A 111,280-nucleotide genomic window follows, 5' to 3' on the forward strand; every position below is an offset into this window, starting at 1 on the left:
AACCGCCTCGCCGTCGCCGCCGCCCGCAACCGCCAGCGGCTCGAGGAGCGGATGGAGAAGCTGGCCCGCCGCGTCGGCTTCCGCATGGGCCCCGGCCTGCGCGATCGCGTCATCTACCGCGAGCTCTTCCCCTTCGGCCTGACCGTCGCCGACCTGTCCAACGACGTCCGCCCCGTGGCCGTCTCGCTGGCCCACGTCGCCGCGCGGCAGGAACTGCGCAATCTGATGCAGGCGCTCGGCCTCGACGGCGGCTCCCTCAACGCTCCGCTGGACGCGGCCGCGTGACGTCTTGAGCCTGATCTGGCTGGCTCTGGCGGCGATCGCCGTCTGGGCGCTGGTCCGGCTGGGCCGACAGACCGAGCGGCGAGGGCAGGGCCACTGGCGCGTCACCGCCACCCTGTTTAGCGCCGTGCTCATCGCCGGTGCGGTTCTGCTCGCCTCGCGAGGGTCCTGGTTCACCGCCGCGGCCCTCGGAGGCGCCGGCCTCTGGCTCACCGTCGCCTCGCGTCAGCGCACGACTCCTCCGCGCACAGAGGCCATGACCGCGGCCGAAGCCCGCTCGCTGCTTGGCGTCGCCGCCTCGGCCACGCCACAGGAAATCAACACGGCCTGGAAGCGGCTCATGGCCCGTGCCCATCCCGATCAGGGCGGCACGGAAGGCCTGGCCTCCCGCCTCAACGCCGCTCGGGACCGCCTGCTGAAAGGCTAGGCCTTTGCCGTCGCCTTCTTGGCGGCCGGCTTTTTCGCCGCAGCCTTCTTGGCCGCCGGCTTCTTGGCGGTCGCCGCCTTTTTCGCCGGCGCCTTCTTGCCCTTGGACGGAGCCGCCGCCGCCCGCGCCGCCAGCAGCGGCAGGGCCGCCTCCAGCGTCAGGTCCTCGGGGGCCGTGCCTTTCGGCAGGGTGGCGTTGATCTTGCCCGACTTCACATAGGGCCCGAACCGGCCCGCCATGACGTGGATCGGATCGCCCGTCTCCGGATGCGCGCCCAGATCCTTCAGCGGGGCCGTGGCGGCTCCGCGTCCGGCGAATTTACCCGCCCGTTTCTCGGCCAGCAGCACGACGGCGCGGTTCAGCCCGACGTCGAACACCTCGTCGATGTCCGCGACATTGGCGTAGGTCCCGGCGTGCTGAACGAACGGCCCGTAGCGCCCAAGCCCGGCGGTGATCGGCTTGCCGTCCTCCGGATGCATGCCGACCTCGCGCGGCAGGGCCAGCAGCCTCAGAGCCTGCTCCAGCTCCAGCGACGCCGGCGACCAGCCCTTGGGCAGGGACGACCGCTTGGGCTTTTCGGCCCCCGGCGGCGTGGTCTCCACATAGGGCCCGAAGCGCCCGATCTTCAGATGCACCGGCTGCCCCGTCTCCGGGTCCAGCCCCAGCTCGCGGTCCGTCCCGGCCTCGGCGTCCGACGCGCCGCTGCCGAAGCCGCGGGTGTATTTGCACTCCGGATAGTTGGAGCAGCCGATGAAGGTCGACTTCATCTTGAAGCTGGCCTTCAGGTGCAGCCGGCCCGTGCCGCAGACCGGGCACAGGCGCGGGTCCGTCCCATCCGCCTTGGGCGGGAACAGGAAGGGCCCGATCGCCTCGTCCAGCTTGTCGATCACGCCCTGCTGGCCGGTGACCTCGTCCGTCGCCGGCTTCAGCTGACCCCAGAAATCCCGCAGCAGCTTCTTCCAGTCCAGATCGCCGGCGGACACCTCGTCCAGCTGGCTCTCGAGATCGGCGGTGAAGTCGTACTGCACCCACTTGCCGAAGAACTGTTCGAGGAAGGCCGTGACCAGCCGCCCGGTGTCCTCGGGAATGAACCGGTTCTTGTCCATCCGCACATAGCCGCGGTCGCGCAGAGTCGTCAGGATCGAGGCGTAGGTCGACGGGCGGCCGATGCCCAGCTCCTCCAGCTTCTTGACCAGGGTGGCCTCGGAGAAGCGCGGCGGGGGCTCGGTGAAATGCTGCTCGGTGCGGATGGCCTCGACCTTGACGGTCGCGCCTTCCTTCAGAGCGGGCAGGCGGGTGGTGTCGTCCTCGTCGTCCTCGCCCGACTTCGGCTTGTCGTCGCGGCCCTCTTCATAGACCGCCATGAAGCCGTCGAAGGCCACGACCTGCCCGGTGGCGCGCAGGGCCGTCTGGCCCGTCGGCTCCTCGATCTCGACCGTGGTGCGGTCCAGCCGCGCCGACTCCATCTGGCTGGCGATGGTCCGCTTCCAGATCAGTTCGTACAACCGCTGCAGGTCGCCCTCGAGCCGCAGGGTTTCGGGCGCCCGGGCCATGCTCGTCGGCCGGATCGCCTCGTGGGCCTCCTGGGCATTCTTGGCCTTGGACTTGTAGTAGCGCGGCTGTTCCGGGACGTAGGCCGGGCCGAAGCGACTGCCGATCACTTCCCGCGCCTGGGCGATTCCCTCCGGGCTGACGTACAGGCCGTCGGTCCGCATATAGGTGATCAGGCCGCCCTGATCGTCGACGCCCTCGTACAGCTTCTGGGCCGCCTGCATCGTCCGCTGCGCCGTGAAGCCCAGCTTGCGCGAGGCCTCCTGCTGCAGGGTCGAGGTCATGAACGGCGGGCTCGGCGCGCGCTTGACCGGCTTTTTCTCGATCGAGCGGATAGAGAATGTCCCGGAGTTGATCGCCTCCCGCGCGGCCGTGGCCATGGATTCCGATACGATATCCAGACGCTGCACCCGCTTGCCGGCGTGCTTGACCAGACGGGTCGTGAAAGGCGGGCTGTCGGCGGTCAGATCGGCCTCGACGGACCAGTATTCCTGCGCCCGGAACGCCTCGATCTCCAGCTCGCGGTCGACCACGATACGCAGGGCCACGGACTGCACCCGGCCCGCCGAACGTGCGCCCGGCAACTTGCGCCAAAGCACGGGCGACAGGGTGAAACCCACCAGATAGTCCAGCGCCCGCCGGGCCAGATAGGCCTCGACCAGCTCCATGTCGAGCTGGCGCGGGGCGGCCATCGCCTCCAGCACCGCGCCCTTGGTGATGGCGTTGAACGTCACCCGCTCGACCGGCGTGTCCTTCAGCGCCTTCTTCTTCGTCAGGATGTCCAGCACGTGCCAGCTGATTGCCTCGCCCTCGCGGTCGGGGTCGGTGGCGAGGATCACGCGGTCGGACTTCTTCGCGGCCTCGGCGATCTCCGACATCCGCTTGGACGCCTTGGGGTCGATCTCCCACGACATGGCGAAATCGTCGTCGGGGAGGACCGATCCGTCCTTCGACGGCAGGTCGCGGACGTGCCCGTAGGACGCCAGGACATGGAAGTCCGGGCCCAGATATTTATTGATGGTCTTGGCCTTTGCGGGGCTCTCGACGACGACGAGGTTCATGCGGGGAGGGGGCCTTAAACGGGCTCTGAAAGGGGGCGGAACGTGGTTGGCGGGAGCGTCGCTGTCAATCGGCGCTGGAATTCGGCGGTCGCGTCAGCTCGAAACCAGACCTCCCGGCAACAGGGTCGCACGCCCGGCGAGGCTCAGTTCCAGCAGGGCCGCAGCCACCGCGCCGATGGGCGCCGACAGGGCGCGAGCCAGTTCGTCCCGCGGGGTCGGCGTCGGGGACAGCAGGGCGGCGACCTTGTCGAGAAACGCTCCGTCGACTTCGTCGGGTGCGCCCTCGAACGGATTTCCCGCGGGCGGCTCGCGCAACGTCCGGAGAGTCGAGAACGCCCGCTCCACATCCTCCAGCCCCTCGCACAGGATCGCCCCCTGCCGCAGCAGCTCGTTCGGTCCACGCGACCGGGGGTCCAGCGGCGAGCCCGGCACGGCGAAGACGTCGCGGCCCTGCTCCCCCGCCAGCCGCGCGGTGATCAGCGAGCCGGAGCGAATCTCCGCCTCGACTACGATGACCCCGCGCGACAGGCCTGAGATGATGCGGTTGCGACGCGGGAAGTCCTTGGCCTGCGCCTTCGCGCCGACCCGGCTCTCCGAAAGGACGCAGCCCTGTTCGGCGATCTGGCGATAGAGGTCGGCGTTCTCGGGCGGATAGATGTCATCGACGCCGCCACCCAGCACGGCGACGGTTCCGGTCGGCAGGGCGCCGGCGTGGGCTGCGCTGTCGATCCCACGGGCCAGCCCCGATACGACCACATGCCCCGCCTCGCCCAGCTGTTGCGACATGCCCCGTGCAATCCGCTGCCCGCCGGCCGAGGCGATCCGGGCGCCGACCACCGCGATGCACGGCCGCGCCATCAAGCCGACGTTCCCGAGCGCCCAAAGCATCGGCGGCGGCGGATCGACGGCGGCCAGCATCTCCGGGTAGTCCGCGTCGCCCAGTACGATCAGTCGGGCGCCGAGCCGCGCGCCGGCCTCGACCTCCGCCTCGATCTCGCCCACGGCCGGCAGGTCATGCCCGTGGCCGCCGCCCCGCCGCAGCAGGTCCGGCAGGGCCTCGACCGCCCGCTCCGCCGAGCCGAACCGGTCCAGCAGCTGTTTGAAGGTGACAGGCCCAACCCTGTCCGTCCGCGCCAGTCGTAACCGGGCCAGCCGCTCCGTCTCCGGCAGCGGCGCCCGGGAGGCGGTCACGCCTTGCCGGCGCCGATACGGGGCTCGGTCCCCTTCAGCAGGCGGGTGATATTCTGATGATGCCGGATCCAGATCAGCACGCCGGTGAAGGCGGCAAGGGCGATGATCGGCGCCGGAGCGGGCAGGCCGAGCATTGCGAGAGGGAGCAGGGCGTAGAGCGGCGCGGCCGCCGACGAAACCAGCGCCGCCAGCGAAGAGATGCGGAACAGGGCGGCGACGATCAGCCAGGTCGCTCCGGCCAGCAGGCCCAGCGGCCAGGCGGCGGCCAGCAACAGCCCGAAGAAGGTCGCCACACCCTTGCCGCCCTTGAAGCCGAGCCAGACGGGGAACAAATGGCCGAGGAAGGCCGCTCCGCCCGCGATCGCGGCGATCGCCGGCACGTCCGGGAACAGGAAGCGCGCCACCAGCAGCGCCGCGGCGCCCTTGCCGGCGTCGAGCAGCAGTGTGGCGATGGCCAGATCCTTGCGGCCCGTGCGCAGCACATTGGTCGCGCCGATGTTGCCGGACCCGATCTGGCGCACGTCCTGACCGGTCACGGCGCGCGTCAGGATCACGCCGAACGGGATGGAGCCCAGCAGGTATCCGCCCGCCGCCGCGAGCGCGAGCGTCCCCAGAGCCGGGCCGACCAGATCCTGCAACTGATTCGCTCCCCTCTAGCGTGCGTCTTGGACGATGCGTCCGCCGACGACGGTGAGCAAGACCTTCCCTTGCAGACGGCGCCCGTCGAAGGGCGAGTTCTTCGACTTGGACTTCAGTGCGTCGGCGTCGATCACCACCGGCGCGCCCGGATCGAACAGGATCAGGTCCGCCGGCGCATCCTTCGCCAGCACGCCGGCGTCGAGCCCCAGCAGCGTCGCCGGTCCGTGCGTCAGGGGACGCAATATGTCCAGCAGGTCCAGTCCGTCCTCGTGGTGCAGCGACAGCGCCGCAGGCAGCAGGGTCTCCAGACCCACGGCGCCCGGTGTCGCCTCGGCGAACGGCCGCCGCTTGTCCTCGGCCGGAGCGGGGGCGTGGGCGCTGGTGATGGCGTCGATCAGCCCGTCGTGCACCGCCTCGATCAGCGCCTGCCGGTCGCGCTCCGGCCGCAGCGGCGGGTCCATACGATAGAATGTGCGGTAGTCGCCGATGTCGATCTCGTTGAAGCACAGGTGGTTGATCGACACCGAGGCGGCGACCTCCAGCCCCTTGGCCCTCGCCCGGGCCAGCGTCTCCAGCGCGCCCTCGGTTGAGATCTGGTCGACGAGGAACCGCGCGCCCGTCTGCTCTACCAGAGCCAGATCGCGCTCCAGCTGGATCCGCTCGGCGATGGCCGGCGCGGACGCCAGCCCCAGCCGCGTCGCCAGTTCGCCCGACGTCGCGACCGCGCCTTCGCTCAGCCACGGATCGGCGGGACGGCAAGAGATCAGGGCGTTGAAGGTCGCGGCATAGCTCATCAGCCGCTGCAGCGTGCGGGTGTTGGCGATCACGGCGTCGACGTCGGTGAAATACAGCGCCCCCGCCTCATCCATCAGGCCGATCTCGGCCATCCGGACTCCGTCCCGGCCCTTGGTCGCCGCGCCGGCCGCCCGGACGTTCACCAGTTCCAGCGCCGCGCCGCGCCGCTGGATGAATTCGATCATGGCCGGATCGTCGATGGCCGGGTCGGTGTCGGGCTGGATAACGATGGTCGTTACGCCGCCCGCGGCCGCCGAAAGCGAGGCCGACTTCAGCGTCTCCTTGGGTTCCGCGCCGGGCTCGCCGGTCTTGACCCGGATGTCGATCAGGCCCGGCGACAGGCACAGGCCGCCGGCGTCCACGACCTCGGCCCCTGCCGGAGCGACCGCCCCCGCGCCGTGGATGACCTCCACGATCCGCCCGTCCTTGATCAGCACCGCGCCCGGCCCGTCGTAGTCGCTGGCCGCATCCAGCAGTCGGGCGTTGAGGATCGCCAGCGAACTCATGCCCCGGCCCCCTCGCGCCGCGCCGATAGCGCCGCCAGCACCGCCATCCGCGCCGCCACGCCCATTTCCACCTGATCCTGGATCAGCGAGACGCTCAGGTCGTCGGCCACGTCGGAATCGATCTCGACCCCGCGGTTCATCGGCCCCGGGTGCATCACCTTCGCGCCGGGTCTCGCCCAGCCCAGCTTCTCGCGATCCAGTCCCCAGAAGCGGAAATACTCGCGGGTCGAGGGCACCAGCGCCCCCTCCATTCGCTCCAGCTGCAGGCGCAGCATCATCACCACATCGACGCCCCGCAGCCCCTCGCGCATGTCGTGGAACACCTCGCAGCCCCAGCGGTCGGCATCGCCCGGGACCAAGGTCGGCGGCCCGATCAGCCGGACCCGTGCGCCCATCATCGACAGCAGGGCAACGTTCGACCGGGCCACGCGGCTGTGGGCGATGTCGCCGCAGATCGCCACCGACAGCCCGCCCACATCGCCGAACGCCCGGCGCAGGCTCAGCAGGTCCAGCAAGGCCTGCGTCGGATGCTCGTGCCGTCCGTCGCCGGCGTTGACCACCGCGCAGCCGACCTTCTGCGACAGCAGGGCCGCCGCGCCCGAGGCCGAGTGGCGCACGACCAGCACGTCCGGCTTCATCGCGTTCAGCGTCGCCGCCGTATCGATCAGTGTCTCGCCCTTGGCCACGGACGAGGTGCGCGGGCTCAGCGCCGTCACGTCGGCACCCAGCCGCTTGGCCGCGATCTCGAACGAGGCGCTGGTCCGGGTCGAATTCTCGAAGAACAGATTCATGACCGTGCGCCCGCGCATCAGGTCCAGGGACTTCGACGATTGGCGGTTGAAGTCGACGAAGGCGTCGGCGAGGTCCAGCAGCGGCGGGACGGTCGCGGCGTTCAGATCGCCTGCGGACAGGAAATGATCGCGGGGAAACGGCGCCAGCCGCTCGTGAATCAGGTCGGTGACGGCGGCGGGCTGGGTCATCGAAGCCCGGCTATAGGGGGTCATCACGCCAAATGGAACAGGGCCAGCAGCACGGGAATGCTGATCGCGCTTCCAACAGTGGTCAGGGCCACGATCCCTGCCATCAGCGGCGCGTCTCCGCCCATCTGCCGCGCGAGGATATAGCTGGCCGCCGCGCCCGGCGACGCGCCGCAGAGCAGGGCGATGGCCTGCGCCGTCTCGTCCCCGCCGTAGAGCACGCACAGCCCCCACATCAGGGGCGGCGTGACGATCAGCTTGACGAACGAGACCGCCCCGATGGTCACCCGGCGCCGCGCCACCTCGGCGAAGCTCAGCCCCGCCCCCGCCACGATCAGGCCCAGAGGCAGGGCCGCGCCGCCCAGCAGCTCCAGCGTCTCCGAAATGCCCGCCAGCCGCGGCACGCCGGCCAGGTTCAGCGCCAGACCGATCAGGCAGGCCAGCAGGATCGGGTTCGACAGGATGGCCTTCGCCAACGACAGGGGCGACATCGCCCTCTGGTCCGCGCCCCAGCGCACCAGCACGATGACGCACAGCACATTGGTCACCGGGATCATGGCCGCGATCACCACCGCCGCCAGCGCCAGCCCGTCGACGCCATAGACCGACTGGATCACCGGCAGGAAGACGAAGCTGTTCCAGCGGATCGCGCCCTGAAACAGGCTGGTGAAGGCCGGTCCGTCGATCTTCATCAGCGGCTTGGTCACCAGCGTCAGCACGGCGATGATCAGCACCGAGGTCACGGCCGCCGCCCCCGCCGCGCCCGCGCCGCCGCCCGAGATGTCGGCGTTCCAGATCGCCGGGATCAGGAAGCCGGGATAGAGGATGTGGATCGACAGCTTCTCGATCGGCCGCCAGGTTGCGTCCGGCAGGAAGTCGGACTTGCGCAGCCCGTAACCGATGGCGATCAGCACGAAGACCGGCAGGACCCCGGCGAGCAGCCCCGCCATCAGCCGCGCAGCCGGTCGAGCGCGCCCTGCAGGATCCAGGCGGCGGCGGTGCGGTCGACGACGTTGGCCCGCCGCTTGCGGTTCAGGTCCAACTCCTCGATCAGGAACCGCTCGACCGCGCTGGTCGACAGCCGCTCGTCCTGAAAGGCCACGGGCACTGCGCGCAGCCGCTGCAGGTTTCGCGCGAAGGCCCGACACGACTGCGCCCTCGGCCCCTCCGACCCGTCCATGTTCAGCGGCAGGCCGATCACCAGCCCGGACGCCTTGCGCCCGTCCATCAGCTTCAGCACCGCCTCGGCGTCCTGCGTGAATTTCGTCTTGCGGATCAGCACCAGCGGACTGGCGATCATCCGCGTCGCGTCCGACGCGGCCACCCCGATGGTCTTCTCGCCGAGGTCCAGCCCGAGCCAGGGCGTTCCCAGCGGGGTCGAGGCGGCGAGCTCTTCAAGGGTCAGGACGGTCACGGTGTCGCGGTAGGACTGGCGGGACGCCGTGTCAAAGTGCAAAGCTGGCCGCAAATCGACGAGGAGGGTCGTCCGATGAAACCGCTTCTGTTCCTCACCGCCCTGATCGGGCTCGCCGCCTGCGACGCGGGCGTCGAAAGCCGCAAGGAAGCCGTGCCGCCCGCCGAGCAGCCGGCTCCGGCCGCTACAGCCGCCCCGCTGGCCGCCGCCGGCCCCGCCGCCACGCTCCAGCCCGAGACAGACGCCGCCCTGCAGCAGGCCGCCGCCGTCGTCCGGCTCGACCAGCTGACGGGGCAGGGACCGATCACCGCCAAGCTGTTCGGCACGGCCGGCGGCGATCCGGCCATGAACGGCCTCTACACCCATCTGGCCTTCTTCCAGGGCCCGGCCGACGGCTGGCGCGTCTTCCGCCTCGGCGACGTGCTCGACTACCGTATCCTGTCGCAGCGGGCCGGCCGCATTGATCTGGAGCTTGAGGAAAGCCAGCTGGACGAGGCCACGGGCCGGATCGGCAGCCGCACCCGGCGCGTCATCGTCGGCTGGACCATCGCCGCCGACGGCTCCGCTCCGGCCGAGGTGACGGTCACGCCCGCGCAATAGCTCGCGCGTCGCTGAAACTCCCGGCCAGAATCCTTGTGAAACCGGCCCCGGGCGGCTAATCCCGCCCGCTTACGTTCTCGCTATCGGAGGGCCGCATGGCCATCGACGCCGCGACCGTGCGCCGGGTGGCGCACCTCGCCCGTATCAAGACCCCGGAAGACCGGCTGGAGCCGCTCGCCGCCGAGCTGAACGGCATCCTGAACTGGATTGAGCAGCTCAACGAGGTCGACGTCGACGGCGTCGAGCCGATGACCTCCAACGTCCACCAGCCCCTGCGCCTGCGCGACGACGTGGTCACCGACGGCGCCAGGGTCGACGCCGTCCTGTCCAACGCTCCGAAGTCCGCCGACGGCTTCTTTGTCGTCCCCAAGGTGGTCGAATAGTCATGACCGACCTGACCCGACTGACCCTCAAGGCCGCCCTCGACGGCCTCAAGGCCCGCGACTTCTCATCCGAGGAGATCACCAAAGCCTTCGTCGCCAACATCGACGCCGCCAATCCGCGCCTCAACGCCTACGTCGTCCAGACCACGGACAAGGCCCTCGACATGGCCCGCGCCTCTGATGCCCGTCTTGCGAAAGGCGAGGGCGGCGCCCTGGAAGGCGCGCCGCTGGGCATCAAGGACCTGTTCTGCACCGACGGCGTCCAGACCACGGCCGGCTCCAACATGCTGCGCGGCTTCGTCCCGCCTTATGAGTCCACCGTCACGTCCAACCTCTGGGCCGACGGCGCGGTCATGCTCGGCAAGCTGAACATGGACGAGTTCGCCATGGGCTCGTCGAACGAGACCTCGGCCTTCGGTCCCGTCGTGAATCCGTGGAAGTCGAGCGCCTCCAACGCCGACCTGACCCCGGGCGGCAGCTCCGGCGGGTCGGCCTCGGCCGTCGCCGGCGACCTCTGCCTCGCCGCCACCGCCTCCGACACCGGCGGCTCGATCCGCCAGCCCGCCGCCTTCACCGGCACGGTCGGGGTCAAGCCCACCTACGGCCGCGCCAGCCGCTTCGGCATGGTCGCCTTCGCCAGCTCGCTGGATCAGGCCGGCCCCATCGCCAGGACCGTCGAGGACGCCGCCATCCTGCTGCGCTCGATGTGCTCCTTCGACCCCAAGGATTCCACCAGCCTCGACGTCGAGACCCCCGACTGGACCGCCAGCCTCGGCAAGGGCGTCAAGGGCCTGCGTATCGGCGTGCCGAAGGAATACGTCGTCGACGGCATGCCGGCCGAGATTCAGGCGCTGTGGGATCAGGGCGTCGAATGGCTCAAGGCCGCGGGAGCCGAGATCGTCGAGATCAGCCTGCCCCACACCAAATACGCCCTGCCGGCCTATTACATCATCGCCCCGGCCGAGGCCTCGTCCAACCTGGCCCGCTACGACGGCATGCGCTTCGGCCATCGCGCCGAAAAGGCCGCCAGCCTCGCGGACCTCTATGAGACCAGCCGCGCCGAGGGCTTCGGCAAGGAGGTCCAGCGTCGCCTGACCATCGGCGCCTATGTCCTCTCGGCCGGATTCTACGACGCCTACTACGTCCGCGCGCTCAAGGTCCGCCGCCGCATCGCCATGGATTTCGACGCCGTCTGGGACAAGGTCGACGCCATCCTGACGCCGTCGACGCCGTCGGCCGCCTTCGCCCTCGGCGACAAGCAGATCGACCCGTTGCAGATGTATCTGAACGACATCTTCACCGTGACGGCCAACCTCGCCGGCCTGCCCGGCATCTCCGTCCCCGCCGGCCTCGACAAGGGCGGCCTACCGCTCGGCCTGCAGGTGATTGGCAAGGCGCTCGACGAGGCGACGGTGTTCCAGGTCGCGGACGTACTGGAACAATCGGCCGGCTTCACGGCCCGGCCGGAGAAGTGGTGGTGAGCATGACCGACAACACCAAAACCATCCAGGGCCGCACCGGTCCGTGGGAACTCGTCATGGGGCTGGAGATCCACGCCCAGGTGGCCTCGCGCGCCAAGCTGTTCTCCGGCGCCGCCGTCGGCTTCGGCGCGGGTCCGAACGAGCAGGTGTCGCTGGTCGACGCCGGCTTCCCCGGCATGCTGCCCGTGCTGAACAAATTCTGCGTCGAACAGGCTGTCCGCACCGGCCTCGGCCTCAACGCGAAGATAAACAACCGTAGCCAGTTCGACCGAAAGAACTATTTCTATCCCGACCTGCCGACCGGCTATCAGATCAGCCAGCTGTTCTACCCGATCGTCGGTGAGGGCGTCGTCGAGGTCGAGGCCGAGGACGGCTCCTTCTTCAACGTCGGCATCGAGCGGCTGCACCTCGAGCAGGACGCGGGGAAGCTCATCCACGACCTGTCGCCGACCGAATCCTACGTCGACCTGAACCGCGCCGGCACGGCCCTGATGGAAATCGTCTCCCGGCCCGACATCCGCTCGCCGGAAGAGGCGGTCGCCTACGTCAAGAAGATCCGCACCATCCTGATCTATCTCGGCACCTGCGACGGCGACATGGAGAAGGGCAACCTGCGCGCCGACGTCAACGTCTCGGTCTGCCACCCGGGCCAGTACGAGAAGTTCAAGGCCACCGGCGACTTCAGCCACCTCGGCACGCGCTGCGAGATCAAGAACGTCAACTCGTTCCGCTTCATTTCGCAGGCCATCAACTACGAAGCCCGCCGCCAGATCGAGATCCTCGAGGACGGCGGCAAGGTCGATCAGGAGACGCGTCTCTATGATCCAACCGCCGGCGAGACGCGCTCGATGCGCTCCAAGGAAGAGGCGATGGACTATCGCTACTTCCCCGACCCCGACCTGCTGCCGCTCGAGCTGGAGCAGGCCTGGATCGACGGCATCAAGGCGTCGCTGCCCGAGCTGCCCGACGACAAGCGCCGCCGACTGATGGCCGACTACGGCCTGTCGCAATACGACGCCGTCGTCCTGATCTCGGAACAGGCCAAGGCCGACTATTTCGAAGCCGCCGCCCAAGGAAACGGAACAGGGCGCCGCGACGCCAAGCTGGTCGCCAACTGGGTCACCAACGAACTGTCCGCCCGCCTTGCCGCCGACGGCAAGGACTTCTCGGAATGCCCGCTGCCGGCCGCCCATGTGGCGGAGCTGGTGGAGCTGATCGAGAACGGGACCATCTCCTCCAAGATCGCCAAGGAGGTCTTCGACCACGTCTGGAGCGGCGAGGGCTCGCCCTCCGAGGTGGTGGAGAAACACGGCCTCAAACAGGTCACCGACACCGGCGCCATCGAGAAAGCCGTCGATGAGATCATCGCCGCCAACCCCGACAAGGCCGCCGCTGTCGCCGAGAAGCCCCAGGCCATCGGCTGGTTCGTCGGTCAGGTCATGAAGGCCACCGGCGGCAAGGCCAATCCGGCCGCGGTCAACGACATCCTGAAGGCGAAGCTGGGGCTCTAACGCCGCCCCGGCCACTGGCCTCAGCCAGATCCGGGTCGATCACGCTCGTACCGCGCGGACCCATTCAGGGGGCCGAGCCACGGCTCCCTGCGCACGGTCCAGAGCTCATAACCTGGCTCCAGTCCATTAGGCGGCCCATCCAGGGTCCCGAGCTTCACCTCGATCTCCTCCTCCCCCTCCGTCCAGGTGAACAGGGAGGCGCCGCACATGGGGCAGAACCGGTCGCCGCCCGCCCGCACCTCCCAGCAGCGGGTATCGCCTGAAATGCGCACCCGACCCTGCGGCCAGACGGCGTAGTGGGAAAAGGCCGACCCCGTGAATTTGCGGCAGGTCTCGCAATGGCAGAGGCCGACCCGCAGAGGCTCGCCCTCCAGTTCGTAGCGGACCTGCCCGCAGTTGCAGCCACCCGTGCGTGTCATCCGGCTCCGTCCTCCTCCACCTCCGCCGAATAACGAAAAGCCCGCCCGGATCGCTCCGGGCGGGCTTCATTTTGGTCGCGGTAGCCTAGTCCAGCAGCGACAGGATCACGCCGGTCGCGATCGCGGCCAGCACGATGTCGCCGGTGTCAGTCCGGTAATAACCATAGCCGCGCGGCGGGGTGCGATAGCCGTACCGGCGGTAGTCATTGATGTACCAGCTACGGCGGTAGTTGGACGGAATGACCTGTCCACGCGCCCAACGCCGGTATTCCCGGCGTTCTTGGCGCTCCCAGCGGCGATAGTCGCGGCGGTCGTTCCGGTCCGCGCGCCGTTCCCAACGCTCGTAGCGGCCATCGCGGTCGTGATCGCGTCGCCAGTCCTGGGCCGAGGCGGCCATGGGCGCGGCCAAGGTGGCCAGCGACAGGGCGCCGATCATAAGGGGTTTCAACATCTCAACGTCTCCTTCGTCTGGAGCCGCGGTCGCCGTCCATCGGAGCCCGCGACATGAGACCCGACAAGGCGCAAATCCTGCGGCTGTCTGCCTGAACCCACGCTGAACGGCCCGTTTAGGGAAAGCTGGCTCAGCGCCCCGCCGTCGTCGGGGCCTCCACGCCGCCCAGCGATCTGAGCGGAACACTGGGGCGTCAGGCCTTCCGCTTCAGCGGAAGCCAATGGGGCCACTGGCTGCTGCAGATGCTCGCCGACCGGGTGAACACGGTCGAGGGCCTCGGTCAGGATCTCAGCGGGGGCCGGCTCCCGAACCCGCTGACGTCGGTGCGACGCTCCAGCTCAGTCATTCGGCTTGGACCGTGTGGCCATGGCAGTCCACTGAGAAAAGACGGGCGTGTCCCGCGTGGACATGAATGCGATGGCAGCCGGCATGCTTCGCCAACAGACGTGGGATGGTCTCAGTAACCTCCGCAGACGTGCCCAGCGTCACCGTCTCGGTCGGGAACGCCTCGCCGGGGTGCATGACTTTCAAGGTGTATTTGGCTCGCATTCCGCGCACATCCGGACCCCCAGGTGAGGTCTAGCTACGGCAAATGTGCGGGACCGGATTTAAACTAGGTCAGACTGAATGAAAAATCGGACGCGCTCACTCCGCCGCAGGGCGGAGGCGCGTTCCGCGGCGCCGAGACGCCTACGTCGGCGACCGGACACATAGCAAAAACAAAGTTTTAGCTTTGCGTCGGCTACGCTCTCGCTTCGTTGGGAGTGTTCTCTTGAGTCCGGTCGCTTTGGTCCTACGCATCATGTCGGCACTCGCAATGGTAGTCTCCTGCGAGCGCGGTAGTATCGCGCTGAAGGCAGCGCTCATCCTCCCTTGTGTCGTCGTGCTTGGAGCCGGCGCGCTCGACCTGACGCAGGTCCAGGCCACCAAAATCCGACTGCAGGACATTGCCGACAGCGCCGCGCTTGCCTCGGCAAGCGACCTTGGCCTTGCGACAGACGGATCAAACGCAACAGAGCGCGCACGATCATTTGTTCAAACTCACTTGGCAGAGTGGGCGCAACGCCCGGCAATCGAGGAAGCTTACGAGATCGTCGATCTCGCCGGTCAGCGCGCCATCCGGGTCACGCTGTCGGCGAACCGGCCTTCCTTCTTCGCGAACCTTCTCCCGCCCGGTGGTTGGAACTTCAAAGCAGAATCCACGGCCACGACGATGGGCGTGGTGCCCCTGTGTGTTCTCGTCACCGGAACGAGCGGCTCCAAGCTGCTCAACGTTAAGGACACGGGGCGGATGAACGCGCCGGCCTGCATGGTGCACTCCAATCGCGACATCGATGTGGAGGGCGGGAGCATCACCGCCGCTGCGGTTCAGGCCGTTAAGTCCGCACGGGGCTTCATCAGCCCGGCGGCGGGCACGGGCGCCGCGCCGGTAAAAGACCCGTTTGCGGGCCTCGATCTCAACTATTCCAAAAGGCTATCCTGCACGGACGTGGAGAAGGCCAAGCCGCTTCAGGTGACATCCGGTACTTACTACGTGGCCCCGGGGAGGCACTGCGGCGGCATCGATGCGAGCGGAACGGCGCGTATTCTCCTCGACCCCGGCGACCATTTTTTTCTCGGCGGCCACCTCGCTGTGAAAGAGGACGCGCGACTGGAAGGTACGGACGTTGTGCTGTTCTTCGACAAGGAGTCGAAGTTCGAGTTCAAGGATCGCGCGCTCGTCAATCTCGATGGCCGCAAGACCGGCGCGTATGCCGGCTTGGTGATGGGTGGGACACGCGACAATACCGAGGATTTCATCATATCCGCGGACCACGTGGAGAGCCTGCTTGGGGTCATATATGTGCCGGCCGCGAAGCTAATCATCGAAGGCAAGGCGGACATCGCACGGGACAGCGCCTGGACCGTCATCGTGGCCGAGGGGATCCAGCTCAAAGGTTCACCCTCGCTGTTCATCAACGCCAACTATGAAGTTTCAGACGTTCCGGTGCCGGTCGGGGTTGGCTCCCGCACGGGCGGCTCCCGGCTCATCCAGTAGGTCTTTGTGATGCTTGTTCCGTGCCTCGCCGCGCTTTGTCTTCTCACCTTTGCGTCCTTTCTCGGCGTCATGGCCTGGAACCTGGACCAGTGGGCTTGGTGGATCGCCGCGGTAGCGGTTCTCGTTGCTTCAATGGTCCTGCTGGCTTGGCGTCGCCGCCCAAGAGCACTGGTGCCCATTCTGCTTGTCATCGGAGCGGCGATCGGGGCCGTCGGACAGTTGCAAGCCGCCGCTCGCGCCGACCTTCCGCTGGCCGCTTCAGCGTTGACGTGGCTCGGCTTGGCCGGATGCTGGCTTGCGGTAGGCAGTGCGGGCAATCGTTGCGCTGCTGAATCAGTCCGGATCCCGAGTAACAGTCATTACGCCAACCGGGCCGAGGCGGGGCGGTTGAGAGACCTCGCCGGCCGTGCGCGCAATCCGCTCGAAGCAGCGAGGCTACGGGGCAGGGCGCGGAGGCTGGAGCGAAGCTCCGCCGGCAGCTAAGGCGAAGTTCAGGCGCCGGAAGCACTCTGCGGAGGCGAGCCCGAGGTCCGCTTCCCACCCATCGCCGACATTTGGCAGGTCCGATTTACGGCACTCAGTCAAGCTGCGCAGCCGTAGCTGCAGCCGAAGCCGCTAACCGAACAGCTCACCGCTTTCCTCGCCGCCTTCGAGAACCGCTCGCGCGAGCGCACGGGTCACGGGCCGGTGCATGGCGTCGAGGCGCGCGACGATCGCCGCCGCCGCGGCCGCCGAACGGTCGATGCGCCGCAGCAGATAGGGGATCACGTCCTTGGCCGGACGGATGCCGCGCTCGGCGAAGCGGGCTTCCAGCATGGCCGCCAGCACCGCATCGTCGGGCGCCTCGACCGGGACGCTGACGGCCGCGTCCAGACGCGAGCGCAGATCGGGCAGGGCGGCTTCCCAGGCCGACGGCGGCTCGCGGGCGACCAGAAGCAGCGCCCCGCCCGGCGACTGCGCCAGATTGATCAGGTGGAACAGGGTCTCGTCGTCCGCTTCCATGGCGTCGTCCAGCAGCACCGGACGCCCCTCCAGTTCAAGCGGGTCGATCAGCGCCGCCTCGGCCCCGTGCAGGGCCACGGCCCCGACCCGTTCCGTCCAGATCTGCGCCAGCCGGCTCTTGCCGCTCCCGGCGGGCCCGCACACCGCCATCACCCCGCCGATCAGATTGGGCCAGTCCGCCAGCGCCTCGTGCGCCGCGCCGTTGCAGTCCGAGACCACGAAGCCTTCCGCGCCCTCGGGCAGGTCGCGTTGCAGCGGAAGACGCATCTGGTCGGGAGGCGAGGGGCGGGTGGTCATTGCATTCATCATAGCAGATGAACGGCGCGGTTCCGTCCCTGACCGTGGACAAGCCGCCTCATCTGTGGACGCCGGGAACCCTGCCATCCCGACACTCCCGTACCCTGTCATCCCGGCCAACAGCTGCCATTCCGAACACCCGGCTACGGTTCTGCCGTCCGCACTCCCTGCGCCCGGCCGGACGCGACCCTGTCGCGCTGGTCCCATCGGTTCGCCGAGAATCGTCAGCCTGTCCAAGGGCATAGGTTCGCCGTTCCGGGCAACGAGCCGTCTACGACCGAAGCTGACGTGGCCGGCTGCTACTGTACAGGGGTGTTCAGGCGGCGGTCTTTGACATCATGAAATGGGCGGGTTCGCATTTTTTGGGCCCAACCCTGTCATCCCGTGCATCCCGAGCCGGTGAACCTTGACTTTCGAGGGCGATAATGCGCCCTTCCGGCCTCCCGATTTGAGGCCTCCCCGGCCCGTATTCCAAGACGAACCGATCATGCACGCCTACCGCTCCCACACCTGCGGCGCCCTCCGTCTGGCTGACGCCGGATCGAATGTCCGTCTGTCCGGCTGGGTGCATCGCAAGCGCGATCACGGCGGTCTGCTGTTCGTAGACCTGCGCGACCACTACGGCCTGACCCAACTGGTGCTGCATCCGGAGACGCCCGGCTTCGAGGCCGTCGAGCGCCTGCGCGCCGAGAGCGTCATCCGCATCGACGGCGAGGTCGTCGCCCGCGAGGCCTCGGTGGTGAACCCGAACCTGCCGACCGGCGAGATCGAGATCCGCGTCGCCGGCGTCGAGGTGCTGTCCGAGGCCGCCGAACTGCCGCTGCCGGTCTTCGGCGAGCCGGAATACCCCGAGGAAATTCGCCTCAAGCACCGCTATCTCGACCTGCGCCGCGAGACCCTGCACAAGAACATCGTTCTGCGCTCGAAGGTGATCCATTCGATCCGCCGCCGCATGGTCGACCAAGGCTTCCTCGAGTACCAGACCCCGATCCTGACGGCCTCGTCGCCGGAAGGCGCCCGCGACTTCCTCGTCCCGTCGCGCCTGCACCCGGGCAAATTCTACGCCCTCCCGCAGGCGCCGCAGCAGTTCAAGCAGCTTCTGATGGTCTCGGGCTTCGACCGCTATTTCCAGATCGCGCCCTGCTTCCGCGACGAGGACCTGCGCGCCGATCGCTCGCTGGAATTCTACCAGCTCGACGTCGAGATGAGCTTCGTCACCCAGGAAGACGTCTTCGCCGCCATCGAGCCCGTCATGCACGGCGTGTTCGAGGAGTTCGCCGACGGCAAGAAGGTCGATCCCTATCCGTTCGTCCGCATCCCCTACCGGGACTCGATCGCCAAATACGGCACCGACAAACCCGACCTGCGCAACCCGATCGAGATGCAGGACGTATCCGACCACTTCCGCGACGGTGGCTTCGGCCTGTTCAACAAGATCCTAGGCGCCGACGCGAAGAACGCAGTGTGGGGCATCCCCGCGCCCAAGGGCGGCTCGCGCGCCTTCTGCGACCGCATGAACTCCTGGGCCCAGGGCGAGGGCCAGCCGGGCCTCGGCTACATCTTCTGGTCGGACGACAACAACGCCTGGGGCGGTCCCATCGCCAAGAACCTCGGCGAGGACGCCACCGCCGGCCTGATGAAGGCGCTGGGCATGGGGCAGGGCGACGCGGCCTTCTTCGCCGCCGGCGACCCGGCCGTGTTCTCGAAATTCGCCGCCAACGCCCGCATCAAGCTGGGTCAGGACCTGAACCTGATCTCGGACGACGAATTCCGCTTCTGCTGGATCGTCGACTTCCCGATGTTCGAATGGTCCGAGGAAGAGAAGAAGGTCGACTTCTCGCACAACCCCTTCTCCATGCCGCAGGGCGAGCTGGAAGCGCTGGAAACGAAGGACCCGCTCGATATCCTCGCCTACCAGTACGACATCGTCTGCAACGGCTACGAACTGTGCTCGGGCGCGATCCGGAACCACAAGGCCGAGATCATGCTCAAGGCGTTCGAGATCGCCGGCTACGACGCCTCGGTCGTCGAGGACCAGTTCGGCGGCATGCTCAACGCCTTCCGTTACGGCGCGCCCCCGCACGGCGGTCTGGCTCCCGGCATCGACCGCATCGTCATGTTGCTGGCCAACCAGGTCGCCATCCGCGAAGTCATCGCCTTCCCGCTGAACCAGCAGGGGCAGGATCTGCTGATGAGCGCGCCGGCCGAGGCTCAGGAGAAGCAGTACAAGGAACTGCACATCCGCCCCGCCCTGCCGCTGAAGGGCTGAGATGAAGAAGGCCCCGGCAGATGCGCGGGGCCTTCGATCAACGGCTGCTGGCGACCACCAGATTGCGAGTCCGTGGCGGCACGGGCGGAGCCGGCGGCCTCGGCGGCGCGGGCACGACGCGGACGCTGCTGATGCCGCGGCAGACCCGGGCGGTCAGATTGCCGGGCAGGCGGGTGTTGGCGTCGCCGCAGGCCCGTCCGACCTGCTCCTGCGTCAGATTGCGGGCGCGCGACAGGTCTGCGCCGCGAATGTCAGTCCGGTTCATCTCGGCGTCTTCGAAGTCCGCCCCGATGAACGCCCCGCCGGTCAGACGCGCGCCGTTCAAGGTCGTGTTCGAGAAGTCGGAGCCGCGGAAGTCGCCGTTCGACAGGTTCGACATGCTGATTTCCGAACCGGAAAAGTCCGTGCCGCGCGCGCTGACGTTGGCCAGCGTCATGGCGACCATCTCGGCGTTGCTCATGTCCGCGCCGCCGAGAACCGCGCCGTTCATGTTGACGCTGGTCAACTGGGCGCCGGACAGGTCGGCGTTGGAGAACCGCGTGCGCACCAGCGTGGCGCCCGAGGCGTCGACGCCGGACAGGCTGGCGTTGGAGAAGTTCGCGCCGGTGAAGTTCGCACCGACCAGAGTGGCGCCGTCGAGATCGGCCCGGCTGAAGTCGCTGCCCGAGAAGTTGGAGCCCATCAGCTCCGATCCGCGCAGGTCGGCCCCGACCAGAGTGGCGTTGATGAAGCTGGCGCCATGGAAGGCCGCGCCCGTCAGATCGCGTCCGGACAGCTCGCAGCGGTTGCAGGATCCGCCCAGCGACACCATCCGGGCGACGTCGCGGTCCTGGAGGCCGAGTTGCAGACGGATCTCCGCGGCGGCCGGGGTCGTGATCAGGGCCGCCATGGCGGCGCCGGCGGCCAGGCTGGCGGTGGTGAGGCGGCGGATCAGAGGCGAGGCGTTCTGGGTCACACCCTGCTTTTGCCTTCAAAGTCCGCCGAGCCCTACTTAAATCGCGGTAAGGTCAATGGCTTCGCGTCGACCTTAGCAGTGCGGGATACTGAGCCCCGGAGGAAGCTGCGTCGCCTCGTCGCCGCAGGCTTGGTTCAGACGGCTTTGCGTCAGACCAGTGGCGCGCTCCAGCGACGCTCCCGCGAAATTCGCCCCGCTCAGCGTTGCTCCGCTGAAGTTCGCCCCATCCAGATAGGCGCCGACGAAGTTGGCGTTGGTGAGGTTCGCACCGGCGAAACTGGAGCTGGAGAACACGCCGCCGTAGGCGTCGACGTCCCGCAGGTCCGAGTTCGAGAATCGCGTCCGGTTCATCACGCTGAGGCTCAGCGTCGCCTGCCGCAGTCTGGCGCCGCTCAGGTTCAGCCCCCGGGCTTCGAGACCCGAGAAGTCGCCCTGGAACAGGTTGCAGCCCGCGCAACTGGCGCCGCCACGCACGCGGGCGATCTGCCCGGCGTTCTGAGCCGACGCGGGCAGGGCGACCGCGGCTGCGGTCAGGGCGAGGATGGCGACGATGATCGGCTTCATGACGGGCTCCGTGTCTCGCACCCGGAGATGCAAGTCGGGCGCCATAGTGAACCGCAATCGTTGATTATCCCTGCATGGACGGCGCGGCCCCGCAGGTGTCGCAGATCCAGCCTCCACCGCGCTGCTGGAGCGAGAAGTCGCCGCAGGCCGGACAGGCAGTCGCTTCGTTCGCGGCCACGGCCGGCGTGGCTGGGGCCTCGCGCTTCTGTCCGAACGGCAGCACGACCAGATTGTCCGGCGCGGCTCCACGGGCAAAGCCCTTTGAGATGAAGCGGGTGGCCGGGACAGCCTCCAGCTCCTCGCCGTCGCCGCCCCCAAGCCCGTCGGCGTTCAGGCCCTCCGCGTCCGCATTGGCCAGCTCGTGACGGTCCAGATAGGAGACGCCCAGTTCGCGGAAAATGTAGTCGAGTATCGACGTCGCCGACCGAATCGAATCGTTACCCGTGACCCGCCCCGCGGGCTCGAACCGCGTGAAGACGAAGGCGTCGACGAACTCCTCCAGCGGCACGCCGTATTGCAGCCCGATCGAGATCGCGATGGCGAAATTGTTCATCAGCGAGCGGAAGGCGGCGCCTTCCTTGTGCATGTCGATAAAGATTTCGCCGAGCTCGCCGTCGTCGTACTCGCCGGTGTGGATGTAGACCTTGTGCCCGCCCACGGCGGCCTTCTGGATATAGCCCTTGCGGCGATCCGGCAGTTTGCGGCGGGTGCGTTCGCGCTCGACGACCTTCTCCACCACGCGCTCCACGGCGCGGACCTCGGGCTCTCTCTGCCGCTCGCGAGGGGCTTCAGGTTCCCGCAGATCGAGGAACCGTCCCGCCGGCGCCGCCCCTCGAATCAGGCGCACCGCGCGATGCCCGTCCCGCGCAGCGTCGCCTAGACGCCGGACGCCTTGGGCGACCGCAGCGCGCCAGTCCAGCTCGAGGGGAGCCACATCCGGCGCGGGACTGAAGGGCTGGAGCGCTTCTCGCAGTCTGGTTTCGAAGGCGACGAGGTCCGACAGGATGGGTTGCAGGGCCGCCGGCGCCCCGGACCAGTTCGTCAGATCGCCATGACCGAACGCATCTGCCTCGGCCTCCGCGATGGCTTCAGGCGTGAAGCCAAGACGGATCAGCAACCCGCCCTGCTCGTCGCCCTGCATGCCGAGGACATCCCGGATGAAGCCGGCATCCAGCACCGGCGCGCGGAAGACATCATCAAGACATTCGACCTGCGCCAGCGCCATTTCGACGCCTTCGAGTTCGATGTCGGTCAAGCCGCACGCACGAAGGGCGGCGTGATCGATCCCGCGCGCGCCCGCGAGGGTTCGCCTCCCCAGCAGGTGGCGCTCCGCCGCTTCGACATCTCCGCCAGCGGTCGCGATCGCCTTGGCCAGAGACGGCCTCAGGCGTCGGTCGACGGTGCCGTCGCCTGTCTCAAAAACGTCGGCCGCGGTGAGCGGCGTCAGGCCGAGCCGCAACTCGGCCTCAGGGTCGTTCACGAACAGACCGGCGACGGCCCCTTCGGCCGCCACAAGCTCCGCAAGGTCGGCGGCCAGCGCTTCCGCCTCCTCGAAATCGCCCGCGACCGCCAGGTCCGCGAGACCTCCGAGGCCCACGACGAGCCGGGCGCCTGGGAAGGCTTTCGACCACAGCGCAACAAGGGCGGACAGGGCCGCGCCGAACTGGTCGCCGGCCAGGGCATGGATCGCGGGCAGGGACAGCAGGACCCCAGGCGCATTCGCGGCGTCCGCAAGCGCATCCGCCGTCTCGACGTCGAAGGTCAGGATCAGATCGCCGTCCAGCCCTCCTTCGGCGGCGACCTGGGCGACCGGGGCTCCGGAAGCGACCAGATCGCGCTCGCCGATAGCGACCAGCAGCGGGAGGCAGGTTTGGGGAAGAGGCGCCACCTCGGCAGCCTCTCCCGACATAGCTCTCAGGATGTCGACGTCGGCCGCGCCCGAGCGGCGGGCGGCGATGGCCGCGCGGGCAAGGGCGGGGTTCCGCGCCGGGTCGGCGCAGTCGCCGGCGGAGCCTTCGCAGCGACTGACCGCATCGGCGACGGCCTGAAGAGCGGCGGCGGCAGATTCGACCGCGCCGGCGGCAAGCCGGAGAGAACGCCGCCGGGCGGCCTCGGCGCGCAGTTCACGAACGGCCGCGGGATCGGACAAATCCATGGGATCAGCGGCCAAGGCCAGCGGAGTGGCCGGGGTCGCGAGGCCGAGCAAGAGCGTGGCGGCGAACTCGTCAGCGGCGGCCCCTGTCAGGTTCAGGCGTGCAGCGTAACCGGCGACGGCGTCGGACAGAGGATCGTCGAGGCCGAGATCGAAACCGTTCGCCTCCGCCCAGTCCAGCCACGCCTCGGCCTGAACGTCGGGCCAGCAGTCTGGTGCTCGGACAATGACCACCCGATCCGGGCGTTCGATCTCGCGCCGGGGACGGCGGGCGACGGCGGCAGGCAGGGCGAAGCGGAACGGCGGGCGCATGCGACGGTCTCGACGGAGCTGGGACGATGCTAGCGCCTGTCGCCACATCCGCAATAAATCTGGCGTGCCGGCGCGATCTTACCCCCAAGATGTTGAGTGCGCGGCCGGATGGGTTGCGCTGGACGGAGCGCATCGAGGTTTCTATGATTGCGCCGACGTCGCAGCCTCTCGCTGCGACCCGACTGAGTGGATTCCCAACGTGCTAGGCAAGATCTTCGGCTGGACCAGCGGCGCGACCATCGGGACCTTGTTCACGATCGCCAAGCGCGGCGAGCCGGTCGGCACGGACGAGTTCGGCAACCGGTATTACCAGTCCCGCGACACAACGAGCTATGACGGCCGCCGTCGACGCTGGGTGACCTATAACGGCTACGCAGACGCCTCGAAGGTGCCGCCCGACTGGCACGGCTGGTTGCACTACACCTACGACGAGCCGCCGACCGAACATCCGCTGCCGCGCCGCGCCTGGGAAAAGGATCACCTCCCGAACCTGAGCGGCACGCCGATGGCCTGGCGTCCGCAGGGCTCGCTCGCCGCGGAAGGACAGCGACCGGCCGCGACTGGCGACTATGAGGCATGGCGTCCCGAATGAACCGCAAGGGCGCGATTCTCGGAAGCGTGACGGCCTTGGCGTTGCTGGTGTCGGGCGCGGTCGTCGCGTCGGCGCTGAACGACCTGCCGCAGGACGCCCAGCCCGTCCAGAATCCGACGGCTGACCTGAACCGCCAGCCAACGCCGCCGGTGCCTCAGGAGCCGGCGCCCGAAGCCGCTCCTGCGCCCGCCGCACCCATCGCGATCACACCACCGGCTCCAGTCGTGGTCATCGCTGAAGACGGCGCGGATGCAGACGCCGATGCTGACGAGGACGCCGACGCCAAGGCCGAGGAAAAGGCGGCGCCGGTCGCCGCGATCCCTGCGACCCCGGGTCGCCGTCAGCGTCGCCGGGTCGCGATCGTCGAGGCCGTCGACAAGGTTACGGCGGAGACGATGCGGTTCGAGGTCGAGGTCGGCGGTCGGCCGGTCCGGTTCCAGAAGACTCTGATCTTCACCGCACGCGCCTGCGAGGTCTCGGCTCCCGACGAACTGGTCGAGGATTCGATCGCCTATCTGGAAGTCAGCCTGCAGCCGCGCGGAGTCCTGCAAGCGAGCGAGCCGCGCCAGATCTTCCGCGGCTGGATGTTCGCCTCCGCCCCCGCCGTCAGCGGGCTGCAGCACCCGATCTATGACGCCTGGATCGTGGGCTGCAAGGCGTAGAACACCGCTTCGGGCCCGGTCATCGGCTCGAACAGGGCCCGGGTGTTCGGCCGCTGTGACCGCGCCGCCTTGAGCAGCTTCAGATAGGCCGCCTGCGGGGTCTCCACCGCACCAAACTGGCTCAGATGCGCGGTCAGGAACTGGGCGTCGAGCAGACGCCAGCCTCCCTTCTTCAGCCGTGCGACCAGATGCACCAGCGCGACCTTGGACGCGTCGCGCTCGCGGCTGAACATGCTCTCGCCGAAGAAGGCTCCGCCGAGGGTGACGCCGTACAGGCCGCCGACGAGGCGGTCTTCGCGCCAGCACTCGACCGAATGGGCGTGGCCGCGGGCATTGAGCTCGACGTAAAGGCGGCGGATTGGGGCGTTGATCCAGCTGTCCTCGCGGCCGGGAGCCGGAGCCGCGCAGGCGTCGAGCACCGCGTCAAACGCAGTGTCGACCCGGACCTCGAAGGCGTCGCTTCGTACCGTGCGGCGCAGACGGGTCGGGACCCGGAAACCGTCCAAGGGGATGACCCCGCGCTGTTCCGGTTCGACCAGAAAGACGCGGGGATCGTCGCGGGCCTCGCCCATAGGGAAGACGCCGGTGGCGTAGCAGTTCAGCAGTTCGTCGGGGCCGAAACCGCCGAATGGGCCGCTGGCGCTGAAGCCGGGTTCGTCCACCGGGTCTAGGCGTCGCCCTTCTGGCGCTTGGCCCACTGCTCGAGCCAGTGGATGTCGTAGTCGCCGGACAGGATGTCCGGTTCCTGCAGCAGCTTCTGGAACAGGGGGATGGTGGTGTCGATGCCGCCGACGACCATCTCGTTCAGGCTGCGCCTGAGGCGGGCGATGCACTCTTCGCGGTCGCGGCCGTGGACGATCAGCTTGCCGATCAGGCTGTCGTAATACGGCGGGATCGAATAGCCGGCGTAGATGGCGCTATCCAGCCGGACGCCCAGGCCGCCCGGGGCGTGAAAGTCGGTGATCGTGCCCGGCGACGGGGTGAAGGTCTCGGCGTTCTCGGCGTTGATCCGGCACTCGATGGCGTGGCCCTCGAAATGCACGTCGTCCTGGGTGAACGACAGCGGCAGGCCGGCGGCGATGCGGATCTGCTCCCGCACCAGATCGACGCCCGTGATCATCTCCGTCACCGGATGCTCGACCTGCAGGCGGGTGTTCATCTCGATGAAGAAGAACTCCCCGTCTTCCCAGAGGAACTCGATGGTGCCGACGCCGAGATAGCCGATCTTGCCGATGGCCTCGTTGACGGTGCGGCCGATGGCGGCGCGTTCGACGGCGGAGAGGGCGGGCGAGGGAGCCTCTTCCAGCACCTTCTGGTGGCGGCGCTGCAGCGAGCAGTCGCGTTCGCCGAGGTGGACCACGTTGCCGTGGCTGTCGGCGATGACCTGCAGTTCGATGTGGCGCGGCTTCTGGAGGTAGCGTTCCATGTAGACTGCCCCGTTGCCAAACGCCGCAAGGGCCTCGGACTGGGCCGTCTGAACGGCTTCGACGAGATCATCGGCGGTCAGGGCGACCTTCATGCCGCGACCGCCGCCGCCGGCGGCGGCCTTGACGATCAGGGGGAAGCCGATCGACTTCGAGGCCTTGATGGCTGCGTCGACCGTCTCGACTTCGCCTTTCGAGCCGGGGACGACCGGGATGCCGGCGTCCATCACCGTCTGTTTGGCGGTGATCTTGTCGCCCATGATGCGGATGTGCTCGGGCTTGGGCCCGATGAACGTCATGCCGTGCGCTTCGACGATCTCGGCGAAGCGGGCGTTCTCGGACAGGAAGCCGTAGCCGGGGTGAATGGCTTGGGCGCCCGTGATCTCGGCGGCCGCGATGATCGAGGGAATGTTCAGGTAGGACTTCGCGGCCGGGGCGGGGCCGATGCAGACGCTCTCGTCGGCCAGACGGACCCACATGGCGCCACGGTCGGCCTCGGAGTGCACGGCGACGGTGGAGATGCCCATCTCCTTGCAGGCGCGGTGAATCCGCAGGGCGATTTCGCCGCGGTTGGCGATGAGAACCTTGGTGAACATGGCTTACGCCTCGAGCAGGACGAGGGGCTCGCCGAACTCGACCGGCTGGGCGTCGCCGACCAGAACTTCCTTCACGACGCCGTCGCGGGGGGACTGGATCGGGTTCATCGTCTTCATGGCCTCGACGATCAGCAGGGTCTGGCCCTTCTTGACCTTGTCGCCCGGCGCGATGAACGGCGGAGCCTCGGGCGAGGCCTGCAGATAGGCGGTGCCGACCATCGGCGACTTCACCTCTTCGCCGGATTTGGCGACGATGGTGGCGGGATCGGACGGCATGGCGGCCGGGGCGGCGGCAGGCGCTGCGGCGGGGGCGGCCTGCGCAGCCGGGGCCGCGGCGTATTGCATGACCGGAGCGGCGACGATCTCGCGCGCCACGCGGATGCGGAGCTCGCCGCGCTCGACCTCGATCTCGGTCAGGGAGGTGTCGTTGAGGATGTCGGCCAGCTGGCGGACCAGCGTGGTGTCGATCTCGGACTCGTTCTTGAGCTTGGGCGCGGACGTCTTGGAATCGGCCATGGGAGCCTCTTGTTACCTTCTAAACCGAACGGTCGGCGGCGGTGCGGCGTTCCTGCACCAGCCGGAGAGCGGCCTTGACGGCCAGTTCGTAGCTGAACGGGCCGAAGCCCGAAACCACGCCGGCGGCGACCGGCGAAACATAGGAGCGGTGGCGGAAGCGCTCGCGCGCCGCGGGGTTGGACAGATGGCACTCGACGATGGGGATCGTCAGCGTCTTGAGGGCATCGAGGAGGGCGACAGAGGTGTGGCCGTAGCCGGCGGGGTTGATCACCAGTGCGGAGGCTTTCTCGCGGGCCTCATGGATCCAGTCGATCAGTTCGCCCTCGTGATTGGTCTGGCGGAAGACGACCGAGGCGCCATCGGCGGCCCGTTCGCACAGCGCCTGCACGTCGGCCAGCGTCTCGCGGCCGTAGATGTCGGGCTCGCGGACCCCAAGCAGGTTGAGGTTCGGGCCATTCAGGACGTAGAGGACGGAGGTTTCGGGCATTCGCTCGAGGTTATGACATCCGGCCGCGCGGATTCGGAGCGGCCTTTTAGCCGAGGCGTGACGGTAATCAAACCGCCCGCCCCAGAAGATTGACGTAACGGCATGCGTATTCAGGTCAATGGCGAGCCGCGGGACGTGGCGGCGGACACGGTTCTGGCGCTGGTCGAGGAACTGGGGCTGGACGTCCGCAAGGTGGCGGTGGAGCGCAATCTGGAGATCGTGCCGCGGTCGCTGCATGGGGCGACGGCCATCACCGACGGGGACCGGATCGAGGTGGTTCAGTTCGTGGGCGGCGGCTGATCCTCGAGGTCGCGGAGGTCGCGGCCGCGGGTCTCGCGGCCGAGGAAGGCGATCAGACTGAGAGCCAGCACGGCGACGCCGCCGACCACGGCGGCGGCGGCGGCCAGCGGGGGCGCGGCGCCGAGGACGCTGAGGCCCTGCGCCATAAGGCCGCCGAGCTTGCTGCAGCCGGCGATCCAGCCGGTGGCGCGGCCGCGGATGCGCAGGGGGTAGTTCTCGGCCGTGTAGGGCAGGATGATCGCGATCACGCCGCTGGAGCCGACGATCAGCAGGGCCAGGGCGATGACGGGGTCGGCGAGGAAGGCGACGCCCATGCCGCGCAGCAGGAGGCCGAACAGGCCCGCGGCGGTGACGCCGAGCATCAGGGCCAGGGCGCCGCGGGTGCTCCAGGCGCTGTAGAGCCAGACCGACAGCAGGATGGTGGGGGCGGCGATGATCGTGGATCTGGCGATCAGGGCCGAGGCGGCCTCGACGCTGCGGCCCTCGGCCACGAGGGCGCTGGGCAGCCAGAGCAGGATGCCGAAGTTGACGAGCCCCCAGGCGAGGGCGGCGAGGGTCAGGGCGATGGTGATGGCGAGGTGGCGGCGGTCCACCGGGGGCAGGTGGGAGTGGCTTTCCTCGACGGCGGCGACGGCGGCGACGGCCTGCACGCGGGCGCCGAAGCGGGCGAGCATGGCGCGGGCTTCCTCGCCGCGGCCGACGTGCTGGAGGAAGCGGGCCGATTCGGGGAGCAGGGGGCTGAGGGCGATCAGGATCAGGCCGGTGGGCAGGTTCAGGAACCACATGATGCGCCAGCCCCAGTCGGGCTGAAGCCAGGCGGAGAGCGAGCTGGCGGCGAAATAGCCGCCGACGGCGCCGACGCCGCCGACCAGGACGAGGGCCCAGCCGCGGTGCTTCGTCGGCATGATCTCGGCCAGCAGGGCGTAGGCGACGGGGAGCATGCCGCCGGCGGCCGCGCCCATCAGGAAGCACATGCCGACGTTCCACCAGAAGTCGGGCATGGCGCCGCAGATCGAGGTGCCGACGAACATGACGGACGACAGCAGGATCGAGGCGCGGCGGCCGTAGATGTCGGCCAGCCAGCCCCAGACGAAGGAGCCGACCACGGTGCCGCTGAGCGCGGCGAAGGGCAGGATGGCCACGGCGGCTTTCGTTAGTCCGTATTCCTCGCGCATGCCGGGGGTGACGAAGCCGAGGCTGGCGGGCTTCATGATGTCGATGATCAGGGCCAGCGCCAGCAGGCCGCACATGGCCCAGTGGGCGCGGGTCAGGGGGGCGTCCTCGGGCGGGGCGAGCACCACGAGGGCGGTCTGGTCGCCCCTGTGGGCGGGCAGGAGGCCGAAGGCGGTGAGGGCGATGCCGCCGACGATCAGGGCCATGCCCCACATCATGCCGGCGTCCATGGCCATGCCGGAGAGGTGGAAGCCCATGTCCCGGCCCATCCAGTACATGGGCAGGTGGAGGCCCACGCCGACGGTCACGACGAGACAGCCGAGCCAGAAGGCCCAGGCATGGCGCCGGTCGCCGAAGATCTTCGAGATGGTCAAGGCGCGTCCCCCGTCCGCCCCCGAGTTGCATTGGGTCGGACGCCGAGCCGTAACGCGGGTCCGTCGCACCGTCGAGGCGCCCGAAACGAAAAGTGCGGGCGAACGGGTGTGGAGGCGGCTTCGCCTCTTCGCCCCGGCGCTCGCAGGGGCTAGAGAGCGGCCATGACCACGCCTCAGGACACCTGGACCGTCGCAGGACGGACCTTCTCGAGCCGGCTGATCGTCGGCACCGGCAAATACGCGGACTATGCGCAGAACGCGGCGGCGGCCGAGGCCGCGGGAGCGGAGATCGTCACCGTGGCTCTGCGCCGGGTGAACCTGAGCGATCCGTCGCAGCCGATGCTGGTCGACCATGTGAAGCCGGACCGGTTCACCTTCCTGCCCAATACGGCCGGCTGTTTCACCGGCGAGGACGCGGTCAGGACGCTGCGGCTGGCGCGGGAAGCGGGCGGCTGGGGCCTGGTCAAGCTGGAGGTGCTGTCGGACACGGCGCACCTGTATCCGGACATGATCGAGACGCTGCGGGCGCTGGACCTGCTGGTCAAGGACGGCTTCGACGTCATGGTCTATTGCACGGACGACGTGACGATGGCGAAGCGGCTGGAGGACGCCGGGGCCGCGGCCATCATGCCAGCGGCGGCGCCGATCGGCTCGGGCCTCGGCATCCAGAACCGGGTCAACATCCGGCTGATCGTCGAACAGGCCAAGGTGCCGGTCCTGGTCGATGCGGGGGTGGGCACCGCCTCGGACGCGACCATCGCCATGGAGCTGGGCTGCGATGCGGTGCTGATGAACACGGCCATCGCGGGGGCGAAGGACCCGATCCTGATGGCGAGCGCCATGAAGCATGCGGTGATCGCGGGCCGGGAGGCCTATCTGGCGGGGCGGATGCCGCGACGGATGTATGCGAGCGCCAGCTCGCCGATGGCCGGGCTGATCTAGGCGGGTTTTATCCGGGTATAATTTGGAAAAACTGCGTCCGAAGTGTCCGTAGAGTGCGTAGAGTCCGTTGAGTGCGCTGCGTTCGCAGAGTGCGAAGCGTGCGTTTGAAGAAGTCGGCGCCTGCTGCGGCGCGGCTGGGGCTGGATTGTCAAAGATCGGCGAGCGGAAGCGAACGCCAGCATTATACGGCAGCGGGATAGCGTGCGCAGAAGATCGGGTTGGGAAAAGCCGATGTCGTTGAAGTCGCGGGGGTTTGGCGGCGCTATCCGACTATAGAAACGCGGATTGTCAACACAGCGTCACGGGCGTCCTTCTCCCCTTGAGGGAGAAGGTGGGCCGGAGGCCCGGATGAGGGGGCTGTGTCCGCGTCCGACGGCCTGGAAGGTTGGCGGCTGGCCGGGATGCATGGGTGTTTCACCCCTCATCCGACCCGCTGCGCGGGCCACCTTCTCCCTCAAGGGGAGAAGGAAGCCGCCTGCGCAAGCGATGCGCGCCCGGGGAACATCCACCCGGGTTGGCGGAATCCCCTGTGGGGGCTAGAGCATCGCTTCCTCCCGACGAGACCGATCATGCACGACATCCGCGCCATCCGTGACAATCCCGCCGCCTTCGTGAGCGGCTGGTCGTCGCGTGGAGTGGAGGATGCGCAGGCGGTCGTCGACCGGGCGCTGGAGCTGGACCGCACGTTGCGGGCCGCGCAGACGGCGGGGCAGGAGGCGCTGGCGAAGCGCAACGCGGCGTCGAAGCTGATCGGCGCGGCCATGGCGAAGAAGGACAGGGCCGAGGCCGACCGGCTGAAGGCCGAGGTCGAGAGCCTGAAGGGCGAGATCGCGGCGCAGGAAGCCGTCGAGGCCGAGGCGGGCAAGGCGCTGCGCGACCTGCTGGCGGCGCAGAAGAACCTCGCTGCAGACGATGTGCCGGAGGGCGAGGACGAAGCGGGGAACGTCGAGGTTTCGCGCTGGGGGACGCCGCGCGAGGGCGGGCCGGCCAAGGATCACGCCGATCTGGGCGAGGCGCTTGGGCTGCTGGACTTCGAGGCGGCGGCGCGGATGAGCGGCGCGCGGTTTGCGGTGCTGAAGGGCGGGCTGGCGCGGCTGGAACGGGCCGTGGGCCAGTTCATGCTGGACGTGCAGACGGTCGAGCACGGCTATCTGGAGGTCAATCCGCCGTATCTGGTCCGCGACGAGGCGATGTTCGGGACGGGGCAGTTGCCGAAGTTCGAAGAGGATCTGTTCCGGGTCGGCGAGCATCTCCTCATCCCCACCGCCGAAGTCTCCCTGACCAACCTCGTCCGGGAGCAGATCCTGCCGGAGGAGCAGATCGCCGAGCCGATGCGGCTCACCGCCCTGACGCCGTGTTTCCGGGCCGAAGCGGGGTCCGCCGGTCGTGACACCCGGGGGTTGATCCGGCAGCATCAGTTCCACAAGGTCGAGCTGGTCTCCATCACCCAGCCCGAGGACAGCGAGGCCGAGCACGAGCGTATGGTGCGCTGCGCCGAGACGGTGCTGGAGCGGCTGGGGCTGCCGTATCGCCGGATGCTGCTGTGCAAGGGCGACATGGGCTTTTCGGCGCGGAAGACCTTCGATCTGGAGGTGTGGCTGCCGTCGCAGGGGACCTATCGCGAGATCAGTTCCTGCTCCAACTGCGGGGACTTCCAGGCCCGGCGGATGGACGCGCGCTTCAAGCGGGCCGGGGAGAAGAAGACCGAGTTCGTGCACACGCTGAACGGCAGCGGGCTTGCGGTTGGTCGCACGCTTGTCGCCATCATGGAGAACTATCAGGAGCCGGACGGCCGCATCGCCGTTCCGGACGCATTGCTGCCCTACATGGGCGGCGTCACCCATGTCGGAGCCCGAGTTCCATGAAGAGCAAAGCTTTCGCCGTCCTGTCCGCCTCCACGCTGATCCTGACCCTGACCGCCTGCGCCTCGACGCCGGCGAGCGGCGGCTTCGATCCGTCCGGCACGAGCTTCACCGGCTGGGTGCGGTTCACCGGCGAGGAGTTCCAGCTGTACGCCGACCACGATCAGGTGCTGCAGCCGTTCTCGCGGCCCTGCGTGTCGGGCGCGGCGTCGCGTGACGAGATGCGTCAGGCGGCGCGGGACCTCGGCGGTCAGGAAGTGATCATCACCGGGCGCACGGCGGCCTGGTCGGCGAGCCTGCCCGGCGCCCGGATCGAGCATGAGGGATCGTCCATCCGCAACGACTGCGGCGGCGCCTTCGTGATCCTGGCCGACGACATCCGGCCCGCGAACTGACACGTCCCAATCCGATCGGAGCCGAATGCGCATTCTCCTGACCAACGACGACGGGATCGAGGCCGAGGGTCTGGAGTGCCTGGAACGGATCGCCCGGACGCTGTCGGACGACATCTGGGTGTGCGCGCCGGCTGTCGAACAGTCCGGCAAGGGGCGGGGGATCACCCTGACCGAGCCGCTGCGGGTCAACCGGATCGGCGAGAAGCGGTTCGCCGTGACCGGGACGCCGACCGACTGCGTGGTGCTGGCGGTCAACGACCTGATGCCGGAGCGGCCCGATCTGGTGCTGTCGGGGGTCAATCGCGGGCATAACGTCGGCGAGGACTGCTCCTATTCCGGGACAGTCGCGGGGGCGCTGCAGGGGATGGCGTTCGGCATCCGCTCCATCGCCCTGAGCCAGTCGCTGGAGCGGTTCCACGATACGGTGACGGCGCACTGGGAGACGGCGGAGGCCTTCGCCCCCGCCATCATCGCGCGGCTGCTGGAGCAGCCGTGGCAGCCCGGCGTGGTGATGAACCTGAACTTCCCGGCCCGCTCGCCCGAGGATGTGGCCGTGGTCGAGGTGACGCGGCAGGGCTTCCGCGACATCGGCGAGATGCATGCGGTGCGGCGGACCGACCTGCGGGGCCGGGACTATTACTGGATGAGCTTCCGCGGGGCGAAACAGGAGCATGCGGCGGGAACCGACCTGCGGGCCATGGACGAGGGCAAGATCTCCGTCACGCCGCTGCACATCGATCTGACGCACATGCCGAGCGTGCACGACCTCAAGGGCGTGCTGGGCGGGGCGCCGCCGAAAGCGGTGGCGGCGGGATGAAGCTCAACGACGATCGGGCGGGGCGGCTGATCCTTGGGCTGCGGCAGCAGGGGGTGACCGATCCCAAGGTGCTGACGGCGATGGAATCGATTGACCGGGCCGTCTTCGTGCACGAGAAATTCCTCGATCAGGCGTGGGAGGATCAGGCCCTGCCGATCGACTGCGCCCAGACGATTTCGCAGCCGTATATCGTCGGGCTGATGACCCAGGCGCTGGACGTGCAGCCGCGCCATCGGGTGCTGGAGATCGGCACGGGGTCCGGATACCAGGCGGCGGTGCTGAGCCGGCTGGCGCGTTACGTCTATTCCGTCGAGCGCTACCGCAGCCTGCTGACCGAGGCCGAGCGGCGGCTGAAGGAACTGAAGATCGACAACGTCATCACCCGACACGGCGACGGCGGGCTGGGCTGGCCGGAGCAGGCGCCGTTCGACCGGATCATGGTCACGGCGGCGTCGCCGGGGGAGCCGACGGAGCTGCTGCACCAGCTGAAGCCGGGCGGGATACTGGTGTGCCCGGTCGGGCGGTCGTCGGTGCAACGGCTGCACCGCTACATCAGCCTGGAAGACGGGTCGTTCCGGCGGGAGAGCCTGGCGGAGGTGCGGTTCGTGCCGCTGGTCGAGGGGACGGCGAAGGAGGGGTGAGGATGCGCAGCCTGACGATGTTCGCAGCGGTCGTGTCGGTAATCGCTGTCGCGGCGCCGGCGTGGGCCAACGAGTTCCTCGACTACTTCGACTACGGTCGTACCGAGTTGTCGGCGAACGGCTATGTGATGGCTCGCCGGGTGATTCAGTACACCCAAGCCGCAGCCGATCCGCGCGTCACGATTACGGGGCACATGGACACGGCCGAGGCCGCCGAGTTCAGCGATGAAATCGCGGGCCGACGTGCTCAGGCGGTGGCGACAGAGCTGGTGAGGCTCGGGATGGATCCCGGAAGGATCCGGATCGTCTCCCGAGCCGACCGCATGCTGGCCCGCCCCACTCCGGCCGGTGTCCGTGAACCGCTCAACCGGCGGGTGATGGTCAGCATCAACTTCGGCGGCTGGCCGGAGACGGCAACGCCTCGTTAACCTTCGCGCCCAACTTTGGCGCGGTTTGCGGGGTCTGGTCCGACGGGGCGGATTCGAGTTGAGGAGCGGGCGCATGATCGGGATCAGGACGGGGCTGAAGGCGCTCGTGGTGCTGGGGGCGATGAGCCTGATGGCGGCCTGCGCCAGCTATCCGGCCGAGCCGCGCTATTCGATCTATGCCGAACCCGCGCCGGCTACGCGCGCGCCGGCCTATCCGACCACGGCCGCCGCGCCGGCGCCGACGGGCGAGGGCGTGCGCGGGCCGACCAATCCGGCCTATGAGGCGCCGCCTCCGTCGACGGCTCCGGTCGACGAGATCGAGGGCGGGGCGCTGGATGCGCCGGTGGGCACGACGCCCCGCTACGATGCGCCGTCGTCGGGGCCCGTGGCCGCCGCGGGGCCCGCCAGCGAAGGCTTCTCCAGCCCGCCGCCGCCGGCGCGGAGCGAAGGGGCGGTGACGCCGGGGGCCTCCTACGAAATCCAGAAGGGCGACACGATTTCCGGCATCGGCCGGCGCTTCCAGACGCCGGTGCAGACGCTGATCGACCTGAACAGTCTGGGGCCGAGGGCGGATGTGTCGCCGGGCCAGAGGATCGTGCTGCCGGCCGACGCGGTCGATATCGGCGGCGATCCCTATGCGACCGGGCCCTCGCCGACGGGTGTCTATGTGCCGGACGCGGGCGTTCCGCCCCCGCCGCCTCCGCCGCCCTCGACCGTCGTGCCGCCCGCGCGTCAGCCGGCCGCGACCGCCGCGCCGGTCGCTGCGCCGCCCGTCTCGACGACCGTGGCGCTGGACTGGCCGGTGCGGGGCGACATCCTGCGGCGGTTCGGACCCGTAGGCATGGGCGAGCGCAACAACGGGGTGAACATCGGCGCGCCGCAGGGGACCGAGGTCCGGGCGGCGGCCGGCGGACGGGTCGGCTATGTCGGCGACGATCTGGCCGGGCAGGGGCTGACGGTGCTGATCGTGCACCGCGACGGCTGGCGCTCGGTCTATGGCCATCTGGGCACGGCGACGGTGCGCGACGGCGACGACGTGCAGGCGGGACAGGCCATCGGCACGGTCGGCACGACCGCCGGCGACGGGCGGCCCTCGATCCATTTCGAGACCTGGCGGATGCGCGGCGACGAGCCGACGGCGATCGACCCGTTGAGCGTGTTGCCACGCTGACGCAGGGGCGCGGCCAAGGCTGAGCGGCGCGTTGCAATGTGCAGCGGCGCACCCTAGGTTCCGCGCCTCATTTTCAAGGGCGCCACGGGGGGCCCGTTGCCAGAGAACGTTCGATGACTCCCACCGACGGCAGCCTGATGGCCATGATCATCAATTTCGCGCCGATCCTGCTGATCGGGGTGCTGGGCTATATGATGCTGATCCGCCCGCAGATGAAGCAGGCCAAGGCGCACCGCGACATGGTCGCCGGGTTGAAGCGCAGCGACACGGTGGTGCTGTCGAACGGCATGATCGGCAAGGTCACCCGCGTCGAGAACGACGAGGCCATGGTCGAGATCGCCCAGGGCGTGAACGTCCGCGTCGTCAAGGCCATGATCACCCAGGTGCGCGACCGCACCGGCGTCGCCGCCAACGATACCAAGCAAGTCACCAAGGCCTGATCTCGGCGCTCTGAAAGGTCGGGGAAGCCCGCATGATCCATCTGTCGCGCTGGAAGGTCATCCTTCTCGCCCTGTCGTTCGTTTTCGGCGTGCTGTTCACCGTGCCGAACCTGCTGACCGCCGAGCAGAAGGCGGCGATGCCCGGCTGGCTGCCGAAGAGCGGCGTCAATCTGGGGCTCGACCTGCAGGGCGGCTCGTATCTGCTGCTTGAAGTCGATGTGCCGGCCATGCGCGCCAAGCGCCTGACCAATCTGGGCGAGGACGCCCGGACGGTGCTGGAGACGGCTCAGATCGACATCTCGAACATGACGCAGGATGCGTCGGGCGTGGTGGTTTCGCTGGCCAATCCGGCGGACATGGACCGGGCGCTGGAGGCGATGCGTCCGCTGGCTACGGGCGGGGGCGCCGGGACGGTGGCCGACCGCACGGTGCTGCGTCAGGGCGAGGACCGCATCCGCTACGCCTTCACCCGTCAGGCGATGGATTCCATGGCGGCCAGCGCGGTGAACCAGTCGATCGAGGTGGTGCGCCGCCGGATCGACAGCCTCGGCACGCGCGAGCCGTCGATCACCCGCCAGGGTGCGGAACGGATCGTGGTGCAGGCTCCGGGCGAGAGCGATCCGGCCCAGCTGGAACGCGTGCTCGGCAAGACGGCGCAGCTGACCTTCCAGCTGGTCGATGTCGAGAACTCGGTCGAGGAGGCCATCGCCGGCTTCCCGCCGCCTGACGCGGAGGTCATCCCGGACGAGAACGGCATCCCCTATCTGGTGAAGAAGCGGGTGCTGGTGTCCGGCGAGAACCTGACGCGGGCGCAGGTCACGGTGGACCAGAACAACCAGACCGCCATCGGCTTCAACTTCGACGGCGCCGGCGCGCGGCGCTTCGGCGAGGCGACCGCCGCCAACATCGGCAAGCCGTTCGCCATCATCCTGGACGGCAAGGTCATCTCGGCCCCGAACATCAAGAGCGCCATTACGGGCGGTTCGGGCATCATTGAAGGCAGCTTCTCGATCGAGGAAGCCACCGAGATGGTCAATCTGCTGAACGGCGGGGCCCTGCCGGCGCCGCTGAAGGTGCAGGAGCGCCGCGTGGTGACGGCCGAGCTGGGCGCCGACGCCGTGGCCGCGGGCGCGCTGTCGACCGCCATCGGCTTCATCATCATCGTGCTGTTCATGCTGGGAGCCTACGGCTTCCTGTTCGGCGGCATCTCGATCATCGGCCTGCTGCTGAACGGCCTGCTGATCATCGCCTCGATGTCGATGACGGGCGCGGCGCTGACGCTGCCCGGCATCGCCGGTCTGGTGCTGACCTTCGCCGTGGCCGTGGACGCCAACGTGCTTATCTATGAGCGGATGCGCGACGAGGCGCGGGCCGGACGGTCGGTGATCGCCTCGCTCGACGCCGGCTTCAACAAGGCCATGGGCACCATCGTCGACGCCAACCTGACGACCCTCGTCGCGGCGCTGATCATGTTCGTGTTCGGGGCCGGACCGGTACGCGGCTTCGCCTGGACGCTGACGATCGGCGTCTTCACCTCGATGCTGTCGGCCGTTCTGGTCGCACAGGTCGCCCTGGCGTGGTGGCTGAAGGTCGCCAAGCCCAAAAAACTGCCGATCGCGGAGTGATGGCGATGCGTGGATGGCCCCTCATCAAATTGCTGCCGGTCAAGACGAACCTGCGCTTCGTGTCGTTCGCCAAATACGCCGCCGTGCTGTCGGCGGTGCTGGTGATCGCGTCCGTGGTCAGCGTCTTCTATCCCGGCCTGAACATGGGCATCGACTTCCGCGGCGGCGCGTCGATGGAACTGACCAAGCCCAACGGGCAGGTACTTGATCTCGGCGCGGTTCGCGGCGCGGTCGGCGAACTGGGCCTCGGCGACGTCGGGGTTCAGGGCATCGACAACGTCAGCAGCGCCATCGTCCGCTTCCAGGTGCCCGAGGGACAGGACCAGACGGTCGTCGTCCAGCGGGTCGAACAGGCGATCAACGGGGCCGTCGGCGAGGTGAAATACTCCGGCGTCAGCGTGGTGGGCTCGAAGGTGTCGGGCGAGCTGTTCGCCTCCGGCCTGATGGCGCTCGGCCTCGCGATCGCGCTGATGTTCGCCTACATCTGGTTCCGCTTCGAACCGCAGTTCGGTCTCGGCGCCGTGGCCGGCCTGCTGCACGACGTGATCCTCGTCTTCGGCCTGATCGTGCTGTTCAAGCTGGAGTTCAGCCTGAACATGGTCGCCGCCATCCTGACCGTCATCGGTTACTCGATGAACGATACGGTCGTGGTGTTCGACCGCCTTCGCGAGAACCTGCGCAAGTACAAGCAGATGCCTCTGAAGGAGGTCATCGATCTGTCGATCAACGAGACGCTGTCGCGGACGATCATCACCGGCTTGACGGCGGTCATGGTCCTGGCGGCGCTTGCGATCTTCGGCGGCGAGGCCCTGTTCGGCTTCTCCATCGCCCTGATGGCCGGCATCATCATCGGCACCTATTCGTCGATCTACGTCGGTGCGCCGATCATCCTGCTGTGGGGCGTCAAGCGCGGCGAGCGCAAGGACGACGACGCCAAGCCCATCAAGCTCGGCATGGCCAGCCGGCCGTAGGACCGGGCTGCCCCGCGGGCGGCCCCTCCACCGCTTCGCGGTCCCCCTCCCCATTGCTGCGCAACGGGGAGGAAAGGGATATGGTCGCGCTTCAACGATTCTCGCGGCAGGTGACGCCGCGCTTCTGTCGAAACGCTCTGGGAGGGGCGATCACATGGGCAAGCTGCTTTCGAACTTCCGCACTACCGTGCTGCTCAGCCTCGTGCTGGCCGGGGTGATGATCTACGCCTTCGGCAGCGTCTCGCCGGGCGGGTTCGATCTGATCTTCTGGCAGGCGGTGCTGCGCTGGACCCACGTTGGAGCCGGCATCCTGTGGATCGGCCTGCTGTGGTATTTCAACTTCGTCCAAATCCGGGTCATGCCGTCGATCCCGGCCGAGCTGAAGCCGGCCATCGGCAAGCATATCGCGCCTGAGGCCCTGTTCTGGTTCCGCTGGTCGGCGCTGGCGACCGTCGTCGCCGGTCTGGGCGTGATGTTCAGCCGCGGCCACGCCTACGCCATGGAGGTGCTGAGCTTCGGCCTCGCCGGTGGCCTGACCGAGGACCAGAAGGGCTACACCCTGATGGGCATCGGCGTGTGGCTGGCGATCGTCATGTTCCTCAACGTCTGGGGCATCATCTGGCCGAACCAGAAGCGCGCGCTGGGCATCGTCGTCGTCGATGACGACGCCAAGGCGAAGGCGGCCCGCGTCGCCATGCTGGCGAGCCGCACCAACATGCTGCTGTCACTGCCGATGCTGACAGCCATGGCGATGTACCAGACCCTGTTCGGCTGAATCGGTCGCTGCGGGTCACGACTCGCGGACGGCGGAATGGCATAAGGAGACGCCGCGTCCGGTCGGGCGCGGCGTTTTCGTGTGCGGCCGCCGATGCGGCCCTGATGAGCGGCGGTCCGTGACTTCTTCCCTCGACGAGCAGGTCCGCGCGGCCGATCCGGACCGGTGGCTGTCCAGCCGGTTCGTGACCGACGCACAGGCGCAGGCGGATCTGATCGCCCTGTACGCCTTCGAGGCCGAACTGTTGGCCATTCCCACGCGGGTGACCCAGCCGCTGCTGGCCGAGATGCGGTACGTCTGGTGGCGCGACCAGATGGAGGGGGTCTTCACGGGCGTGCCGCGCAAGGGGCATCCGGTGCTGGAGGCGCTGACGGACGTGGTCGGGCGGCATGGGCTGGACCGGGCGCCCTTCGAGGCGCTGATCGCGGCGCACATCGGGCGGGTGCATGGCGAGCCGCACGATCTGGACGCCTTCTACGTCGGACCGATGCAGGCGGCTGTGCGGGTGCTCGCGGGGCCGGGGCATGAAGAGGCGGTCGTCGGCGCGGGTCGGCTATGGGGGCTGATCCAGACGGGGCGGACGCAGGAGGCGCGGGCGGCGCGGTCGGAGGCCCGGGCCGGGGTCCGCGGCTTGCCGGTCCGCGGCTTCCCGGCGGTCGCCCATGCCGCCCTGGTCAATCCCGCCGAGCCCGAAGCGCTGAAGCGGCTGCGGCTGGTCTGGGCGTCGGCGACCGGGCGTATCTGAAACCCGCCTTTGCGAAGCGGGGCCACGCGGGCCATATGGGCCCCATGGCGAGACTGGGCGAGCGGACGGGACGGCGGGGCGATTCGGTGGCGAAGGCGGCGCAGGGCGCGCCTCCGGCAGCGCCGCCGCAGGGGCCGCCCACCAGCCGCGCCCTGCTGGATCTCGTTCAACTCGTAGGCCGTTCGAACGCGCCGCAGCTGCATCTGCGGCTGCTGGGCGCCATCGGCATGACGCTGGGCGGCAAGGGACTGGGCGTGCTGGCGCCGCTGGTCCTCGGCGCGGCCGTGAACCGGCTGGCGGAGGGGCAGGGGGCCGGTGTCGGCATCGCCTGGGGCTTCGGCGCCTTCGCCATCGGCTGGGCCTTCGTGCGCCTGCTGTCGGCTATAGCGCCCAACGCCTCGGACGTGGTGTTCGCCCCGGTGCGGTCGGCGGCGCAGCGGACAGCGGCGGCCGAAACCTTCGCCCACGCCCTGAGCCTGTCGCTCGACTTCCACCAGACCAAGCGGTCCGGAGCCCTGTCGCGGACGATGGACCGGGGCTCGCGGGCCGTGGACTTCCTGCTGCGGATTCTCGCCTTCAACCTGATCCCGACCGGGGTGGAGCTGGTGCTGGCGGCCGGGGTGCTGGCGGGGAAATACGACTGGCGGTTCGGGGCCGTGGCGGTGGCCGTAGTGGCGGTCTACGCCGTCTGCACGTTCGCCCTGTCGAATTGGCGCATCGAACACCGGCGCGAGATGAATGCGGCCGACACCCAGGCCGCAGGCGTCTCGGTCGACGCCCTGCTGAACTACGAGACGGTGAAGTCGTTCGGGGCCGAGGCGCGGGCGGCGCGGGCCTATGACATGGCGCTGGGCGACTACACGCGGGCGGCGCTGAAGGCCAACAGCTCGCTGGCGCTGCTGAACATCATCCAGGCCGTGATCATGAACCTCGGACTCGCGGTCATGGCCGTGATGGCCGGGATGGAGGCGGCGGCGGGCCGGATGGGGCCCGGCGACGTGATGGCGGCGGTGCTGATCATGATCTCGCTGTACGCGCCACTGAACATCCTCGGCTTTGCCTATCGGGAAATCCGTCAGTCTTTCATCGACATGGAAGAGATGCTGAAGGTGACGCGTCAGACCCCGCAGGTGGCCGATGCGTCCGACGCCGCACCCCTTGCGCGCCGGGCCGACGCCAAGGGCGCCGCGCTGGCGTTCGAACAGGTGGGCTTCCGCCACGACGCCCGCGCCAACGGGCTGGAGGACGTCAGCTTCGTCGCCGCGCCGGGCACGACCACGGCTCTGGTGGGGCCGTCGGGATCCGGCAAGTCGACCATCGTCAAGCTGGCGTTGCGGCTGCTTGATCCGCAGGAGGGCCGGGTGCTGATCGACGGGTTCGACGCGCGGCAGGTGACGCAGGAATCGCTAAGGGCGGCGGTGGCGCTGGTGCCGCAGGACGTGGCCCTGTTCAACGACACGATCCGGGCGAACATCGGCTTCGCGCGGCCCGACGCGGACGAGGCGGCGATCTGGGCGGCGGCGGATGCGGCGGAGCTGGACGACTTCATTCGCGCCTTGCCCCAAGGCATGGACACCATGGTCGGCGAGCGGGGGCTGAAGCTGTCGGGCGGTGAGCGCCAGAGGGTCGGCATCGCCCGGGCCCTGCTGGCTGATCCCTGCGTCCTGATCCTTGACGAGGCGACCAGCGCGCTGGACAGCCGGACCGAGGCGGCCATCCAGAAGACACTGCGGCGGGCGCGGACAGGGCGCACCACGCTGGTGGTGGCGCACCGGCTGTCGACCATCGCCGACGCGGACCAAATTCTGGTGCTGAAGGCCGGGCGGATCGTCGAGCGCGGGGCGCACCACGAGCTGGTGGCGCGTCAGGGCGGAGAATATGCGGCGCTGTGGCGCAAGCAGACGCGGGGCGCGCGGACCGAACGGCAGCCGGCCTGAGACCTAGTCTGTCTGGCCGAACTTCTTCGAGACCATGGCGCCCAGCTGGCCCGTGACGGCCTGGCGCTGTTCCGTGGCCTCGGGCGGCAGGGTGTTCAGCAGCTGCAGGGACTGGATGTGCACCGACAGGATGCGCCAGTCGAAGGCGGACTCACCGGCGGCGCGGTCGACCATGTCGCACAGGCTGAGGGCGACGGTGCAGATCTCGTCCAGACCAAATGGACTGGCGGCGTCGATGATGTGGTTAGCCGACTGATAGATGCGGCGCAGGGTCTCCGCCTTCTCCTCCGCCGTATCGGGCTGCTGCAGGGCGGCCAGTTCGCCGACGTGTCGGGTGACCTCCTCAAGGCCCCTGCCGCGCAGGCCGGCGATGTTCTCGCGCGCTTGGGTCAGGGCGACGCCCACGGCGATGCCGCCGGCGCTGTCGATCATTTTCGCGAGCCGCGACTTGCGGCGGGCGTGGGTGATTACGGTCACTGGCTGATCCCGGCGGCGGCTGCGGCGGCGGTGGCGGCTTTCTGCGCCTCGAACTCGGCGCGGCGAATGATGTCGGCGCGGCGTTCGTCGCCCGGAGGTTCGCCCTCGCGGAAGCGGCGGTCGGGCCCGAAATATTCGCCGACCTCAAGGAAGGGGCGGTTGTCCTTCGCCACCCAGACGATCCGCTCCAGCAGGCTGGAGGCGCTGAACGGCTTGGTCACGATGTAGTTCGCGCCACAGTTGCGGGCCTTGTTGACCATCGAGCGGCGAATGTGAGCCGCGGTCATGATGACGGGGACGAAGGCGTTGGGCGGCCCCGAGCGGCGCAGCCACTGGACCATTTCGAAGCCGTCCATGCCGGGCATCTCGCAGTCGATGACCAGAAGGTCGATCTCCGCATCGGCAAGGATTTGCATGGCTTCGGGCGCGCTGCGGCACGAATATCGGGTGCGGATGCCGAAGCCGAGCAGGGCGCTGGTGGTGATCTCGGCGGAGAAGGCGGAATCATCGACGACCATGGTGACCGCGCCGGTCAGATTGATGATCGCGGTCTCTCGTAACGCCTCGCCGACTGAAGTCATGACGCCTACCCCCGCCGAGTCGCGAACTGCAACCCAGAATGTGGCGAGCGTTGCCAGACAACCCTCGCCGAAGGGTTAACGAAACCTCATCCGAGCCGGCCGATGGCGTAGAAGCGGTCGGCGCGGGCCTTGCGGATCTGGTCGGGGGAGAGGGTGGACAGGGCCGCCAGTTCCTCGGCCAGGACATCGCCGACATTGGCGATGGCGGCGGCGGGATCGGCATGAGCGCCGCCGACCGGCTCCGGAATGATGCGGTCGATGATCTTGAGCTCGAGCAGGTCCGGACCGGTGATCTTCATGGCCATGGCGGCGTCGCGGGCGCGGGCCCCGTCGCGCCACAGGATGCCGGCGGCGCCCTCGGGCGAGATGACCGAATAGATCGAATGTTCGAGCATCAGCACACGACCGGCGGCGGCGATGGCGATGGCCCCGCCGGAGCCGCCCTCGCCGGTGACCGTGGCGATGGAGGGCACGCCCAGCGTCAGGCAGCGCTCGGTCGAGCGGGCTATGGCCTCGGCCTGGCCGCGCTCCTCGGCCCCGAGGCCTGGATAGGCGCCGGCGGTGTCGACGAAGGTCAGGACCGGCAGGCCGTACTGCTCGGCCATGTCCATCAGGCGGACGGCCTTGCGGTAGCCCTCGGGCCGCGCCATGCCGAAATTGTGGGTCAGGCGGGTCTGGGTGTCGTGGCCCTTCTCATGGCCCATGACGACGACGGGCGAACCACGGAAACGCGCGAGGCCGCCGAGAATGGCCTGGTCGTCGCCGAACTGCCGGTCGCCCTTGAGCTCGACGAAGTCGGTGAACAGACCTTCGACATAGTCGACGAAATGCGGCCGCTGCGGATGGCGGGCGACCTGGGTCTTCATCCACGGGTCGAGGTCGGCGTAGGTCTTCCTGCGCAGCTGCTCGGCCTTCTTGCGCAGGCCGTCGACCTCGGCGTCGAACGAGCCGGAGGTCGAGGAGAGCAGGTTCAGCTCCTCGATCTTCGCCTCCAGATCGGCGATCGGCTTTTCGAACTCGAGGTAGTGCGCAGCCATCAAGGCGACTTCTCAAAGGCGCGCCATGCGGCGCAACGGAAGGCGGCGGAACCTAGTGGGGTCAACGCCGGGGGGCAAGCGGCGGTTCAGTCGTCCCGCGCCAGGGGATGCTTGTCGCGGACGACCTGGGCGAGGCGGTCGGTGGCGACGTGGGTGTAGATCTGGGTGGTGGCGATGTCGGCGTGGCCCAGCAGAGTCTGGACCACGCGCAGGTCGGCGCCGCCCTCGAGCAGGTGGGTGGCGAAGGCGTGGCGCAGGACATGGGGGCTGACGCGGGCCGGGTCGACGGCGGCGTCGATGGCGGCCTGATCGAGCAACTGGGCGAAGCGGCGGGGGGTGAGGTGCCCCTTGGCCGAGGCGGAGGGGAAGAGCCACGGGCTGTCCGCGGCCTTCTCCGGGCGGGCGGCGTCGCGGGCGACGAGCCAGGCTTTGACGGCTTCGCGGGCGGAGGCGTTGAGGGGGGCGAGGCGCTCCTTGCCGCCCTTGCCGCGCACGATCAGGAAGGCCGGGTCGCGGCGCACGGCCTCGACGCGCAGGGCGAGCAGCTCCGAGACCCGGAGGCCGGAGGCGTAGGCCAGTTCGACGAGAGCGACGAGGCGGAGGCCGGCGGCTCCGTCGCGGGCCGAGGCGGCGGCGAGCAGGCGCTCGACCTCGTCGCGGCTGAGGACTTTCGGCAGGCTGCGGCCCTGTTTGGGGGCGTCGAGGCGGCGGGAGGGATCGTCCTGCCGCCAGCCCTCGCCGAGGGCGAAGCGGTAGAACTGGCGCACGGCGGAGCGGCGGCGGGACTGGGTCGCGGGGGACAGCCCGCGCGCTCCGAGGCCGGCGTACCAGCTCTCGACCGCGGTTTCATCGGCCTGCATCAGGCCGCCGGTCAGGGCAGTCTCGGCGTCGGCGAGGTCGCGGCCATAGGCGGACAGGGTATGGGGCGAGGCGTCGCGCTCGACCGCCATCATCTCCAGAAAGGCCTCGATCTGCGGCGTGCTCATGCGCGGGACCGCTTTGCGGCGGCGGCGCCTGGTGTAAAGGGTGGACGGGTCATGACGCCTCGCCTGCCGCCGCCCATTTCGCGCCCGCCACGCCGCCTCTCGAGGGGTCGGTCGTGAGCGAAGCCGTGGCGGAGACGGGACCGATTCCGGTTCATCAGCGCACCATAGCGCTGGTCGGACTGATGGGGGTGGGGAAATCGACGGTCGGGCGGCGGCTGGCGAAGCGGCTGAACCTGCCGTTCGCCGACGGGGACATCGAGATCGAGGCGGCGGCGGCCATGACGGTGTCGGACATCTTCGCGCGGCTGGGCGAGTCGGAGTTTCGGGCGGGCGAGGCGCGGGTGATGAGGCGGCTGCTGGAAGGCCCGCGCATGGTGCTGGCGACCGGCGGCGGGGCGATCCTGAACCCGGACACGCGGGCGCTGCTGAAAGACCGGGCGGTGACGGTGTGGATGCGCGCCGATCTGGAGACCGTGGCGCAGCGGGTGCAACGGCGCGACACGCGTCCGCTGCTGCGCGGGCGCGACCCGCTGACGGCGCTGAAGGCCATGGCCGACGTGCGTTACCCGGTCTATGCGACCGCCGACGTGACGGTGGACGTGGCGGGCGGGGCGCATGCGCAGGCGGTCGAGGGCATATTGAACGCCCTCAAGGCGCATTTCGCGGCCGAGGGTTCGGAGATGAAGGCGTGACGACGGTCGTACCGGTCTCGGGCGGCGACTTCCGGCCCTATGAGGTGGTCGTCGGACGAGGGCTGATGGCGGAGCTGGGAGAGCGCATGGCGCCGCTGGCCCGGGGGCGGACCGTGGTGATCACGGACGAGACCGTCGGGCGGCTGCACGGCGCGGCGGCTCTGGCGTCGCTGAAGGCTGCGGGCGTGCATGGGCGACTGCTGACGGTGCCGCCCGGCGAGGGCTCCAAATCCTTCGCCGAGCTGGAGCGGGTGATCGACCGGATGCTGGCCTTCCAGCTGGACCGCAAGGACGTGGTCGTGGCGCTGGGCGGCGGAGTGGTCGGCGATCTGGCCGGTCTGGCGGCGGCCCTGTTCATGCGGGGCATCGACTTCGTGCAGGTTCCGACGACCCTGCTGGCGCAAGTGGATTCATCGGTGGGCGGGAAGACGGCGATCGACACGCCGCGCGGCAAGAATCTGGTCGGGACCTTCCATCAGCCGCGGCTGGTGGTGGCGGACATCGACGTGCTGGCGACCCTGCCGGAGCGTCAGTTGCGGTCCGGCTGGGCCGAGGTGCTGAAGCATGGGCTGATCTGCGACGCTGACTTCTTCGACTGGCTGTCGGGGGAGGGCGCGGCGGGGGCGGCGGGCGATCCGGGGGCGCTGGAACGGGCGGTCGTCCGCTCGGTCGAGATCAAGAGCGCCATCGTCGGCGAGGACGAGAAGGAAGCGGGGAGGCGCGCCCTGCTGAACCTCGGCCATACGTTCGGCCATGCCATCGAGGCGGAGCTGGGCTTCGACGAGACCAAGCTGACGCATGGCGAGGCCGTGGCGCTGGGCTGCGCGCTGGCCTTCCGGTTCTCGGTCGAGATCGGCGCGTGTCAGCCTGAAGAGGGCGCCAAGGTGAAGGCGGCACTCGACGCAGCGGTGCTGCCTACGCGGTTGACCCAGGTCGGGGCGTTCCGCGCCGCGGCGCTGGTCAAGCGAATGGCGGGGGACAAGAAGGCCGAGGGCGGGCGGCTGACGCTGATCCTCGCCCGACGGATCGGCGAGGCCTTCGTGAGCAAGGATGTCGACGCGGCAGCGGTGACGGCTTTTCTCGAGCGGGAAATCGCCGGCCGATGAAGATCGATCCGGTCGTGCTGGAGAACCGCTGGGTCCGGCTCGAACCCTTCGCGCCGGAGCTGAAGGAAGACGTTCGCGCGGCGATCAGCGTCGACGAGGCGGCCTGGTCGATCATGGTCTCGACCGCTCATGGCCGGAATTTCGACCCGTGGTGGGACGGCTTCATCGATCGGATGGCGACAGGGCGGGACACGCCCTACGCGGTGCGCCGACTGTCCGACGGCCGCATCGTGGGCACGAGCAGTCTGCACGACCTGTTCCCGACGCACCGGCGGGTGGAGCTGGGTTCGACCTTCTACCATCCGGACGCGCGGGGCGGAGTGGTCAATCCGGCCAGCAAGCGGCTGCTGCTGCAGCATGCCTTCGACAGCGGCATCGTGCGCGTCGAGATCATCACCGACGGCATCAACCAGCGCAGTCAGGCCGCCATCGCCAAGCTGGGCGCGGTGCGCGAAGGGGTGCTGCGTCGGCACAAGATCACCCACACCGGCCGGGTGCGGGACACGGTCATGTTCTCGATCACCGACGAGGACTGGGCGGCGGTGCGGGCGCGGCTGGATGCGCGGTTGGCGGACTACGCCTAGTCGACGGCGCGGCAGTCGGTGGGTTCACGGCTGTCGGCGGTCCAGCGAGCCATGACGCCCTCGCCGCGCAGCTCGTACCCCGAGGCGCGATACCACAGCCCGTCGGCGGCGCGTTCGCGGAAGAGGTCCACGGCCTCGCCGTTTGAGTTGCGCACCGTCGCCATCTCGCGCGGATTGTCGAAATCGACCGAGAGGCGCTCGCCGTTGTTGCACAGGTAGACGGTGCGGATGACGCGGTTCAGGGCGCGCTCCTGAAGCTCGGCGCCCGTGCGGCGACGGGCGGTCTGGGCCTCCTGTGCGCGTTGGCGGACCGATTCTCCGTCCGTGGGAGCCTCGGCCGGTTTTTGACCGCAGGCGTTCAGGGCGAAGGCGGCCGCGACGGCGAGGAGCATCAGACGCATGGGACAAGCCTTGCCGTGGAGGACGGGCCCTGAAACGCGCCGTTCAGGCCGCTGTTCCCTTGCGCCGGGCCCGGAAGAAGGTGCGCAACAGCTCGGCGCCTTCCGTGGCGAGCACGCCGCCGGTGGTCTGTGGCCGCCAGTGGCAGGTGGGCTGGTCAAAGAAGCGGGGGCCGTGGGCGACCGCGCCGCCCTTGGGATCATCGGCGCCCCAGACCACACGGCCGATACGGGCATGACTGATGGCCCCGGCGCACATGGCGCAGGGCTCGAGCGTCACGTACAGGGTCAGGCCGGTGAGCCGGTAGTTTCCGAGCTTCGCGGCCGCGGCGCGCAGGGCGACGATCTCGGCGTGGGCGGTGGGATCGTGGGCGCCGATGGGGCCGTTGCGGCCCTCGGCGACCACCTCGCCGGAGGTTTCGTCGACGATGACGCAGCCGACGGGAGTCTCTCCCGCGTCCGCCGCCGCTTGCGCACAGGCCAAGGCCATGTGCATGAACCGCTCATCATGGCCTTCCATCCCCGAGACAACGACAAGAAGCCGCGCCCGCGTCAAGACGGCGACCGCGACGGCCCCCGCAAACCTTACGTCAAACGCGCCGAGGGTGCCGAGGACCGGGGCCCGCCCAAGGGCGGCAAGTCCTTCGGCAAGCCCGCGGGGAAAGCGGGCGGCAAGTCGTTTTCGAAGGACGGCAAGCCCTTCTCCAAGGACGGGAAGGGGGCCGCCAAGGCCGACGAGGGGCCCAAGCGCAGCGAGCGCATCGCCAAGGCCATGGCGCGCGCCGGCATCGCCTCGCGGCGCGAGGTTGAACGGCTGATCGGTCTCGGCAAGGTGGCGGTCAACGGCAAGATCCTCGACACGCCGGCCACGCTGGTGACGCGCGACGACGTCATCACCGTCGATGGCAAGCCGATCGGCTCGGCGCAGGCGACGCGGGTGTGGCGCTATCACAAGCCGGCCGGCCTGCTGACTTCGCACACCGACCCCGCCGGTCGGCCCACCGTGTTCGACGCCCTGCCCAGCGGACTGCCGCGGGTGATCTCGGTCGGACGGCTGGACCTGAACACCGAAGGCCTGCTGCTGCTGACCAATGACGGCGAGCTGAGCCGGGCGCTCGAGCTGCCGCAGACGGAACTGGTGCGCCAGTACCGGGCGCGGGCCCGGGGGCGGGTCAGCCAGTTGCAGCTGGATTCGCTGAAGGGCGGGGTGACGGTCGACGGCGTCCGTTATGGGCCGATCGAGGCGACGCTGGACAAGGCGAAGGGCGGCGAGGACGAGAAGCAGTCCGCCAACCTGTGGATCAGCGTCTCGATCACCGAGGGGAAGAACCGCGAGGTCCGCAAGGTGCTGGAGCACCTCGGCCTGACCGTGAACCGTCTGATCCGCTTGGCCTACGGGCCGTTCCAGCTGGGCACCCTGCCGGTCGGCTCGGTCGAGGAGGTGGGGCCGCGGGTGATCCGCGAACTGCTGGCCGAGCATATCCGGCCGGAGAACCTGCCGACCGGCAATACGGTGGCGACGCCGGCTCCGATCCCGGGACGGCGCGTCTCGACGCCGATCGTGAAGGGCGCCTCGGGCTCGGCCATTTCCGACCCGTCACGCAAGCCGAGCCGGGTGCGCGCGGCGGGCGCCGCCGCGGACGCGGCCGCCGAGCGGGCCGCGCGCCCCCAGAAGAAGAGCGGCTGGGCCAAGGCGGCGCCGAAGTTCGAGCACCCGAAGAAGAATTTCACGCCCCGGGCCCGGCCCGAGACCGGCGAAGGCGGCGGCGATCGTCCGAAGCGCGCCTTCAAGCCGCGTGAGGATCAGTTCATCGACAAGCCCCGCGGCGGCCCGCGCTCCGAAGGCCGGTCCTTCGAAGGCAGGCCGGCGGCGGACGGGGATCGACCCAAACGCCCGTTCAAGCCCCGTGAAGGCGGTCCGGCCCGCGAGGGCTTCAAGCCGCGAGGCGGCGGCACCCGCAGCAACCCTCCGGGCGGCCGGAGCGGTCCGAAGCCGGGCGGCCCGCGCAAGCCCCGCTGAGGTCGCGAACGGTTGACGGCGGCCGCCGAACCGCCTGAACGTGGAGGCGCCGGGGAGGGCCGCCGATGACCATGGACATGCTGGAGGACAAGAGCGGCGAGCGCGACTATGCGCTCGAGCGGCTGATCATGCTGTCAGACGGCGTGTTCGCCATCGCCATCACGCTGCTGGCGCTGGAGCTTCGTCCGCCGGAGGGGTGGGACCATAGCCTGCGCTCGCTGGGCCTGTTGATGTGGCGGCAGGGTCTGGCCTTCCTGCTGAGCTTCGTGGTGATCGCCGGCTTCTGGATCGCGCACCGGAAGATGTTCGGCCGGTTCCGCAGCGCGGACATGGGGCTGACGGTGCTGAACCTGTTCATGCTGTGCGTCATCACCCTGGTGCCGGTGGTCAACAACATGGCCTTCGAGGGCGGGCCGGGCGGGGGCGGCTTCACCCTGTACTGGGCCATCTTCTGCCTGCTGGGCATCGCCAACGCGGGCATCTGGATCTATTCGGCCTTCGTCAAACCATCCCTCTTCCGCTCGCCACCGCCGAAGCAGGCCCGCCGGCTGATCCTGGTTACCATGCTGATCATGCCGGTCTCCATGCCTCTGCTGGGCCTCGTCGTGGCCGGAGCCCAGGTCTGGGTCTTGGCGCCGGTGATCGCGCTCGTCCTCGCCGCGCGGATATTCCGCAGCCGGCTGAAACAATCCATCGAGCCGGAGTGGCGCTCATGACCGATCACACCCACGCCGATCTGGCGCACAAGGGCGATCCGAGCCTCGACCGGCTGCTGTTCTTCTCGGACGGCGTGTTCGCCATCGCCATCACCCTGCTCGCCATCGAGCTGCATGTGCCCCACGGCTGGGACGGCACGGCGGCGACGCTGCTGCGGGAGGGATGGCCGATGCTGGCGGCCTTCGTGCTCAGCTTCGGCGTCGTGGGCATATTCTGGAACACTCACAGGCGGCTGTTCCTCGGCATGGAGCGGTTCACCATGGGGGTGTTCGTGCTGAACCTGGCCGTGCTGGCCGGGATCGCCCTGATGCCCTTCGCCACGGTGCTGATGTATTCGCCGCCGGTCACGCCCGAGACCTTCGCCATCTACCTCGGCCTGGTCAGCGCCATCGGCCTGTTCAACGGCATGACCTATGGCTATGCGGCCTTCGTCGCCGACGTTGTCCGACCGCGCCTGCACCCGATGCGCAGGCTGTCGGTGATGCTGATGCAGACGCTGATGCCGGGCGCCTGCTGCGGCGCGTCGCTGGCTCTGTTCTCCAATACGCCGGTGTGGATCACGGGCGGTCTGGCCCTGATCGCGGTCGGGCTGACGGCCTTCATCATCTGGACCAAGCGCCGCTACGCATGAGGATCGTCGCCGGAAGTCTGAAGGGGCGGGCCATCGTCGCGCCGGAAGGGCAGGGCACGCGCCCGACCTCCGACCGGGCGCGGCAGGCGGTGTTCAATGTGCTGGAGCATGCGTCCTGGGCCGAGGGGCTGCAGGGCGCGCGGGTGATGGACGTCTACGCCGGCTCCGGGGCGCTCGGCTTCGAGGCGATCAGCCGGGGCGCGTCCTTCTGCCTGTTCGTGGAAACCGACGAGGATGCGCGGGGCGCCATCCGCGAGAACGCCGACGCCTATGGTGTGATGGGTCGGACCCGGGTGCATCGGCGCAGCGCAGTCGATCTGGGTGTGCGTCCCGGCTCGGACGGGGAGGCGTTCGATCTGGCCTTCCTCGACCCGCCGTACCGGAAGGGACTGGGCGAGCAGACGCTGGCCCGGCTGCTGGAAGGCAACTGGCTCAGGCCGGGGGCGGTGGTGGTGTTCGAGCGCGGCTCGGATGAGCCGGAGATCGACACGCCCGGATACGAACGGCTGGACGCGCGCGACTATGGCGCCGCGCGCGTCCTGTTTCTCAGAGTTTCACCAGCGGCGCTCTGAGACCCGGTTGTCGAGCTGGCTGCGCATGCGCGCCAGTCCGTCGCGGTTGACCCGGTAGGGGCCGCCGCCGATCGAGGCGATCAGCCCCTTCTTCTTCAGCTTGCGCCAGACCGACAGGTTGCAGTCGGTGAGCAGCAAGCCATCGCGGGTGAAGCAGTCTGCGCGCAGCAGGCTGCCGTTTGGGTCGCGGATCAGCTTGATGCCGCCGCCCTGCGCAAGGGCGTGCAGCGTGCGCTGTTCCGCACGGGAGATGTTCATTTGTGGAATGTCCGAAAGGCGTGAACGATTGCGCCGGCGCGATGGACGCCGGCGGGTTCAGAGGCTCTTCACAGGGTCTTGCCGTGAGGCCTCAGGCCTTGCGGACAATCTCGGACATAGGCTTCCCGAAGGGGTGAAGCCTTGCCTTAGCGCCGTCCGAACAGTTTTTCCAGATCAGCCAGCTTGAGTTCGACGTAGGTCGGGCGGCCGTGGTTGCATTGGCCGGAGTGGGGCGTGGCCTCCATCTGGCGGAGCAGGGCGTTCATCTCGGGGGCGGAGAGGACGCGGCCGGCGCGGACGCTGCCGTGGCAGGCCATGGTCCCGCACACCTCGCCAAGGCGTTCGGAGAGGGCGAGGGCGGCTCCGTGTTCGGCCAGATCGTCGGCGATGTCACGGATCAGGCCATGGACGTCGGTGTCGCCGAGGAGGGCGGGGGTCTCGCGAACCAGCACGGCGCCGGCGCCGAAGGGTTCGACGATCAGGCCGAGCTGGGCCAGTTCGCCGACGCGGGCGGAGACCCGCTCGGCCTCGGCGGGGTCGAGCTCTACGACTTCGGGCGTGAGCAGGGCCTGCCGGGTGACGGAGCCGGCGGCCATCTGGGCCTTCATCCGCTCGTAGACGAGGCGCTCGTGGGCCGCGTGCTGGTCGACGACAACGAGGCCGTCGCGGGTCTGGGCGACGATGTAGGTGCCGTGCAGCTGGGCCCGGGCGGCGCCGAGCGGATAGTCGAGCGGGTCGATGACTTCGGCGCCGCCGGGGACTGGGTGAGGCCCGGCGGCGAAGTCGGGGGCCTCCACACGGGCCGACCGCTCGCTCAGGCCCGGCAGGATCTGGGCGGCAGCGGTCGCGGGACCGGCCCAGCCCTGCCAGCCGCTCCAGCCTTGGGCGGAGGGGGAGGAGGGGCTGTAGGCGGCGCCCCCAACACCGGAGTGGGGGCGGAAACCGGCGAGGGCGTCGGCGGCGACGGTGGTGGATGCGCGGTGGCCGGCGCCGGCGAGCGCATGTCGCAAGGCCCCGACGATCAGGCCGCGCACCAGCGCCGGGTCGCGGAACCGCACCTCGGCCTTGGCCGGATGGACGTTGACGTCGACGTAGAGCGGATCGACCTCGAGGAAGAGGACGGCGGCCGGGTGACGGTCGCGGGCGAGGAAGTCGGCGTAGGCGCCGCGCAGGGCGCCCTGCAGCAGACGGTCCTTCACCGGGCGGCCGTTGACGAACAGATACTGGTGGCCTGCGTTGCCACGGCTGTAGGTCGGCAGGCCCGCGTAGCCGGTAAGGCGGACGCCGTCCCGCTCCTGATCGATCAGCAGGGCATTGGCCTCGAAATCCCGGCCGAGCAGGGCGGCGAGGCGCTTGAGGCGGCCGTGGTCGCCCGGATGCTCCGCAGGCAGGCGCAGGGTGGTGCGGCCGTCGAGGTCGAGGGTGAAGGCGACGGTCTCGTGGGCCATGGCCTGACGCTTGATCTCTTCCGAGATGGCCATGGCCTCCGACCGCTCGGACTTCATGAATTTCAGGCGGGCGGGTGTGGCGTAGAAGAGGTCGCGGACCTCGACGCGGGCGCCGTGGGGACCGGGGAAGCCGGCGGGGGCGACCGGGCGCTGGTCGCCGCCCTCGACCGTGATCTGGTGGGCGTCGCCGCCGTCTTTGGGGCGGCTGGTGATCGTCAGCCGGGCGACCGAGCCGATCGAGGGCAGGGCCTCGCCGCGGAAGCCCAAGGTGTGGATGCGCAGCAGGTCGACGTCGCCGGCGTCATCGGGCTCCAGCTTCGAGGTGGCGTGACGCTCAATGGCGAGGGCCAGCTGGCCGGCGGCCATGCCATGCCCGTCGTCGGCGATCAGGATGCGGCTGAGGCCGCCCCCATCGGCCTGGACCTCGATGCGGGTCGCCCCGGCGTCGAGCGCGTTCTCGACCAGTTCCTTGATGGCGCTGGCCGGGCGTTCAACCACCTCGCCGGCGGCGATGCGGTTGACGGTTTCGGGCGGGAGGCGGCGGATGGGCATGGACGGGAAAGTATGGGCCGATCCGGTGCGGGGGAGAAGCGCCGCTTGGCCTCGCGCTGGGGTTAGGCCAGTATCGGCTGGGGACAGGGGAGATTTCGGATGCGCGGGCTTCTGATGTGCGGCGTGGCGGCGGCCACGATCATGATCGGCCCCTCGGCGGTCGCCGACGCGACGACGGATCGCGCGGTGCTGGACCTGATCGAGCGCCCGCGCAGTTGCGGCCCGGCCGGAGAGGACCCCCAAGGCGCGCCCGTGGCCGAGATGGTCATGGTCGAGGGCTTCGGCACGGGGGGCTTCAAGGTCGATACGGCCAATCCCGAGGCGCAGGCGTGGTTCAATCATGGTGTCCGGCTTCGCTGGGCGTTCGAGCACGGCGAGTCGGTGCGCGCCTTCCGGAAGGCGCGGATGCTCGATCCCGACTGCGGGATGTGCGCCTGGGGCGAGGCCTGGGCGATGGGGCCGAACCTCAACGGCGGAGGCGGCGGGGAGGAGACGCAGCGGGAGGCGCTGAAGGCGGCCCGCGACGCCCGTCGGCTGGCCCGGGGCGCCACGGCCATGCAGCGCCAGATGATCGACGCCCTGGTGCAGCGCTATTCGGGCCGCGAGTCGTCGCGAGCCAACCGCTTCGCCACGGCCATGGACCGGATCGCCCGGCGCAACCCCGCGGACGTGACCGTGGCCGCGATTACTGCGGACGCCTGGATGCTGAAGGCGGACCGCTGGTGGGACGACGAGGGCAAGGCCGCCGATCCGGGCATCGTCCGGGCTATGGAGATCCTTGAGCAGACGCTCGCGGCTGCGCCGGACGATCCCGGCGCCATCCACCTCTATATCCATCTGACGGAATGGTCGGATGATCCACACAAGGCGATCCCGTACGGCGAGCAGCTGGCGGCGCTTGCGCCCGGCGCCAGTCATCTTGTGCATATGCCGTCGCACACCTTCTACCGGGTGGGACGCTACAAGGACGCGATGATGTCCAACGTCGCGGCCGTGGCGCTGGACCGGCGCTATGACGCGCTGGCGAGGCCGCCCGGCGGCGTGCCGGGCATGCCTCTGCACGGGCACAACATCCATTTCGGCATGGGCGGAGCGCTGATGGCCGGCGGGGATGTCGAGGGGCTGAAGCTCGCCGACTGGTTCCTGGAGACCTACCCCGAGATCCCGGTCGAGAACCCCTGGCGGCAGCTGATGGCCAATGACGCCTATGCGATCTACGGCCGGTTCGGCACGCAGGCGCAGGTCGCGGAACTGAAGGAGCCGTCCGAGAGCCGGCCCCTTCTGCGGGCCAGCTGGCGGTATGCGCGGGGAGAGGCGGCGGCGCGGGCGGGAGACGCGGACAAGGTGCGCGCCGAGGCGGCGGCGATCGCGGCCCTGATCCTGACGCCCGGCCTGGCCGGTGATGACGCCAAGGGTCGGCGGGGCTTCATGGAGTTGTCACAGCGGATTCTGGAGGGCCGGGCAGCGATGATCGCCGGGGACGGCGCGGCGGCGGTGGCGGCCTTTACGCGCGCGGCCGAAATCCAGGCCGAGGAGGACGAGGGCGGGGATCCGCCGGTCATCTGGTACCCGACCCGGCGCAGTCTGGCGGCGGCGATGCTGGCTTCAGGCGACGCGGCCGGAGCCAGGGCCAAGGTGCTGGAACTGCTCGAGGACTGGCCGAGCGACCCCTACAGCTATTTCGTGCTGGCTCAGGCCGAGAGCGCACTCGGAAACGCCGCGGCAGCGGCCGAAGCGGAGCGCCGCTCGCGGGTCGAATGGGTCGGCGGCGCGATGAGCCTGAAGCTGGCCTAGCCGGCCTTGGCTTCCCGGATGGCGCGCTCCAGCGCCGCCGGCTGGATGGATTCGCTGGCCTTGCCGTTGACGAAGAAGGTCGGCGTGCCGATCAGGCCGAGGGCCGTGGCGGACGTCTGCATGTCCGCCATGTGGCGGGCGATCTCGGGACCGGACATGGCGGCCTCGGCCTGGCTCATGGAGACGCCGTTGGCCTGAAGGATGGCGTCGACCGCCTCTTCCGAAAGCGACGGCTGGGCCATCAGGGCGCGGAACACCGGCAGGTATTTGCCCTGGCGGTGAGCCGCCTGCGCCGCGCGGGCGGCGTAGTGGGAGACGCCGTTGGCGGGGCCGTCGAGGATGGGCCACTCCTTGAAGACGAAGCGCACGTCCGGATGGGCCTGCATCATGCGCAGCACCTCGGGCGCGGTCGCCTTGCAGCCGGGACAGCGGAAGTCGAAGAACTCGATGACGGTAACCTTTGCATCCGCCGGGCCGAAGGCGGCGTCGCGGCTGTCAACCGCCAGCAGGCCGGGGTTGGCGGTCGCGCGGGCCGTGATCTCGACCGTCTTCTGGCGGTTTTCGACGATCTGCTGCTGCTGCGCCTTCAGGTCGAGAGCGTTGCTGACCTCCTGCAGGACTTCGGGGTTCTGCACCAGGTAGGTCTTCACCCGCGAGCCGAAGTCCGTGCCCGTCGCATAGGGGGCGACCGAGATGATCAGGGCAACGACGGACACCGCGAGCGCCGCCATGCCCGCGCGGTTTCCGGATAGCAGCCTGCTGGCCGTGGAAGGGGCGGGGGCGGTGTCTGGCGTTTCGGTCATTCAGGCTCTCGAAGGCTTCAGCCGGCGGCCGGCACGATGGTGGAGCGGCGGCGTTCGTTGCGGCGGTCGACGTCGTCCACATCGTTCTGGGTGGCGCCGGAGGCGAAGACGATGTCCATGGCGCGGGTCCACTCGGCCGAGCCGGGGTCCAGCATGTCACGGGCGCGCAGGGCGAACTGGGTGGCCTCCCGCTCGGCGCCGATGGCGAAATACATTTCGGCGGAGGCCAGACGGGCCTCGCCCTCCTTGCCCTGGCTGGCGTAGGCTTGGGCCAGCAAACGCCAGGCGATGCTGTCGCCTTCTTCGAGGGCGGTGGCGCGCTTGAGCTGGTCCACGGCGGCGTCGAGCCGGGCCGGGTCGTTCGTCTCGATCAGGGCATGGGCAAGGTTGATCCGCAGCAGGGGCGCGTCTGGCTTGAGCTCGACCGACCGCTCATGGGCGCCGATGGCTTCTTCGGGGCGGCCTTCCTCGAACAGGATCTGGCCCTTCAGCTCCCAGAAGTACGGGTTCTCGGGCTGTTCGGTCAGGAAGACATCGACGGCCGCGAGGGCCTTTTCCGTCTGGCCATCGCGGTACAGGGCGATAGCGCGGGCGTAGCGCGCCGGCAGGGAGGTGTCGCTCTCGGGATAGTCACGCAGGGTTTCGCGGGGGTGATCCATGAAGGCGTGGATCTTGGCCAGGATCAGGGCGTGCTGGGCCATGCGCTCGGGACTGTCGCGATGGTCGTAGTGAGATTGTTCCGACACCAGCCGGCGCAGGTTCTCGATGCGGTCGGAGGACAGCGGGTGGCTGCGGAAATAGGGGAAGCGGCGGGCGTCGGAGAACACCTCCTGGGAGCGAAAATTCTCGAAGAAGGTCACGAGGCCGCGGCCCGATTCGCCGGCGCTCTCGAGCGCGCGGGCGCCGGTGTTGTCCGCCTCGCCTTCCTGATGGCTCATGTAGCGAAGGGCGCTGAGGGTGCCGAAATACTGGCTGTTGCCCAGCAGGACCGCTCCCGCGTCGGGCGCGCCGGCGGCGATGGCGAGGGCGCCGAGGGCCATGGTCATCAGCATAGGCTGCATGCCGGCGTTCTGGACCCCGTCGCGCAGCGTGTGGCGGTTGCGGATATGCCCCGCCTCGTGGGCCATGACGCCCAGAAGTTCATTCGGGCTGGTGGTCCGCAGGATCAGGCCGGTGTTGATGCCCATGATGCGTCCGCGACGGGCGAAGGCGTTCAACTCGTTGTCGTTGATGAGCAGAAGCTCGATCTCCGACGGCTCAAGCCCCATGCCGGTGAACACCGGATCGGCCCATCCGTGGATGATCGTCTCGATCTCGGTGTCGCGGATGGCGCTCTGGGCGGAGGCGGGGGCCGGGGCGGCCAGCATCAGACCAGCCGCCGCAGCGGCCCCGACGAAGCGGGCGGTGTGTCTGGTCAGCCAAGTCATGGCGTGCTCCCGAAGCCGGTGATCGCCCCCGCCCCGATCCTCACTATCTAATCGCGGCCATTCAACGGCGCCACCATCCCCGCTTCGGCTTCTCGGGCGGCGCGACGATCTGGTTCGGGTCCTCGGCGATCAGGGCCGCGACGTCGACTTCAGGCGTCGGAGCCGGTTCGGGCTCGACAGGGGCCGGCGGCGCAGCTTCGACGACCGGCTCGGGCCTGGGCTCGGGCGCAGGTGCGGGCTCGGGCGTCGGCTCCGGTTCGGGCGCCATCGCCTCGACGGTTTCGGCCTCCGGGGCTTCGAGGGCGGGGGCGGCGTCTGCGGCGACCTTGCGGCGGACGCGACGGCGCTTCGGCTCCTCGACGGCGACGGGGGCCGGCGCCTCCAGATCGGCGGCAGGCGCATCGGCGGCCGAGGCCTCCGGCTCCATGCCCTCACTGGCGGCGAAGGCCTCGGCGCCGGCATCGGCATTCAGTTCGCCCGTGGCGCGGTCACGACCGCGTCCGCGGCCCCGACGGCGACGCGAGCGGCCGCTGCGTTCACCGGACTCGCCGCCCTCGGCCTCGACCCGCTCGCGGGGCACCTCGCCTTCAGCGGAGTCCTCGGCCGCGGCGCGCGGCGCGGCGGCTCCGGGGTTGATCGGGTCGAACCAGACGTAGGGGTCCTCGAGCGACGGCGTGCGGCCGCGCACCCAGTTGAAGCCGTCGCGCTCGCCGCCTTCCTCACGGACACGGCGACCGCCGCGGCGACCCCGGCGACGCCGGCGTCCGGCCTCGCTGTCATCGTCGTCCTCGGCGGAGAGGGCGGGGGCGGCCTCACCGGCCGGCGCCTCGCCCTCTTCGCGGCGTCCGCCACGGCGGCGGCGTCCACGGCCACGACCGCGCTCGCCCTCGACGCGTTCGGTGCGCTCGCGGGGCTCGCCGTCTGCGTCCTCGCCAACGGCGTCCTCATCCTCGTCCTCGACGTCGTCGAAGAACTCGTCTTCCTCTTCCTCGTCGTCCGCATAGGCGCTGTCGTCGAAGTCATCGTCGAGGTCGACGAAGGGCTCGGCACCCTCGGGCGGAGTGAAGTCCTCGTTGGTCTCGGTACGCTCGATCGTGTGTTCGCCCTGGGACAGGGTGTCGTCGATCTGGATGATGACGCTGAGGCCGCGCTGGGTCAGCAGGCGCTGCAGGTAGTCGCGCTTGTGGTTGAGGATGTAGAGGGCCACGGCGGTGCAGACGCGCAGGTTGACCGTGCCGGCGCCGTTGCGGCCGGCCTCGATGTCGACGCCGCGCAGGGTCATCAGGGCGGCGCTTTCCGCCGAGCGGATGCGACCGGCGCCCTGGCAGTGCGGGCAGACCTCGGTGGCGCCCTCGATGACGCCGAGACGGCGGCGCTGGCGGCTGATTTCCATCAGGCCGAAGCCGGAGATGCGGCCCATCTGGATGCGGGCGCGGTCCTTGGCCAGCGCATCCTTGAGGGCCTTCTCGACCGACCGGTTGTTCTTCGACTCATCCATGTCGATGAAGTCGATGACGATCAGGCCGGCGAGGTCGCGCAGGCGCAGTTGGCGGGCGGCCTCGACGGCCGCTTCCATATTGGTCTTGAAGGCGGTGGCCTCGACGTTGCGCTCCTTGGTGGCGCGGCCGGAGTTGACGTCGATGGCGACCAGCGCCTCGGTCTGGTTGATCACCAGATAGCCGCCCGACTTCAGCGGCACGGTCGGCTGGTGAATCTGGGTCAGCATCTCCTCGATGCCGTTGGAGGCGAACAGCGGGCGAGCGCCCTGGTACAGGTGCACCTTCTTCGACTGCGAGGGCATCAGCACCCGCATGAAGTCACGCGCTTCCTTGAAGCCCTCGACGCCCTCGACCTGGATGCCGTCGAAATCCTTGTCGAACATGTCGCGCACGGCGCGGCGGACGAGGTTTTCTTCCTCGTAGATCAGCGAGGGGGCGTTGGAGGCGAGGGTCGTCTCGCGGATCGTCTCCCAGAGGCGGAGCAGATATTCGTAGTCGCGCTTGATCTCGGCCTTGGTGCGCTTGGCGCCGGCCGTGCGGATGATCAGGCCCATGCCGTGCGGCACGTCCAGGGCGGCGGCTGCGGCCTTGAGGCGCTTGCGGTCCGAGGCTTGGGTGATCTTGCGGGAGATGCCGCCGCCCTTGCCGGTGTTGGGCATCAGGACGCAGTAGCGGCCGGCCAGCGACAGCCAGGTGGTCAGGGCCGCGCCCTTGCCGCCGCGCTCGTCCTTGACGACCTGCACCAGCATGACCTGCCGGCGCTTGATGACGTCCTGGATCTTGTAGCGGCGCATCAGGCGGCGCTTGAGGCGTTCCTCCTCGGCGAGGCCGCCCTCGTGATCGCCTTCGTCGCTCTCGCGGCCGAGGTCGTCGTGCTCGTCCTCATCCGTGGCCGCTTCGGCCATGATGGCTTCGCGGTCGGCGACGGGGATCTGATAATAGTCCGGGTGGATTTCGTTGAAGGCGAGGAAGCCGTGGCGGTTGCCGCCGTATTCGACGAAGGCCGCCTGCAGGCTGGGCTCTACGCGGGTGACCTTGGCGAGATAGATGTTGCCCCGAAGCTGACGCTTCGAGCGGGATTCAAAGTCGAATTCCTCGATCTGACGGCCCTCGACGATCGCGACGCGGGTTTCCTCCGCGTGGGCGGCGTCGATCAACATGGTCTTTGACATGGAAAGTCTCTCTCTGGCGCGCTCGGCCGTCCCCGCGAGGGGGTGACAAGGCGGCTCGCCGAATGGGATTGCGGGCGGAGGCGTGCGCCATCCCGTCGCCGCGGCAAGGGCCGGAGGCGAGGTCGGTCCGATCGGACCGGAAGGGAGCGCAGGCGGAATGGCCCATGAAGGTTCGTACGGTCCTGGGCCCGGACGCGCCGTCTTTAGGGGCGTCCCGGACCCGTCGTCGAACCGGCGGGCAGGCCCGGCCGGTTCTCGGATCAGTGAAAGTCATGCCGCGAGGAGGGCGCATCCGCCCGAAAATCGGGGGACGCGATCGTTCGCGAGCGCACCAAGCATAGGCATGGCGAATTCGAATTGAAAGCCACGCCGGCCTTAACCCGTTGGCCACCCCGTTGCGGCATGATCCCGGCAAAGCCAGAAGGGTGGGTCTCCGTCGAATGCACGGGCTGTCGCGTATCAGGGTGTCGCAGTGGAGCGTGCGCCAGCGGGTGCTGGCCGCGGCCGGGTTCCTGCTGTTCTGCGTGGCGCTGCTGGCGGCCGGGCGCGGTCTGGCCTCGGGCGCCATGGGCGAGATCATGCGGGTCCGCTTCGGCGGCGACGCCGAGCGCACCCGGGTGGTGGTCGATCTGGACCGGACATCGCGCGGACAGGTGATCCAGCCCGGCGACGACGGCCATGTGGTGATCAGCCTGTCGGGCGTGGCGCCGGCCAGCCGGCTGACCGGGAACGGGCAGGGGCTGGTGCGCGGCTTCCGCGTCGCCGGCGCCGGAACCGCCTCACGCGTCGAGCTGGACCTGGCCACGAGCGCCGAGATCGAGCGGCGGTTCCTGCTGCCGCCCGGCGACGGCATCGCCCACTACCGCTACGTCATCGACCTGAAGGCCACGGGCCGGGCCCCGGCGCGCACCGCCCCGCGCGCCGAGCGCGCCCAGCCGCGGCCGACCGAACGGCCGCTGATCTACATCGACGCCGGTCATGGCGGACGCGATCCGGGGGCCCAGGGCGCCGGCTCGCGGGAGAGCGCCGTGACCCTCGCCGCCGCCCAGGCCCTGAAGCAGGAGCTGGAGCGCGGCGGCCGCTACCGGGTGCGGATGACCCGCGAAAGCGACGCCTATGTCGACCTGTACCGCCGGGTGGCCATCGCGCGGCAGGCGGGCGCCGACCTGTTCATCTCCCTGCACGCCGACGCCGGGGCCGACCCGGCCACGCGCGGCGCATCCGTCTACACCCTGTCGGAACAGGGCGCCGGCCGGGCGGTGCGCGAGTTCACGCGAGGCGAGAACTGGCAGCGCAGCCTGAACCTGCCGGGGCGCGATCCCTCGGTCGACCGCATCCTGCTGGACATGACCCAGCGCGCCACCCAGAACCGCTCGGCCCAGCTGGCCCGGACCCTGCTGGGCGAGCTCGAGGGCGCGGATCATCCGCTGCTGCGCCGCAGCCACCGCGACGCGGGTCTGGCCGTGCTGCTGGCGCCCGACGTGCCGGCCGTGCTGTTGGAGATGGGCTTCATCACCAACCCCGAGGACGAGCGGCTGCTGAACGACAGCCGCGCCCGCCGCCGGCTGATGCGCGCCGTGGCCGAGGGCATCGACCGCTATTTCCGCGAACCGGCGGGCGAGCTGCAGATGGCGTCGGCGGGCGGGGCGGCGAACTAGACCTCCTGTTTCGTGCGCTCAAAGCCCCTCGGCCTCGGGCAGCCACGGCGGGGGCAGGATGCCCTGGTCGATCAGGGAGCGGCGGCCGCGGGCCCATTCGGCGGGGCCGGCGCAGCGGAGGCCGTCGGCGTAGACGAGCCGCCAGGATTCCGCATGCACGGCGTCACGCCAGACCGTTTCACGGCGGTGCATCTCGGCCCGTAGCAGGGCCTCGAACGAGGGCGGCGGCGGGCGCGGCGGGCGGGGGTTGCGGGGCAGGGGCATGGGTGGTCCTTTCATCCAGACGTGCGGAAGCGGCCCCGCGCCGGGCGGCGCGAGGGGCGGGAAGGCGTGCGGAGCGCCGGGCCTGCGCCCGGAATTCGTTTTGGTTTTACCGTTTCGACGCAGTCAGACGCTCCGCGCGGAGAGTGAGCGGAAGCTTGCGTCGGGTGGCGGTGTTATCGCCTTACCGCAGCGCCTCCGGCGGGCGGGTCGGCCTTGCGCAGCCGATCCCCGGACCGGGCGAGTATCCCCCTCGCCCCTGACATCCGACATCCATCAGACCCCGGGCGTTGGCTGGCTTGAACCGCCAGCCGGGAACCGGGTCCCCGCTTCTCCACATCCCGCCGCCAAAGGACGCAAGGCCTTTGCGCCTCCCCTGCGACGGGACCGGAAGAGTGTAACCGCCCTGCGCCCTATGGCGCGTTCGTGACGCTGACAAAGTGATGAAGGGGCGGGAGTTCAGAGGGTTAGCTCTGAAAAGTATGGAGACAGAGGCGGGATAGGTAGCAGAGATTGAGCGGTTTCCGGGCTCTACCGTCGCGGGGGCGGGCGAAGACCCGCCTCCATGGCGAGTTGCAGCAGCTCCGCGAGATTGGTCGCGTTCACCTTCGCCATGATCTGACTGCGATGAAGCTCGATCGTGCGGGGGCTGATGCCGAGCTTCAGCGCGATCATCTTGTTGGTGCCGCCCTCGACCAGCCCGGTCAGCACCTCGCGCTCCCGGGGGCTCAAACGGCCCATCCGGGCGGCGGCTTCATCGCCGGCGGCCGTTTCGGCGAGGGCGCGCGCCTCGGTCGTGATCGACGAGAGCGCGGTTTCGAGGGCGACATCGGTGAGCGGCGGCTGCAGATAATCCGCGGCGCCGTCCTTCATCGCCGCAACGGCGGTGGTCACGTCTCCGTCGTCGGGCCCGATGACGATGGCGTTCAGCGGGATCGAGCGGGCGCGAAGTTCGAGCGGGATGGACGCCGCCTTTCGGTCTGAACGACGCAGATCCACAAGCACGCAACCGGGCGCCAGAAACGGAGCGATATCCAGGAACGCCTCGGCTCCAGGGAAGGCGCGAACCCGCAGTCCCAGCTTGCGCATCATGCGGGAGAGCCGACGCTCTTCAGAAGCGGAAGAGCCAACGAGGTAGACCTGCTTTTCGTCCTGACGGCTCAGGTCTTCGGCGATGCCGCCAATCTTCGTGACCTCGCCCGCCGCGTCGCGGATCGGGAAACTGGTGTCCCGCAGCCATCGAACCTCCCCGTCCCGGGGCCGCACGATCCGGTACTCCGTCAAGGCGACGCCCCCTGCCTGAACCGAGCGCAGGGCGCGCCGGACCCGATCCGCGTCACCCGGATGCACATGGGCGAACCAGTCATCGACGCGGCTGGGGGCCTCGGACCGGGGGTGGCCCCATATACGCTCGTAGGCGGGACTTCTGTATTCGATCAGTCCGGCGCCGGGGTCGACGATCCAAAGCAGGTTGGTGCTGTGTTCGGCGAAGCCGCGGAACCGGGCCTCGCTCTCGCGGGTGTCAGCTTCGGAGCGCTTGCGTTGGCTGACATCCATCGCGGCGCCGATGAAATCCACGGGTCTGCCGTGAACGAAGGTGGTGCGGCCCGAGGTTGCGACCCACCGTTCGACGCCGTCACGGCCTCTGACGCGGTATTCGATCACGTAGCGGCCATCGCCGGAGGGGTCGAGGCAGGCCGCGATCGCGTCCCGGACCCGCGGGCGATCCTCGGGATGGATGCCCGCCTCGAAGACGGAGCGGTCGACGGGCTCGCCTGACCGCAGGCCCCAGAGGGCGCGAAGGCCATCATCCCAGTCCAGAACGTCCGTTTGCGGATTCCAGGAATAGACCGCCAGACCGACAAGCTCTCTGGCGGCCCGCAGGCGCGCCTCGCTCAGCCTCAGGGATTCTATCAGACCGGCCGTCTTGCCGAGTTCGCGAGTGGTGGGTCGGGTATCCGGGCCGGTCCGTGTTGAGAACCCGCCGAAGGCGTTATCCTCAATGTCAGGCGTAATACAGTCGCGGATAGATTTCATTCTTTGCATAACTTGGCGCGGCGTGTCGAGGTCAGCGCTGTCCAAGCTGCGCCTTAGTAGGAGAGTGCAGGAGAACAAAGCTGAGTGAAACAGCGCACGTGCTGTTCTGTTCCCGAGGCGCGACCGGCCCGTGTTCATACCTAGGGACCGACCGGATATCGCCCGACGCCTCGCAACATCTAATCGGTAGCCATCGCGAACCTTCCCCGGAAGTGTTCGCAGGCGCGAGCGAAATGGAGGTCAGTATGAGCGTCGCGGAAATGTTGGACCACCGCAGGCCCCGCGAGGCCCGACGGGCTCCGAGCCCCGAAACACCCGGTCCCGGGTTGTCGGCGTGGGAGAATTTCCTCCGGTCGCCACATACGGCCATCCGCTTGCCGGGACGCCCACCGATGAGGCTGGCGACCGACCGGGTCCGGGCCGCGCCGGCGGTGACGCCGCAGCTTTCCATGATGATCGGCATGACGGCGATCGGCCTCGGCATCTGGGGGTCACTGTTCCCACGGTCGGTCAAGCGGACGTTCGGCATCGCCGCACCGACAGCGGCGGTGTTCGCCGCCTTTGGAGCCCGCGAAATCTGGAGCGGGGTCAAGCTGGCCGAGGACCCGACGCGGACCGGCGTGCTCTGGGCGCGCGTGGGCGGGGATGTGTTCGACATCGCCGTCCTGAGCGCGCTGAGCGCGGGCGGCAATCCGAAGCGCGGCAACGCGCGGGTGGCTCTCGGGGCCGTGTTGGCGATCACCGCCCTGGACGTGCTGACGGCGGTCCGGATGGGCGCGGTCCAACGCAACTGCAAGTGAGGGAGAAGCGGCGATGAAAGCGATTTGCTGGCAAGGCAAGAAGGACATGCGCTGCGAGGAGGTGCCGGATCCCCGGATCGAGCATCCGCGCGACGCCATCATCAAGGTCACCACCACCTGCATCTGCGGGTCTGACCTGCACCTCTACGACGGCCTGATCCCCACCATGTGCGCGGGCGATGTGATGGGGCACGAGCCGATGGGCGAGGTGGTCGAGGTTGGCCCGGAGGCGAAGTCACGCGGCCTGAAGGTCGGCGACCGGGTCGTCATCCCCTTCCAGATGACCTGCGGCGAGTGCGAGCAGTGCCTGAAGGGCAACTTCTCCGTCTGTCAGACCACGAACCGAAACGCCGATCTGGCCCGGACCTTCTTCGGCGACACGACGGCGGGTCTGTTCGGCTATTCCCACATCACCGGCGGCTACGCGGGCGGTCAGGCGGAATATATGCGGGTGCCGTTCGCGGCGACCACGGCGGTCAAACTGCCCAAGGACGGGCCGGACGAGCGCTATATCTTCCTGTCGGACATCCTGCCGACCGGCTGGCAGGCCGCGGCCCAGGCCGACATCACTCCCGAGGATACGGTCGCGGTCTGGGGCTGTGGGCCCGTCGGTCTTTTCGCCATCCATTCGGCCATCGTTCTCGGCGCCAAACGCGTCATCGCTATCGACGACGTCGACGAACGTCTGGAGCGGGCGCGGAGCGTCGGCGCCGAGATTCTCGACCGCCGGACGGTCGATAACGTGCTCGAACACCTGCGCGAGATCACCGGTGGCCACGGTCCGGACAAATGCATCGATGCGGTGGGGATGGAGGCGCATGGCCCGAACAAGATGCTGCACCTTCTCGACAAGGCCCAGACGGCGCTGAAGCTGGAGACGGAGCGTCCCACCACCCTGCGGGAGGCGATCATGGCCTGCAAGGCGGCCGGAACCGTATCGGTCCCGGGCGTGTACGGCGGCGCCTCGAGCATGTTCCCGACGGGGGCCATGATGAACAAGGGGCTCACCCTGCGAACCGGTCAGACGCATGTGCGGCGCTGGACCGACGACCTGCTGCGGCGGATCGAGGAAGGCCAGATCAACTCGACCCTGCCGATCACCCACACCGTTCCGCTGGGGCGGGCGCCGGAGATGTACAAGACGTTCCGCGACAAGCAGGACGGCTGCATCAAGGTCCTGCTGAAGCCCTGATCTCCGATGGCCCGGTCTTCAGCACAGACGCACGGCGCCCAGCGCGGGCTTGGCCGGTTCGAAGGGTTTAGCGATGCGGTGTTCGCGATCGCGCTGACCCTCCTGATTGTCGAGATCAAGGCTCCGGGTTCTCCAGAGGGGCCACAGGGATATGACAGTCTGGTCTCGGCCATGGCCGGGCAGTGGCGCGAGCATCTCGCGCTGCTGCTCTGCTATGGCGTGATCGGCGCCTACTGGCTGCAGCACCACTACACGGGCCGCATCTACGCCAGGAGCGACCACTGGTTCAGCGCGCTCAACCTGCTGTTCCTGCTGGCTATCGTCGTCGTGCCCTATCCGATCCGCGTCTGGTGCTTCCACCTCGGCACGCCCTTCGAGCCGGTCGCATCGGTCACCCTGACGGCGGGGCTGGCCCTCACGGCCTGCACATGGATGGCCAAATGGTTCTACGGCATGCCCGGGCGGCGCATCATGGACGAACGGCTGGCCCCGGGGTTTCTGCGACAGATGACCCGCCGCTACGGTCTGGCCGCCTTGATCCAGATCGCCGCGGTTCCGCTGTCAGTCATCCAGCCGCAAGCGGGGGTGGCCCTTGCGCTATTGTGCGTCGCCTACTTCCTGCTGCCGCAGCCGAAGCCGCGGTACAATCCGGGCGAGGAGCCGGACCCCGGGGAGGTGACGGGCGAATAGGATGAAGCGCGGCGCTGCGCGCGGGTCTCCCTTTTTGACGGCACCTCTCCTATCTCCGTCCGATGCGCCTGCGTGTTGTCGATCTTGAAACCACCGGGGGAGACCGGACCGCCGAGATCATCGAGGTGGGGATCGTCGATGTAACGCCGGACGGGGCCGGGGGATGGCGGGCGTCGCCGCCGGTGTCGAGGCTGTTCCGGCCGCGGGGCGAGATCTCGGTTCACGCGATGGCGGTGCATCATCTGACGCCGGAGGATTTCTGCGAGGACGATCCGCACTGCGACGAATACCGGCTGCGGGAGATGTTCCTGCCGGAGCCGGCGGACGTGATGGTGGCGCATTCGGCGCGGTTCGAGCGGGGGTTCATCGCCGATACGGCGCATGGCGGGCTGCCGTGGATCTGCACGGTGCGGTCGTCCAAGGCGGTGTGGCCGCAGGCGCCGGGGCATTCCAATCAGGTGCTGAGGTACTGGCGGGGGCTGCGGCTGGACCCGGCGCTGGCCAATCCGGCGCACCGGGCGGGGCCGGACGCCTGGGTGACGGCGCACATCCTGATCGACCTGCTGAAGGAGGCGACGGTCGAGCAGATGCTGGAATGGACGCGCGAGCCGCGGCGGCTGGACCGGATTCCGTTCGGCAAGCACAGGGGCCGGCCGTGGGCCGAGCCGCCGGACGACTATCTGCGCTGGATGGCGGGGCAGGGGGACATGGACGCCGATGTCGTGGCCGCGGCGCGACAGGAACTGGACCGTCGCGCCGGGGGTGTGACGGGGGCTCTGGCGGCGGCGCCCGACGCGGGCTAAACCCACTCACCGGGCGCGTCTTGCGGAGTAACAGGTGAAGATTGCCGAACGCTGGTTCGTGATGGCGGGCGTCGTCCTGCTGGGCGCGATCGCGCTGGCCGGGCTGGTGGTGGCCGTCTATGCGGCCTGGCTGTTCCACGACCTGCCGGACGCGTCCGAGCTGGCCGATTATCGGCCGGCGACGGCGACGCGCGTCTATGCCGGCGACGGGACGCTGATCGGGGAATTCTCGGACGAGCGGCGCATCTATGTGTCGTACGAGCAGATTCCCGAGCCGGTGGTGCAGGCCTTCCTGGCCGCCGAGGACCGCAACTTCTTCAGCCATGGCGGGGTCGATGTGTCGGGCCTGGGCCGGGCCATGTTCAAGAACGTCTTCAACGCGGCCACGGGGCGGCGGCTGGAGGGCGGCTCGACGATCACCCAGCAGGTGGCCAAGAACGTCCTGCTGACCAGCGAGACCAGCATCAACCGCAAGGTCAAGGAAGCCATCCTGGCCAACCGGCTGGAAGCGACCCTGACCAAGCCGCAGATCCTCGAACTGTATCTGAACGAGATTTTCCTCGGCTATCGGTCGTTCGGCGTGGCGGCGGCGGCCTACAACTATTTCGGCAAGTCGCTGGACCAGCTGACGCCGGACGAGGCGGCCTTCCTGGCGGCCCTGCCCAAGGGGCCGAACAACTATCATCCGAAGCGGCATCCGGCGGCGGCCAAGGGGCGGCGCGACTGGGTGCTGGGCGAGATGCGCGAGAGCGGCTTCATCACCCAGGCGCAGTTGCAGACGGCGCTGGCCAGGCCGCTGGTGACGCAGGACGCGCCGCGCCGGGCGGCCTATGCGGACGCGGACTTCTTCGTCGAGGAGGCGCGGCGGCAGGCCATTGCGCGCTTCGGCCGGGAGGAGGTCAACCGCGGGGGCTATTATCTGCGCACGACGCTGGACCCGGAGCTGCAGTCGGCGGCGCGGGACGCCCTGATGAAGGGGCTGGAGAACTATGACCGCCGGCATGGCTGGCGCGGGCCGTGGGGGACCACGGACTTCGCCGAGGGCTGGCAGGCGGTGGCGCTGCGCGGGACCAAGCCGCCCGAGCGCCGGGCCTGGCGTCCGGCGGCCGTGGAGAGCGTGGCGGGGAACACTGTGCGGGTGCGGCGGGCCGACGACGGCTCGACCGGAACCCTGCTGGCCGAGGACGCGGCCTGGGCCAATGCGAACCGGCAGCTGAAGCGGGGCGACCTGATCTTCGTCGAGCCGCGCGGCGGACAGTTCGCGCTGAAACAGGTTCCGGCGGTGAACGGCGCGCTGGTGGCGATCGAGCCCACCTCGGGCCGGGTTCTGGCGATGGTGGGGGGCTATTCCTACGCCCTGTCCAGCTTCAACCGGGCGACGCAGGCGGAGCGGCAGCCGGGCTCGGCGTTCAAGCCGTTCGTCTATGCGACGGCGCTGGAGGGCGACTATACGCCGGCCTCAATCGTGCTGGACGCGCCGATCAGCTTCGCCGGCGGGCCGAACGGCACCCGCTGGAGCCCGGAGAACTACAGCCGGGAATACTATGGGCCGACGACGCTGCGCCGGGGGCTGGAGCTGTCGCGCAACGTCATGACGGTGCGGCTGGCCCAGGCCATCGGCATGACCAATGTCGTGGGGCTGGCCAAGAAGATGGGCGTGTCGGACACGCTGCAGCCCAATCTGTCGGTGTCGCTGGGGGCGGGGGAGACGACCCCCTACCGGCTGACGGCCGCCTATGCCGCCTTCGTCAACGGCGGGAGGCGGGTGAACCCCTATCTGATCGAAGTGGTGCAGGACCGGGACGGCGAGACCATCTTCCGCGCCGACGACCGCCGCTGCCGCGAGTGCGGACGGCCGTTCAGCGGGCAGGAGTCGCCCCGGCTGGAGGCGCTCGGCACCCAGGTCATCGATCCGATCACCGCCTATCAGATGAGCTCGATGCTGGAGGGCGTGGTGCAGCGCGGCACGGCGGCCAGCGCCCGGGGCCTCGGCCGCTGGGTCGGGGGCAAGACCGGCACGACCAACGAATACCGCTCGGCCTGGTTCGTCGGCTTCTCGTCGGACATCGTCGTCGGCGTGTTCATCGGCTTCGACGACAACCGGCCGCTGGGCTCGGGCGAAACGGGCGCGACCGGGCCGGTGCCGGTGTTCAACGAGTTCATGCAGGTGGCGCTGCGCAAGCGGCCGGCGCGGCCGTTCGTGCGGCCCAAGAATGCGGTGTTCCGCACCGTCAACGGCATCGAGGAGGCCTTCCGCCCCGGCACCGAACGGCGCCGCGAGGAGGAGGCTCCGCGTCCCCAGGTTCCGACCGGGCCGCAGAACTACAACGACGTGATCCGCCGCGAGCAGGAGGTCGAGGCCGGGCTGCCGCCCGCGACCACCCCGACCCCCCCGCCGACGCCGCCTCCGGCCAAGAAGGAGCCGGCGGAGGACTTGAGTGGGCTGTACTAGGGATTGGGGATTGGGGATTAGGGATTAGGGCGACCGATCGCGGTGAGCATCGGCAGCCCGCTACCCTCAATCCCTAATCCCTCATCCCCAATCCCTTCTTCCCCTGCAGCGCGGACCGCTCTATGTCCGCGCCTCACCTGAATATCGCCGGAGATTGCGATGAGACCGGATGTCGAGGCCATGAAGGCCGACATCGAGCAGAGCATCGCTCTGCTCAGGAGGCGTCTTTGACTGGGATGTCGCCGTACGAAAGCTCGATGAGCTGAACGCCCGGGTCGAGGACCCGACCCTGTGGGACAACCCCGAGGCCGCCCAGGCCGTGTCGCGCGACCGCTCGCGGCTCGAGACCCAGATCAACACCGTCCGCGAGATGGAGACCGGTCTGGAGGAGGGCGTCATGTTCGCCGACATGGCCGACGAGGAGGGCGACGAAGCCACCCTCGACGAGGCTCGCGCCCAGCTGAAGGCCGTCAAGGACCGCGCCGCCCGGGCCGAGCTGGAAGCCCTGCTGTCCGGCGAGGCCGACGCCAACGACGCCTATCTGGAAGTGAACTCCGGCGCCGGCGGCACCGAGTCGAACGACTGGGCCGGCATGCTGCTGCGCATGTACAGCCGCTGGGCCCGCGCCCACGGCTATGAGGTCGAGGTCGAGGCCGAGGAAGGCGGGGAGCAGGCGGGCATCAAGTCGGCCACCATCCTGGTCAAGGGGCCGAACGCCTATGGCTGGCTGAAGTCGGAATCGGGCGTGCACCGGCTGGTGCGCATCAGCCCCTACGACGCAGCCGCGAAGAGACACACCTCATTCGCCTCGATCGGGGTCTCGCCGGTCGTGGACGACACCATCGAGATCGACATCAATCCGGCCGACGTGCGCACCGACACCTACCGGGCCTCGGGCTCGGGCGGTCAGCACATCAACAAGACGGATTCGGCGGTGCGTCTGACGCACATCCCGACCAATACCGTCGTGGCGTGTCAGGCAGGGCGGTCCCAGCACCAGAATCGCGAACAGGCGTGGAAGATGCTGCGGGCGCGTCTGTACGAGTTGGAGCTGCAGAAGCGGGAAGCGGCGGCGCAGGCGCTGGCCGACGCCAAGACCGACATCGGCTGGGGCCACCAGATCCGGTCGTACGTCCTGCAGCCGTACCAGATGGTTAAGGACCTGCGGACCAACGTCGAGACGTCCGACACCCAGGGCGTGCTGGACGGCGATCTGGACGCCTTCATGGGCGCCGCGCTGGCGGCCCGGGTCGGCGAGACGCGCGGGAGCACGGTGGAGTAGGGGCCTGAGCGTCGGCGAGCCTTGGTGACGTCCACGCCGGACGCGGACTCGTCTGAAGTCCGTAGGGGGTGGAAAGCAGACGCGAAACAGGAGAGGCTGTCACAGTCCAGAGGAGTGATGATGTTCCTGATCGCGATGGCGTCGTTCGCACCGATGGCGGCAGCTCAAGCTGAGCCGCAGGCTGCCTACGACCCCGCCTTGGTGGTGAGGATCGAGGTAAGTGGTGACCCGGTTTATACCCGCCCGCACGCCATCAGCATTCGGGCGCAAGAGCCTAGGTTCTCCCGCTCAGCAGCGGAGCAAGATGCTCGTGTGTGGGTCGCAACGCGGGAGTGGGACGGTGGCTCGCAGAACATCACCTCAACCGATTGCCCAGCCGTTCGAACCGTTGCGATTTCAGTGAGTGACTTGCCCCCGGTGCGGATCGCGCCCCGAACCTTGGAAATCATGTCGAGCGACAGCCTCCCGACCCCTCCGACTATCAAGGATGGCTTCGGGACTTCCCTGTCCTTCCATACCCTCACAGAGGACGGCTCAAGAGGTGAGGTCACCATCAGACGCGGCAACGCTTATCAGATTTGGGGCCATGACGCAGTAGCCAGCCTCATCCCCTGCTGGGGGCCCCTCACGCCTTAAGATCGTGCTTGCTCAAAAAATGGTCGGTGCGCGGGTCTCCCAAGGGTCGCAACCGGATCTGCGTTGCACGCCGCAGCAAAGCAAAAGGCCCCGGAGCGATCCGGGGCCTTTTCCTTGTCTTGCCGGAGAGCCTAGGCCCCCGGCTTCATGTCGATGATCTGCGGGCGGTCGTCGCCGTGCGGCGGCGTGGCGCTGGCGGCGGGGGTCGAGGGGCGGGGCGCGGCGGCCGGAGCGGCGGCGGCGGGGGCCTCGCGGCGGCCCTGCAGGACGCGGCCCTGGAAATAGGCGCCGATGTCGATCGACAGCTGTTCGGCGGTGATGTCGCCGTCGACGTAGGCTGTGGCGATCAGCTTGACCTGCTTGCCCGAGACGTTGCCGACGATGCGGCCGCGGACCTCGACATAGTCCGCCGAGACGCCGCCCTCGACGGCGCCCGTCTCGCCGATGATCAGACGGCCGACGCGGACGTCGCCCTTGATGGCGCCGTCGATCTGCAGGTCGCCGCCGCCCGAGATGTTGCCGTCGAACTGCAGGTCCGAGGAGAGGGTCGAGAGGCCGCGGGCGCTGACCGGCGACGCGGGTGCGCGAGCCGCGGGCGCGGCGGCCGGCGACGAACCGCCCGGCATGGGCAGATCCGGCAGCGGCGGGATGGCGGAACCGGTGTCGGCGCGGGTCTGCGGCGAGGACGGGGCGGGGGATTTAGTCTTGTTGAACAAGTTGGTCTCCGGCTCTCATGAAGCGGGCGGGGTTTTGCGGGCGGCCATTCATCCACACCTCATAGTGCAGGTGAACGCCGGTGGAGCGTCCGGTCGTCCCCATGGCGCCGATGCGCTGGCCGAGCGCCACGCGCTGGCCGGGCCTCACGGCCATGGAGTTCAGGTGGGCGTATCGCGTCTTGAAACCGCGTCCGTGATCTATCTCGACGGTGTTGCCATACCCTGAACGGACGCCGACGAAAGACACGATTCCGGGAGCCGGGGCGGCGATGGGCGTGTTCAGGGGGGCGGCGAAGTCCTGACCCTGATGCAGGGCCGGATGCCGGTTGAACGGGTCGAAACGCACGCCGAAGCCCGAGGTGGTGCGGGCGTTCGTCGGCCGGTGGAACGGCATGCCCTCGGCGGCGTCGGCGAGGCCGCGCATGTCGGACAGGTTGTCGGCGGCGTTGCGGATGCGGACGGCGAAGGCTTCGTCGACATCGAGCACGGCGGCGAGGGCGCGCGGATCCTGGGCCTCGACCAGCGGGCCGCCGAGGCCGGCCGTTCCGGCGGGCGCATAGGCGGAGGGGTTGAGGCCGGCGAGGCGGAAGGCCAGCCGCAGCCGCTCGGCGCGGGTCTGGGCGACGGTCTCGGCGCGGGCGATCAGCCGTTCCTGATCCATGCGCACCGCCAGCATGCGCTGGACGGGAGAGTTGTTCGCGGGATCGAGCGACGGCGCGGGCGTCAGGGCGGCCTGGGCGCCGTCGACGCCGCGGAACATGCCCATGACCTGGGTCAGGGCGGCGTGGCGGCGCTCGACCATCTCGGCCATTTCGTCGAGCGAGCCGGTGGTGGCGGTCATGCGCACGACGGCGCTTTCGAGACGGGCCTGCAGGTCGGCGTTGAGGCGTTCGGAGGCGGCGCGGGCGCGGGCGACCGTGCGGTCGGCCTGGCTCTGCATGATCAGGTCGTAGCCGAAGCCGCCGGATGCGACGAGGAACCAGCTGCCGATCAGGACCGCGGCGAGGGCCCCAAGCGCCTGCCGACCCGGGGTCAACGCCCAGGCGCGAACATCGTCGCCGTCGCGAAGATACAGGTACCGGGTCGGAAACCACCGGCCCAGGAGAGACTTTCCGCTATGCGTCTCTTCGGTCATTACGCAACGCCCCCACGCACGAGGCAGGGTTATGCGCCGGGTTCCGCGCCGGGGACAAGACTGTTCACGACTTGTTAACCATCCTGACCGGCATTCACGCGAAGATCGACGGTATTCGCGGCCATACTTCGCCTGACAGGCGTATTGGCGAATCTGTCAGGCCATCGCGATTGCTGGACAGCGACCGGTTCGTCCGATGTCAGAGCGATTCCACGGCGGCCAAGACTTCGTCCGCGTGGCCCTTGACCTTGACCTTCCGCCAGGCGCGCCGGATGACGCCCGAGCCGTCGATCAGGAAGGTGGCGCGCTCGATGCCCATGTAGGTGCGGCCGTACATCGACTTCTCGCTCCAGACGCCGAAGGCCTCGGTGACGTCGCCGGGCTCGTCGGAGGCGAGGACGACACGAAGGTCGTATTTGGTCCTGAACCGGTCGAGCTTCTTCACGGAGTCGCGGGAGACGCCGATGACGGTGGCGCCGGCCGCGGCGAACTGGTCGGCGAGTGCGGAGAAGTCCTGACCCTCGGAGGTGCAGCCGGGGGTGTCGGCCTTGGGGTAGAAATAGAGGACGTACGGCTGGCCAGCCAGGGCGGCGGACGAGACGCGGCCGCCGTCGCTGGTGGCCATGTCAAAGGCGGGGGCGGGTTGGCCTTCGGTGATTTCGGTCATCCCATTCTCCTCTAGACCGGCCGGACCAGCACGATCTTCTTCTTGCCGGCGGCCAGCTTCATCACGCCGTCGGCGTTGATATCGGCCGCTTCGATCAGGCGGGCGCCGTCGGCGATGGCCTGGTCATTGAGGCGCAAACCGCCGCCCTGGGCGAGGCGGCGGGCCTCGCCGTTGGAGGCGGTCAGGCCGGCGCGGGCGGTGACGGCGGCGATCATGGCGCCGATGACCTCCTCGCGCGGGATCTCGACCGTCGGCAGGTCGGCGGAAATCTTGCCCTGTTCGAAGGCGCTTTCGGCGGCGGCGCGCGCAGTGGCGGCGGCCTCGGGGCCGTGGAGCATGGTCGTGGCGGCGTCGGCGAGCGCCTTCTTGGCGTCGTTGATCCCGGCGCCGGGCAGGGCCTCGAGCCGGGCGATCTCGTCCAGCGGCAGGTCGGTGAACAGGCGCAGGAATCTGCCGACGTCGGCGTCGTCGACGTTGCGCCAGAACTGCCAGTAATCGTACGGCGACAGCTGTTCGGCGTTGAGCCAGACCGCGCCCTGGGCCGTCTTGCCCATCTTGCCGCCAGAGGCGGTGGTCAGCAGAGGGGTGGTCAGGCCGAAGGCGGCCTTGTGGTCGACGCGGCGGACCAGGTCGACGCCCGAGACGATGTTGCCCCACTGGTCCGACCCGCCCATCTGCAGGGTGACGTTGCGGGCGCGGTTCAGCTCGAGGAAGTCCACCGACTGCATCAGCATGTAGTTGAACTCGAGGAAGGTCATCGGCTGTTCGCGTTCCAGCCGCAGCTTGACCGAGTCGAAGGCCAGCATCCGGTTGACGGTGAAGTGGGTGCCGAAGTCGCGCAGGAACTGGATGTAGCCGTAGCTGGACAGCCACTGGTCATTGTCGACCATGACCGCGTCGGTGGGCTTATCGCCGAAGGTCAGGAAGCGCTCGAACACGGTGCGGATCGAGGCGATGTTCGACTGGATGGTCTCGTCGGTCAGCTGGGGGCGGGAGGCGTCCTTGCCGGTCGGGTCGCCGACCTTGGTGGTGCCGCCGCCCATGAGGACGACCGGCTTGTGCCCGGCCTGCTGCAGGCGGCGCAGCATCATGATCTGGATCAGACTGCCGACGTGCAGCGACGGCGCGGTGGCGTCGAAGCCGATGTAGGCGGTGATCACGCCCGAGGCGGCGGCTGCGTCGAGCTCGGCCGGGTGGGTGATCTGATGAATGTAGCCGCGGTCCCGGAGCGTGCGCAGGAAGTCGGACTTGAAGGCGGGCTCGGCGGTCATGGGCAGGGGATCAGGCTTGGCTTGGGAGGGAAGGGGCGTGTAGCACGAGGTCATGGAAGCGCGAACAGGCCGGGCTCTGATGGTGAACCTGAAGCCGCACCCCGGCACGCCTTCGCCATGGATCGACGAGCTCGAGGTGGAGTTCGAGCGGGACGGGCTGTTGCTGTGGTTGCGGTTCACGGCGGTGGGTGACCCCTCCGCCATCGTCTGGCCCGGTGAAGCCGGGCAGGGGCGGGCCGACGATCTGTGGCGACACACCTGTTTCGAGGCCTTCACGGCCACAGACGAGGGCTATGTCGAGTTCAATCTGTCACCGTCGGGCCAGTGGGCGTCCTACCGGTTTGACGGTCCCCGGGCTGGCATGAGGATGGCCGATGAGGTCGCAACCGTGCTGGGTATGGACGGGGCTTTCGACCAGATGGCGCTGGAGGCCCGGATCGAGTTGCCGCTTGGGGCAACGCGGTTGGCCCTGTCGGCGGTCATCGAGGACGTCGATGGCGCCATCTCCTATTGGGCGCTGGCCCATCCGTCCGCTAAGCCGGACTTCCATCATCCCGACTCGTTCGTTCTGGACCTGCCATGAAGACCGGCCTCGACCGTCTGTTGTCCGACCCCGAGCTGCGGGCTCCGCTGAAGGGGAGGCGGGTGGCCGTGCTGGGGCATCCGGCGTCGGTGACGGCGGACCTGACGCATTCGCTGGACGCCTTGGCAGCCTGTCCGGATATCCGGCTGACGGCGGCGTTCGGGCCGCAGCACGGCATGCGCGGCGACCTGCAGGACAATATGATGGAGAGCCCGGACTTCACCGATCCGCGGCTCGGCATTCCGGTGTTCAGCCTCTATGGCGAGGTGCGGCGGCCTACGGGGCAGGCGATGGGCACGTTCGACGTGCTGCTGGTCGACATGCAGGACCTCGGCTGCCGGATCTACACCTTCATCACCACGCTGCTCTATGTGCTCGAGGCGGCGGCGGAGCACGGCAAGACGGTCTGGGTGCTGGACCGGCCGAACCCCGCCGGGCGGCCGGTCGAGGGGCTGACGCTGCGGCCGGGCTGGGAGAGCTTCGTCGGGGCGGGGCCGATGCCGATGCGGCACGGCATGACGCTGGGCGAACTGGGGCTTTGGTTCATCGATCGGTTCAAGCTGGATGTGGACTACCGGGTCATCGGCATGGAGGGCTGGGAGCCGGAGGCGGGGCCCGGCTACGGCTGGCCCCTGCTGGAGCGGGAGTGGATCAATCCGAGCCCCAATGCGCCCAATGTGTCGATGGCGCGGGCCTACGCCGGGACGGTGATGCTGGAGGGAACGACGCTGTCGGAGGGTCGCGGGACGACGCGGCCGCTGGAGCTGTTCGGGGCGCCGGACATCGACGCGCGGGCTGTGATCGCCGAGATGCAGGCGTTCGCGCCGGAGTGGCTGGCCGGGTGCACGCTGCGGGACATCTGGTTCGAGCCGACCTTCCACAAGCACGTCGGGACACTGTGCAACGGGGTGCAGATGCATGTCGCGGGGCCGGGCTACGACCATGCGGCGTTCAAGCCGTGGCGGGTGCAGGCGCTGGCGTTCAAGGCGATCCGGCGGCTGTATCCGGACTATGATCTCTGGCGGGACTTCCCGTACGAGTATGAGTTCGGCAAGCTGGCCATCGACGTGATCAACGGGGGGCCGGCGCTGCGGGAATGGGTCGATGCGCCGGGGTCGACGGCGTCCGATCTGGACGCGATCACCGTGCCGGACGAGCAGGCGTGGATCGAAGAGCGGAAGCGGTTTCTGCTGTATTGAATTGAAGAGGGGCCCCGGAGGGCCCCTGTCCAGTTCACGCCGGCTTCTCTTCCAGCCGCTTGTCCAGGTAGAGCCCGACGCGGCGGTCGACGGCGTCGATGTGGTCCTGCCAGAAGTGGCTGGCGCCCTCTTCCAGCTCATAGTCGATGACGATGCCCTTCTGGGTGCGCAGCTTGTTGACGACGCGCTCGACCTCGACCGGCGGGACGACGGTGTCGGCGGTGCCGTGCAGGAACAGGCCCGAGGCGGGGCAAGGCGCGAGGAAGCTGAAGTCGTACATGTTCGACGGCGGCGAGACCGAGATGAAGCCGTCCGTCTCGGGGCGGCGCATCAGCAGCTGCATGCCGATGTAGGCGCCGAACTGGTAGCCGGCGACCCAGGTCTGGGTGGCGCCGGGATTGTTGGACTGGAGCCAGTCGAGGGCGGTGGCCGCGTCGGCCAGTTCGCCAATGCCGCTGTCGAACTCGCCCTGAGACTTGCCGACACCGCGGCTGTTGTAGCGCAGGGTGGCGAAGCCCCGCTTCACGAACAGCTGGTAGAGGGTCACGGTGACCGGGTTGTTCATATGCCCGCCCGCCTTGGGGTGGGGGTGCAGGATCAGGGCGATCGGGGCGTTCGGGCGCTTGCCCGGCGAGTAACGGCCTTCGATACGGCCAGAGGCCCCGGGCAGAATGACTTCAGGCATGGGCGGCGCGAATTCCCGTGTTCAAACATCATTTCGCAGCTGCGTAATACTTGACCGCACCAGTAGGACTTTCTAAGTCCGCCGTGCGTGCTGACGCTTTTGCGAAGGCGCGGGTTCTAGCACAGGACCCTCGAAAAGCGCGCGGTTTTTGCGGGTAGCGCGATGCGACTGTCGACCAAGGGACGATACGCCGTGATGGCGATGGCCGATCTGGCCAAGAACGGCCGCGCCGATGGCGTGCAGCGGGCCGTTTCGCTGGCAGAGATCGCGGCGCGGCAGGAGATTTCGCTGAGCTATCTGGAGCAGTTGTTCGCGCGCTTGAGGAAGAGCGGACTGGTGCAGAGCGTGCGCGGTCCGGGCGGCGGCTACCGGCTGGCCAAGGGCGCGCATGAGACGGTGGTCGCCGAGATCGTGCTGGCCGTGGACGAGCCGATCCGGGCGACCCGCTGCATCGGCCATTCGTCGCCCAAGGGCTGCATGATGGCGGGCGAGCGCTGCATCACCCACAATCTGTGGGAGGACCTCGGCGACGAGATTCACCGCTATCTGGCGGGCGTGTCGCTGGAGGACGTGGTGATGAACCGCACCGGGGCGCGGCGTCGCGATGCTTCGGCGGGCGTGGGGGTGGCGGCGTGAGCGGCGTCTATCTCGACTACAACGCCTCCGGCCTCGTTCGTCCCGAAGTGCAGGACGTGATGGCCAAGGCGCTGGCCGACAACGGCAATCCGTCGGCGGTACATGCGGCCGGCCGCCGGGCGCGGGCGCGGATCGAGACGGCGCGGGCGCAGGTGGCCGATCTGGTGGGGGGCGATCCGACGGCGGTGGTCTTTTCGAGCGGCGGGACGGAATCCAACGCCCAGGCGATCCTGAGCGCGCTGGCGGCGGGCTGCGAGCGGCTGATCGTCGGGGCGACCGAGCATCCGTGCGTAGCCGAGGCGGCGGCGGTGTCGGGCAAACCCGTCGAGGTGCTGCCGGTCGATGCGGACGGCGTGGTCGATCTGGACTGGCTGGCCGGGGCGCTGAGGCGGCCGGGCCGGGCGGTGGTGGCGATCCATCATGCGAACAACGAGAGCGGCGTGATCCAGCCGATCGCCGAGGCGGCGACGCTGGTCCGGGCGGCGGGCGGCTGGCTGCACGTCGACGCCATCCAGTCGGCGGGCAAGATCGCGGTCGACATGCGGACGCTGGACGCGGACACCCTGACGCTGTCGGCGCACAAGCTGGGCGGGCCGCAGGGCGTCGGGGCGCTGGTGTCGAAGGAAGGCGCGCCGATCATCCGCACCCTCCACGGGGCCGGGCAGGAGCGCGGGCTGCGCGCCGGGACCGAGAACGTGCCGGGCATCGCCGGGTTCGGCGTGTCGGCCGACTGCGCGGCGCGGGACCTGCCGTCGTCGCTGGCGCACAAGGCGTGGCGCGATGCGGCGGAAGCCAGGGTGAAGGCCGCGGGCGCGACCATCATCGGCGGCGGCGTCGAGCGGCTGCCCAACACCCTGTTCATGGCGGTCGAGGGCTGGGACAGCCCGCAGCAGCTGATCACCCTGGACCTGATGGGGGTCATGGTTTCGGCCGGCAGCGCCTGTTCGTCGGGCAAGACAAAGCCGTCCAAGGCGATCTCGGCCATGGGGCTGGATCATCTGGCCACGGGCGGTGTCCGTGTGTCGGGCGGCTGGGGAACGGTGGAGGGCGATTGGTCGCGGTTCGCCGAGGCCTGGGTCTCCTCATATGAGAAGCACCGCGCGCGCCATCCGGAACGCGTGAAGGAAGTCGCGTAAGTCATGGCCGCTGTTAAGGAAACCATCGAAGCGGTCGCCGCGCTCGAGAAATACGAGCACGGCTTCACCTCGGATATCGACACCGAATACGCGCCCAAGGGGCTGAGCGCCGACATCGTGCGCTTCATCTCGGAGAAGAAGGGCGAGCCGGAGTGGATGCTGGAGTGGCGCCTCGCTGCCTATGAGCGCTGGCTGGCCATGGAAGAGCCGACCTGGGCGGCGGTGAAGTACGAGCCGGTCGACTATCAGGACCTGTTCTACTACGCGGCGCCGAAGCAGAAGGAGGGGCCCAAGAGCCTCGACGAGGTCGATCCCGAACTGCTGGCCGTCTACGAGAAGCTGGGCATCCCGCTGAAGGAGCAGGCGGTGCTGGCCGGCGTCGAGGGCGCGCCGCGCTATGCGGTGGACGCGGTGTTCGACAGCGTCAGCGTGGTGACCACCTTCAAGGCCGAACTGGCCAAGGTCGGTGTGATTTTCATGCCTATTTCCGAGGCCTTGCGTGAACATCCTGAGCTGGTGCGCAAATACCTAGGCTCGGTAGTGCCGGTCTCGGACAACTATTTCGCGGCCCTGAACAGCGCGGTCTTTTCGGACGGGTCGTTCGTCTACATCCCGCCGGGCGTGCGCTGCCCGATGGAGCTGTCGACCTATTTCCGGATCAATGCGTCGAACACGGGCCAGTTTGAGCGGACCCTGATCATCGCCGACAAGGGCAGCTACGTCTCGTATCTGGAGGGCTGCACGGCCCCGATGCGGGACGAGAACCAGCTGCACGCCGCCGTGGTCGAGATCGTCGCCCTGGACGACGCCGAGGTGAAATATTCGACGGTCCAGAACTGGTATCCGGGCGATCCGGCGACCGGCAAGGGCGGCATCTACAACTTCGTCACCAAGCGCGCCGACTGCCGCGGCGACCGGTCGAAGGTGTCGTGGACGCAGGTCGAGACCGGCTCGGCCATCACCTGGAAATATCCGTCCTGCATCCTCAAGGGCGAGGAGAGTTCGGGCGAATTCTATTCGATCGCCATCACCAACGGGCGCCAGCAGGCCGACACCGGCACCAAGATGATCCACCTCGGCAAGAACAGCCGTAGCCGGATCATCGCCAAGGCCGTGTCGGCCGGGAAGTCGGACTCGACCTATCGCGGACTGGTGTCGGTGCACCCGAAGGCGACGGGCGTGCGCAACTTCACCCAGTGCGACAGCCTGCTGATCGGCAAGGAGTGCGGCTCGCACACCGTGCCTTACATCGAGGCCCGCAACGGCTCGGCCCAGCTGGAGCACGAGGCGACGACGACGCGGCTGTCCGACGACCAGCTGTTCTACGCCCAGCAGCGCGGGCTCTCGCAGGAGGAGGCGGTGGCCCTGCTGGTCAACGGCTTCGTCCGCGACGTGCTGCAGGAATTGCCGATGGAGTTCGCCGTCGAGGCGCAGAAGCTGGTGGCGATCAGTCTGGAAGGGAGCGTTGGATGACGACCGCTCCGAACACCGAGCTGAATCTCAAGATCAACCACCTGTTCTCGACGCCGGTGGTGGTCGGGAAATTCGCTGACGGCGCGGCACTTGCCCGCGAAATTCGCGATGTCGCACGCGAGCGTCAGCGCGCGCATCCGGGCGTCTCGCAGTCCAATGTCGGCGGCTGGCATTCGACCTATGACATGATCGCCTGGGGCGGGCCGGCGGCGAAACGACTGGCGAATCTCGCGATCGCTATGGCGCGGCAGGTGTCGTCGTTCAGCGGAGCCACATCCGACGACTACGTCTGGACGGCGCACATGTGGGCCAACATCTCCGGACCGGGCGCGTCCAACTCCGTGCACGTCCATCCGGGCATGCTGTGGGCTGCGGTTTTCTATGCCGATCTCGGTCAGGACCTGCCCGGCGAGGATGTCGGGGGTCTGCTGCATTTCGAGGATCCGCGGCATCCTCTGCCGAGCATGCGGCACAAGGACTTTCGGCTCACGGACGCCACCGGCGAGCCCTACAATGGAGCCAAGTCGATCAAGTCCGCGGTCGGCGATCTGGTGCTGTTCCCGTCCTGGCTCAAGCATGGCGTCACGCCCTACACCGGCGCCAGCGAGCGGATCAGCATCGCCATGAACCTGGACTGCCAGGCGCCCAGCGCCGCCTCACGGGCTCGGCCGCGGTCGGCCCAGACGGTCGCCGGACCGGAGCGTCTTCAATGACCGCGGTCCAGCTGTTTTCCTTCGATTCCCCGACGAGGCCCTGACGTGCTTTCCATCTCCAATCTTCACGTCTCCGTCGGCGACAAGCCGATCCTCAAGGGGCTGACGCTCGATGTGCCGGCGGGCGAGGTGCACGCCATCATGGGGCCGAATGGGGCCGGCAAGTCGACGCTGGGCTACGCCCTGTCGGGACGGCCGGGCTATGAAGCGACCGACGGCGCCGTGGCGTGGAAGGGCGAGGACCTGCTGGCGCTGGAGCCCGCCGAGCGGGCGGCGAAGGGCGTCTTCCTGTCGTTCCAGTATCCGATCGAGATTCCCGGCGTCCCGGCCCTGACCTTCGTGCGCACGGCGCTGAACGCCCAGAAGCGGGCGCGTGGCGAGGACGAGGTGTCTGCGCCCGCCTTCCTGAAGATGGTCAAGGCGGCCTCGGCGGCGCTGAAGATGGACTTCGACATGCTGAAGCGGCCGCTCAATGTCGGCTTCTCCGGCGGCGAGAAGAAGCGGATGGAGATCCTGCAGATGGCCCTGCTTGAGCCATCGCTGCTGATCCTCGACGAGACGGATTCCGGGCTGGATATCGACGCCCTGCGCATCGTGGCCGACGGGGTCAACGCCCTGCGTTCGCCCGACCGGGCCATGCTGGTGATCACCCACTATCAGCGCCTGCTGGACTACATCAAACCGGACCGGGTGCATGTGTTGGCCGCCGGCCGGATCGTGGCCTCGGGCGGGCCGGAACTGGCGCTGCAGCTGGAGGCGGAAGGGTACGACAAGTATCTGCCGCAAGCCGCTTGATCCCGGCCGCACAGATCGACCTTCGCGACGCATCCAGCTTCCCCTCGCGGCGGGTGGAGGCGTGGAAATACAGCGACCTGCGCCAGGTTCTTCGCGAGGCGCCGCATCCTTCGCCGTCGGCGGCCATCCCGATCACCGGCGGCGGGCCGTTCGAGGCGCTGGGCGGCGAGGCCATGGTGTTCGTCAACGGACGGCCCGTCGGCGTCAGCACCCTGATGGCGTCCGGGACGCAGACGGTGCGGCTGCGCCTCATCTCGAAGGCCGAGGGCACGGGCCATACCGTATCCGCCCGTATCTCGGCGCGGGCCGGGGCCCGGCTGCTGATCCTCGAGACCCATGAGGGCGAGGGCTCGGCCTATGTGGCGCACAACCGGCTGGAGCTGGACGTCGCGCACGACGCCGAGGTGACGCGGATCGTCCTCGCCGACGAGGCGGCGGACGTGGTCTCCATCTCGCAGGCGCGGGTGCGGGTCGCGCCGGGCGGGCGCTATCGCCAGACCATCGTCACGACCGGGGCGAAGCTGCAGCGGCTCGAGACCGAGGTGACGCATCTGGCCCAGGGCGCGGATGTGCGGCTGGACGGGCTGTATCTGCTGTCCGACGCGCGACATGCCGACCTGACCAGCGTGGTCGACCATGCGGCGGCGAACGGCACGACCTCGCAGCTGACCAAGGGGGTGGTGCGCGACACCGCTCGCGGCGTGTTCCAGGGCAAGATCGTGGTCGAGCGCGGGGCCGACGGAACGGATGCGCGGATGGGGCACCACGCGCTGATCCTCGGCGAGCGGGCCGAGGTCGACGCCAAGCCGGAGCTGATCATCTACGCCGACGACGTGCAGTGCGCGCACGGCAATACAGTCGGCAATCTGGACCAGAACGCCCTGTTCTACATGCAGCAGCGGGGCATCCCGGCCGACGAGGCGCGGGCGCTGCTGACCGAGGCGTTTCTGGTGGAGGTGGTCGACCGGATCGAGCCTGAGGGCGCGAGAGAGGTGGTGCGGGAATGGCTGACGGCTCGCCTGTGACCCGCTTCGATCCCTACGCCGCGCGCGCGCAGTTCCCGATCCTGTCGCGGACGGTGAACGGCAAGCCGCTGGTCTATCTGGACTCGGCCGCCTCGGCGCAGAAGCCGCGGGCGGTGATCGACGCCATGGTGCGGACGATGGAGGGCAGCTACGCCAACGTCCATCGCGGCCTGCACACCATGGCCAACGAGACGACCGAAGCGTTCGAGGCCGCGCGCGAGAGCGTGGCGCGGTTTCTCAATGCGCCGGCGGCGACGAACATCGTCTGGACCAAGGGCGGGACCGAGGCGATCAACCTCGTGGCCTCCGGGATCGGCCAGACCCTCCAGCCCGGCGACGAAATCATCGTCTCGGAGATGGAGCATCACTCCAACATCGTGCCGTGGCATCTGCTGCGGGAGCGGCGCGGAGCGGTGATCCGGTGGATCCCGACGCTGGACGACGGTTCGCTGGACATGGCGGCCTATGCGGACCTGCTGGGGCCGAAGACACGGATCGTGTCGGTGACCCACATGTCGAATGTGCTGGGGACGATCAATCCTGTGCGGGCGATCACGGAGATGGCGCACGCCGTGGAGGCGCAGGTGCTGATCGACGGCTGCCAAGGCGCGGTGCACGCCGCGCCGGACGTGCAGGCCATCGGCTGCGACTTCTACGTCTTCACCGGCCACAAGCTGTACGGGCCGTCGGGGATCGGCGCGCTCTACGGCACGGCGGAAGCGTTGGAAGCGCTGCCGCCGTATCAGGGCGGCGGCGAGATGATCGAGACGGTCACCGCGACCGAGATTAGATACGCCAAGCCGCCGCACCGGTTCGAGGCGGGGACGCCGCCGATCGTCGAGGCCATCGGCCTGGGCGCGGCCATCGAATGGCTCAGCCAGTTCGACAAGGCGGCGGTGACGGCCCACGAGAAGGCGCTGTACGACCATGCCCGGGCGCGGCTGAATGGCGTCAACTGGCTGCGGGTCATCGGCGAGGCGGAAGGGAAGGGGGCGATCCTGACCTTCACCGTCGACGGCGCCCACGCCCACGATATCGCCCAGGTCATGGACCGGTACGGCGTTGCGGTGCGGGCCGGGCTGCACTGCGCCGAGCCGCTGGCGAAAAGGTTTGGCCTGACGTCGAGCGCCCGCGCCAGCTTCGCCCTATATAACACCCTCGAGGACGCCGACGCCTTTGCCGACGCCCTGATCAAGGCCCGTGAGTTCTTTGCATGAGCGACCAGACGACACTTGAAGATGACGGCGGACGCGGCGCGGCCGTGGCGGCGGGCGCGATCTCGCAGCCCGAGCTGGACCGGCTGACCGACGACATCATCGCCGCGCTGAAGACGGTGTTCGACCCGGAAATCCCGGTCGACATCTATGAGCTGGGCCTGATCTACAAGGTCGACCTGTCCGATGATTTCGACGCGCGGATCGAGATGACCCTGACGGCGCCGGGCTGCCCGGTGGCCGGCGAGATGCCGATCTGGGTCGAACAGGCGGTGATGAAGGTCGAGGGCATCAAGTCGGCGACGGCGGACCTGACGTTCGACCCGCCTTGGGATCCGTCGAAGATGAGCGACGAGGCCAAGCTGGCCCTGAACATGTTCTGAGGACGCGATGACCGAGCTTCAGACCAGCACCCGCCCCCGCCGGCCCCGTCCCAAGGCCGTGTCCCTGACCGACGCCGCAGCCGACCGCGTGCGGGAGATCATGGCCAATGCGGAGACGCCCGCCGTGGGCATCCGCGTGGGCGTGAAGAACGGCGGCTGCGCCGGCCAGGAATACACCTTCGCCTATGCCGAGAGCATTGGGCCGATGGACGAGGTCGTAGAGGACAAGGGCGTCACCATCCTGATCGACCCCAAGGCAATCCTGTTCCTGATCGGGTCGGAGATCGACTACGAGACGACGAAGCTGGCGTCGAAATTCGTGTTCCGGAACCCGAACCAGACCGACGCCTGCGGCTGCGGCGAGAGCGTCACCATCATCCCCGCCAAGGCGCTGGACGCCGGCTGATGATCAGGCTGGAGGGGGTGACGAAGCGCTTCCGGAGCGCGGCGGGCGAACGCGTGGCGCTGGACGGGATCGATCTGACGGTCGAGGCCGGGCAGGTGTTCGGCGTGGTGGGCCGGTCGGGCGCGGGCAAGTCGACGCTGATCCGGACGATCAACCTGCTGGAACGGCCGGACGCTGGCCGGGTGTTGGTCGACGGGCATGAGATCACGGCGCTGAAGCCGACGGAGCTGCGGGCTGCACGGCGGCGGATCGGGATGATCTTCCAGCATTTCAACCTGCTGAACGCGAAGACGATCGCCGAGAACGTGGCCTTTCCGCTACGGCTGGAAGGCCGGCCGGGCGCTGAGGTCGACCGCCGGGTGGCGGAGCTGCTGGAGCGGCTGGGGCTGACGGAGCATGCGAAGAAGCATCCGGCCCAGCTGTCGGGTGGCCAGAAGCAGCGGGTCGGCATCGCCCGGGCGCTGGCGACGGAGCCCAAGGTGCTGCTGTGCGACGAGGCCACTAGCGCTCTGGACCCCGAGACGACCGAGGACATCCTGACCCTGCTGGACCAGCTGAACCGGGAGCTGGGCCTGACCATCGTGCTGATCACCCACCAGATGGAGGTGGTGCGGCGGGTGTGTGATCGCGTGGCGGTGCTGAAGGACGGCCGGGTGGTGGAGGAGGGGGCGACTGCCGACGTCTTCCTGCATCCGCAACACGCCGCGACGCGGGCCATGCTGGCCGAGGGCGATGAGGCGTTCGACGCGTCCATGGCTCCGGCCGGCGGACGGCTGGCGAAGCTGACGTTCCGCGGCGGCTCGACCTATGAGCCGGAACTGAGCCGCGTCGCGCGCTCGGTGGGCGTGGACTATTCGATCCTGTCGGGCCGCATCAGCCGCATCCGGGGCGAGCCGTACGGCCAGCTCGTCGTGGCCTTCACCGGCGGCGACGCGGAGGCGGCTGTGGCGCAGCTGACCGCCCGGGGCGTTACAGTCGAAAGCGTGGGGGCGGCGTGATGGAAGCCCTGTTCGCCAACATCGACTGGCCCGAGATCGCGCGGGCGACCCGCGACACCCTGCTGATGCTCGCAGGGTCGATGGCGCTGACGGTGCTGTTCGGCGTGCCGCTGGGCGTGCTGCTGTACCTGTCCGGCAGGGGGCGGCTGGCCGCCAATCCGGTGCTCAACGCCGTGCTGTCGCTGATCGTCAACATCCTGAGGTCGGTGCCCTTCATCATCCTGCTGATCGTCATGCTGCCGGTGACGGTGCTCCTGGTCGGGACGTCGCTGGGCGTGGCCGGCGCCATTCCGCCGCTGGTCGTGGGCGCCGCCCCCTTCTATGCGCGGCTGGTCGAGACCGCGCTGCGCGAGGTCGACAAGGGCGTGGTCGAGGCGACCCAGGCCATGGGCGGCTCGACGTTCCAGATCGTGACGCGGGCCTTGCTGCCCGAGGCCATGCCCGGCGTCATCGCCGGCGCGACGGTCACCGCCATCGCCTTGGTCAGCTACACCGCCATGGCGGGCGTGGTCGGGGCCGGCGGTCTCGGCGACCTCGCCATCCGCTTCGGCTATCAGCGCTTCCAGACCGATGTCATGGTGGTCACCGTCGTCCTGCTGCTCCTGCTGGTGCAGGGTCTCCAGATGCTGGGCGACCGTCTCGTCGCCGCCGTTTCCCACCGCTGATCGCTCCCCCGAAAGGCCTCCCATGATCCGCCGCACTCTCCTGACACTCGCCGCCGCCGCCGTGGCTCTCGCCGCCTGCGGGCAGGGAGCTGAAAAGGCCGCAGGGCCGAACGCGCCGCTGATCGTCGGCGCGACCGCCGTGCCGCACGCCGAGATTCTCGAGCACATCAAGCCGATGCTGGCGGCGCAGGGCGTCAACATCGAGATCAAGGTGTTCAACGACTACGTCCAGCCCAACACCCAGCTGGTCGAGAAGCGGCTGGACGTGAACTATTTCCAGACCAAGCCCTATCTGGACGAGTTCAATGCCTCGCGCGGCTCCAGTCTGGTGACGGTGGCGGGCGTGCACGTCGAGCCTCTGGGCGCCTATTCGCGCCGGTTCAAGTCGCTGGCCGAGCTGCCGCAGGGGGCGCAGGTGGCGGTGCCGAACGACGCCTCTTCCATCGGGCGGTCGCTGATCCTGCTGCAGAAGGCCGGGCTGATCCGCCTGAAAGACCCGACCAACCCGCTTCAGAGCCTGCGCGACATCGCCGACAACCCGAAGGGCCTGCGGTTCCGCGAGCTGGAATCGGCGACCCTGCCGCGCGTGCTGGACCAGGTCGACATGGCCGTGATCAACACCAACTATGCGCTCGACGCCGGGCTGAAGCCGAAGACGGACGCCCTGACGCTGGAAGGCGCTGACAGCCCGTATGTGAACTATCTGGTGGCCCGCGCGGACAATCGTGACGATCCGCGGGTGGCGGCGCTGGCCGCGATGTTGCGCAGCCAGGCGGTGAAGGACTTCATCGCGCAAAAGTACGACGGTGCCGTGATCCCGGCGGCCTGACCGATGGCCTATGATCCCGAGTTCGGCGAATGGGTGCGCGAGCATCTGGCCGCGCTGGGTCCGCTGGAGATCAAGCGAATGTTCGGCGCGGGCGCCGTCTACGCCAACGGCACGATCTTCGCCCTGCTGGACGACGGGGTGATCTGGCTGAAGGCGGACGAGGTCAACGCGCCCCTGCTGACCGCGGCCGGAGCGCGGCAGTTCACCTATCCCACGAAGGAGGGGGCGATGACCATGGCCTATTGGTCGTTGCCGGAGCGCGCTCTGGACGACCCGGACGAAGCGGTGGACTGGGCGCGCCAATCGATCGACGCGGCGCTGCGCAAGGCGGCGGCCAAAAAGCCGCGCAAGCCCAAGGTCAAGCCGTAGCGGCCGCGAGCTTCGCCGCCTTCGCTACTTCGTCGGGCGTCGGGACCTGAACCGCGGGGGTGACGGGGCGACATGTCGCCTGGGCGATCAGCTCGGCGGTTTTGCCTTCGACGGCGGCTTCGAGGCGGGCGAGGAACTCGTCCTTGGCTAGCCCGGTGGGGATGGGGTCGAGGAACTCCAGCGTCGCCGTCCCCGGATGTTTCGCGAACGCCTCCTGCGGCCAGAAAAGGCCGAGGTTGGTCGCCAGCGGCACCACGGGCATGTCGAAGTCGCGGTACATGTGCCAGACGCCCGAGCGGTAGCGGAATTTCTCGCCGACCTTGGCCAGATTGCCCTCGGGGTAGATCAGGATCTTGCGGCCGGCGGCGTGGGCGTCGGCGGCGCGGTGTTTCAGCGCCTCGCGCGCTTCGCGGCCGCCGCAGTTGTTGACCACGATCGCCCCGAGCTTGCGCAGCACCGTGCCCAGCAGCGGAAACTTCTCCAGATGGTCCCCGGTGACGAAGGCGAGGTCGTCGAACTGGTCGTAGGTGGCGAAGCCGTCGCCCCAGCTCTGGTGTTTGGAGGCGATGATGAAGGCGCCCTGCGGCAGGCGCTCGCGGCCCCGCGCCTCGATCCGGATGCCGGCGAAGACGCGCATGGCCTGCACCATCCGCTTCACATAGCGGCGGATGATCCAGCTGGTCGCGCCGCGCCCCGGGGTGAGGGCCGCGAAGGCCGCCGCGGAGGCGTAAAGGATCGACAGGAGCCAGTAGGCGACGTTGAAGGCCAAGCTTCTCATCGTACGACTATGGCGCGATTTGGAGCGAGGTCTAGGCGGCGTCGTCGAGCCAGTCGGCGCAGGTGACGCGGTTCCGGCCCGAGCGCTTGGAGGCGTAGAGGGCGGCGTCCGCGCGGCCGAGGAGGCTGACGGCGGTCTCGCCGGAGCGCCGGTGGGCGAAGCCGATGGAGACGGTCACGGCGCCGAGGTCGTCGTTGGTCGAGCGCCGGCGGAGGGAGCGGGAGCCGATCTCACGCCGGATGCCTTCGAGCGCACCCTCGACCTCAGGCAGGCTTTCGCTCGGGAAGATGATGGCGAACTCCTCGCCGCCGTAGCGGGCGGCGACGCGGGGGGGCTTGGCGGACTTGCTGAGCACGCTGGCCACGTAGCGAAGCACCTGATCGCCGGTCTGATGACCCCAGGTATCGTTGAAGCGCTTGAAGTGATCGATATCGAGGACGGCGAGCGACAGACGCCCACCGTCGGCCAGGGCGGCCTGGCAGGCGTTTTCCAGTTGCTCGTCGAACGCCTTGCGGTTGGCCAGGTTGGTCAGGGCGTCCGTCATGGAATCGCGGCGGACCTGTTCGAGGTGCTCGCTCAGGCGGGCGATCTCCCGGGTCGACAATTCGAGCTTCTTCTCGAGAGTTTCGTTGTCGCGCTTGATCTTGCGGGTGGCGCCCGACAGGTCGGCGACGATCGCGCGAAGCTGGGGTGCGCCATCGGCGGCCTCGAGGCTGCCGGCGGCGCCTTCCAGGGTACGGCCGTAGGCGGACTGGGCCTTGTGAGCCTTCGAGATCGCCTCTGTGACGCTGCTCAGTTCACGGTCGAGGACGCGGCCGGCGTCGCGAATCTCTTCAGTCAGTCTTCCGCGGGGCAGGTATTCGGCGGCCAGCATCTCGGCCACCGCCTCGGTGAAGGGTTCGCCGGCGGCCAGCATCCGCTCGATCTCGCGACCGAGGGCCCCGTCCGGATCGCCCAGATACTGCAGCCAGAGTTCGAAATTGAGCGGGGTCGGCCAGACGGACGCGGCCTCCATCGCCTCGACGGCCCGACGCGCCAGCGAATAGGCTTCGGGTCCCCGCAGCGTGGTTTCGACCGCTTCCTTCATCAACGTCCCCGGACGGGTCGCATCAGGAACAGCGACCTCAACGGGCGTCAATCTAGGCCGGGTTTCCGTAACGCCCGGTTAAATCCGGGCGAAAACGCCGCCGCCCTCAGGCTTTTCAGGCCTTGAGGGTGACCGGCCGGCGCAGGAAGGCGGGGATTTCGGACTCGCCGAACGGGCGGCCATTGCTGCGCTGGGCCTCGGGCTCGGCGCGCGAGCCGCGGCGGTCGGACTGGCGCAGGTGGGCTTCCTGGGCCGGGCGGGCTTCCTGGGCCGGGCGGGCTTCCGGGGCAGGCCGGGCGTCAGTCGCGGGCTCCGCGGGCGCGGCCGAAACTTCGGCCGGAGCTTCAACCTGGGCCGTGGCCGAGCGGCCGCCGCGACGGCTGCGGCTGCGGCGGGCAGGGGCCCTGGCCTCGGTTTCCGAAACGGCCGCGATCTCCACGGCGGCGGCGGGCGCCTCAGCGACAGTCTCGACGACTTCATCGGCATCCGCTTCGGGAGCCGAAGCCCGGCGCGAGCGGCCGCCGCGTTCGCGGGCCGGCTCCGCCCGTTCCGTCTTCTCTGGACGGCGGCTGGAGCCGGAGCCGAGATCGGCGCTGTCCAGCACCAGCTCCTCGGGGGCCATCTTGATCAGCTTCAGCACCTTGTCGAGCGAGCGGTCGTCCGCCGGCGTGACAATCATGAACGTCTGGCCGGTCTTGCCCGCGCGCCCGGTGCGGCCGATGCGGTGCACATAGTCGTCGGCGTGGTGCGAGACGTCATAGTTGAAGACGTGGCTGACGTCCGGGATATCCAGACCACGGGCGGCGACGTCGGAGGCGACCAGCAGCTTCAGCTCGCCAGAGCGGAAGGCGGCCAGCGTCTTGGTACGCAGCGACTGGTCGAGGTCGCCATGGATCGGGGCCGCGTCGAAGCCGTGCTGCTTTAGCGACTTGGCGACGACGTCGACCTCGGACTTGCGATTGCAGAAGACGATGCCGTTGCGCACGTCTGAACGGCCGATCAGGGCGCGCAGGGCGGCCCGCTTCATCTTCGAATCGCTGGAGGGGATGCGGACCAGATACTGGGTGATGGTTTCGGCCGTCATCGCCGGGCGCGAGGCCTCGATGCGGGTCGGATCCTTCAGGAACTGGGTGGTCAGCCGGGTGATCTCGGGCGGCATGGTGGCCGAGAAGAACAGCGTCTGGCGCTTGGGCGGGGTCAGTTTGAAGATGCGTTCGATGTCGGGGATGAAGCCCATGTCGAGCATGCGGTCCGCCTCGTCGACGACCATCAGCTCGACGCCGTTCAGCATCATCTTGCCGCGCTCGAACAGGTCGAGGAGACGCCCGGGAGTGGCGATCAGGACGTCGACGCCCTTGTTCAGCGCCGCTACCTGGTCGCCCATGGAGACGCCGCCGATCAGCAGCACCCACGTCAGCTTGGTGCCCTTGGCGTATTTCTCGAATGACATGGCCACCTGGTCGGCCAGCTCGCGGGTCGGGGCGAGCACGAGGGCGCGGGGCATGCGCGCCCGGGCGCGGCCCTTGGACAGGCGTTCGATCAGGGGGAGGGTGAAGGCGGCGGTCTTGCCGGTGCCGGTCTGGGCGATGCCCAGAACGTCGCGGCCGGCGAGAGCCACGGGAATGGCCTGGGCCTGGATCGGGGTCGCGGTCGTATAGCCGGTGTCGACGACGGCTTGCAGGGTCGTGGGCGAGAGGCCCAGCTGGGAGAATTCGGTCATGGGTCCTTTGGACAGGTACTGAAGGACGCCCCGCGCATCGGGCCGTCGTGCGATGTGCGGAACCGCCCTGTCTCTGGGCGAGCGGGCGGCGCGGATTCGCCAGTCCTGTCCCGAACGTGCGCCGCATATAGAAGCCCCCACGCCAGAGTCAACTATTCGCGGAACCGGCGAGAGGGGTTGGCATTCCCTAAACGATTGTTAATAGTCCGCCCCGGGAAGGGCTGATCAGGGGTACCAGTATGCTTCGCACGCTTGCCGTGGCGGCTGTTTCAGCCGCGTGTCTGTTGGCCAGCCCGGGCCAGGCCGGCATCAACTCCGCCTTCGGAAACACGGTGCTGTCGCGCTATCCCGACGGCGGCTGGGTCAAGCATTTCTTCGATCCGGACGGCAGCTATGCGGCGCAGTTCTCGGACGGCCGGCGGCTTTCGGCGCGCTGGCGGGTCGAGGGCGAGCGTATCTGCCTCCGAAACATCCGCCCCAATATGCTGATCCCGCGTTTCTGCACCGCGATGATCGACGCCGATGTCGGCGAGACCTGGCAGTCGCGCGACCCGCTGGGCCGCCGCGTACAGAACGTGCTGGTCGCCGGGCGCAACTGACACCTCGATCGGCTGATCTGTCATTCTGGATGAAAGGACCGCCTGCGGGGCGGAGCGCCATTCCCTGACTGCGAAATCAGAGGGAATGGCGCGAGTGACGGGGCTCGAACCCGCGACCTCCGGCGTGACAGGCCGGCACTCTAACCAACTGAGCTACACCCGCGTTTCCCGGCCGCGAAGCAGTGCGTCGCGGCGAGGGGCGTCGTTTAGGCGGGGCGGCTGCGCACTGTCAAGCGACGAAGGCGACGATCCGGGCAGTTTTTCGCCGGTTTCTCGCGGGCGCTGACAGAGGCTATGCCGGTCCGGATGGTTGCGAACCATTCTCAAGAAAAACCTTTCGCCGCATGGGTTTGAACGGGCGCGGTTCCGGGTCTAGAAAGCGCCGAATCCGCCCCTCCCTCTGTGGCGGACGAGGTCCTTCCGGATGAATGCATTCCTTCTCGAATATCTGCCGATCGTGATCTTTCTCGGGATCGCTGCGGCGCTCGGCGTCGGCTTCATGCTGGCGGCCTGGGTGCTGGCTCCCAAGAACCCCGACTCCGAGAAGCTGTCGGCCTACGAGTGCGGCTTCAACGCCTTCGACGACGCCCGCATGAAGTTCGACGTGCGGTTCTATCTGGTGTCGATCCTGTTCATCATCTTCGACCTCGAGGTCGCCTTCCTGTTCCCGTGGGCGGTGTCGATGTTCGACCTGTCGCAGGCGGGCATGGTGTTCGCCTTCTGGTCGATGATGGTCTTCCTCGGCGTGCTGACCGTCGGCTTCATCTACGAATGGAAGAAGGGCGCCCTCGAATGGGAGTGACCACCGACAACACCTTCCCGCTGATCGGCGCGGGCAACCAAGGCGCGTCGGGAGCCGGAGCGGCGCCGTCGTCGCCGGTCGCCTTCGGCCAGGCCGGCCGGACGCTGGTGCAGGGCTACGACCCGGCGATCCACGACAAATTCTTCGAGCAGGTGAACGCCGAGCTCGGCGAACGCGGCTTCATCACCACCTCGCTGGACGACGTGATCAACTGGGCCCGCACCGGCTCCCTGATGTGGATGACGTTCGGTCTGGCATGCTGCGCCGTGGAGATGATGCAGGCCTCGATGCCGCGTTACGACATGGAGCGGTTCGGCATGGCTCCGCGCGCCAGCCCGCGCCAGTCCGACCTGATGATCGTCGCCGGCACCCTGACCAACAAGATGGCTCCGGCGCTTCGTAAAGTATACGATCAGATGCCCGATCCCCGTTACGTGCTTTCCATGGGTTCGTGCGCCAATGGCGGCGGGTATTATCACTATAGCTACAGTGTAGTGCGTGGTTGCGACCGCGTTGTACCTGTCGATGCTTATGTGCCGGGGTGCCCGCCGACGGCGGAGGCGCTGCTGTACGGGCTGCTGCAGCTGCAGAAGAAGATCCGGCGGACGGGGACGATCGACCGATGAACGCCCTCGCTCGCACCGAAGAGATGGAAACGGCCCTGACGCCCCTGGGCGCCGAGATGGTCGGCGCGCTGGGCGTGCAGGCGCAGGTGGCGTTCGGCGAACTGACGCTGGTGGCGGAGCGCGAGGGGATCGTCGCGGTGCTGACGGCGCTGCGCGACCGGTTCGGCTTCCAGCAGCTGGTCGACTTGTGCGGCGTCGACTACCCGGATCGCGAGGAGCGGTTCGAGGTGGTCTATCACCTGATCTCGTTGACCCGGAACGCGCGCATCCGCGTCAAGGTCACGACGGATGAGCACAAGCCGGTGCCGAGCGTGATTTCCGTCTATCCGAACGCCGACTGGTTCGAGCGCGAGGCGTTCGACATGTACGGCATGCTGTTCTCGGATCACCCGGACCTGCGCCGGCTGCTGACCGACTACGGCTTCCAGGGACATCCGCTGCGCAAGGATTTCCCGATGACCGGCTACGTCGAGGTCCGCTACGACGACGAGCAGAAGCGGGTGGTCTACGAGCCGGTGAAGCTGACGCAGGAATTCCGGCAGTTCGACTTCACCTCGCCGTGGGAAGGCGCTGAGTATCCGGCGCCGGTGCTGCCGGGCGACGAGAAGGTTCAGGGCTGATGGCTGACGCATCCACCATCCCGGCGCCGCTGGGAGCCACCGACGTGTTCGACGACGCGCCGCACGACGGGCGTACCGAGCACGCCCGCGCGCTCGACGACCGAAAATTCACGATCAATTTCGGCCCGCAACATCCGGCCGCGCACGGCGTGCTGCGCCTCGTCCTGGAGCTGGACGGTGAACTCGTCACCCGCGTCGATCCGCACATCGGCCTGCTGCACCGCGGCACCGAAAAGCTGATGGAAGCGCGGACCTACGTTCAGAACATCCCGTATTTCGACCGCCTCGACTACGTGGCGCCGATGAACCAGGAGCACGCCTTCTGCCTGGCCATCGAGCGGCTGCTGGGGCTCGAGGTGCCGTACCGCGGGCAGCTGATCCGGGTGCTGTATTCCGAGATCGGCCGCATCCTGTCGCACCTGCTGAACGTCACCACGCAGGCCATGGACGTCGGCGCCCTGACGCCGCCGCTGTGGGGCTTCGAGGAACGCGAGAAGCTGATGGTGTTCTATGAGCGCGCCTCCGGGTCGCGCCTGCACGCCAACTATTTCCGCCCGGGCGGCGTGCACCAGGACCTGCCGCCGGATCTGGTGGACGACATTGGCCGCTGGTGCGCCGAATTCCCGGCGGCGCTGAAGGACATCGAGAGCCTCGTCACCGAGAACCGCATCTTCAAGCAACGCAACGTCGACATCGGCGTGGTGTCGAAGGAGCAGGCGCTGGCCTGGGGCTTCTCCGGCGTGATGCTGCGCGGCTCGGACATTCCGTGGGACCTGCGCAAGTCGCAGCCCTACGAATGCTATGCCGACCTCGAGTTCGACATCGCCGTCGGCAAGAACGGCGACTGCTGGGACCGCTACCTCTGCCGCATCGAGGAGATGAAGCAGTCGGTCCGGATCATGGAGCAGTGCATCCACAAGCTGCGCAACTGCCCCGGCGAGATCGTGCTGGCCGACAACAACAAATTCGTGCCGCCGCGGCGGGGCGAGATGAAGCGGTCGATGGAATCGCTGATCCACCACTTCAAGCTCTACACCGAAGGCTTCCGCACCCCGGAAGGCGAGGTCTATGCCGCCGTCGAGGCGCCCAAGGGCGAGTTCGGCGTCTATCTGGTCTCGGACGGCACCAACAAGCCGTACCGCTGCAAGATCGCGGCGCCCGGCTTCAAACACCTGCAGGCGATGGACTGGATGAACCGCGGCCACATGCTGGCCGACGTGTCCGCCATCCTCGGCTCCCTCGACATCGTTTTCGGAGAAGTGGACCGATGAGCGTTCGTCGTCTCGCCAAGGAACAGCCCGCCTCGTTCGCCTTCTCCAAGGCGACCCGGGCCAAGGCCGACTGGTGGATCTCCAAATATCCCGCCGACCGCCGCCAGTCGGCGGTGATCCCGATCCTGTGGCTGGTCCAGAAGCAGGAAGGCTGGGTCTCCGAGCCCGCCATCCGCGCCATCGGCGAACTGCTGGGCATGCCCTTCATCCGGGTGCTGGAGGTCGCGACCTTCTACACCATGTTCATGCTCGAGCCGGTTGGGACCAGCGCCCTGATCCAGGTGTGCGGCACGACGCCGTGCATGCTGCGCGGGGCAGGTGACCTGATGAAGGTCTGCAAGAGCAAGATCGGTCCCAAGGACGTGCTCAGCGCCGACGGCCGCTTCACCTGGCAGGAAGTCGAGTGCCTCGGCGCCTGCGCCAATGCGCCGATGGCCCAGATCAACGACTACTATTTCGAAGACCTGACGGCCGACAGCATGGCCCAGATCATCGACGACTTCGCGGCGGGCAAGAAGCCCAAGCCGGGATCGCGCGTCGGCCGCGCCAGCTCGGAGCCGGAAGGCGGGGCCCTGACCCTGACCGATCCGAAACTGTATGACGGCTCGGCGGCCCAGAAGATCAAGAAGCTGCCCAACAGCGATCCGGTGACGGCGTGACCAACCCCGACGTCTCCGAGCAAGAGGCGGTCGCGCGGTATCGCGCGGAGCTGCGCACGGTCGGCCGTAGTCAGCGGCTGGCCGGCTTCGTGCTGGTCGTTCTCGGGGCCATCGCGGTGTGGACGGCCACCTACGCCGGAGCCGCCGCGCCGACGGTGCAGTGGGCCGGCTATGCGGCGCTGGCCATCGGCTGGGCGCTGATGCTGGCGGCCATCTTCCTGCGCACCCGGTATCACCGCCGTCGCCTGCGGGAGGGCCTGTAATGGCTGACGCACCTACGCCCGCCGCCTGGCGGATCATCATGTTCGCCGGACTGGGCGACATAGTTTTCGGTGTCGGAATCGCGGCTGCGGGCCTGATGGGTTTCCTCGGTGAAGAGGGTGAGATCTACGCGATCGTCGGCGGCGTCATGGCTGTCTTCGGCGCTGGCATCATCGTCTGGGCCCGCAACAATCTCAGCAAGGCCGAAAGCCGGCGTGGAGACCTGAACTGACCATGGTCGGAATCCTCGAAGACAAGGATCGCATCTTCACCAACCTCTACGGGCTCCAGGACTGGGGTCTCGAGGGGGCGAAGAGCCGTGGCGCGTGGAACGCGACCCGGGACATGCTCGACCTCGGGCGCGACTGGATCATCAGCAACGTCAAGAACTCGGGCCTGCGCGGACGCGGCGGCGCCGGCTTCTCCACCGGGCTGAAGTGGTCCTTCATGCCCAAGGAGCTGAAGGATCGGCCGCACTATCTGGTGGTCAACGCCGACGAATCGGAACCCGGCACCGCCAAGGACCGCGAGATCATGCGGCACGATCCGCAGCTGCTGATCGAAGGCTGCCTGATCGCCAGCTTCGCGATGCAGGCGCACGCCTGCTACATCTATCTGCGCGGCGAATATGTGCTGGAACGCGAGCGCATGGAGGCCGCGGTCAAGCAGGCCTATGAAGCGAAGCTGATCGGCAAGAACAACGTCCACGGCTGGGACTTCGACGTCTATATTCACCACGGCGCCGGGGCCTATATCTGCGGCGAAGAGACGGCCCTGCTGGAGTCGCTGGAAGGCAAGAAGGGCCAGCCGCGTCTGAAGCCGCCGTTCCCGGCGGGGGCAGGCCTCTACGGCTGCCCGACCACGGTGAACAACGTCGAGTCGATCGCCGTCGTCGGCACCATCTTGCGCCGCGGCGCAGACTGGTTCGCGGGCTTCGGCCGGCCGAACAACACCGGCACCAAGCTGATGACCATCAGCGGCCACGTGAACCGGCCGTGCAATGTCGAAGAAGCGATGTCGATCCCGCTGAAGCAGCTGCTGGAAGAGCACTGCGGCGGCGTGCGCGGCGGCTGGGACAACCTCAAGGCGGTGATCCCGGGCGGTTCGTCCGTGCCGCTGATCACGCGCGAGATGTCCGAGACGGCGCTGATGGATTTCGACAGCCTGCGCGAAATGCGCTCGGGCCTCGGCACAGCGGCGGTGATCGTCATGGACCAGTCGACCGATCTGGTCCGCGCCATCGCCCGCATCAGCTATTTCTACAAGCATGAGAGCTGCGGCCAGTGCACGCCGTGCCGCGAAGGCACCGGCTGGATGTGGCGCGTGCTGGAGCGGATGGCGATCGGCGAGGCCGACCCCTCCGAGATCGACCTGCTGCTGGACGTGGCCGGTCAGGTCGAGGGCCACACCATCTGCGCCCTCGGCGACGCCGCGGCCTGGCCCGTGCAGGGCCTGATCCGGCATTTCCGCCACGAGATCGAGGAGCGGATCGCCTCCTACCGCAGCCGCCGTGCGAACTTCGCCGGCCACGCGATCGCGGCGGAGTAACGATGAACCGGGTGCGCGCCATCCTTGCCGGAGTGCTGATCGGAGCGGGACTTCTGTCCAGCGCCGCCGCGCCTGCATGGGCGGAAGCCGCCGCGCCGGCAGCCGGGGTGTCCCCGCAACAGGACAGCGCGGTTCGCCCGCCGGCTGGCTGGGACAACGCGTGGCTGCTGGACCATTATCGCGAGCGGACGACCGTCTTCTCCGGATACGAGCCTCTGAACGGCGCAGGCGTCGCCTTTGTCGGCGACAGCATCACAGAGGGTGGCGACTGGGCGGCCCTGTTCCCGGGCGTGCCGGTGCGCAACTACGGCATCGGCGGCGACCGGTCCGATGGCGTGCTGGCCCGAGCGGCTCAGGTCGTCGGCGCGCGACCGCAGCGGATCATCCTGATGATCGGCACCAACGATCTGGCGAACGGCTATACGCCGGAGGCCATCGCCGCCGACGTGGGACGCGTTCTGGCGCTGTGGAAGGCGGCTCTGCCGGACACCCAGCTGGTAGTCGAGAGCGTGCTGCCGCGTCAGCCAGAGTTCGACGCCCGCATCCGCGACCTGAACACCCGGCTGATGCAGACCGCCGCCGCGAATGGCGCAGACTGGATCGACATCCACACGGCCTTCCTCACGCAAGGCGACCGGCTCGACCCGGCCGTCACCGCCGACGACCTGCACCTGACGCCGCCGGGCTATGCACGATGGAAGACGATCATCGAGCCCTGCGTTCGCACCGGGGAGTGCGGCGCATGATGCGGTCCGCGGTTCTCCTGACGAGCCTGTCCGTCCTGCTGGCCGCCTGCGGCGAGCGGGCGGAGAAGGCCGAGCCCACGCCATCCGACGTGGTGTCGGCCGCTCCGGCGAAGACGGACGCCGCGCCCGAGGCTCCGGCCGTGCTCGACGCGGCCACGCTGCGCCGGGTCTGTCGCGCCGGTCTGGCCAACATCCACGGCCAGAAAGTCGGCGACATCTCGATCGACGGCCTCGAAGGCGAGATCGTCAACGCCTCGTGGCGCGCGCCGGTCGACGGCGGCCGCCGCCGGGCCCAGTGCCGGGTCGACGGCGACCTGATCACCTGGAAGCCTTCCGAGGCCCAGAACCCCGAACAGAACCGCTGGATGAACCAGTCCGGCGACCCGGTGACGCGCTTCGTCCTTGACGGCGAGGCGATCACCATCAACACGACGCTCCCGGATGGGACGACCGCCACGGAAACCTATTCCGTGGCTGCTGAGCAAGAGGCCCGCTGATGCCCGTCGCCAAGGTCAACGGCGTAGAAACCGAATTCGAGCCCGGCATGACCGTGCTCCAGGTCGCCGAGAAGGCCGGCCATGAGATCCCGCGCTTCTGCTATCACGAGCGGCTGTCGATCGCCGGCAACTGCCGCATGTGCCTGGTCGAGGTGAAGCCCGGACCGCCGAAGCCGCAGGCCTCGTGCGCCCTGCCGGCCGCCGAGGGCCAGGAGATCTTCACCGACACGCCGATGGTGAAGAAGGCCCGCGAAGGGGTGATGGAGTTCCTGCTCATCAACCACCCGCTGGATTGCCCGATCTGTGACCAGGGCGGCGAGTGCGACCTGCAGGACCAGGCCATGGGCTACGGTCGCGACGGCTCGCGCTATGCGGAGAACAAGCGCGCCGTCGAAGAAAAGAACATGGGTCCGACGGTGAAGACCTTCATGACGCGGTGCATCCAGTGCACGCGTTGCGTCCGCTTCATCACCGAGGTCGCCGGCGTGCCGGACATCGGCATGATCTCGCGCGGCGAGGACGCCGAGATCACGACCTATCTCGAGAAGAACATCGACAGCGAGCTGTCGGGCAACGTCAACGACCTGTGCCCCGTCGGCGCTCTGACCCACCGGCCGTGGCAGTACCACTACCGCCCGTGGGAGCTGAAGAAGACCGAGTCCATCGACGTCATGGATGCACTGGGTTCGAACATCCGCGTCGATGCGCGAGGACCCGAGGTCATGCGCGTGCTGCCGCGCGTCAACGAGGGCGTCAACGAGGAGTGGCTGTCGGACATCAGCCGCTATGTCGTCGATGGTCTGCAGCGCCAGCGGCTCGACCGCCCCTACGTCCGCGAGAACGGCAAGCTGCGCGTTGCTTCGTGGGAAGAGGCGCTGGGTGTCGTGGCGGAGCGGATCAAGGCGGCTCCGGCCGACCGGATCGGTGTCGTCGCCGGCGACCTGCAGGACGCGGAATCGATGAAGGCGGCGCTGGACCTGTTCCGCGCCCTGGGCTCGGCCAACACCGACTGCCGTCAGGACGGGGCGGCCGTGGGCGAGGGGCCGCGCGAGGGCTGGCTGTTCAACTCCGGCCTGCAAGGCATTGAAACGGCTGACGCGGTCCTGATCGTGGGCGCCAATCCGCGCACCGAGGCGCCGCTGCTGAACGCCCGCCTGCGCAAGGCGTGGCTGACCGGCCGGACTGAGGTCGGGGTTATCGGCGAGCAGATGAATCTGACGTTCGACCACAGCTGGCTGGGCGCGGGCTCCAAGACGCTGGCCAAGCTGCCGAAGGCGGCGATGGACTTCCTGACCAAGGCCGAGCGGCCGGCGATCATCGTCGGTTCGGGCGCCCTGACCGGCGACAACGGCGCGGCCGTGCTCAACGCCCTGGGCGCGCTGGCCAAGAAGGTCGGGGTCGTGACCGATGGCTGGAACGGCTTCAACGTGCTGCATAGCGCCGCCTCGCGCGTCGCCGGCCTCGACATGGGCTTCGTGCCGGGCGAGGGCGGCCTGACCGCCGCGCGGATGGTGGGCAAGGGCGCGCTGGACGTGCTGTTCCTGCTGGGCGCGGACGAGATCGAACTGGGCGCTTCGGACGCCTTCCGCGTCTATCTGGGCAGCCACGGCGACCGCGGCGCTCACGGCGCGGACGTGATCCTGCCGGGCGCGGCCTACACCGAGAAGCCGGGCATCTACGTCAACACCGAGGGCCGGGTGCAGATGGCGGAACGCGCCGTCTTCCCCAAGGGGCAGGCGAAAGAGGACTGGGCCATCCTGCGGGCCCTGTCGGCTCTGGTCGGCCAGACCCTGCCGTACGACACCCTGGACGCGCTGCGCTCGAAGCTGATGTCGGACCATCCGACCTTCGGCCGCATCGACTATCTGCCGGCGCCCGCCTCGTTCGACGTGACAAGCCTGGGCCGGAAGGGCGACCTCGGCGACGTGGCCTTCCACTCGGCCGTCCGCGACCCGTATCTCAATAACCCGATCGCGCGCGCCAGCGTGACCATGGCCGAGCTGTCCGCCCTGCGGGTGGCCCCGGTCGCGATGGCGGCGGAGTAAGGCTAGATGGATTTCTGGACCACGCCTCTGGGATGGACCCTCGCCACAGCCGGCGGCATCCTGCTCGTCACCGTCGGCATCCTGATCTCGCTCGCCTTCCTGCTGCTGGCGGACCGGAAGATCTGGGCCGGCGTGCAGATGCGCAAAGGCCCGAACGTGGTGGGGCCGTTCGGCCTGCTGCAGTCGTTCGCCGACTTCTTCAAATTCGTGCTGAAGGAAATCGTCGTCCCGGCCGGGGCCGACAAGGTGATCTTCCTGCTGGCGCCGCTGCTGACGTTCGTGCTGGCCTTCATCGCATGGGCGGCGATCCCGTTCGCGCCCGGCTGGGTCATCTCCGACCTGAACGTCGGCATCCTCTACATCTTCGCCATCAGCTCGCTGGGCGTCTACGGCATAATCATGGGGGGCTGGGCTTCGAACTCGAAGTATCCGTTCCTCGGCTCGCTGCGGTCGGCGGCGCAGATGGTGTCCTATGAGGTCTCGATCGGCCTCGTGATCATCAACGTCATCCTGCTGTCCGACACGATGAACCTGACGCAGATCGTCACCCAGCAGGGCGGCTGGATCTGGAACTGGTTCGCATTCGGCGGCGGTCTGGAAACCCTGCCCACCATCGTCGTCATGTTCCCGATGTCGATCATCTTCTTCATCTCGGCGCTGGCCGAGACCAACCGTCCGCCGTTCGACCTGCCCGAGGCCGAGTCCGAGCTCGTGGCCGGCTATCAGGTGGAATACAGCTCGACGCCGTACCTGCTGTTCATGATCGGCGAATACGCCAACATCGTCTTCATGTGCGCCATGATCAGCCTGCTGTTCTTCGGCGGCTGGCACCCGGGCTTCCCGACGGACTTCCTGAACGACTGGCCCGAGTTCCTGGCCAACCTGTTCTACTTCTTCGTCTTCTTCGCCAAGATCATCTTCTGGTTCGCGATGATCGCCATGGTGAAGGCCTTCGTTCCCCGCTACCGCTACGACCAGCTGATGCGACTGGGCTGGAAGATCTTCCTGCCGACCTCGCTGGTCGCCGTGGTCATCGTCTCGGCGTGGCGCGTGTTCGCGGTGGGCGCATGAAGCGGATTCTGACCCTGGCCGTGCTGCTGGCCGCCGTGTCGACGGCCGCCTGCACGATCCCGACCTACGAGCCCGAGCCGGTGTCCGTCTACCAGTGGGAACGGCGCCAGCAGGCCATCGAGCGCGAACAGGCCGAACGCGAGCGCCTGTGCCGCATCACCAAGGATGAAGACCCGCGCAAGGACGAGCTGTGCCGCGGCGTCTCCGGAGACAAACGCTGATGTTCACCCGTCTCGTCCAGGCTGCCAAAGGCGCGATGATGCTGGACGTCATCGGCGCCGTCGGTCTGTCACTGAAATACATGGCGCGGCCCAAGGCCACCGTGAACTATCCGTTCGAGCGCAATCCGCAGTCGCCGCGGTTCCGTGGCGAGCACGCCCTGCGCCGTTATCCGAACGGCGAGGAACGCTGCATCGCCTGCAAGCTGTGCGAGGCCATCTGCCCGGCCCAGGCCATCACCATCGAGGCCGAACCGCGCGCCGACGGCAGCCGGCGCACGACCCGCTACGACATCGATATGGTCAAATGCATCTACTGCGGCCTGTGCCAGGAGGCCTGCCCGGTGGACGCCATCGTCGAGGGCCCGAACCTGGAGTTCACCGTCGAGACCCGGGAAGAGCTGCTCTACGACAAGGAAAAACTGCTTTCGAACGGCGACCGCTGGGAGCGGTTGATCGCGAAGAATCTGGAACTCGACGCGCCTTACCGTTAAGGCGCAACCGCTGAACGGGCAGGACGATTCCGGGAGGGATCGCCGCCCATAACCGAAAGGGGCGAAGGCCTCAGATGTTGCAAGGAATCGCCTTCTATCTGCTGGCGGCGGTGGCCGTGGTGGGCGGCCTCATGGTCGTCACCGCGAAGAACCCCGTGCACAGCGTGCTGTGGCTGATCCTGACCTTCTTCTCGTCGGCGGGTCTGTTCGTGCTGCTGGGCGCGGAGTTCCTGGCGATGCTGCTGGTCGTGGTCTACGTCGGCGCCGTCGCGGTGCTGTTCCTGTTCGTGGTCATGATGCTGGACGTCGACTTCGTGCGGCTGCGCGAAGGCTATGCGCGATACCTGCCGCTGGCCGCCATCGTGGCCGGCGTGCTGCTGGCCGAGATGATCATGATCTCGCTGGTGGTCGTGAACGGCGGCGCGGCGTCCGACGCGGTCGCGCCGGCGACGGCAGTCGACATGACCAACGCCGAGGCGATCGGCCGGGTGCTCTACACCGACTATGTCTACATCTTCCAGGCCGCGGGGATCGTGCTGCTGATCGCCATGATCGGGGCCATCGTCCTGACCCTGCGCCACAAGCCCAACATCAAGCGCCAGAAGGCCCACGACCAGGTGAACCGCGACCGCAAGACGGCGGTCGAGGTCAAGGGCGCGGCCACCGGCGAAGGCGTCACGGCCGAGGATCTGATCTGATGGAAATCACGCTCCAGCATTATCTGGCGGTCGGCGCCATTCTGTTCACCATCGGCGTCTTCGGCATCTTCGTGAACCGCAAGAACGTCATCATCATCCTGATGTCGATCGAGATGATCCTGCTCGCGGTGAACATCAATTTCGTCGCCTTCTCGGCCTACCTCAACGACGTCTCGGGTCAGATCATGGCCATGTTCGTCCTGACCGTCGCCGCGGCCGAGGCCGCCGTCGGCCTGGCCATTCTGGTGACCTTCTTCCGTAATCGCGGCGACATCGCCGTCGACGACGCCTCGGTCATGAAGGGCTGATCGTGAACCTCGAGCTTCTCGTCACTCTCGGCGTTTTCGCCCCCCTGCTGGGCGCGGCCATCGTCGGCCTGTCCGGCCGGCGGCTGGGCGACCTGCTGTCGAAGTCCATCACGACCGGCCTGCTGTTCGTCTCCTGCGCCGTCGCCTGGATCGTTTTCAGCCAGTGGACGTGGGGCCATCTGGAGCCGTTCACGGTCCACATCGCGCCCTTCATTCACGTCGGCGATTTCCAGTCGAACTGGTCGATCCGCATCGACGCCCTGTCGGCGGTGATGCTGGTGGTGGTGACGACGGTGTCGTCGCTGGTCCACCTCTACAGCTGGGGCTACATGGCCGAGGATCCGGACAAGCCGCGGTTCTTCGCCTACCTCTCGCTGTTCACCTTCGCCATGCTGGCGCTGGTCACCGCGGCTGACTTCATGCAGCTGTTCTTCGGCTGGGAAGGGGTGGGGCTGGCGTCCTATCTGCTGATCGGTTTCTGGTACAAGAAGTCCACGGCCTCGGCCGCCGCGATCAAAGCCTTCGTCGTCAACCGGGTCGGCGACTTCGGTTTCGCCCTCGGCATCTTCACCGTCTTCTGGATGTTCGGCACGATCCAGTTCGCCGAGCTGTTCCCGATGATCGCGGCGCGGGAAGGCACTGGCTGGGAGTTCCTGGGCTACACTTGGTCGGCGCTCGACCTGGCCGGTGTGCTGCTGTTCATCGGCGCCATGGGCAAGTCGGCCCAGTTCTTCCTGCACACCTGGCTGCCCGACGCCATGGAAGGCCCCACGCCCGTGTCGGCCCTGATCCACGCCGCGACCATGGTCACGGCCGGCGTCTATATGGTCTGCCTGCTGTCGCCGATCTTCGAATACGCGCCGCTAGCCTCGTCTATCATCGCCCTGACCGGCGCGATCACCGCCCTGTTCGCCGCGACCGTCGGTCTGGCCCAGAACGACATCAAGCGGGTCATCGCCTATTCGACCTGTTCGCAGCTCGGCTACATGTTCTTCGCCGCGGGCGTGGGCGCCTATGAGGCGGCCATGTTCCACCTGTTCACCCACGCCTTCTTCAAGGCCCTGCTGTTCCTCGGCGCGGGTTCGGTGATCCACGGGATGCACCACGAGCAGGACATGCGGAAGATGGGCGGGCTGTGGAAGCTGCTGCCGATCACCTACGCCGTGATGATGATCGGCACGATCGCCATCACCGGTCTGGGCATCCCCGGCATCGGCGGGTTCGCGGGCTTCTACTCAAAGGACATCGTCATCGAGAGCGCCTGGGCGGCGGCGGCTTCGGGCCATTCGGCCATCGGTCTGTTCGCCTTCCTCGTCGGCATCTTCGCCGCCGGCCTGACCGCCTACTATTCGTGGCGTCTGATCTTCATGACCTTCCACAACAAGCCTGTGTGGAAGGAAGAGGGGGCGCACCACGCCGACGACCACGCCTCGCACGCCCAACTGGAAACACATTCGGAGCCGCTGGCGGACGATGACGCTCATGGGCACGCGCACGATGATCATGCGCATGACGATCACCACCATCACGGCCCGCTGAAGCCGCACGAGAGCCCTTGGGTCATGATCGTGCCGCTGCTCGTGCTGTCGGTCGGCGCCGTCGCCGCCGGCTTCCTGTTCGAGGGCTTCTTCACGGGGCACCACGAGGGTGAGTTCTGGCGTTCGGCCATCTTCAACGGCCCGCACAACCACGTCCTGCACGAGGCCCACGATGTCCCGACCTGGGTCGTGTGGTCGCCGCTGGTGCTGTCCGTGATCGGCACCTTCGCCGCCTTCTGGCTCTATGTCCTGAAGGAAGGCATGGCGCGCCGCATGGCCGAGCGGGGAGGCGTCATCCACGCCTTCCTGTACAACAAGTGGTACTTCGACGAGGTCTACGACTTCATCTTCGTGCGCGGGGCCAAGGCCATCGGCGATCTGTTCTGGAAGATCGGCGACGTGAAGATCATCGACGGGCTCGGCCCGAACGGCGCGGCATGGGCCTCGCTGAAATCCGCGGCTCGACTGGGCAAGCTCCAGTCCGGCTATGTCTACCACTATGCGTTCGTGATGCTGCTCGGCGTGGCCGGTTTCCTCGCCTACGCCATCTATGCGTGGGGAGCCTGATCTTGCCCCAGATCCCCTTCATCCTGAGCGTTGTCACCTTCCTGCCGCTGGTCGGCGCGGGTCTGATCATGCTGGCCCGCCTGATGGGCAAGGGCGACGCCGCCGGCGCGGCGCGCTGGATCGCCCTGATCACAACCCTCGCGACTCTCGCGGTTTCGGCGGTGCTCGTGGCGGGTTTCGACGCCTCGATCGCGACCTATCAGTTCGTCGAGCGCTACGTCTGGTTCGCGGGCGCCGAATATCACATGGGCGTCGACGGCATCTCGATCCTTTTCGTGCTGCTGACCGCCTTCCTGATGCCGATCTGCATCCTGGCCAGCTGGAAGACCATCACCGAACGGGTGGTCGACTACATGATCGCCTTCCTGGTGCTGGAGACGCTGGTCATCGGGGTGTTCACCTCGCTGGACCTGTTCCTGTTCTACATCTTCTTCGAAGGCACCCTGGTGCCGATGTTCATCATCATCGGCGTGTGGGGCGGGGCGAACCGCATCTATGCGGCCTACAAATTCTTCCTCTACACTCTGCTGGGGTCCGTCCTGATGCTGCTGGCCATGCTGTGGATGGCCTCCACGGCCGGCACGACCAGCATCCCCGAGCTGAAAGCCTTCGACTTCCCGGCCTATGCCCAGCCGATGCTCTGGCTGGCGTTCTTCGCGTCCTTCGCGGTCAAGATGCCGATGTGGCCGGTCCACACCTGGCTTCCGGACGCCCACGTGCAGGCGCCCACGGCGGGATCGGTCATCCTGGCCGGCATCCTGCTGAAGCTCGGCGGCTACGGCTTCATCCTGTTCAATCTGCCCATGTTCCCCCTGGCGTCGCAGATGTTCGCGCCGCTGGTGTTCACCCTGTCGGCCATCGCCATCGTCTACACCTCGCTGGTCGCCTTCCGGCAGACGGACATCAAGAAGCTGATCGCCTATTCGTCGGTGGCCCACATGGGCTTTGTCACCATGGGCATCTTCGCCGGCAACGATCAGGGCGTGCAGGGCGCCGTCTTCCAGATGCTGAGCCACGGCCTGATCTCGGGCGCGCTCTTCCTCTGCGTCGGCGTGGTCTACGACCGGATGCACACCCGCGAGATCGCCTTCTACGGCGGCCTGACCAGCCGGATGCCGTGGTTCGCCGCCATCTTCCTGATGTTCACCATGGCCAACGTCGGCCTGCCGGGAACCTCGGGCTTCATCGGCGAGATCCTGACCATGACCGGCATCTACCAGGTGTCGACCTGGACGGCGCTGTTCGCGGCCTCGGGCGTGATCTTCTCGGCGGTCTACGCCCTGACGCTGTACCGCAACGTCATGTTCGGCGAGATCACCAACCCGGCGCTGAAAGCCATCACCGACGTCGACAAGCGCGAGCTGCTGATCTTCGCGCCGCTAATCATCGGCACCCTGTGGCTGGGCGTGCAGCCCGGTCTGGTGCTGGACTACACCGCCGCCTCGGTCGAGGCCCTGACTTCCGCCTATCAACTTGCGATCGGCGGGTGAGACGATGATGCCTGATCTTATCTCCGCCCTTCAGCTCTCGGCTCCGGAAGCCGCTCTCGCGGTCGGTGGCCTTGTGCTGCTGATGATCGGCGCCTTCGCGGGCGAAAAGAGCGCGCGGGTCGTCTCCACGCTGTCGGTCCTGCTGCTGATCGGCGCGACGGCCCTGGCTGTGACCGGTCCGCTGGGCCGGGCCTTCAACGGGGCCTATGTGGCCGATCCGCTGGCGGTCTACGGCAAGGCGCTGATCTTCCTGTCCAGCGCCGTGGCCATCGTGCTCGGCGACGGCTGGATGAAGCGCACCCGCATCGCCCGGTTCGAATACCCGGTGCTGATCGTGCTGGCCTCGGCGGGCATGGGGATGATGGCGTCGTCGGGCGACCTGATTTCGCTCTATGTCGGGATCGAGCTGCACTCGCTGGCTCTCTATGTGTTGGCCGCCTTCCACCGCGACGACCTCAAGGCGTCCGAAGCAGGCCTGAAATATTTCGTGCTCGGCGCCCTGTCGTCCGGCCTGCTGCTGTACGGCGCCAGCCTGATCTACGGCTTCGCCGGCTCGATGCGGTTCGACGAGATCGCCGCCTACGCCTCGACCAATCCGTCGACGGGTCTGGTGTTCGGCCTCGTCTTCCTGATCTGCGGTCTGGCGTTCAAGGTTTCGGCCGCGCCGTTCCACATGTGGACGCCGGACGTCTACGAGGGCGCGCCGACGCCGGTCGTGGCCCTGTTCTCGACCGCGCCCAAGGTGGCGGCCATGGTGCTGATCGCCCGGACGCTGGAAGGCGCTTTCGCCGGCTCGCACGACCAGTGGGCGCAGGTCTTGATCCTGATCTCGCTGATCTCCTTCGCCGTCGGCGCATTCGGAGGTCTGGTGCAGAAGGACCTGCAGCGGCTGCTGGCCTATTCGTCGATCGCCAACATCGGCTACGCTCTGCTGGGCATCGCCGCGGGCAGCACCATCGGCATCCAGTCGATGCTGCTGTTCATGACCCTGTACGTAATCGACCAGTTCGGTTTCTTCGGCATCCTGCTGTCGCTGTCGCGGAATGGCCGCCCGGTGCGGTCGATCGCCGACTTCGCCGGCTTGCGCAAGGAGCGTCCGGTGACGGCCATCGCCCTGACCGTGCTCTGCCTTTCGGTGCTGGGGATGCCGCCGCTGTCAGGGTTCTGGGGCAAGTGGGCCGTGTTCGGCGCCGCTGCCGAGGCGGGCTACTGGATGGCGGGCGCCGCGGGTCTGGTGGCCTCGGTCGTGGCCGGGTTCTACTATCTGCGGATCATCAAGCTGATGTGGTTCGATCCCGCGCCGGACGGCCAGCCGGTCACCGACAAATCGCCGGTCGAGGCGAAGGCCATCGCCTGGGCCTGCGCCGCCTTCTCCTTCCCGCTGGTGATCATCGGGCTGACCTGGCTGCAGCCGCTGACCGTGGCCGCGGCCGCCGGTTTCGGAGCCGGGTAGGGCGTTCATGCCCGCCGCTCCACTCCTGCTGCTCGATCAGATCGACTCCACCAATGCGGAGGCCCGGCGAAGGGCCGAAGCCGGCGAGACCGGCCCACTGTGGATCAGCGCCCGCCGGCAGACGGAGGGGCGCGGGCGTCGTGGACGGGCGTGGGAGAACGGCGACGGCAATCTCGCGGCGACCCTGCTGCTGACGACGCGCAAGCCGCCGGCCGAGGCGGCGCAGGTCACCTTCATAGCCGCCCTGGCGGTGGCTGACCTTCTGGACGGCTACGCCCCGCCGTCGCTGGTCACGATCAAATGGCCCAACGACGTCATGCTGGCCGGCGAGAAGGTCTCCGGCGTGCTGGTCGAGTCGGGCGCCCATCCGGCAGGCGGCCTGTGGCTGGCCATCGGCGTCGGCATCAATCTGGCTGATGCGCCGACGGGCACCGAGCGCCCGGCGACCGCGCTGGCCCGACACCTGCGCGGGGATGTGACCTCGCCCCCATCCATCGAGACCGCGGCGGCCCATCTGGCCAAGGCTTTCGCCGTCTGGCTGGAGCGCTGGCAGTCGCTCGGGTTTGAGCCG

114 protein-coding genes and 1 tRNA gene (2 of these 115 running past the window's edge) are annotated in these 111,280 nt (G+C 68.5%); 75 read left to right on the forward strand and 40 right to left on the reverse strand.

Features of this window, described 5'->3' with window-relative positions:
- Positions 1–285, forward strand: partial view of a division plane positioning ATPase MipZ gene (locus GGQ87_RS12070; RefSeq protein ID WP_168048100.1) — the end only. 555 nt of this gene lie to the left of the window's left edge; the window shows 285 of its 840 coding nt (coding positions 556–840); its start codon lies beyond the left edge, outside the window; the stop codon is at positions 283–285.
- A gap of 4 nt (positions 286–289) precedes the next feature.
- Positions 290–709 (forward strand): J domain-containing protein, encoded by a 420-nt coding sequence (locus GGQ87_RS12075; RefSeq protein ID WP_168048102.1) that lies wholly within the window; start codon positions 290–292, stop codon positions 707–709.
- Here the strand turns inward: GGQ87_RS12075 and topA are convergent.
- From topA to ruvX, 7 genes are all read right to left on the reverse strand, one after another.
- Positions 706–3,321, reverse strand: a complete 2,616-nt coding sequence (topA, locus tag GGQ87_RS12080) for a type I DNA topoisomerase (protein ID WP_168048104.1) — start codon at positions 3,319–3,321, stop codon at positions 706–708. The two genes, GGQ87_RS12075 and topA, sit on opposite strands and share 4 nt — an antisense overlap.
- 93 nt (positions 3,322–3,414) lie before the next feature.
- The gene (dprA, locus tag GGQ87_RS12085) at positions 3,415–4,512 is read right to left on the reverse strand and encodes a DNA-processing protein DprA (protein WP_342448360.1); all 1,098 of its coding nucleotides are present in this window, start codon (positions 4,510–4,512) and stop codon (positions 3,415–3,417) included.
- Positions 4,509–5,150, reverse strand: a complete 642-nt coding sequence (plsY, locus tag GGQ87_RS12090; protein ID WP_168048106.1) for a glycerol-3-phosphate 1-O-acyltransferase PlsY — start codon at positions 5,148–5,150, stop codon at positions 4,509–4,511. Before plsY ends, dprA begins: the two co-directional genes overlap by 4 nt.
- A gap of 15 nt (positions 5,151–5,165) precedes the next feature.
- Positions 5,166–6,452, reverse strand: coding sequence for a dihydroorotase (pyrC, locus tag GGQ87_RS12095; RefSeq protein WP_168048108.1), 1,287 nt, complete (start codon positions 6,450–6,452; stop codon positions 5,166–5,168).
- Positions 6,449–7,456 carry an aspartate carbamoyltransferase catalytic subunit gene (locus GGQ87_RS12100; RefSeq protein WP_425339287.1) on the reverse strand — a complete coding sequence of 336 codons (1,008 nt, stop codon included), beginning with the start codon at positions 7,454–7,456 and terminating at the stop codon, positions 6,449–6,451. The genes pyrC and GGQ87_RS12100 overlap by 4 nt, the downstream gene beginning before the upstream one ends.
- Positions 7,456–8,379, reverse strand: coding sequence for an AEC family transporter (locus tag GGQ87_RS12105; protein ID WP_168048112.1), 924 nt, complete (start codon positions 8,377–8,379; stop codon positions 7,456–7,458). The genes GGQ87_RS12100 and GGQ87_RS12105 overlap by 1 nt, the downstream gene beginning before the upstream one ends.
- Positions 8,379–8,843 (reverse strand): Holliday junction resolvase RuvX, encoded by a 465-nt coding sequence (ruvX, locus tag GGQ87_RS15465; protein WP_168049236.1) that lies wholly within the window; start codon positions 8,841–8,843, stop codon positions 8,379–8,381. The genes GGQ87_RS12105 and ruvX overlap by 1 nt, the downstream gene beginning before the upstream one ends.
- Positions 8,844–8,918: 75 nt before the next feature.
- On the opposite strand from ruvX, the gene GGQ87_RS15470 reads away from it, so the two are divergent.
- From GGQ87_RS15470 to gatB, 4 genes are all read left to right on the forward strand, one after another.
- Positions 8,919–9,443, forward strand: coding sequence for a hypothetical protein (locus tag GGQ87_RS15470; protein WP_168048114.1), 525 nt, complete (start codon positions 8,919–8,921; stop codon positions 9,441–9,443).
- Positions 9,444–9,538: 95 nt separating this feature from the next.
- Positions 9,539–9,826 (forward strand): Asp-tRNA(Asn)/Glu-tRNA(Gln) amidotransferase subunit GatC, encoded by a 288-nt coding sequence (gene gatC / locus GGQ87_RS12120; RefSeq protein WP_168048116.1) that lies wholly within the window; start codon positions 9,539–9,541, stop codon positions 9,824–9,826.
- Between the two features lie 2 nt (positions 9,827–9,828).
- On the forward strand, positions 9,829–11,307 hold the full coding sequence (gene gatA / locus GGQ87_RS12125) for an Asp-tRNA(Asn)/Glu-tRNA(Gln) amidotransferase subunit GatA (RefSeq protein WP_168048118.1): 1,479 nt from the start codon (positions 9,829–9,831) through the stop codon (positions 11,305–11,307).
- Positions 11,308–11,309: 2 nt separating this feature from the next.
- Positions 11,310–12,818, forward strand: a complete 1,509-nt coding sequence (gene gatB, locus GGQ87_RS12130) for an Asp-tRNA(Asn)/Glu-tRNA(Gln) amidotransferase subunit GatB (protein WP_168048120.1) — start codon at positions 11,310–11,312, stop codon at positions 12,816–12,818.
- A gap of 20 nt (positions 12,819–12,838) precedes the next feature.
- Here gatB and GGQ87_RS12135 read toward each other — a convergent pair whose 3' ends face one another.
- Both GGQ87_RS12135 and GGQ87_RS12140 read right to left on the reverse strand, forming a co-directional pair.
- Positions 12,839–13,237, reverse strand: coding sequence for a GFA family protein (locus tag GGQ87_RS12135; RefSeq protein WP_168048122.1), 399 nt, complete (start codon positions 13,235–13,237; stop codon positions 12,839–12,841).
- A gap of 85 nt (positions 13,238–13,322) precedes the next feature.
- A complete protein-coding gene (locus GGQ87_RS12140) occupies positions 13,323–13,688 on the reverse strand; it encodes an RcnB family protein (protein ID WP_168048124.1) in 366 nt (121 codons plus the stop codon).
- Positions 13,689–14,460: 772 nt separating this feature from the next.
- On the opposite strand from GGQ87_RS12140, the gene GGQ87_RS12145 reads away from it, so the two are divergent.
- A complete protein-coding gene (locus tag GGQ87_RS12145) occupies positions 14,461–15,726 on the forward strand; it encodes a pilus assembly protein TadG-related protein (RefSeq protein ID WP_168048126.1) in 1,266 nt (421 codons plus the stop codon).
- 615 nt (positions 15,727–16,341) lie between these two features.
- On the opposite strand, the gene GGQ87_RS12150 is transcribed toward GGQ87_RS12145, so the two are convergent.
- Positions 16,342–17,025: a P-loop NTPase family protein gene (locus GGQ87_RS12150; RefSeq protein WP_168048128.1), complete on the reverse strand. Its 684-nt coding sequence runs from the start codon at positions 17,023–17,025 to the stop codon at positions 16,342–16,344.
- A 487-nt stretch (positions 17,026–17,512) separates the two neighbouring features.
- On the opposite strand from GGQ87_RS12150, the gene aspS reads away from it, so the two are divergent.
- Positions 17,513–19,294, forward strand: a complete 1,782-nt coding sequence (aspS, locus tag GGQ87_RS12155) for an aspartate--tRNA ligase (protein WP_168048130.1) — start codon at positions 17,513–17,515, stop codon at positions 19,292–19,294.
- 37 nt (positions 19,295–19,331) lie between these two features.
- On the opposite strand, the gene GGQ87_RS12160 is transcribed toward aspS, so the two are convergent.
- The 3 genes from GGQ87_RS12160 to GGQ87_RS12170 all read right to left on the reverse strand — a co-directional run bounded on the left by GGQ87_RS12160 (position 19,332) and on the right by GGQ87_RS12170 (position 23,277).
- Positions 19,332–20,249: a pentapeptide repeat-containing protein gene (locus tag GGQ87_RS12160; protein WP_342448361.1), complete on the reverse strand. Its 918-nt coding sequence runs from the start codon at positions 20,247–20,249 to the stop codon at positions 19,332–19,334.
- A 72-nt stretch (positions 20,250–20,321) separates the two neighbouring features.
- On the reverse strand, positions 20,322–20,813 hold the full coding sequence (locus GGQ87_RS12165; RefSeq protein WP_168048132.1) for a pentapeptide repeat-containing protein: 492 nt from the start codon (positions 20,811–20,813) through the stop codon (positions 20,322–20,324).
- Positions 20,814–20,877: 64 nt separating this feature from the next.
- A complete protein-coding gene (locus tag GGQ87_RS12170) occupies positions 20,878–23,277 on the reverse strand; it encodes a TSCPD domain-containing protein (protein ID WP_168048134.1) in 2,400 nt (799 codons plus the stop codon).
- A gap of 199 nt (positions 23,278–23,476) precedes the next feature.
- Here GGQ87_RS12170 and GGQ87_RS12175 point away from each other — a divergent pair, with 199 nt between their 5' ends.
- Positions 23,477–23,869 carry an NADH:ubiquinone oxidoreductase subunit NDUFA12 gene (locus GGQ87_RS12175; RefSeq protein WP_168048136.1) on the forward strand — a complete coding sequence of 131 codons (393 nt, stop codon included), beginning with the start codon at positions 23,477–23,479 and terminating at the stop codon, positions 23,867–23,869.
- A complete protein-coding gene (locus GGQ87_RS12180) occupies positions 23,866–24,531 on the forward strand; it encodes a DUF2155 domain-containing protein (RefSeq protein ID WP_168048138.1) in 666 nt (221 codons plus the stop codon). Before GGQ87_RS12175 ends, GGQ87_RS12180 begins: the two co-directional genes overlap by 4 nt.
- On the opposite strand, the gene aat is transcribed toward GGQ87_RS12180, so the two are convergent.
- The 4 genes from aat to aroQ are packed head-to-tail and all read right to left on the reverse strand — an operon-like array spanning position 24,498 to position 27,554.
- Positions 24,498–25,193 (reverse strand): leucyl/phenylalanyl-tRNA--protein transferase, encoded by a 696-nt coding sequence (gene aat / locus GGQ87_RS12185; RefSeq protein ID WP_168048140.1) that lies wholly within the window; start codon positions 25,191–25,193, stop codon positions 24,498–24,500. The two genes, GGQ87_RS12180 and aat, sit on opposite strands and share 34 nt — an antisense overlap.
- 5 nt (positions 25,194–25,198) lie before the next feature.
- The gene (gene accC / locus GGQ87_RS12190; protein ID WP_168048142.1) at positions 25,199–26,551 is read right to left on the reverse strand and encodes an acetyl-CoA carboxylase biotin carboxylase subunit; all 1,353 of its coding nucleotides are present in this window, start codon (positions 26,549–26,551) and stop codon (positions 25,199–25,201) included.
- A 3-nt stretch (positions 26,552–26,554) separates the two neighbouring features.
- Complete coding sequence (accB, locus tag GGQ87_RS12195) at positions 26,555–27,067, reverse strand: acetyl-CoA carboxylase biotin carboxyl carrier protein (RefSeq protein WP_168048144.1); 513 nt, start codon at positions 27,065–27,067, stop codon at positions 26,555–26,557.
- Positions 27,068–27,086: 19 nt separating this feature from the next.
- Positions 27,087–27,554, reverse strand: a complete 468-nt coding sequence (gene aroQ / locus GGQ87_RS12200; protein WP_168048146.1) for a type II 3-dehydroquinate dehydratase — start codon at positions 27,552–27,554, stop codon at positions 27,087–27,089.
- Positions 27,555–27,656: 102 nt separating this feature from the next.
- On the opposite strand from aroQ, the gene thiS reads away from it, so the two are divergent.
- Complete coding sequence (thiS, locus tag GGQ87_RS12205; RefSeq protein WP_168048148.1) at positions 27,657–27,854, forward strand: sulfur carrier protein ThiS; 198 nt, start codon at positions 27,657–27,659, stop codon at positions 27,852–27,854.
- Here the strand turns inward: thiS and GGQ87_RS12210 are convergent.
- Positions 27,833–29,401 (reverse strand): MFS transporter, encoded by a 1,569-nt coding sequence (locus tag GGQ87_RS12210; RefSeq protein ID WP_245161592.1) that lies wholly within the window; start codon positions 29,399–29,401, stop codon positions 27,833–27,835. The two genes, thiS and GGQ87_RS12210, sit on opposite strands and share 22 nt — an antisense overlap.
- Positions 29,402–29,563: 162 nt before the next feature.
- On the opposite strand from GGQ87_RS12210, the gene GGQ87_RS12215 reads away from it, so the two are divergent.
- From GGQ87_RS12215 to GGQ87_RS12275, 13 genes are all read left to right on the forward strand, one after another.
- Positions 29,564–30,343, forward strand: a complete 780-nt coding sequence (locus GGQ87_RS12215) for a HisA/HisF-related TIM barrel protein (RefSeq protein WP_168048150.1) — start codon at positions 29,564–29,566, stop codon at positions 30,341–30,343.
- Positions 30,344–30,912: 569 nt separating this feature from the next.
- Entirely contained in the window at positions 30,913–32,208 is a 1,296-nt protein-coding gene (gene serS, locus GGQ87_RS12220; protein ID WP_168048152.1) for a serine--tRNA ligase, read from the forward strand.
- Complete coding sequence (locus GGQ87_RS12225) at positions 32,205–32,600, forward strand: hypothetical protein (RefSeq protein WP_168048154.1); 396 nt, start codon at positions 32,205–32,207, stop codon at positions 32,598–32,600. The genes serS and GGQ87_RS12225 overlap by 4 nt, the downstream gene beginning before the upstream one ends.
- Positions 32,601–32,625: 25 nt before the next feature.
- Entirely contained in the window at positions 32,626–33,417 is a 792-nt protein-coding gene (gene surE / locus GGQ87_RS12230) for a 5'/3'-nucleotidase SurE (RefSeq protein WP_168048156.1), read from the forward strand.
- On the forward strand, positions 33,414–34,058 hold the full coding sequence (locus tag GGQ87_RS12235) for a protein-L-isoaspartate(D-aspartate) O-methyltransferase (RefSeq protein WP_168048158.1): 645 nt from the start codon (positions 33,414–33,416) through the stop codon (positions 34,056–34,058). Before surE ends, GGQ87_RS12235 begins: the two co-directional genes overlap by 4 nt.
- A 2-nt stretch (positions 34,059–34,060) precedes the next feature.
- On the forward strand, positions 34,061–34,486 hold the full coding sequence (locus GGQ87_RS12240; protein WP_168048160.1) for an OmpA family protein: 426 nt from the start codon (positions 34,061–34,063) through the stop codon (positions 34,484–34,486).
- A gap of 73 nt (positions 34,487–34,559) precedes the next feature.
- The gene (locus GGQ87_RS12245) at positions 34,560–35,657 is read left to right on the forward strand and encodes a M23 family metallopeptidase (protein WP_168048162.1); all 1,098 of its coding nucleotides are present in this window, start codon (positions 34,560–34,562) and stop codon (positions 35,655–35,657) included.
- Between the two features lie 113 nt (positions 35,658–35,770).
- Positions 35,771–36,097 carry a preprotein translocase subunit YajC gene (gene yajC / locus GGQ87_RS12250; protein WP_168048164.1) on the forward strand — a complete coding sequence of 109 codons (327 nt, stop codon included), beginning with the start codon at positions 35,771–35,773 and terminating at the stop codon, positions 36,095–36,097.
- Between the two features lie 32 nt (positions 36,098–36,129).
- Positions 36,130–37,722: a protein translocase subunit SecD gene (gene secD / locus GGQ87_RS12255; RefSeq protein WP_168048166.1), complete on the forward strand. Its 1,593-nt coding sequence runs from the start codon at positions 36,130–36,132 to the stop codon at positions 37,720–37,722.
- The gene (gene secF, locus GGQ87_RS12260) at positions 37,722–38,693 is read left to right on the forward strand and encodes a protein translocase subunit SecF (protein ID WP_168048168.1); all 972 of its coding nucleotides are present in this window, start codon (positions 37,722–37,724) and stop codon (positions 38,691–38,693) included. Before secD ends, secF begins: the two co-directional genes overlap by 1 nt.
- Positions 38,694–38,847: 154 nt before the next feature.
- Complete coding sequence (locus GGQ87_RS12265) at positions 38,848–39,468, forward strand: hypothetical protein (protein ID WP_168048170.1); 621 nt, start codon at positions 38,848–38,850, stop codon at positions 39,466–39,468.
- Positions 39,469–39,586: 118 nt separating this feature from the next.
- Positions 39,587–40,213, forward strand: a complete 627-nt coding sequence (locus GGQ87_RS12270) for a squalene/phytoene synthase family protein (RefSeq protein WP_168048172.1) — start codon at positions 39,587–39,589, stop codon at positions 40,211–40,213.
- Positions 40,214–40,257: 44 nt separating this feature from the next.
- Positions 40,258–42,150, forward strand: a complete 1,893-nt coding sequence (locus GGQ87_RS12275; protein WP_209282555.1) for an ABCB family ABC transporter ATP-binding protein/permease — start codon at positions 40,258–40,260, stop codon at positions 42,148–42,150.
- Between the two features lie 3 nt (positions 42,151–42,153).
- On the opposite strand, the gene GGQ87_RS12280 is transcribed toward GGQ87_RS12275, so the two are convergent.
- From GGQ87_RS12280 to GGQ87_RS12295, 4 genes are all read right to left on the reverse strand, one after another.
- Positions 42,154–42,627 (reverse strand): chemotaxis protein CheE, encoded by a 474-nt coding sequence (locus GGQ87_RS12280; RefSeq protein WP_168048176.1) that lies wholly within the window; start codon positions 42,625–42,627, stop codon positions 42,154–42,156.
- Positions 42,624–43,208, reverse strand: coding sequence for a response regulator (locus tag GGQ87_RS12285; RefSeq protein WP_168048178.1), 585 nt, complete (start codon positions 43,206–43,208; stop codon positions 42,624–42,626). Before GGQ87_RS12285 ends, GGQ87_RS12280 begins: the two co-directional genes overlap by 4 nt.
- Before the next feature lie 86 nt (positions 43,209–43,294).
- Positions 43,295–44,245 (reverse strand): acetyl-CoA carboxylase carboxyltransferase subunit alpha, encoded by a 951-nt coding sequence (locus GGQ87_RS12290; RefSeq protein WP_168048180.1) that lies wholly within the window; start codon positions 44,243–44,245, stop codon positions 43,295–43,297.
- An 86-nt stretch (positions 44,246–44,331) separates the two neighbouring features.
- Entirely contained in the window at positions 44,332–45,231 is a 900-nt protein-coding gene (locus GGQ87_RS12295) for a site-specific tyrosine recombinase XerD (RefSeq protein ID WP_168048182.1), read from the reverse strand.
- A 113-nt stretch (positions 45,232–45,344) separates the two neighbouring features.
- On the opposite strand from GGQ87_RS12295, the gene GGQ87_RS12300 reads away from it, so the two are divergent.
- From GGQ87_RS12300 to GGQ87_RS12310, 3 genes are read left to right on the forward strand one after another with little or no spacing between them, the layout of a single operon-like run.
- Entirely contained in the window at positions 45,345–45,923 is a 579-nt protein-coding gene (locus tag GGQ87_RS12300; RefSeq protein WP_342448362.1) for a shikimate kinase, read from the forward strand.
- On the forward strand, positions 45,920–47,029 hold the full coding sequence (gene aroB, locus GGQ87_RS12305) for a 3-dehydroquinate synthase (protein ID WP_168048184.1): 1,110 nt from the start codon (positions 45,920–45,922) through the stop codon (positions 47,027–47,029). The genes GGQ87_RS12300 and aroB overlap by 4 nt, the downstream gene beginning before the upstream one ends.
- Positions 47,026–47,613: a GNAT family N-acetyltransferase gene (locus tag GGQ87_RS12310; protein ID WP_168048186.1), complete on the forward strand. Its 588-nt coding sequence runs from the start codon at positions 47,026–47,028 to the stop codon at positions 47,611–47,613. The genes aroB and GGQ87_RS12310 overlap by 4 nt, the downstream gene beginning before the upstream one ends.
- Here GGQ87_RS12310 and GGQ87_RS12315 read toward each other — a convergent pair.
- Positions 47,610–48,014: an MliC family protein gene (locus tag GGQ87_RS12315; protein WP_168048188.1), complete on the reverse strand. Its 405-nt coding sequence runs from the start codon at positions 48,012–48,014 to the stop codon at positions 47,610–47,612. The genes GGQ87_RS12310 and GGQ87_RS12315 overlap by 4 nt on opposite strands.
- 43 nt (positions 48,015–48,057) lie before the next feature.
- Positions 48,058–48,531 (reverse strand): tRNA adenosine(34) deaminase TadA, encoded by a 474-nt coding sequence (gene tadA / locus GGQ87_RS12320; protein WP_168048190.1) that lies wholly within the window; start codon positions 48,529–48,531, stop codon positions 48,058–48,060.
- Here tadA and GGQ87_RS12325 point away from each other — a divergent pair.
- From GGQ87_RS12325 to rsmD, 4 genes are all read left to right on the forward strand, one after another.
- Positions 48,520–50,031 (forward strand): pseudouridine synthase, encoded by a 1,512-nt coding sequence (locus GGQ87_RS12325; protein ID WP_168048192.1) that lies wholly within the window; start codon positions 48,520–48,522, stop codon positions 50,029–50,031. The genes tadA and GGQ87_RS12325 overlap by 12 nt on opposite strands.
- Positions 50,032–50,096: 65 nt before the next feature.
- The gene (locus GGQ87_RS12330) at positions 50,097–50,747 is read left to right on the forward strand and encodes a TMEM175 family protein (RefSeq protein WP_168048194.1); all 651 of its coding nucleotides are present in this window, start codon (positions 50,097–50,099) and stop codon (positions 50,745–50,747) included.
- Complete coding sequence (locus GGQ87_RS12335; RefSeq protein WP_168048196.1) at positions 50,744–51,379, forward strand: TMEM175 family protein; 636 nt, start codon at positions 50,744–50,746, stop codon at positions 51,377–51,379. The genes GGQ87_RS12330 and GGQ87_RS12335 overlap by 4 nt, the downstream gene beginning before the upstream one ends.
- Entirely contained in the window at positions 51,376–51,951 is a 576-nt protein-coding gene (gene rsmD / locus GGQ87_RS12340) for a 16S rRNA (guanine(966)-N(2))-methyltransferase RsmD (RefSeq protein ID WP_168048198.1), read from the forward strand. Before GGQ87_RS12335 ends, rsmD begins: the two co-directional genes overlap by 4 nt.
- On the opposite strand, the gene GGQ87_RS12345 is transcribed toward rsmD, so the two are convergent.
- Entirely contained in the window at positions 51,934–52,209 is a 276-nt protein-coding gene (locus GGQ87_RS12345; protein WP_168048200.1) for a YjhX family toxin, read from the reverse strand. The genes rsmD and GGQ87_RS12345 overlap by 18 nt on opposite strands.
- A 146-nt stretch (positions 52,210–52,355) precedes the next feature.
- Positions 52,356–54,209 (reverse strand): DNA mismatch repair endonuclease MutL, encoded by a 1,854-nt coding sequence (gene mutL, locus GGQ87_RS12350; protein ID WP_168048202.1) that lies wholly within the window; start codon positions 54,207–54,209, stop codon positions 52,356–52,358.
- A gap of 99 nt (positions 54,210–54,308) precedes the next feature.
- Here mutL and GGQ87_RS12355 point away from each other — a divergent pair, with 99 nt between their 5' ends.
- On the forward strand, positions 54,309–56,003 hold the full coding sequence (locus tag GGQ87_RS12355; RefSeq protein WP_168048204.1) for a tetratricopeptide repeat protein: 1,695 nt from the start codon (positions 54,309–54,311) through the stop codon (positions 56,001–56,003).
- On the opposite strand, the gene GGQ87_RS12360 is transcribed toward GGQ87_RS12355, so the two are convergent.
- The 3 genes from GGQ87_RS12360 to GGQ87_RS12370 all read right to left on the reverse strand — a co-directional run bounded on the left by GGQ87_RS12360 (position 56,000) and on the right by GGQ87_RS12370 (position 60,904).
- Complete coding sequence (locus GGQ87_RS12360) at positions 56,000–56,806, reverse strand: DsbA family protein (RefSeq protein ID WP_168048206.1); 807 nt, start codon at positions 56,804–56,806, stop codon at positions 56,000–56,002. The two genes, GGQ87_RS12355 and GGQ87_RS12360, sit on opposite strands and share 4 nt — an antisense overlap.
- A 17-nt stretch (positions 56,807–56,823) precedes the next feature.
- Entirely contained in the window at positions 56,824–58,233 is a 1,410-nt protein-coding gene (locus tag GGQ87_RS12365; protein ID WP_168048208.1) for a M48 family metalloprotease, read from the reverse strand.
- Positions 58,234–58,294: 61 nt separating this feature from the next.
- Positions 58,295–60,904 carry an Rne/Rng family ribonuclease gene (locus GGQ87_RS12370; RefSeq protein WP_168048210.1) on the reverse strand — a complete coding sequence of 870 codons (2,610 nt, stop codon included), beginning with the start codon at positions 60,902–60,904 and terminating at the stop codon, positions 58,295–58,297.
- 440 nt (positions 60,905–61,344) lie between these two features.
- Here GGQ87_RS12370 and GGQ87_RS12375 point away from each other — a divergent pair, with 440 nt between their 5' ends.
- Positions 61,345–62,562 (forward strand): N-acetylmuramoyl-L-alanine amidase family protein, encoded by a 1,218-nt coding sequence (locus tag GGQ87_RS12375; protein WP_168049244.1) that lies wholly within the window; start codon positions 61,345–61,347, stop codon positions 62,560–62,562.
- Positions 62,563–62,580: 18 nt separating this feature from the next.
- Here the strand turns inward: GGQ87_RS12375 and GGQ87_RS12380 are convergent, their stop codons facing one another.
- Positions 62,581–62,826: a hypothetical protein gene (locus GGQ87_RS12380; protein ID WP_168048212.1), complete on the reverse strand. Its 246-nt coding sequence runs from the start codon at positions 62,824–62,826 to the stop codon at positions 62,581–62,583.
- A 528-nt stretch (positions 62,827–63,354) separates the two neighbouring features.
- Positions 63,355–64,998: a PAS domain-containing protein gene (locus GGQ87_RS12385; protein ID WP_168048214.1), complete on the reverse strand. Its 1,644-nt coding sequence runs from the start codon at positions 64,996–64,998 to the stop codon at positions 63,355–63,357.
- 254 nt (positions 64,999–65,252) lie between these two features.
- Here GGQ87_RS12385 and GGQ87_RS12390 point away from each other — a divergent pair, with 254 nt between their 5' ends.
- The 6 genes from GGQ87_RS12390 to prfB all read left to right on the forward strand — a co-directional run bounded on the left by GGQ87_RS12390 (position 65,253) and on the right by prfB (position 72,079).
- Complete coding sequence (locus tag GGQ87_RS12390; protein ID WP_168048216.1) at positions 65,253–65,660, forward strand: hypothetical protein; 408 nt, start codon at positions 65,253–65,255, stop codon at positions 65,658–65,660.
- Between the two features lie 13 nt (positions 65,661–65,673).
- Positions 65,674–66,852 carry a zinc-dependent alcohol dehydrogenase gene (locus GGQ87_RS12395; protein WP_168048218.1) on the forward strand — a complete coding sequence of 393 codons (1,179 nt, stop codon included), beginning with the start codon at positions 65,674–65,676 and terminating at the stop codon, positions 66,850–66,852.
- A 6-nt stretch (positions 66,853–66,858) separates the two neighbouring features.
- The gene (locus tag GGQ87_RS12400) at positions 66,859–67,542 is read left to right on the forward strand and encodes a TMEM175 family protein (protein ID WP_168048220.1); all 684 of its coding nucleotides are present in this window, start codon (positions 66,859–66,861) and stop codon (positions 67,540–67,542) included.
- 62 nt (positions 67,543–67,604) lie between these two features.
- Positions 67,605–68,345 (forward strand): exonuclease domain-containing protein, encoded by a 741-nt coding sequence (locus GGQ87_RS12405; protein ID WP_168048222.1) that lies wholly within the window; start codon positions 67,605–67,607, stop codon positions 68,343–68,345.
- A gap of 61 nt (positions 68,346–68,406) precedes the next feature.
- Positions 68,407–70,797, forward strand: coding sequence for a penicillin-binding protein 1A (locus tag GGQ87_RS12410; RefSeq protein WP_168049246.1), 2,391 nt, complete (start codon positions 68,407–68,409; stop codon positions 70,795–70,797).
- Positions 70,798–70,956: 159 nt separating this feature from the next.
- Positions 70,957–72,079 (forward strand): peptide chain release factor 2 gene (gene prfB / locus GGQ87_RS12415; protein WP_168048224.1). Its coding sequence is split into 2 segments (ribosomal slippage): positions 70,957–71,025 and positions 71,027–72,079, totalling 1,122 coding nucleotides; the frame shifts between segments, so codons are not numbered across the junction.
- A gap of 767 nt (positions 72,080–72,846) precedes the next feature.
- Here prfB and GGQ87_RS12420 read toward each other — a convergent pair.
- From GGQ87_RS12420 to tyrS, 4 genes are all read right to left on the reverse strand, one after another.
- Positions 72,847–73,431, reverse strand: coding sequence for a bactofilin family protein (locus tag GGQ87_RS12420; RefSeq protein ID WP_245161593.1), 585 nt, complete (start codon positions 73,429–73,431; stop codon positions 72,847–72,849).
- Complete coding sequence (locus GGQ87_RS12425) at positions 73,415–74,566, reverse strand: M23 family metallopeptidase (protein WP_168048226.1); 1,152 nt, start codon at positions 74,564–74,566, stop codon at positions 73,415–73,417. Before GGQ87_RS12425 ends, GGQ87_RS12420 begins: the two co-directional genes overlap by 17 nt.
- 199 nt (positions 74,567–74,765) lie before the next feature.
- A complete protein-coding gene (locus GGQ87_RS12430) occupies positions 74,766–75,233 on the reverse strand; it encodes a peroxiredoxin (protein ID WP_168048228.1) in 468 nt (155 codons plus the stop codon).
- Positions 75,234–75,244: 11 nt separating this feature from the next.
- Entirely contained in the window at positions 75,245–76,504 is a 1,260-nt protein-coding gene (gene tyrS / locus GGQ87_RS12435) for a tyrosine--tRNA ligase (protein WP_168048230.1), read from the reverse strand.
- Between the two features lie 52 nt (positions 76,505–76,556).
- Here tyrS and GGQ87_RS12440 point away from each other — a divergent pair, with 52 nt between their 5' ends.
- Both GGQ87_RS12440 and GGQ87_RS12445 read left to right on the forward strand, forming a co-directional pair.
- The gene (locus tag GGQ87_RS12440; protein ID WP_245161594.1) at positions 76,557–77,087 is read left to right on the forward strand and encodes a DOMON-like domain-containing protein; all 531 of its coding nucleotides are present in this window, start codon (positions 76,557–76,559) and stop codon (positions 77,085–77,087) included.
- Positions 77,084–78,286 carry an exo-beta-N-acetylmuramidase NamZ family protein gene (locus GGQ87_RS12445; protein WP_168048232.1) on the forward strand — a complete coding sequence of 401 codons (1,203 nt, stop codon included), beginning with the start codon at positions 77,084–77,086 and terminating at the stop codon, positions 78,284–78,286. The genes GGQ87_RS12440 and GGQ87_RS12445 overlap by 4 nt, the downstream gene beginning before the upstream one ends.
- A 34-nt stretch (positions 78,287–78,320) precedes the next feature.
- On the opposite strand, the gene GGQ87_RS12450 is transcribed toward GGQ87_RS12445, so the two are convergent.
- Positions 78,321–78,971, reverse strand: coding sequence for an alpha/beta hydrolase (locus GGQ87_RS12450; protein WP_168048233.1), 651 nt, complete (start codon positions 78,969–78,971; stop codon positions 78,321–78,323).
- Positions 78,972–79,133: 162 nt separating this feature from the next.
- Here GGQ87_RS12450 and GGQ87_RS12455 point away from each other — a divergent pair, with 162 nt between their 5' ends.
- From GGQ87_RS12455 to GGQ87_RS12515, 13 genes are read left to right on the forward strand one after another with little or no spacing between them, the layout of a single operon-like run.
- The gene (locus GGQ87_RS12455) at positions 79,134–79,607 is read left to right on the forward strand and encodes an Rrf2 family transcriptional regulator (protein WP_168048235.1); all 474 of its coding nucleotides are present in this window, start codon (positions 79,134–79,136) and stop codon (positions 79,605–79,607) included.
- The gene (locus GGQ87_RS12460) at positions 79,604–80,743 is read left to right on the forward strand and encodes an aminotransferase class V-fold PLP-dependent enzyme (protein WP_168048237.1); all 1,140 of its coding nucleotides are present in this window, start codon (positions 79,604–79,606) and stop codon (positions 80,741–80,743) included. The genes GGQ87_RS12455 and GGQ87_RS12460 overlap by 4 nt, the downstream gene beginning before the upstream one ends.
- A gap of 3 nt (positions 80,744–80,746) precedes the next feature.
- A complete protein-coding gene (gene sufB, locus GGQ87_RS12465) occupies positions 80,747–82,216 on the forward strand; it encodes a Fe-S cluster assembly protein SufB (RefSeq protein ID WP_168048239.1) in 1,470 nt (489 codons plus the stop codon).
- Entirely contained in the window at positions 82,213–82,929 is a 717-nt protein-coding gene (locus GGQ87_RS12470; protein WP_168048240.1) for a TIGR02466 family protein, read from the forward strand. The genes sufB and GGQ87_RS12470 overlap by 4 nt, the downstream gene beginning before the upstream one ends.
- 45 nt (positions 82,930–82,974) lie before the next feature.
- The gene (sufC, locus tag GGQ87_RS12475; protein ID WP_168048242.1) at positions 82,975–83,724 is read left to right on the forward strand and encodes a Fe-S cluster assembly ATPase SufC; all 750 of its coding nucleotides are present in this window, start codon (positions 82,975–82,977) and stop codon (positions 83,722–83,724) included.
- Positions 83,721–84,749: a Fe-S cluster assembly protein SufD gene (gene sufD / locus GGQ87_RS12480; RefSeq protein ID WP_168048244.1), complete on the forward strand. Its 1,029-nt coding sequence runs from the start codon at positions 83,721–83,723 to the stop codon at positions 84,747–84,749. Before sufC ends, sufD begins: the two co-directional genes overlap by 4 nt.
- Positions 84,728–85,966: an aminotransferase class V-fold PLP-dependent enzyme gene (locus GGQ87_RS12485; protein ID WP_168048246.1), complete on the forward strand. Its 1,239-nt coding sequence runs from the start codon at positions 84,728–84,730 to the stop codon at positions 85,964–85,966. The genes sufD and GGQ87_RS12485 overlap by 22 nt, the downstream gene beginning before the upstream one ends.
- Positions 85,963–86,346: an SUF system Fe-S cluster assembly protein gene (locus GGQ87_RS12490; RefSeq protein ID WP_168048248.1), complete on the forward strand. Its 384-nt coding sequence runs from the start codon at positions 85,963–85,965 to the stop codon at positions 86,344–86,346. The genes GGQ87_RS12485 and GGQ87_RS12490 overlap by 4 nt, the downstream gene beginning before the upstream one ends.
- A gap of 7 nt (positions 86,347–86,353) precedes the next feature.
- Positions 86,354–86,752: a HesB/IscA family protein gene (locus GGQ87_RS12495; protein ID WP_168048250.1), complete on the forward strand. Its 399-nt coding sequence runs from the start codon at positions 86,354–86,356 to the stop codon at positions 86,750–86,752.
- Positions 86,752–87,750 (forward strand): methionine ABC transporter ATP-binding protein, encoded by a 999-nt coding sequence (locus GGQ87_RS12500; protein WP_168048252.1) that lies wholly within the window; start codon positions 86,752–86,754, stop codon positions 87,748–87,750. The genes GGQ87_RS12495 and GGQ87_RS12500 overlap by 1 nt, the downstream gene beginning before the upstream one ends.
- Positions 87,750–88,415 (forward strand): methionine ABC transporter permease, encoded by a 666-nt coding sequence (locus tag GGQ87_RS12505; RefSeq protein WP_168048254.1) that lies wholly within the window; start codon positions 87,750–87,752, stop codon positions 88,413–88,415. The genes GGQ87_RS12500 and GGQ87_RS12505 overlap by 1 nt, the downstream gene beginning before the upstream one ends.
- Before the next feature lie 22 nt (positions 88,416–88,437).
- On the forward strand, positions 88,438–89,244 hold the full coding sequence (locus GGQ87_RS12510) for a MetQ/NlpA family ABC transporter substrate-binding protein (protein ID WP_168048256.1): 807 nt from the start codon (positions 88,438–88,440) through the stop codon (positions 89,242–89,244).
- Positions 89,245–89,247: 3 nt separating this feature from the next.
- Positions 89,248–89,613, forward strand: coding sequence for a TfoX/Sxy family protein (locus GGQ87_RS12515; RefSeq protein ID WP_168048258.1), 366 nt, complete (start codon positions 89,248–89,250; stop codon positions 89,611–89,613).
- Here GGQ87_RS12515 and GGQ87_RS12520 read toward each other — a convergent pair.
- From GGQ87_RS12520 to GGQ87_RS12530, 3 genes are all read right to left on the reverse strand, one after another.
- A complete protein-coding gene (locus GGQ87_RS12520) occupies positions 89,603–90,391 on the reverse strand; it encodes a lysophospholipid acyltransferase family protein (protein WP_168048260.1) in 789 nt (262 codons plus the stop codon). The genes GGQ87_RS12515 and GGQ87_RS12520 overlap by 11 nt on opposite strands.
- Before the next feature lie 31 nt (positions 90,392–90,422).
- A complete protein-coding gene (locus GGQ87_RS12525) occupies positions 90,423–91,478 on the reverse strand; it encodes a GGDEF domain-containing protein (RefSeq protein ID WP_168048269.1) in 1,056 nt (351 codons plus the stop codon).
- A gap of 115 nt (positions 91,479–91,593) precedes the next feature.
- Positions 91,594–93,198, reverse strand: a complete 1,605-nt coding sequence (locus tag GGQ87_RS12530) for a DEAD/DEAH box helicase (protein ID WP_168048271.1) — start codon at positions 93,196–93,198, stop codon at positions 91,594–91,596.
- A 239-nt stretch (positions 93,199–93,437) separates the two neighbouring features.
- On the opposite strand from GGQ87_RS12530, the gene GGQ87_RS12535 reads away from it, so the two are divergent.
- Entirely contained in the window at positions 93,438–93,797 is a 360-nt protein-coding gene (locus GGQ87_RS12535) for a hypothetical protein (protein ID WP_168048273.1), read from the forward strand.
- A gap of 86 nt (positions 93,798–93,883) precedes the next feature.
- Here the strand turns inward: GGQ87_RS12535 and GGQ87_RS12540 are convergent.
- A tRNA-Asp gene (locus GGQ87_RS12540) sits at positions 93,884–93,960 on the reverse strand.
- Positions 93,961–94,221: 261 nt separating this feature from the next.
- Between GGQ87_RS12540 and GGQ87_RS12545 the strand changes: the two genes are divergently transcribed.
- The 20 genes from GGQ87_RS12545 to GGQ87_RS12640 form a co-directional block, all read left to right on the forward strand.
- Positions 94,222–94,599: an NADH-quinone oxidoreductase subunit A gene (locus GGQ87_RS12545; protein WP_168048275.1), complete on the forward strand. Its 378-nt coding sequence runs from the start codon at positions 94,222–94,224 to the stop codon at positions 94,597–94,599.
- Positions 94,569–95,225 (forward strand): NuoB/complex I 20 kDa subunit family protein, encoded by a 657-nt coding sequence (locus GGQ87_RS12550; RefSeq protein ID WP_425339282.1) that lies wholly within the window; start codon positions 94,569–94,571, stop codon positions 95,223–95,225. Before GGQ87_RS12545 ends, GGQ87_RS12550 begins: the two co-directional genes overlap by 31 nt.
- Before the next feature lie 23 nt (positions 95,226–95,248).
- Positions 95,249–95,845, forward strand: a complete 597-nt coding sequence (locus GGQ87_RS12555; protein ID WP_245161670.1) for an NADH-quinone oxidoreductase subunit C — start codon at positions 95,249–95,251, stop codon at positions 95,843–95,845.
- A complete protein-coding gene (locus GGQ87_RS12560; RefSeq protein ID WP_168048279.1) occupies positions 95,845–97,116 on the forward strand; it encodes an NADH-quinone oxidoreductase subunit D in 1,272 nt (423 codons plus the stop codon). Before GGQ87_RS12555 ends, GGQ87_RS12560 begins: the two co-directional genes overlap by 1 nt.
- Positions 97,113–97,775: an NADH-quinone oxidoreductase subunit NuoE gene (gene nuoE / locus GGQ87_RS12565; RefSeq protein ID WP_168048281.1), complete on the forward strand. Its 663-nt coding sequence runs from the start codon at positions 97,113–97,115 to the stop codon at positions 97,773–97,775. Before GGQ87_RS12560 ends, nuoE begins: the two co-directional genes overlap by 4 nt.
- Entirely contained in the window at positions 97,772–98,038 is a 267-nt protein-coding gene (locus tag GGQ87_RS12570; RefSeq protein WP_168048283.1) for a hypothetical protein, read from the forward strand. The genes nuoE and GGQ87_RS12570 overlap by 4 nt, the downstream gene beginning before the upstream one ends.
- On the forward strand, positions 98,038–98,268 hold the full coding sequence (locus GGQ87_RS12575) for a hypothetical protein (protein WP_168048285.1): 231 nt from the start codon (positions 98,038–98,040) through the stop codon (positions 98,266–98,268). The genes GGQ87_RS12570 and GGQ87_RS12575 overlap by 1 nt, the downstream gene beginning before the upstream one ends.
- 2 nt (positions 98,269–98,270) lie before the next feature.
- Positions 98,271–99,584 (forward strand): NADH-quinone oxidoreductase subunit NuoF, encoded by a 1,314-nt coding sequence (nuoF, locus tag GGQ87_RS12580; RefSeq protein ID WP_168048287.1) that lies wholly within the window; start codon positions 98,271–98,273, stop codon positions 99,582–99,584.
- A gap of 2 nt (positions 99,585–99,586) precedes the next feature.
- A complete protein-coding gene (locus tag GGQ87_RS12585) occupies positions 99,587–100,330 on the forward strand; it encodes a GDSL-type esterase/lipase family protein (protein WP_168048289.1) in 744 nt (247 codons plus the stop codon).
- A complete protein-coding gene (locus GGQ87_RS12590) occupies positions 100,327–100,827 on the forward strand; it encodes a hypothetical protein (protein ID WP_168048291.1) in 501 nt (166 codons plus the stop codon). Before GGQ87_RS12585 ends, GGQ87_RS12590 begins: the two co-directional genes overlap by 4 nt.
- Entirely contained in the window at positions 100,827–102,872 is a 2,046-nt protein-coding gene (gene nuoG, locus GGQ87_RS12595; protein ID WP_168048293.1) for an NADH-quinone oxidoreductase subunit NuoG, read from the forward strand. Before GGQ87_RS12590 ends, nuoG begins: the two co-directional genes overlap by 1 nt.
- A gap of 6 nt (positions 102,873–102,878) precedes the next feature.
- A complete protein-coding gene (gene nuoH / locus GGQ87_RS12600) occupies positions 102,879–103,943 on the forward strand; it encodes an NADH-quinone oxidoreductase subunit NuoH (protein ID WP_168048295.1) in 1,065 nt (354 codons plus the stop codon).
- A complete protein-coding gene (locus GGQ87_RS12605) occupies positions 103,940–104,164 on the forward strand; it encodes a hypothetical protein (RefSeq protein ID WP_168048297.1) in 225 nt (74 codons plus the stop codon). The genes nuoH and GGQ87_RS12605 overlap by 4 nt, the downstream gene beginning before the upstream one ends.
- Entirely contained in the window at positions 104,164–104,655 is a 492-nt protein-coding gene (gene nuoI / locus GGQ87_RS12610; RefSeq protein WP_168048299.1) for an NADH-quinone oxidoreductase subunit NuoI, read from the forward strand. The genes GGQ87_RS12605 and nuoI overlap by 1 nt, the downstream gene beginning before the upstream one ends.
- 74 nt (positions 104,656–104,729) lie before the next feature.
- The gene (locus GGQ87_RS12615; RefSeq protein WP_168048301.1) at positions 104,730–105,353 is read left to right on the forward strand and encodes an NADH-quinone oxidoreductase subunit J; all 624 of its coding nucleotides are present in this window, start codon (positions 104,730–104,732) and stop codon (positions 105,351–105,353) included.
- Complete coding sequence (nuoK, locus tag GGQ87_RS12620) at positions 105,353–105,661, forward strand: NADH-quinone oxidoreductase subunit NuoK (protein WP_168048303.1); 309 nt, start codon at positions 105,353–105,355, stop codon at positions 105,659–105,661. Before GGQ87_RS12615 ends, nuoK begins: the two co-directional genes overlap by 1 nt.
- 2 nt (positions 105,662–105,663) lie before the next feature.
- The gene (gene nuoL, locus GGQ87_RS15475) at positions 105,664–107,766 is read left to right on the forward strand and encodes an NADH-quinone oxidoreductase subunit L (protein WP_168048305.1); all 2,103 of its coding nucleotides are present in this window, start codon (positions 105,664–105,666) and stop codon (positions 107,764–107,766) included.
- Between the two features lie 11 nt (positions 107,767–107,777).
- Entirely contained in the window at positions 107,778–109,256 is a 1,479-nt protein-coding gene (locus GGQ87_RS12630) for an NADH-quinone oxidoreductase subunit M (RefSeq protein WP_168049254.1), read from the forward strand.
- A gap of 7 nt (positions 109,257–109,263) precedes the next feature.
- A complete protein-coding gene (gene nuoN / locus GGQ87_RS12635) occupies positions 109,264–110,709 on the forward strand; it encodes an NADH-quinone oxidoreductase subunit NuoN (protein ID WP_168048307.1) in 1,446 nt (481 codons plus the stop codon).
- A 7-nt stretch (positions 110,710–110,716) separates the two neighbouring features.
- A protein-coding gene (locus GGQ87_RS12640) for a biotin--[acetyl-CoA-carboxylase] ligase (protein WP_168048309.1) crosses the window boundary here: on the forward strand, positions 110,717–111,280 show its 5' portion. It continues 186 nt past the right edge of the window; the window shows 564 of its 750 coding nt (coding positions 1–564); its start codon is at positions 110,717–110,719; its stop codon lies beyond the right edge, outside the window.

The organism is Brevundimonas alba (genome assembly GCF_011927945.1).
Classification (GTDB): domain Bacteria; phylum Pseudomonadota; class Alphaproteobacteria; order Caulobacterales; family Caulobacteraceae; genus Brevundimonas; species Brevundimonas alba.

Bases quoted from the DNA above. Each gene is read 5' to 3' on its own strand.
- topA (WP_168048104.1), bottom strand. From the start codon at position 3,321: ATGAACCTCGTCGTCGTCGAGAGCCCCGCAAAGGCCAAGACCATCAAT.
- pyrC (WP_168048108.1), bottom strand. From the start codon at position 6,452: ATGAGTTCGCTGGCGATCCTCAACGCCCGACTGCTGGATGCGGCCAGC.
- GGQ87_RS12100 (WP_425339287.1), bottom strand. From the start codon at position 7,456: ATGACCCCCTATAGCCGGGCTTCGATGACCCAGCCCGCCGCCGTCACC.
- GGQ87_RS12105 (WP_168048112.1), bottom strand. From the start codon at position 8,379: ATGGCGGGGCTGCTCGCCGGGGTCCTGCCGGTCTTCGTGCTGATCGCC.
- GGQ87_RS15470 (WP_168048114.1), top strand. From the start codon at position 8,919: ATGAAACCGCTTCTGTTCCTCACCGCCCTGATCGGGCTCGCCGCCTGC.
- gatC (WP_168048116.1), top strand. From the start codon at position 9,539: ATGGCCATCGACGCCGCGACCGTGCGCCGGGTGGCGCACCTCGCCCGT.
- gatA (WP_168048118.1), top strand. From the start codon at position 9,829: ATGACCGACCTGACCCGACTGACCCTCAAGGCCGCCCTCGACGGCCTC.
- gatB (WP_168048120.1), top strand. From the start codon at position 11,310: ATGACCGACAACACCAAAACCATCCAGGGCCGCACCGGTCCGTGGGAA.
- GGQ87_RS12135 (WP_168048122.1), bottom strand. From the start codon at position 13,237: ATGACACGCACGGGTGGCTGCAACTGCGGGCAGGTCCGCTACGAACTG.
- GGQ87_RS12140 (WP_168048124.1), bottom strand. From the start codon at position 13,688: ATGTTGAAACCCCTTATGATCGGCGCCCTGTCGCTGGCCACCTTGGCC.
- GGQ87_RS12150 (WP_168048128.1), bottom strand. From the start codon at position 17,025: ATGACCACCCGCCCCTCGCCTCCCGACCAGATGCGTCTTCCGCTGCAA.
- aspS (WP_168048130.1), top strand. From the start codon at position 17,513: ATGCACGCCTACCGCTCCCACACCTGCGGCGCCCTCCGTCTGGCTGAC.
- GGQ87_RS12165 (WP_168048132.1), bottom strand. From the start codon at position 20,813: ATGAAGCCGATCATCGTCGCCATCCTCGCCCTGACCGCAGCCGCGGTC.
- GGQ87_RS12170 (WP_168048134.1), bottom strand. From the start codon at position 23,277: ATGCGCCCGCCGTTCCGCTTCGCCCTGCCTGCCGCCGTCGCCCGCCGT.
- GGQ87_RS12180 (WP_168048138.1), top strand. From the start codon at position 23,866: ATGAACCGCAAGGGCGCGATTCTCGGAAGCGTGACGGCCTTGGCGTTG.
- accC (WP_168048142.1), bottom strand. From the start codon at position 26,551: ATGTTCACCAAGGTTCTCATCGCCAACCGCGGCGAAATCGCCCTGCGG.
- accB (WP_168048144.1), bottom strand. From the start codon at position 27,067: ATGGCCGATTCCAAGACGTCCGCGCCCAAGCTCAAGAACGAGTCCGAG.
- aroQ (WP_168048146.1), bottom strand. From the start codon at position 27,554: ATGCCCGAAACCTCCGTCCTCTACGTCCTGAATGGCCCGAACCTCAAC.
- thiS (WP_168048148.1), top strand. From the start codon at position 27,657: ATGCGTATTCAGGTCAATGGCGAGCCGCGGGACGTGGCGGCGGACACG.
- GGQ87_RS12215 (WP_168048150.1), top strand. From the start codon at position 29,564: ATGACCACGCCTCAGGACACCTGGACCGTCGCAGGACGGACCTTCTCG.
- serS (WP_168048152.1), top strand. From the start codon at position 30,913: ATGCACGACATCCGCGCCATCCGTGACAATCCCGCCGCCTTCGTGAGC.
- GGQ87_RS12225 (WP_168048154.1), top strand. From the start codon at position 32,205: ATGAAGAGCAAAGCTTTCGCCGTCCTGTCCGCCTCCACGCTGATCCTG.
- surE (WP_168048156.1), top strand. From the start codon at position 32,626: ATGCGCATTCTCCTGACCAACGACGACGGGATCGAGGCCGAGGGTCTG.
- GGQ87_RS12235 (WP_168048158.1), top strand. From the start codon at position 33,414: ATGAAGCTCAACGACGATCGGGCGGGGCGGCTGATCCTTGGGCTGCGG.
- GGQ87_RS12240 (WP_168048160.1), top strand. From the start codon at position 34,061: ATGCGCAGCCTGACGATGTTCGCAGCGGTCGTGTCGGTAATCGCTGTC.
- GGQ87_RS12245 (WP_168048162.1), top strand. From the start codon at position 34,560: ATGATCGGGATCAGGACGGGGCTGAAGGCGCTCGTGGTGCTGGGGGCG.
- yajC (WP_168048164.1), top strand. From the start codon at position 35,771: ATGACTCCCACCGACGGCAGCCTGATGGCCATGATCATCAATTTCGCG.
- secD (WP_168048166.1), top strand. From the start codon at position 36,130: ATGATCCATCTGTCGCGCTGGAAGGTCATCCTTCTCGCCCTGTCGTTC.
- secF (WP_168048168.1), top strand. From the start codon at position 37,722: ATGGCGATGCGTGGATGGCCCCTCATCAAATTGCTGCCGGTCAAGACG.
- GGQ87_RS12265 (WP_168048170.1), top strand. From the start codon at position 38,848: ATGGGCAAGCTGCTTTCGAACTTCCGCACTACCGTGCTGCTCAGCCTC.
- GGQ87_RS12275 (WP_209282555.1), top strand. From the start codon at position 40,258: ATGGCGAGACTGGGCGAGCGGACGGGACGGCGGGGCGATTCGGTGGCG.
- GGQ87_RS12285 (WP_168048178.1), bottom strand. From the start codon at position 43,208: ATGACTTCAGTCGGCGAGGCGTTACGAGAGACCGCGATCATCAATCTG.
- GGQ87_RS12290 (WP_168048180.1), bottom strand. From the start codon at position 44,245: ATGGCTGCGCACTACCTCGAGTTCGAAAAGCCGATCGCCGATCTGGAG.
- GGQ87_RS12295 (WP_168048182.1), bottom strand. From the start codon at position 45,231: ATGAGCACGCCGCAGATCGAGGCCTTTCTGGAGATGATGGCGGTCGAG.
- GGQ87_RS12310 (WP_168048186.1), top strand. From the start codon at position 47,026: ATGAAGATCGATCCGGTCGTGCTGGAGAACCGCTGGGTCCGGCTCGAA.
- GGQ87_RS12315 (WP_168048188.1), bottom strand. From the start codon at position 48,014: ATGCGTCTGATGCTCCTCGCCGTCGCGGCCGCCTTCGCCCTGAACGCC.
- GGQ87_RS12325 (WP_168048192.1), top strand. From the start codon at position 48,520: ATGGCCTTCCATCCCCGAGACAACGACAAGAAGCCGCGCCCGCGTCAA.
- tadA (WP_168048190.1), bottom strand. From the start codon at position 48,531: ATGGAAGGCCATGATGAGCGGTTCATGCACATGGCCTTGGCCTGTGCG.
- GGQ87_RS12330 (WP_168048194.1), top strand. From the start codon at position 50,097: ATGACCATGGACATGCTGGAGGACAAGAGCGGCGAGCGCGACTATGCG.
- GGQ87_RS12335 (WP_168048196.1), top strand. From the start codon at position 50,744: ATGACCGATCACACCCACGCCGATCTGGCGCACAAGGGCGATCCGAGC.
- rsmD (WP_168048198.1), top strand. From the start codon at position 51,376: ATGAGGATCGTCGCCGGAAGTCTGAAGGGGCGGGCCATCGTCGCGCCG.
- GGQ87_RS12345 (WP_168048200.1), bottom strand. From the start codon at position 52,209: ATGAACATCTCCCGTGCGGAACAGCGCACGCTGCACGCCCTTGCGCAG.
- mutL (WP_168048202.1), bottom strand. From the start codon at position 54,209: ATGCCCATCCGCCGCCTCCCGCCCGAAACCGTCAACCGCATCGCCGCC.
- GGQ87_RS12355 (WP_168048204.1), top strand. From the start codon at position 54,309: ATGCGCGGGCTTCTGATGTGCGGCGTGGCGGCGGCCACGATCATGATC.
- GGQ87_RS12360 (WP_168048206.1), bottom strand. From the start codon at position 56,806: ATGACCGAAACGCCAGACACCGCCCCCGCCCCTTCCACGGCCAGCAGG.
- GGQ87_RS12365 (WP_168048208.1), bottom strand. From the start codon at position 58,233: ATGACTTGGCTGACCAGACACACCGCCCGCTTCGTCGGGGCCGCTGCG.
- GGQ87_RS12370 (WP_168048210.1), bottom strand. From the start codon at position 60,904: ATGTCAAAGACCATGTTGATCGACGCCGCCCACGCGGAGGAAACCCGC.
- GGQ87_RS12375 (WP_168049244.1), top strand. From the start codon at position 61,345: ATGCACGGGCTGTCGCGTATCAGGGTGTCGCAGTGGAGCGTGCGCCAG.
- GGQ87_RS12380 (WP_168048212.1), bottom strand. From the start codon at position 62,826: ATGCCCCTGCCCCGCAACCCCCGCCCGCCGCGCCCGCCGCCGCCCTCG.
- GGQ87_RS12385 (WP_168048214.1), bottom strand. From the start codon at position 64,998: ATGAACACGGGCCGGTCGCGCCTCGGGAACAGAACAGCACGTGCGCTG.
- GGQ87_RS12390 (WP_168048216.1), top strand. From the start codon at position 65,253: ATGAGGCTGGCGACCGACCGGGTCCGGGCCGCGCCGGCGGTGACGCCG.
- GGQ87_RS12395 (WP_168048218.1), top strand. From the start codon at position 65,674: ATGAAAGCGATTTGCTGGCAAGGCAAGAAGGACATGCGCTGCGAGGAG.
- GGQ87_RS12400 (WP_168048220.1), top strand. From the start codon at position 66,859: ATGGCCCGGTCTTCAGCACAGACGCACGGCGCCCAGCGCGGGCTTGGC.
- GGQ87_RS12405 (WP_168048222.1), top strand. From the start codon at position 67,605: ATGCGCCTGCGTGTTGTCGATCTTGAAACCACCGGGGGAGACCGGACC.
- GGQ87_RS12410 (WP_168049246.1), top strand. From the start codon at position 68,407: ATGGCGGGCGTCGTCCTGCTGGGCGCGATCGCGCTGGCCGGGCTGGTG.
- GGQ87_RS12425 (WP_168048226.1), bottom strand. From the start codon at position 74,566: ATGACCGAAGAGACGCATAGCGGAAAGTCTCTCCTGGGCCGGTGGTTT.
- GGQ87_RS12430 (WP_168048228.1), bottom strand. From the start codon at position 75,233: ATGACCGAAATCACCGAAGGCCAACCCGCCCCCGCCTTTGACATGGCC.
- tyrS (WP_168048230.1), bottom strand. From the start codon at position 76,504: ATGACCGCCGAGCCCGCCTTCAAGTCCGACTTCCTGCGCACGCTCCGG.
- GGQ87_RS12440 (WP_245161594.1), top strand. From the start codon at position 76,557: ATGGAAGCGCGAACAGGCCGGGCTCTGATGGTGAACCTGAAGCCGCAC.
- GGQ87_RS12445 (WP_168048232.1), top strand. From the start codon at position 77,084: ATGAAGACCGGCCTCGACCGTCTGTTGTCCGACCCCGAGCTGCGGGCT.
- GGQ87_RS12450 (WP_168048233.1), bottom strand. From the start codon at position 78,971: ATGCCTGAAGTCATTCTGCCCGGGGCCTCTGGCCGTATCGAAGGCCGT.
- GGQ87_RS12455 (WP_168048235.1), top strand. From the start codon at position 79,134: ATGCGACTGTCGACCAAGGGACGATACGCCGTGATGGCGATGGCCGAT.
- sufB (WP_168048239.1), top strand. From the start codon at position 80,747: ATGGCCGCTGTTAAGGAAACCATCGAAGCGGTCGCCGCGCTCGAGAAA.
- GGQ87_RS12470 (WP_168048240.1), top strand. From the start codon at position 82,213: ATGACGACCGCTCCGAACACCGAGCTGAATCTCAAGATCAACCACCTG.
- GGQ87_RS12485 (WP_168048246.1), top strand. From the start codon at position 84,728: ATGGCTGACGGCTCGCCTGTGACCCGCTTCGATCCCTACGCCGCGCGC.
- GGQ87_RS12490 (WP_168048248.1), top strand. From the start codon at position 85,963: ATGAGCGACCAGACGACACTTGAAGATGACGGCGGACGCGGCGCGGCC.
- GGQ87_RS12495 (WP_168048250.1), top strand. From the start codon at position 86,354: ATGACCGAGCTTCAGACCAGCACCCGCCCCCGCCGGCCCCGTCCCAAG.
- GGQ87_RS12500 (WP_168048252.1), top strand. From the start codon at position 86,752: ATGATCAGGCTGGAGGGGGTGACGAAGCGCTTCCGGAGCGCGGCGGGC.
- GGQ87_RS12505 (WP_168048254.1), top strand. From the start codon at position 87,750: ATGGAAGCCCTGTTCGCCAACATCGACTGGCCCGAGATCGCGCGGGCG.
- GGQ87_RS12510 (WP_168048256.1), top strand. From the start codon at position 88,438: ATGATCCGCCGCACTCTCCTGACACTCGCCGCCGCCGCCGTGGCTCTC.
- GGQ87_RS12515 (WP_168048258.1), top strand. From the start codon at position 89,248: ATGGCCTATGATCCCGAGTTCGGCGAATGGGTGCGCGAGCATCTGGCC.
- GGQ87_RS12520 (WP_168048260.1), bottom strand. From the start codon at position 90,391: ATGAGAAGCTTGGCCTTCAACGTCGCCTACTGGCTCCTGTCGATCCTT.
- GGQ87_RS12525 (WP_168048269.1), bottom strand. From the start codon at position 91,478: ATGAAGGAAGCGGTCGAAACCACGCTGCGGGGACCCGAAGCCTATTCG.
- GGQ87_RS12530 (WP_168048271.1), bottom strand. From the start codon at position 93,198: ATGACCGAATTCTCCCAGCTGGGCCTCTCGCCCACGACCCTGCAAGCC.
- GGQ87_RS12535 (WP_168048273.1), top strand. From the start codon at position 93,438: ATGCTTCGCACGCTTGCCGTGGCGGCTGTTTCAGCCGCGTGTCTGTTG.
- GGQ87_RS12545 (WP_168048275.1), top strand. From the start codon at position 94,222: ATGAATGCATTCCTTCTCGAATATCTGCCGATCGTGATCTTTCTCGGG.
- GGQ87_RS12550 (WP_425339282.1), top strand. From the start codon at position 94,569: ATGGAAGAAGGGCGCCCTCGAATGGGAGTGACCACCGACAACACCTTC.
- GGQ87_RS12555 (WP_245161670.1), top strand. From the start codon at position 95,249: ATGGAAACGGCCCTGACGCCCCTGGGCGCCGAGATGGTCGGCGCGCTG.
- GGQ87_RS12560 (WP_168048279.1), top strand. From the start codon at position 95,845: ATGGCTGACGCATCCACCATCCCGGCGCCGCTGGGAGCCACCGACGTG.
- nuoE (WP_168048281.1), top strand. From the start codon at position 97,113: ATGAGCGTTCGTCGTCTCGCCAAGGAACAGCCCGCCTCGTTCGCCTTC.
- GGQ87_RS12575 (WP_168048285.1), top strand. From the start codon at position 98,038: ATGGCTGACGCACCTACGCCCGCCGCCTGGCGGATCATCATGTTCGCC.
- nuoF (WP_168048287.1), top strand. From the start codon at position 98,271: ATGGTCGGAATCCTCGAAGACAAGGATCGCATCTTCACCAACCTCTAC.
- GGQ87_RS12585 (WP_168048289.1), top strand. From the start codon at position 99,587: ATGAACCGGGTGCGCGCCATCCTTGCCGGAGTGCTGATCGGAGCGGGA.
- GGQ87_RS12590 (WP_168048291.1), top strand. From the start codon at position 100,327: ATGATGCGGTCCGCGGTTCTCCTGACGAGCCTGTCCGTCCTGCTGGCC.
- nuoG (WP_168048293.1), top strand. From the start codon at position 100,827: ATGCCCGTCGCCAAGGTCAACGGCGTAGAAACCGAATTCGAGCCCGGC.
- nuoH (WP_168048295.1), top strand. From the start codon at position 102,879: ATGGATTTCTGGACCACGCCTCTGGGATGGACCCTCGCCACAGCCGGC.
- GGQ87_RS12605 (WP_168048297.1), top strand. From the start codon at position 103,940: ATGAAGCGGATTCTGACCCTGGCCGTGCTGCTGGCCGCCGTGTCGACG.
- nuoI (WP_168048299.1), top strand. From the start codon at position 104,164: ATGTTCACCCGTCTCGTCCAGGCTGCCAAAGGCGCGATGATGCTGGAC.
- GGQ87_RS12615 (WP_168048301.1), top strand. From the start codon at position 104,730: ATGTTGCAAGGAATCGCCTTCTATCTGCTGGCGGCGGTGGCCGTGGTG.
- nuoK (WP_168048303.1), top strand. From the start codon at position 105,353: ATGGAAATCACGCTCCAGCATTATCTGGCGGTCGGCGCCATTCTGTTC.
- nuoN (WP_168048307.1), top strand. From the start codon at position 109,264: ATGCCTGATCTTATCTCCGCCCTTCAGCTCTCGGCTCCGGAAGCCGCT.